General features: G+C 62.8%; 110 protein-coding genes, 1 tRNA gene and 3 pseudogenes (2 of these 114 cut by a window edge). 56 read left to right on the plus strand and 58 right to left on the minus strand.

Annotated elements, in window-relative coordinates; all coding sequences use genetic code 11:
• Positions 1-176, plus strand: partial view of a tyrosine-type recombinase/integrase gene (locus SAZ10_RS10620; RefSeq protein WP_318609163.1) — the 3' end only. The gene continues 814 nt to the left of window position 1, outside the view; only the last 176 of its 990 coding nucleotides appear in the window; its start codon lies beyond the left edge, outside the window; it ends in the stop codon at positions 174-176.
• A gap of 81 nt (positions 177-257) precedes the next feature.
• Here the strand turns inward: SAZ10_RS10620 and SAZ10_RS10625 are convergent.
• The 3 genes and pseudogenes from SAZ10_RS10625 to SAZ10_RS10635 form a co-directional block, all read right to left on the minus strand.
• Positions 258-455, minus strand: a pseudogene (locus SAZ10_RS10625) (transposase zinc-binding domain-containing protein); the annotation flags it as partial.
• 12 nt (positions 456-467) lie between these two features.
• Positions 468-1,355, minus strand: coding sequence for a site-specific integrase (locus SAZ10_RS10630; protein WP_318609191.1), 888 nt, complete (start codon positions 1,353-1,355; stop codon positions 468-470).
• A 164-nt stretch (positions 1,356-1,519) separates the two neighbouring features.
• Complete coding sequence (locus SAZ10_RS10635; protein WP_318609192.1) at positions 1,520-1,765, minus strand: helix-turn-helix transcriptional regulator; 246 nt, start codon at positions 1,763-1,765, stop codon at positions 1,520-1,522.
• A 121-nt stretch (positions 1,766-1,886) separates the two neighbouring features.
• On the opposite strand from SAZ10_RS10635, the gene SAZ10_RS10640 reads away from it, so the two are divergent.
• The 3 genes from SAZ10_RS10640 to SAZ10_RS10650 all read left to right on the plus strand — a co-directional run bounded on the left by SAZ10_RS10640 (position 1,887) and on the right by SAZ10_RS10650 (position 5,457).
• Positions 1,887-2,645 (plus strand): hypothetical protein, encoded by a 759-nt coding sequence (locus SAZ10_RS10640; RefSeq protein ID WP_318609193.1) that lies wholly within the window; start codon positions 1,887-1,889, stop codon positions 2,643-2,645.
• A 911-nt stretch (positions 2,646-3,556) separates the two neighbouring features.
• Positions 3,557-3,790, plus strand: coding sequence for a hypothetical protein (locus SAZ10_RS10645; protein WP_318609194.1), 234 nt, complete (start codon positions 3,557-3,559; stop codon positions 3,788-3,790).
• Positions 3,791-3,831: 41 nt separating this feature from the next.
• A complete protein-coding gene (locus SAZ10_RS10650; protein ID WP_318609628.1) occupies positions 3,832-5,457 on the plus strand; it encodes a recombinase family protein in 1,626 nt (541 codons plus the stop codon).
• Here the strand turns inward: SAZ10_RS10650 and SAZ10_RS10655 are convergent.
• A tRNA-Met gene (locus SAZ10_RS10655) sits at positions 5,414-5,490 on the minus strand. The genes SAZ10_RS10650 and SAZ10_RS10655 overlap by 44 nt on opposite strands.
• 328 nt (positions 5,491-5,818) lie before the next feature.
• Here SAZ10_RS10655 and SAZ10_RS10660 point away from each other — a divergent pair.
• A complete protein-coding gene (locus SAZ10_RS10660; protein WP_318609195.1) occupies positions 5,819-6,772 on the plus strand; it encodes a Gfo/Idh/MocA family oxidoreductase in 954 nt (317 codons plus the stop codon).
• Positions 6,773-6,856: 84 nt separating this feature from the next.
• Here the strand turns inward: SAZ10_RS10660 and mnmA are convergent, their stop codons facing one another.
• Positions 6,857-8,029 (minus strand): tRNA 2-thiouridine(34) synthase MnmA, encoded by a 1,173-nt coding sequence (gene mnmA, locus SAZ10_RS10665; protein WP_318609196.1) that lies wholly within the window; start codon positions 8,027-8,029, stop codon positions 6,857-6,859.
• Between the two features lie 232 nt (positions 8,030-8,261).
• On the opposite strand from mnmA, the gene SAZ10_RS10670 reads away from it, so the two are divergent.
• Positions 8,262-8,537, plus strand: a complete 276-nt coding sequence (locus SAZ10_RS10670) for a DUF1153 domain-containing protein (protein ID WP_026227425.1) — start codon at positions 8,262-8,264, stop codon at positions 8,535-8,537.
• A gap of 94 nt (positions 8,538-8,631) precedes the next feature.
• On the opposite strand, the gene SAZ10_RS10675 is transcribed toward SAZ10_RS10670, so the two are convergent.
• Both SAZ10_RS10675 and SAZ10_RS10680 read right to left on the minus strand, forming a co-directional pair.
• Positions 8,632-9,090 carry a gamma-glutamylcyclotransferase family protein gene (locus SAZ10_RS10675; RefSeq protein ID WP_318609197.1) on the minus strand — a complete coding sequence of 153 codons (459 nt, stop codon included), beginning with the start codon at positions 9,088-9,090 and terminating at the stop codon, positions 8,632-8,634.
• Positions 9,091-9,252: 162 nt separating this feature from the next.
• Entirely contained in the window at positions 9,253-10,179 is a 927-nt protein-coding gene (locus tag SAZ10_RS10680; RefSeq protein WP_318609198.1) for an NADP-dependent oxidoreductase, read from the minus strand.
• Between the two features lie 94 nt (positions 10,180-10,273).
• Between SAZ10_RS10680 and SAZ10_RS10685 the strand changes: the two genes are divergently transcribed.
• Both SAZ10_RS10685 and SAZ10_RS10690 read left to right on the plus strand, forming a co-directional pair.
• Positions 10,274-10,693, plus strand: coding sequence for a helix-turn-helix domain-containing protein (locus SAZ10_RS10685; RefSeq protein ID WP_318609199.1), 420 nt, complete (start codon positions 10,274-10,276; stop codon positions 10,691-10,693).
• A 63-nt stretch (positions 10,694-10,756) separates the two neighbouring features.
• Positions 10,757-11,563, plus strand: a complete 807-nt coding sequence (locus tag SAZ10_RS10690; RefSeq protein ID WP_318609200.1) for a class I SAM-dependent methyltransferase — start codon at positions 10,757-10,759, stop codon at positions 11,561-11,563.
• A gap of 63 nt (positions 11,564-11,626) precedes the next feature.
• On the opposite strand, the gene SAZ10_RS10695 is transcribed toward SAZ10_RS10690, so the two are convergent.
• Positions 11,627-12,001, minus strand: coding sequence for a flagellar export protein FliJ (locus SAZ10_RS10695; RefSeq protein WP_318609201.1), 375 nt, complete (start codon positions 11,999-12,001; stop codon positions 11,627-11,629).
• A gap of 447 nt (positions 12,002-12,448) precedes the next feature.
• On the opposite strand from SAZ10_RS10695, the gene ctrA reads away from it, so the two are divergent.
• Positions 12,449-13,144 carry a response regulator transcription factor CtrA gene (gene ctrA / locus SAZ10_RS10700; protein ID WP_318609202.1) on the plus strand — a complete coding sequence of 232 codons (696 nt, stop codon included), beginning with the start codon at positions 12,449-12,451 and terminating at the stop codon, positions 13,142-13,144.
• A gap of 121 nt (positions 13,145-13,265) precedes the next feature.
• On the opposite strand, the gene SAZ10_RS10705 is transcribed toward ctrA, so the two are convergent.
• Together SAZ10_RS10705 and chpT are read right to left on the minus strand one after the other, a co-directional pair.
• Entirely contained in the window at positions 13,266-13,631 is a 366-nt protein-coding gene (locus SAZ10_RS10705; protein WP_318609203.1) for a response regulator, read from the minus strand.
• A gap of 260 nt (positions 13,632-13,891) precedes the next feature.
• On the minus strand, positions 13,892-14,521 hold the full coding sequence (gene chpT / locus SAZ10_RS10710; protein WP_318609204.1) for a histidine phosphotransferase ChpT: 630 nt from the start codon (positions 14,519-14,521) through the stop codon (positions 13,892-13,894).
• 372 nt (positions 14,522-14,893) lie between these two features.
• Here chpT and SAZ10_RS10715 point away from each other — a divergent pair, with 372 nt between their 5' ends.
• Positions 14,894-15,430 (plus strand): DUF1134 domain-containing protein, encoded by a 537-nt coding sequence (locus SAZ10_RS10715; RefSeq protein ID WP_318609629.1) that lies wholly within the window; start codon positions 14,894-14,896, stop codon positions 15,428-15,430.
• A gap of 94 nt (positions 15,431-15,524) precedes the next feature.
• Entirely contained in the window at positions 15,525-16,721 is a 1,197-nt protein-coding gene (locus SAZ10_RS10720) for a hypothetical protein (protein WP_318609205.1), read from the plus strand.
• A gap of 267 nt (positions 16,722-16,988) precedes the next feature.
• On the opposite strand, the gene SAZ10_RS10725 is transcribed toward SAZ10_RS10720, so the two are convergent.
• The 4 genes from SAZ10_RS10725 to clpS form a co-directional block, all read right to left on the minus strand.
• Positions 16,989-17,786, minus strand: coding sequence for an RNA methyltransferase (locus SAZ10_RS10725; protein WP_318609206.1), 798 nt, complete (start codon positions 17,784-17,786; stop codon positions 16,989-16,991).
• Positions 17,787-17,984: 198 nt separating this feature from the next.
• Positions 17,985-18,317 carry a metalloregulator ArsR/SmtB family transcription factor gene (locus SAZ10_RS10730; RefSeq protein WP_318609207.1) on the minus strand — a complete coding sequence of 111 codons (333 nt, stop codon included), beginning with the start codon at positions 18,315-18,317 and terminating at the stop codon, positions 17,985-17,987.
• A gap of 166 nt (positions 18,318-18,483) precedes the next feature.
• The gene (locus SAZ10_RS10735; protein ID WP_318609208.1) at positions 18,484-19,323 is read right to left on the minus strand and encodes a HugZ family protein; all 840 of its coding nucleotides are present in this window, start codon (positions 19,321-19,323) and stop codon (positions 18,484-18,486) included.
• Positions 19,324-19,363: 40 nt separating this feature from the next.
• Positions 19,364-19,675, minus strand: a complete 312-nt coding sequence (clpS, locus tag SAZ10_RS10740; protein WP_318609209.1) for an ATP-dependent Clp protease adapter ClpS — start codon at positions 19,673-19,675, stop codon at positions 19,364-19,366.
• 387 nt (positions 19,676-20,062) lie between these two features.
• Here clpS and mgtE point away from each other — a divergent pair, with 387 nt between their 5' ends.
• Positions 20,063-21,448 (plus strand): magnesium transporter, encoded by a 1,386-nt coding sequence (gene mgtE / locus SAZ10_RS10745; RefSeq protein WP_318609210.1) that lies wholly within the window; start codon positions 20,063-20,065, stop codon positions 21,446-21,448.
• Positions 21,449-21,532: 84 nt separating this feature from the next.
• Here mgtE and SAZ10_RS10750 read toward each other — a convergent pair whose 3' ends face one another.
• Positions 21,533-21,769: a hypothetical protein gene (locus tag SAZ10_RS10750; RefSeq protein ID WP_318609211.1), complete on the minus strand. Its 237-nt coding sequence runs from the start codon at positions 21,767-21,769 to the stop codon at positions 21,533-21,535.
• A gap of 78 nt (positions 21,770-21,847) precedes the next feature.
• On the minus strand, positions 21,848-22,213 hold the full coding sequence (locus SAZ10_RS10755) for a hypothetical protein (RefSeq protein ID WP_318609212.1): 366 nt from the start codon (positions 22,211-22,213) through the stop codon (positions 21,848-21,850).
• 209 nt (positions 22,214-22,422) lie between these two features.
• On the opposite strand from SAZ10_RS10755, the gene dinB reads away from it, so the two are divergent.
• Complete coding sequence (gene dinB / locus SAZ10_RS10760; RefSeq protein ID WP_318609213.1) at positions 22,423-23,670, plus strand: DNA polymerase IV; 1,248 nt, start codon at positions 22,423-22,425, stop codon at positions 23,668-23,670.
• Positions 23,671-23,711: 41 nt separating this feature from the next.
• Here the strand turns inward: dinB and SAZ10_RS10765 are convergent, their stop codons facing one another.
• The 5 genes and pseudogenes from SAZ10_RS10765 to SAZ10_RS10785 all read right to left on the minus strand — a co-directional run bounded on the left by SAZ10_RS10765 (position 23,712) and on the right by SAZ10_RS10785 (position 29,369).
• Complete coding sequence (locus SAZ10_RS10765; RefSeq protein ID WP_318609214.1) at positions 23,712-24,476, minus strand: carbonic anhydrase; 765 nt, start codon at positions 24,474-24,476, stop codon at positions 23,712-23,714.
• 183 nt (positions 24,477-24,659) lie between these two features.
• Positions 24,660-26,029: pseudogene (locus SAZ10_RS10770) on the minus strand (MFS transporter).
• Positions 26,030-26,304: 275 nt separating this feature from the next.
• A complete protein-coding gene (gene choV, locus SAZ10_RS10775; protein ID WP_318609215.1) occupies positions 26,305-27,486 on the minus strand; it encodes a choline ABC transporter ATP-binding protein in 1,182 nt (393 codons plus the stop codon).
• Positions 27,483-28,337, minus strand: a complete 855-nt coding sequence (choW, locus tag SAZ10_RS10780) for a choline ABC transporter permease subunit (RefSeq protein WP_318609216.1) — start codon at positions 28,335-28,337, stop codon at positions 27,483-27,485. Before choW ends, choV begins: the two co-directional genes overlap by 4 nt.
• Before the next feature lie 84 nt (positions 28,338-28,421).
• Positions 28,422-29,369: a choline ABC transporter substrate-binding protein gene (locus SAZ10_RS10785; protein ID WP_318609217.1), complete on the minus strand. Its 948-nt coding sequence runs from the start codon at positions 29,367-29,369 to the stop codon at positions 28,422-28,424.
• Positions 29,370-29,606: 237 nt separating this feature from the next.
• On the opposite strand from SAZ10_RS10785, the gene SAZ10_RS10790 reads away from it, so the two are divergent.
• The 8 genes from SAZ10_RS10790 to SAZ10_RS10825 all read left to right on the plus strand — a co-directional run bounded on the left by SAZ10_RS10790 (position 29,607) and on the right by SAZ10_RS10825 (position 39,793).
• Positions 29,607-30,218 carry a thymidine kinase gene (locus SAZ10_RS10790; RefSeq protein WP_318609218.1) on the plus strand — a complete coding sequence of 204 codons (612 nt, stop codon included), beginning with the start codon at positions 29,607-29,609 and terminating at the stop codon, positions 30,216-30,218.
• 268 nt (positions 30,219-30,486) lie between these two features.
• Positions 30,487-31,575, plus strand: a complete 1,089-nt coding sequence (locus SAZ10_RS10795; protein ID WP_318609219.1) for a hypothetical protein — start codon at positions 30,487-30,489, stop codon at positions 31,573-31,575.
• A 220-nt stretch (positions 31,576-31,795) separates the two neighbouring features.
• Complete coding sequence (locus SAZ10_RS10800; RefSeq protein ID WP_318609220.1) at positions 31,796-32,941, plus strand: hypothetical protein; 1,146 nt, start codon at positions 31,796-31,798, stop codon at positions 32,939-32,941.
• Between the two features lie 28 nt (positions 32,942-32,969).
• Positions 32,970-34,877 carry an AAA family ATPase gene (locus tag SAZ10_RS10805; RefSeq protein WP_318609221.1) on the plus strand — a complete coding sequence of 636 codons (1,908 nt, stop codon included), beginning with the start codon at positions 32,970-32,972 and terminating at the stop codon, positions 34,875-34,877.
• A gap of 57 nt (positions 34,878-34,934) precedes the next feature.
• A complete protein-coding gene (locus SAZ10_RS10810; protein WP_318609630.1) occupies positions 34,935-35,342 on the plus strand; it encodes an endonuclease domain-containing protein in 408 nt (135 codons plus the stop codon).
• 78 nt (positions 35,343-35,420) lie between these two features.
• On the plus strand, positions 35,421-36,707 hold the full coding sequence (locus SAZ10_RS10815; RefSeq protein WP_318609222.1) for a DUF6638 family protein: 1,287 nt from the start codon (positions 35,421-35,423) through the stop codon (positions 36,705-36,707).
• A gap of 49 nt (positions 36,708-36,756) precedes the next feature.
• Entirely contained in the window at positions 36,757-37,881 is a 1,125-nt protein-coding gene (locus SAZ10_RS10820) for a DUF2333 family protein (RefSeq protein ID WP_318609223.1), read from the plus strand.
• A 232-nt stretch (positions 37,882-38,113) separates the two neighbouring features.
• A complete protein-coding gene (locus SAZ10_RS10825) occupies positions 38,114-39,793 on the plus strand; it encodes a formate--tetrahydrofolate ligase (RefSeq protein ID WP_318609224.1) in 1,680 nt (559 codons plus the stop codon).
• Between the two features lie 79 nt (positions 39,794-39,872).
• Here the strand turns inward: SAZ10_RS10825 and SAZ10_RS10830 are convergent, their stop codons facing one another.
• Both SAZ10_RS10830 and rnk read right to left on the minus strand, forming a co-directional pair.
• On the minus strand, positions 39,873-40,400 hold the full coding sequence (locus tag SAZ10_RS10830; protein ID WP_318609225.1) for a nucleoside-diphosphate kinase: 528 nt from the start codon (positions 40,398-40,400) through the stop codon (positions 39,873-39,875).
• A gap of 143 nt (positions 40,401-40,543) precedes the next feature.
• Positions 40,544-40,954, minus strand: a complete 411-nt coding sequence (gene rnk / locus SAZ10_RS10835; protein ID WP_318609226.1) for a nucleoside diphosphate kinase regulator — start codon at positions 40,952-40,954, stop codon at positions 40,544-40,546.
• A 492-nt stretch (positions 40,955-41,446) separates the two neighbouring features.
• On the opposite strand from rnk, the gene SAZ10_RS10840 reads away from it, so the two are divergent.
• Positions 41,447-42,136, plus strand: a complete 690-nt coding sequence (locus SAZ10_RS10840) for a DUF1236 domain-containing protein (protein ID WP_318609227.1) — start codon at positions 41,447-41,449, stop codon at positions 42,134-42,136.
• 165 nt (positions 42,137-42,301) lie between these two features.
• Here the strand turns inward: SAZ10_RS10840 and SAZ10_RS10845 are convergent, their stop codons facing one another.
• Positions 42,302-42,844 (minus strand): hypothetical protein, encoded by a 543-nt coding sequence (locus SAZ10_RS10845; protein ID WP_318609228.1) that lies wholly within the window; start codon positions 42,842-42,844, stop codon positions 42,302-42,304.
• A gap of 270 nt (positions 42,845-43,114) precedes the next feature.
• Between SAZ10_RS10845 and SAZ10_RS10850 the strand changes: the two genes are divergently transcribed.
• From SAZ10_RS10850 to SAZ10_RS10860, 3 genes are all read left to right on the plus strand, one after another.
• Complete coding sequence (locus tag SAZ10_RS10850) at positions 43,115-44,185, plus strand: nitronate monooxygenase (protein ID WP_318609229.1); 1,071 nt, start codon at positions 43,115-43,117, stop codon at positions 44,183-44,185.
• Positions 44,186-44,261: 76 nt separating this feature from the next.
• Entirely contained in the window at positions 44,262-45,335 is a 1,074-nt protein-coding gene (locus tag SAZ10_RS10855) for an ATP-dependent DNA ligase (RefSeq protein ID WP_412535206.1), read from the plus strand.
• Positions 45,336-45,457: 122 nt separating this feature from the next.
• Positions 45,458-46,513, plus strand: coding sequence for a succinylglutamate desuccinylase/aspartoacylase family protein (locus SAZ10_RS10860; RefSeq protein ID WP_318609230.1), 1,056 nt, complete (start codon positions 45,458-45,460; stop codon positions 46,511-46,513).
• A gap of 195 nt (positions 46,514-46,708) precedes the next feature.
• On the opposite strand, the gene SAZ10_RS10865 is transcribed toward SAZ10_RS10860, so the two are convergent.
• On the minus strand, positions 46,709-47,332 hold the full coding sequence (locus SAZ10_RS10865; protein WP_318609231.1) for a pyridoxamine 5'-phosphate oxidase family protein: 624 nt from the start codon (positions 47,330-47,332) through the stop codon (positions 46,709-46,711).
• Positions 47,333-47,343: 11 nt separating this feature from the next.
• Positions 47,344-47,808, minus strand: coding sequence for a nuclear transport factor 2 family protein (locus tag SAZ10_RS10870; RefSeq protein ID WP_318609232.1), 465 nt, complete (start codon positions 47,806-47,808; stop codon positions 47,344-47,346).
• A gap of 163 nt (positions 47,809-47,971) precedes the next feature.
• On the opposite strand from SAZ10_RS10870, the pseudogene SAZ10_RS10875 reads away from it, so the two are divergent.
• Positions 47,972-48,878: pseudogene (locus SAZ10_RS10875) on the plus strand (LysR substrate-binding domain-containing protein).
• Positions 48,879-48,881: 3 nt separating this feature from the next.
• Here SAZ10_RS10875 and SAZ10_RS10880 read toward each other — a convergent pair.
• On the minus strand, positions 48,882-49,664 hold the full coding sequence (locus SAZ10_RS10880) for an SDR family NAD(P)-dependent oxidoreductase (RefSeq protein ID WP_318609233.1): 783 nt from the start codon (positions 49,662-49,664) through the stop codon (positions 48,882-48,884).
• 167 nt (positions 49,665-49,831) lie between these two features.
• On the opposite strand from SAZ10_RS10880, the gene SAZ10_RS10885 reads away from it, so the two are divergent.
• From SAZ10_RS10885 to SAZ10_RS10895, 3 genes are all read left to right on the plus strand, one after another.
• Positions 49,832-50,293 (plus strand): DUF4126 family protein, encoded by a 462-nt coding sequence (locus tag SAZ10_RS10885; RefSeq protein ID WP_318609234.1) that lies wholly within the window; start codon positions 49,832-49,834, stop codon positions 50,291-50,293.
• On the plus strand, positions 50,293-51,663 hold the full coding sequence (locus SAZ10_RS10890; protein WP_318609235.1) for an FAD-containing oxidoreductase: 1,371 nt from the start codon (positions 50,293-50,295) through the stop codon (positions 51,661-51,663). The genes SAZ10_RS10885 and SAZ10_RS10890 overlap by 1 nt, the downstream gene beginning before the upstream one ends.
• A gap of 408 nt (positions 51,664-52,071) precedes the next feature.
• Entirely contained in the window at positions 52,072-52,707 is a 636-nt protein-coding gene (locus tag SAZ10_RS10895) for a cupin domain-containing protein (protein WP_318609237.1), read from the plus strand.
• Between the two features lie 121 nt (positions 52,708-52,828).
• Here SAZ10_RS10895 and SAZ10_RS10900 read toward each other — a convergent pair whose 3' ends face one another.
• The gene (locus tag SAZ10_RS10900) at positions 52,829-54,802 is read right to left on the minus strand and encodes a S9 family peptidase (protein ID WP_318609238.1); all 1,974 of its coding nucleotides are present in this window, start codon (positions 54,800-54,802) and stop codon (positions 52,829-52,831) included.
• Positions 54,803-55,106: 304 nt separating this feature from the next.
• On the opposite strand from SAZ10_RS10900, the gene SAZ10_RS10905 reads away from it, so the two are divergent.
• Together SAZ10_RS10905 and SAZ10_RS10910 are read left to right on the plus strand one after the other, a co-directional pair.
• Positions 55,107-57,296, plus strand: coding sequence for an anthranilate synthase (locus SAZ10_RS10905; protein ID WP_318609239.1), 2,190 nt, complete (start codon positions 55,107-55,109; stop codon positions 57,294-57,296).
• Between the two features lie 58 nt (positions 57,297-57,354).
• Entirely contained in the window at positions 57,355-58,284 is a 930-nt protein-coding gene (locus tag SAZ10_RS10910) for a cation diffusion facilitator family transporter (RefSeq protein ID WP_318609240.1), read from the plus strand.
• 106 nt (positions 58,285-58,390) lie between these two features.
• On the opposite strand, the gene SAZ10_RS10915 is transcribed toward SAZ10_RS10910, so the two are convergent.
• Complete coding sequence (locus tag SAZ10_RS10915; RefSeq protein ID WP_318609241.1) at positions 58,391-59,467, minus strand: hypothetical protein; 1,077 nt, start codon at positions 59,465-59,467, stop codon at positions 58,391-58,393.
• A gap of 100 nt (positions 59,468-59,567) precedes the next feature.
• On the opposite strand from SAZ10_RS10915, the gene SAZ10_RS10920 reads away from it, so the two are divergent.
• The 7 genes from SAZ10_RS10920 to SAZ10_RS10950 all read left to right on the plus strand — a co-directional run bounded on the left by SAZ10_RS10920 (position 59,568) and on the right by SAZ10_RS10950 (position 67,493).
• A complete protein-coding gene (locus tag SAZ10_RS10920) occupies positions 59,568-59,999 on the plus strand; it encodes a DsrE family protein (protein ID WP_318609242.1) in 432 nt (143 codons plus the stop codon).
• Positions 60,000-60,006: 7 nt separating this feature from the next.
• Positions 60,007-61,092: an AbrB family transcriptional regulator gene (locus SAZ10_RS10925; RefSeq protein ID WP_318609243.1), complete on the plus strand. Its 1,086-nt coding sequence runs from the start codon at positions 60,007-60,009 to the stop codon at positions 61,090-61,092.
• A gap of 124 nt (positions 61,093-61,216) precedes the next feature.
• Positions 61,217-61,630 (plus strand): YciI family protein, encoded by a 414-nt coding sequence (locus SAZ10_RS10930; protein ID WP_318609244.1) that lies wholly within the window; start codon positions 61,217-61,219, stop codon positions 61,628-61,630.
• 53 nt (positions 61,631-61,683) lie between these two features.
• Positions 61,684-62,121 (plus strand): YciI family protein, encoded by a 438-nt coding sequence (locus SAZ10_RS10935; RefSeq protein WP_318609245.1) that lies wholly within the window; start codon positions 61,684-61,686, stop codon positions 62,119-62,121.
• Between the two features lie 54 nt (positions 62,122-62,175).
• Positions 62,176-63,459 (plus strand): RNA polymerase sigma factor, encoded by a 1,284-nt coding sequence (locus SAZ10_RS10940; protein WP_318609246.1) that lies wholly within the window; start codon positions 62,176-62,178, stop codon positions 63,457-63,459.
• 424 nt (positions 63,460-63,883) lie between these two features.
• Complete coding sequence (gene leuA, locus SAZ10_RS10945) at positions 63,884-65,584, plus strand: 2-isopropylmalate synthase (RefSeq protein ID WP_412535197.1); 1,701 nt, start codon at positions 63,884-63,886, stop codon at positions 65,582-65,584.
• A gap of 181 nt (positions 65,585-65,765) precedes the next feature.
• Entirely contained in the window at positions 65,766-67,493 is a 1,728-nt protein-coding gene (locus SAZ10_RS10950) for a hypothetical protein (RefSeq protein WP_318609247.1), read from the plus strand.
• Between the two features lie 67 nt (positions 67,494-67,560).
• On the opposite strand, the gene SAZ10_RS10955 is transcribed toward SAZ10_RS10950, so the two are convergent.
• On the minus strand, positions 67,561-68,487 hold the full coding sequence (locus SAZ10_RS10955; RefSeq protein ID WP_318609633.1) for a metallophosphoesterase: 927 nt from the start codon (positions 68,485-68,487) through the stop codon (positions 67,561-67,563).
• 53 nt (positions 68,488-68,540) lie between these two features.
• Between SAZ10_RS10955 and SAZ10_RS10960 the strand changes: the two genes are divergently transcribed.
• Positions 68,541-69,041, plus strand: a complete 501-nt coding sequence (locus SAZ10_RS10960) for an NUDIX domain-containing protein (protein WP_318609248.1) — start codon at positions 68,541-68,543, stop codon at positions 69,039-69,041.
• Between the two features lie 56 nt (positions 69,042-69,097).
• Here the strand turns inward: SAZ10_RS10960 and SAZ10_RS10965 are convergent, their stop codons facing one another.
• Positions 69,098-70,087 carry a glutathione S-transferase family protein gene (locus tag SAZ10_RS10965; protein ID WP_318609249.1) on the minus strand — a complete coding sequence of 330 codons (990 nt, stop codon included), beginning with the start codon at positions 70,085-70,087 and terminating at the stop codon, positions 69,098-69,100.
• Positions 70,088-70,349: 262 nt separating this feature from the next.
• On the opposite strand from SAZ10_RS10965, the gene SAZ10_RS10970 reads away from it, so the two are divergent.
• Positions 70,350-70,934, plus strand: a complete 585-nt coding sequence (locus SAZ10_RS10970; RefSeq protein WP_318609250.1) for an N-acetyltransferase — start codon at positions 70,350-70,352, stop codon at positions 70,932-70,934.
• A 68-nt stretch (positions 70,935-71,002) separates the two neighbouring features.
• Here the strand turns inward: SAZ10_RS10970 and SAZ10_RS10975 are convergent, their stop codons facing one another.
• From SAZ10_RS10975 to SAZ10_RS10990, 4 genes are read right to left on the minus strand one after another with little or no spacing between them, the layout of a single operon-like run.
• Complete coding sequence (locus SAZ10_RS10975) at positions 71,003-73,069, minus strand: hypothetical protein (protein ID WP_318609251.1); 2,067 nt, start codon at positions 73,067-73,069, stop codon at positions 71,003-71,005.
• Between the two features lies 1 nt (position 73,070).
• The gene (locus SAZ10_RS10980; RefSeq protein ID WP_318609252.1) at positions 73,071-75,923 is read right to left on the minus strand and encodes a DUF4159 domain-containing protein; all 2,853 of its coding nucleotides are present in this window, start codon (positions 75,921-75,923) and stop codon (positions 73,071-73,073) included.
• Positions 75,924-76,838 (minus strand): DUF58 domain-containing protein, encoded by a 915-nt coding sequence (locus SAZ10_RS10985; protein WP_318609253.1) that lies wholly within the window; start codon positions 76,836-76,838, stop codon positions 75,924-75,926.
• On the minus strand, positions 76,838-77,848 hold the full coding sequence (locus SAZ10_RS10990) for a MoxR family ATPase (protein ID WP_318609254.1): 1,011 nt from the start codon (positions 77,846-77,848) through the stop codon (positions 76,838-76,840). Before SAZ10_RS10990 ends, SAZ10_RS10985 begins: the two co-directional genes overlap by 1 nt.
• Positions 77,849-77,984: 136 nt before the next feature.
• On the opposite strand from SAZ10_RS10990, the gene SAZ10_RS10995 reads away from it, so the two are divergent.
• Genes SAZ10_RS10995 through SAZ10_RS11005 form a run of 3 tightly spaced genes read left to right on the plus strand, consistent with a single transcriptional unit; the run spans position 77,985 to position 80,502 of the window.
• Positions 77,985-78,614, plus strand: a complete 630-nt coding sequence (locus tag SAZ10_RS10995; protein ID WP_318609634.1) for a DUF1285 domain-containing protein — start codon at positions 77,985-77,987, stop codon at positions 78,612-78,614.
• Positions 78,614-79,246 (plus strand): CoA pyrophosphatase, encoded by a 633-nt coding sequence (locus SAZ10_RS11000; protein WP_318609255.1) that lies wholly within the window; start codon positions 78,614-78,616, stop codon positions 79,244-79,246. Before SAZ10_RS10995 ends, SAZ10_RS11000 begins: the two co-directional genes overlap by 1 nt.
• Positions 79,243-80,502, plus strand: a complete 1,260-nt coding sequence (locus tag SAZ10_RS11005; protein WP_318609256.1) for a CCA tRNA nucleotidyltransferase — start codon at positions 79,243-79,245, stop codon at positions 80,500-80,502. The genes SAZ10_RS11000 and SAZ10_RS11005 overlap by 4 nt, the downstream gene beginning before the upstream one ends.
• Before the next feature lie 88 nt (positions 80,503-80,590).
• On the opposite strand, the gene SAZ10_RS11010 is transcribed toward SAZ10_RS11005, so the two are convergent.
• From SAZ10_RS11010 to hemF, 4 genes are all read right to left on the minus strand, one after another.
• Positions 80,591-80,776 (minus strand): DUF1059 domain-containing protein, encoded by a 186-nt coding sequence (locus SAZ10_RS11010; RefSeq protein WP_318609257.1) that lies wholly within the window; start codon positions 80,774-80,776, stop codon positions 80,591-80,593.
• Between the two features lie 201 nt (positions 80,777-80,977).
• Positions 80,978-81,241 (minus strand): DUF1344 domain-containing protein, encoded by a 264-nt coding sequence (locus tag SAZ10_RS11015; RefSeq protein ID WP_318609258.1) that lies wholly within the window; start codon positions 81,239-81,241, stop codon positions 80,978-80,980.
• Between the two features lie 204 nt (positions 81,242-81,445).
• Positions 81,446-82,336: an alpha/beta hydrolase gene (locus SAZ10_RS11020; RefSeq protein ID WP_318609259.1), complete on the minus strand. Its 891-nt coding sequence runs from the start codon at positions 82,334-82,336 to the stop codon at positions 81,446-81,448.
• A gap of 236 nt (positions 82,337-82,572) precedes the next feature.
• The gene (gene hemF / locus SAZ10_RS11025) at positions 82,573-83,487 is read right to left on the minus strand and encodes an oxygen-dependent coproporphyrinogen oxidase (protein WP_318609260.1); all 915 of its coding nucleotides are present in this window, start codon (positions 83,485-83,487) and stop codon (positions 82,573-82,575) included.
• A gap of 122 nt (positions 83,488-83,609) precedes the next feature.
• Here hemF and SAZ10_RS11030 point away from each other — a divergent pair, with 122 nt between their 5' ends.
• A complete protein-coding gene (locus SAZ10_RS11030) occupies positions 83,610-83,867 on the plus strand; it encodes a hypothetical protein (protein WP_318609261.1) in 258 nt (85 codons plus the stop codon).
• 42 nt (positions 83,868-83,909) lie between these two features.
• Here SAZ10_RS11030 and SAZ10_RS11035 read toward each other — a convergent pair whose 3' ends face one another.
• Together SAZ10_RS11035 and SAZ10_RS11040 are read right to left on the minus strand one after the other, a co-directional pair.
• Positions 83,910-84,608 (minus strand): L,D-transpeptidase, encoded by a 699-nt coding sequence (locus tag SAZ10_RS11035; RefSeq protein ID WP_318609262.1) that lies wholly within the window; start codon positions 84,606-84,608, stop codon positions 83,910-83,912.
• A gap of 332 nt (positions 84,609-84,940) precedes the next feature.
• Positions 84,941-85,399, minus strand: a complete 459-nt coding sequence (locus tag SAZ10_RS11040) for a tRNA (cytidine(34)-2'-O)-methyltransferase (protein WP_318609263.1) — start codon at positions 85,397-85,399, stop codon at positions 84,941-84,943.
• Positions 85,400-85,858: 459 nt separating this feature from the next.
• Here SAZ10_RS11040 and SAZ10_RS11045 point away from each other — a divergent pair, with 459 nt between their 5' ends.
• The 8 genes from SAZ10_RS11045 (at position 85,859) to SAZ10_RS11080 (ending at position 93,594) form a co-directional block, all read left to right on the plus strand.
• Entirely contained in the window at positions 85,859-86,002 is a 144-nt protein-coding gene (locus SAZ10_RS11045; RefSeq protein ID WP_318609264.1) for a hypothetical protein, read from the plus strand.
• Positions 85,995-86,375, plus strand: a complete 381-nt coding sequence (locus tag SAZ10_RS11050; RefSeq protein ID WP_318609265.1) for a hypothetical protein — start codon at positions 85,995-85,997, stop codon at positions 86,373-86,375. The genes SAZ10_RS11045 and SAZ10_RS11050 overlap by 8 nt, the downstream gene beginning before the upstream one ends.
• A gap of 35 nt (positions 86,376-86,410) precedes the next feature.
• Complete coding sequence (locus SAZ10_RS11055) at positions 86,411-88,270, plus strand: ABC transporter ATP-binding protein (RefSeq protein WP_318609266.1); 1,860 nt, start codon at positions 86,411-86,413, stop codon at positions 88,268-88,270.
• Between the two features lie 13 nt (positions 88,271-88,283).
• Positions 88,284-90,152: an ABC transporter ATP-binding protein gene (locus SAZ10_RS11060; protein ID WP_318609267.1), complete on the plus strand. Its 1,869-nt coding sequence runs from the start codon at positions 88,284-88,286 to the stop codon at positions 90,150-90,152.
• A gap of 4 nt (positions 90,153-90,156) precedes the next feature.
• Positions 90,157-90,471 carry a DUF6665 family protein gene (locus SAZ10_RS11065; RefSeq protein WP_318609268.1) on the plus strand — a complete coding sequence of 105 codons (315 nt, stop codon included), beginning with the start codon at positions 90,157-90,159 and terminating at the stop codon, positions 90,469-90,471.
• A 354-nt stretch (positions 90,472-90,825) separates the two neighbouring features.
• A complete protein-coding gene (gene petA / locus SAZ10_RS11070) occupies positions 90,826-91,389 on the plus strand; it encodes a ubiquinol-cytochrome c reductase iron-sulfur subunit (RefSeq protein WP_318609269.1) in 564 nt (187 codons plus the stop codon).
• A gap of 23 nt (positions 91,390-91,412) precedes the next feature.
• Positions 91,413-92,711, plus strand: coding sequence for a cytochrome b (locus tag SAZ10_RS11075; RefSeq protein ID WP_318609635.1), 1,299 nt, complete (start codon positions 91,413-91,415; stop codon positions 92,709-92,711).
• A 28-nt stretch (positions 92,712-92,739) separates the two neighbouring features.
• A complete protein-coding gene (locus tag SAZ10_RS11080; RefSeq protein ID WP_318609270.1) occupies positions 92,740-93,594 on the plus strand; it encodes a cytochrome c1 in 855 nt (284 codons plus the stop codon).
• A gap of 95 nt (positions 93,595-93,689) precedes the next feature.
• On the opposite strand, the gene SAZ10_RS11085 is transcribed toward SAZ10_RS11080, so the two are convergent.
• On the minus strand, positions 93,690-94,097 hold the full coding sequence (locus tag SAZ10_RS11085; RefSeq protein WP_318609636.1) for a DUF2000 family protein: 408 nt from the start codon (positions 94,095-94,097) through the stop codon (positions 93,690-93,692).
• A 167-nt stretch (positions 94,098-94,264) separates the two neighbouring features.
• Here SAZ10_RS11085 and SAZ10_RS11090 point away from each other — a divergent pair, with 167 nt between their 5' ends.
• On the plus strand, positions 94,265-94,810 hold the full coding sequence (locus SAZ10_RS11090; RefSeq protein ID WP_318609637.1) for an adenine phosphoribosyltransferase: 546 nt from the start codon (positions 94,265-94,267) through the stop codon (positions 94,808-94,810).
• A gap of 31 nt (positions 94,811-94,841) precedes the next feature.
• On the opposite strand, the gene SAZ10_RS11095 is transcribed toward SAZ10_RS11090, so the two are convergent.
• The 9 genes from SAZ10_RS11095 to SAZ10_RS11135 all read right to left on the minus strand — a co-directional run bounded on the left by SAZ10_RS11095 (position 94,842) and on the right by SAZ10_RS11135 (position 100,902).
• Positions 94,842-96,086: an RNA polymerase sigma factor gene (locus SAZ10_RS11095; protein ID WP_318609271.1), complete on the minus strand. Its 1,245-nt coding sequence runs from the start codon at positions 96,084-96,086 to the stop codon at positions 94,842-94,844.
• A 3-nt stretch (positions 96,087-96,089) separates the two neighbouring features.
• Positions 96,090-96,485, minus strand: coding sequence for a YciI family protein (locus SAZ10_RS11100; protein ID WP_318609272.1), 396 nt, complete (start codon positions 96,483-96,485; stop codon positions 96,090-96,092).
• A gap of 180 nt (positions 96,486-96,665) precedes the next feature.
• Complete coding sequence (locus SAZ10_RS11105; RefSeq protein ID WP_318609273.1) at positions 96,666-97,130, minus strand: MaoC family dehydratase; 465 nt, start codon at positions 97,128-97,130, stop codon at positions 96,666-96,668.
• Positions 97,127-97,588: a MaoC family dehydratase gene (locus SAZ10_RS11110; protein WP_318609274.1), complete on the minus strand. Its 462-nt coding sequence runs from the start codon at positions 97,586-97,588 to the stop codon at positions 97,127-97,129. The genes SAZ10_RS11105 and SAZ10_RS11110 overlap by 4 nt, the downstream gene beginning before the upstream one ends.
• Positions 97,589-97,612: 24 nt before the next feature.
• Complete coding sequence (ychF, locus tag SAZ10_RS11115) at positions 97,613-98,716, minus strand: redox-regulated ATPase YchF (protein WP_318609275.1); 1,104 nt, start codon at positions 98,714-98,716, stop codon at positions 97,613-97,615.
• A gap of 9 nt (positions 98,717-98,725) precedes the next feature.
• Entirely contained in the window at positions 98,726-99,166 is a 441-nt protein-coding gene (locus tag SAZ10_RS11120; RefSeq protein ID WP_318609276.1) for a PIN domain-containing protein, read from the minus strand.
• A complete protein-coding gene (locus tag SAZ10_RS11125; protein WP_318609277.1) occupies positions 99,156-99,407 on the minus strand; it encodes a hypothetical protein in 252 nt (83 codons plus the stop codon). The genes SAZ10_RS11120 and SAZ10_RS11125 overlap by 11 nt, the downstream gene beginning before the upstream one ends.
• Before the next feature lie 71 nt (positions 99,408-99,478).
• Positions 99,479-100,228, minus strand: a complete 750-nt coding sequence (pth, locus tag SAZ10_RS11130) for an aminoacyl-tRNA hydrolase (RefSeq protein ID WP_318609278.1) — start codon at positions 100,226-100,228, stop codon at positions 99,479-99,481.
• Between the two features lie 23 nt (positions 100,229-100,251).
• The gene (locus SAZ10_RS11135; protein WP_318609279.1) at positions 100,252-100,902 is read right to left on the minus strand and encodes a 50S ribosomal protein L25/general stress protein Ctc; all 651 of its coding nucleotides are present in this window, start codon (positions 100,900-100,902) and stop codon (positions 100,252-100,254) included.
• A gap of 226 nt (positions 100,903-101,128) precedes the next feature.
• Here SAZ10_RS11135 and SAZ10_RS11140 point away from each other — a divergent pair, with 226 nt between their 5' ends.
• The 3 genes from SAZ10_RS11140 to SAZ10_RS11150 all read left to right on the plus strand — a co-directional run bounded on the left by SAZ10_RS11140 (position 101,129) and on the right by SAZ10_RS11150 (position 104,082).
• Positions 101,129-101,506 carry a hypothetical protein gene (locus SAZ10_RS11140; protein ID WP_318609280.1) on the plus strand — a complete coding sequence of 126 codons (378 nt, stop codon included), beginning with the start codon at positions 101,129-101,131 and terminating at the stop codon, positions 101,504-101,506.
• A gap of 126 nt (positions 101,507-101,632) precedes the next feature.
• Entirely contained in the window at positions 101,633-102,148 is a 516-nt protein-coding gene (locus SAZ10_RS11145) for a YcnI family protein (protein WP_318609281.1), read from the plus strand.
• 365 nt (positions 102,149-102,513) lie between these two features.
• On the plus strand, positions 102,514-104,082 hold the full coding sequence (locus SAZ10_RS11150) for a copper resistance CopC/CopD family protein (RefSeq protein WP_318609282.1): 1,569 nt from the start codon (positions 102,514-102,516) through the stop codon (positions 104,080-104,082).
• Between the two features lie 211 nt (positions 104,083-104,293).
• On the opposite strand, the gene chrA is transcribed toward SAZ10_RS11150, so the two are convergent.
• The 7 genes from chrA to lgt form a co-directional block, all read right to left on the minus strand.
• Positions 104,294-105,529, minus strand: a complete 1,236-nt coding sequence (gene chrA / locus SAZ10_RS11155) for a chromate efflux transporter (protein WP_318609283.1) — start codon at positions 105,527-105,529, stop codon at positions 104,294-104,296.
• 271 nt (positions 105,530-105,800) lie between these two features.
• Positions 105,801-106,733 carry a ribose-phosphate pyrophosphokinase gene (locus SAZ10_RS11160; protein ID WP_318609284.1) on the minus strand — a complete coding sequence of 311 codons (933 nt, stop codon included), beginning with the start codon at positions 106,731-106,733 and terminating at the stop codon, positions 105,801-105,803.
• A gap of 101 nt (positions 106,734-106,834) precedes the next feature.
• Positions 106,835-107,515, minus strand: coding sequence for a hypothetical protein (locus tag SAZ10_RS11165; protein ID WP_318609285.1), 681 nt, complete (start codon positions 107,513-107,515; stop codon positions 106,835-106,837).
• 42 nt (positions 107,516-107,557) lie between these two features.
• Positions 107,558-108,709: a Xaa-Pro peptidase family protein gene (locus tag SAZ10_RS11170; protein WP_318609286.1), complete on the minus strand. Its 1,152-nt coding sequence runs from the start codon at positions 108,707-108,709 to the stop codon at positions 107,558-107,560.
• Positions 108,709-109,503, minus strand: coding sequence for a peptidoglycan editing factor PgeF (pgeF, locus tag SAZ10_RS11175; RefSeq protein WP_318609287.1), 795 nt, complete (start codon positions 109,501-109,503; stop codon positions 108,709-108,711). The genes SAZ10_RS11170 and pgeF overlap by 1 nt, the downstream gene beginning before the upstream one ends.
• Before the next feature lie 147 nt (positions 109,504-109,650).
• A complete protein-coding gene (locus SAZ10_RS11180) occupies positions 109,651-110,739 on the minus strand; it encodes a class I SAM-dependent methyltransferase (RefSeq protein ID WP_318609288.1) in 1,089 nt (362 codons plus the stop codon).
• 5 nt (positions 110,740-110,744) lie between these two features.
• Positions 110,745-111,135, minus strand: partial view of a prolipoprotein diacylglyceryl transferase gene (gene lgt / locus SAZ10_RS11185; protein ID WP_318609638.1) — the 3' end only. The gene runs 446 nt beyond the window's last position; the window shows 391 of its 837 coding nt (coding positions 447-837); its start codon lies beyond the right edge, outside the window; the stop codon is at positions 110,745-110,747.

Raw genomic sequence — 111,135 nt, forward strand, 5'->3', positions numbered from 1 at the left:
TCCGGAAGGTGTCGCTGTGGCTGGGCCACGCTACGCTGACGACCACCGAGGTCTACACGCGCGGCGATCCAACCGAGAAGCTCGATGCGATGGAGGCGATCTTGCCGCCCCACCTGCGGCGCGGCGTCTTCCAGCCCACCGACCGGCTGATCGAACTCCTCAGGCGTACCTCGTAATGGAGAGCGGGGTTGGCGGTGATTGGTGCACGAGCGCGATCAAATTGCCGCCAGCTCCCCATTATCGGCTTTGCCCATAATGCAGGAATTATAGGCGATGTGGTTATGCCCGCACTTGGTGCAAGCCGCCACATGCCCACCGAGCGCCTCGGTTCGGCAGGCTTCAATCGCCGACATGACCTTGAGCTGGGCCAGGCTGACATGCCCGGCATTGGCCCGCCGCCACGCGGGGCCGTAGGTGCGAAAGATGTCAGCGATCTCCAGCGTGGCCCGGACCACGTGACCCGGGCGCTACTCCAATCCGCGTCGGAGCGTTTGGTCCTGAAGCTTCTTCAACGTCTCGAACGGGCTGACCGTGCCGCGGATCGTCTTGGTGGCAACGTGGGCATAGATCGCGGTGGTATTGAGCCGGGCATGCCCGAGCAGGACCTGAATGACCCTGACATCGGTGTTCGCTTCCAAGAGATGCGTGGCAAAGCTGTGCCGCAGGGTGTGCAGCGTCGCGGGCTTGCCGATCCCGGCCATGTTTTTGGCGGAGGTGAAGGCGCGGTTGAGCTGCCGCGGCGAGATCGGATTGATCTTCGGTTTGCCGGGAAACAGCCAACCCTGCGGCCGCGCCTCGCGCCAGTAGGCGCGCAAGAGCTCCAGCAGCCCGGGCGACAGCATGACCTTGCGGTCTTTCTGCCCTTTGCCCTGTTCGACATGGATCAGCATGCGGTCGCTGTCGATGTCGCTGATCTTGAGATTGCACACCTCCGAAGCCCGCAGGCCGGCGCCATAGGAGATGCTGAGCGCCGCTCGATACTTCAGGCCCGGCCCCGGGGCTGCCATTAGAAGGTCGGAAACCTCCTCGACGCTCAGCACCACGGGCAGCTTCCGCGGCTGGCGGCGAAACTGCATATGCCGCTTCATGTCCTCACGCCCGCAGGTGGTGCCGAAAAAGAACCGCAGCGCCACGATGCGGGCATTGAATGTAGTCGGCGTGACGCCCGCATTGGTCATGTGCAGCTGGTAGGCGCGCAGGTCATCCGGCGTCGCCGTATCCGGCGGACGCTTGAGAAACCGGGCAAAATCCTTGATGGCTCGGATATGAGCCTGCTGGGCTTTGTCGCCCATCCCGCGGATGCGCATGTCTTCGATCATCCGCTCGCGAAGCGGGGTGGTCCTCTCCTCCGTCATGGGAACCTCCTGTCTGATGATTGAGAAGACCCCAATCGTCAGCCAGGACCGCAAACCCGCAAATGCACGACGTTCAGATCATTGCTGGACCCTCACCACGGGCGCCAGTGCCGCGCGAGCGGCTTCGTCCGTGGGTCAGAGTTTTCCGTTCCAATAATAAATGTTCACGCGCCCTCTTTACGCCGTGCAAGCCGCACGCCGGGGCCGGCGCCGTTCTCAGGAATGAACTCGATGCCGGCCGCTTCGAGTGAGAGCACGAGAGCCTGAATGATTGATGCGGACGCCGGTTTCGAACCACGCTCGATCTGTACGATGGTTCGCAAACTAACCTTTGATAAATCCGCCAACTCCTGCTGAGAAATGTCGAGAAGCCCGCGGGCCGCGCGGATTTGGGCTGGGGTCACTTCCATGGTTCTGTATTGCCTGTTGCACAAAAAGTGCAAATACGCTTATAATGTGAAGCGGCTGCTGAAGGTGTCGTAACCACCGCCAGCAGCCTGACCACAACCCAAGCTGTTAGGAGCTCGGATCATGGCTGATTCCGACAATACACGAGTCTGTCTTTCCGTCACGCGCAGGATGTTGCTGACGGGGATGATGGCGACGACAACGGCAATACCGTTCCGGGACAATGCGTTAGCTGCTGCCGAAGCGCTGGCCGCCAAGCCGGTGTTCGATCCCGCACTGGTGCTCTGGCGCGACTGGAAGGCCGCCTACCTCAACACCGCCGCGCTATGCCGGAAGCAACAGCGCCTTGAGACCCGACTGGCCGAAACCATCGGCTTTCCCAGCGCGGAGGTCTATCTGCCGGACGACGATGTGACCGTCAGCGTCTCCTGGCATGGGGACATCGAAGAGTTGTTCGGCGACGATCCAAAGCTGGCCGACCTCCGCGCCGAGGCGGAGGCCGATCTGGCGGCCCATCAGGCACGCTGGGACGAAGCCGATGCCAGGATCGGCTATTCCGCCGCCAAGCGGGAAGAGCGGGCAGCCGCCGATCATGAGCAGGAGCTGGTCGACACACTGATGGCGATGCCCGCCACCACGCTGGCCGGCGTCGCGGGCAAGCTCGATGCCGTCCTGCGCGAGGGCGAGAGCTTCGAGGAATGCGAGGAATTTCCCTGGCCGCAAATCCGCTCCGCACTCGTCGATCTGGTGCGCATAGCGCAGGCGCTGCAGCCGGGTATCTTCATGCCCGGCGCTGACCGCAAAGGGCCTTACCCGAAAAAGCGCCGGGAGGCCGTCTGCCCGTCGGTCATCATGCACCAGCGGGGCGACCGGGTGGCATGAAGCGCGCGTTGCCCGCAGAGCCGCTCCCGTCCACGGCGAGACATGGGGAGCCGGCCGTCGCAATCGCGCGATGCGGTACGCTTGCCATCGCGCCATGCGCCACTAGCGTTGACATCGCACTGTGGACGGACACCGACCCGGTGGCGATGGCCGCAGCGGCGCGCGATCTATTCGGTGCCGATGCCGCTACCGCAGCGGCATGGTGCGCGGTCGCGGCGCGTTGCGACGGACGTTGTGTCGATTATCGCTTCTGGCTGGCGGTGTTCGCCTGCCTTGAGGCCCCGACAGTGGGGCGGGTTGGAAGGCCGTGAGCCGCTGCCCGGCCATGCCGGTCAGCGCGCCGAGGTTCTTGGGGTTGGGAGGAAGCCTTACCTGCTTCCAGCACTTTGCCGGACCTCATGGCCGGTCAGTCAGGCTGGCGCTGCGCGCCACCGCAATGCGGCTGCGGCCTTGACAGACCGTCACGGTCCGGCAACCGGCCGGGAAGTAGGCAAGGCGGAGGGCGAGGAAAGGCGCGGTGCAAATGCGGACGACTTCTCAAGGCGCGCGCTGGCAAGTCCGTGTGGGGCGACCTGACGCGGCCTCTCGACAAGGCGCCGGACACACCACCCGTGCCGGAGGATGCCTTGTAACCAGGATGAAGATGGACCAGTGGCGCGGCGATTCGTTTCGATACGGCACTCGAAAGGTTTGGGTGGCGACTAGACTCCCTGGCTCAAATGCACGAAGCATGCCGCTTGCCATCCGAGCTATCCCGCAATGTCCTGTAGCGCTCCAACTGCGACCGAATACGTTGTAAATTCAAAGTTATTGTGTTTGTACGCCGTGCTACTACGCGCCGGGATTTTCGCTTTTCTTGTACCTCATCCGGATCAATCCTGCCGTCATTCGAGTAGGATTGGAGCTGGAATATGGAAGACGCTGAAAGGCAGGAACCGGAAGATCTCACCCCGGCCAACGACAATCAGCGACCAGGGAGTGAAGGCAGTGAAGACACCGACATTGCGCCCTGGCAGAGGGTGGACCGGGTGGTTCTCAGCATTGCCCGGCTGATCGGCCGGCGGATCGCTCGCGAGCATTTCGCGGCGCCGCACACGGCGAACGACAATGCAGGCTCGACAGGAGAGGCAGAGGGTCGGGAGTAGGACAGGAAGACCGAACAGGATTGAGAGAGAGGACCGGAACCATGCCACGCGTCGCGCTCTACGCCCGCTATTCGTCCGACAACCAGCGGGAAGCCTCCATCGAGGATCAGCTGCGGCTTTGCCGCGAGCACGCGGCGCGAGAGGGATGGACGGTCCTGGAGAGCTATTCCGATGCCGCCATTTCCGGCTCCAGCATCATCCGTCGACCGGGCATCCGGCGACTCCTAGCCGACGCGCAACGCGGGCAATTCGAGATCGTTCTTGCCGAGGCCCTCGATCGACTGTCGCGCGACCAGGAAGACGTTGCCGGTCTCTTCAAGCGGCTACGCTTTGCAGGCGTCAAGATCGCCACCCTTTCTGAGGGAGCAGTCGACGAACTCCACGTCGGTCTCAAAGGCACTATGAACGCGCTATTCCTGCGCGATCTTGCCGCCAAGATCAGACGCGGCCAAAGCGGCCGAATATTAAAAGGCTACGCGGCCGGTGGCCTGTCCTATGGCTATCGCGTGGTCAAGAAGCTCGACGAGAGCGGCGAACCGATCCGCGGGCTTCGTGAGATCGATGAGGATCAAGCCGAGGTTGTACGGAGGATTTTTCGGGAGTTCGCATCCGGGCAGTCAGCGCGTGCGATTGCTGCCGGCCTCAACCGTGATGGCGTCCCTTCGCCCTTCGGCGCAGCCTGGGCCGCCTCGACTATCAACGGCAATCTCAAGCGGCGAAGCGGTTTCCTCTACAATGAAGCCTATATCGGGTTGCTCATTTTCAACCGCCTCCAGATGGTCAAGGATCCCGAGACCGGCAAGCGCCTCTCGCGGCCGAACCCGCCGGAGCAGTGGCAGGTTGTGGCAGCCCCGCATCTGCGTATCATCGATGATGAGTTGTGGGACGTGGTGCAAGCCCGAAAGAAGCTCTACGGTGGCTCAAGACTCGATCAACGCCGACGACCGAAGCACATGTTCTCCGGCCTGGTGCGGTGCGGTTGTTGCGGTGCCTCCTATACGGTCAAGAACAGGGACCAGCTTGCATGCGCCGCCCACCGGGAGAAAGGGACCTGCGACAACAGCAGGACGATCCGTGTTGCCGAGCTTGAAAAGCGCGTTCTTGAGGGCATTGAGCGGCGGCTACTAGCCCCCGACGCAATCGCCGGTTTCCTCGCCGAATATGATGCCGAGCAAAAGCGACTAAGTACATCCAGCCGGCAAAGACGCAGGGAAATTGAAAGGAGGCTCGACGGACTCGATCGACAGATATCGAACATTGTGGACGCGATCGCAGATGGGATCGCCACGGCCAGCATGAAGGCGAGGTTGATGGACCTCGAAGGGGAAAAGGAGAGCCTGGCCGACGAACTTAAGGTTGTGGCACAGACCGACAGTGTGGTCGAACTCCATCCTGCTGCAATTGAAGCCTACCGCCGCAAGGTGTCGGAGCTGCAGAGTGCACTATGCTCTGACGAGGACGAACGCCGCGAGGCGGCCGCGCTTATCCGCTCTCTCGTCACCCGCGTTACGATCCTACCGAAAGAGCGCCGGGGCCAGGTTGAGCTAAGGGTGCACGGCGCACTTGCCGAGCTTCTCAATCTGCCAAATAGACAACGAGGAGAACCGCCAAACGCTGTATTGATGGTAGCGGAGGAGGGATTCGAACCCCCGACACAAGGATTATGATTCCTCTGCTCTAACCGACTGAGCTACTCCGCCGCCACGGTGGCAAACCTGGGAACCGGCAAGCCGGTTGCCGACGGTCCGCCGAGGTCGGGCGGATATAAGGTTCAGCCGCCTTGGCTGTCAAGCGAATGTCGGGGAGGAGAGAAGAGGCTCTGTCCCGGGGCGCGTCGTTCCCTGTCCCTCGCCGATTTCGGCATCCTTTTCGGGTAGCTCAGCCTCCACCTGCGTCGGGCCGAAAAGCCGCCGTTCAACTGCGTAGCCGGCTCGGAAGATTTCTTGACTGGAGCCTTGGCTGCCATGGGTTGAGTTCGCGCGGCCGCGCCGCTATGTGTCGCGGCACTTCGCCTCAATTGAGAAATGAATGAAACCACGCGTCGCAGTCCTCGGTTGCGGATATTGGGGAAGCAACCATATCCGGACCTTGAAGTCGCTCGGCGCGCTACACGCGGTCTCCGACGCCAATCACGCTCGCGCAGAGGGTTTTGCCAGCGAGCATGAGTGCCTTGCGGTCCTCCCCGAAGAGGTCGTCGGGCGCGACGACGTCGACGCGATCGTCATGGCGCTGCCGCCGCAACACCACGCAGAATTCGCCATCAAGGCCGTCAAGAACGGCAAGGACGTCCTGGTCGAGAAGCCGATCGCGCTCACAGTCGCGGATGCCGAGCGCTCGGTCGCGGCCGCCCGCGCCAACGCCCGCGTGTTCATGACCGGGCATGTGCTCAGATTCCATCCGGCATTCGTGAAGTTGAAATCGCTGATCGATCAGAACGAGCTCGGCGAGGTCAAATACATCCACTCGCACCGCCTCGGTCTCGGCAAGTTCCACACCGAGAATGACGCGCTGTGGGATCTTGCCCCGCACGATCTCTCGATGATTCTCGCAATCACCGGAACGGCGCCCATCGAGGTGCGCGGGGAGGGGGCGGCACTTCTCGATCATCTAAGCGATTTCGCGCATCTCCACATGCGCTTCCCGAACGGGTTGAGGAGCCACCTCTTCACGTCGCGGCTCAACCCTTATCGTGAGCGGCGGTTGACGGTCGTCGGCACCAAGGCGATGGCTGTGTTCGACGACGTTGAGCCCTGGGCGCGCAAGCTCGCCGTCTATCGCCATGCGGTGTGGCAGGACAGCGGTCAATGGGCCTTCACCGCCAATGAGCCGACCTATATCCCGGTCGAAGAGGGAATGCCGCTTACCCACGAGCTGGAGCATTTCCTCTATTGCATCGAGACGCGCGAGCTTCCCCTGACCAATGGCGAGGAGGCGATCGACGTCCTGAAGATACTCACCGCGGGGACGGTCACGCATGACTAGGAGAGTGGGGGAATAAGGGAGTAGGGGGGTAGGTGTAGGAGTCGTGCCCCACCTACTCCCTTACTCCCCTATTCCCATACTCCCCTATTCTGCCGCCACCAGCCGCTTCAGCATCGCCTCGGCCTCGGCGCCGCGCTCCGAGCGCGCGATGAAGCCGCCGCCGAAGACGCGGGCGTCGGTGCCGTCGTCGGAGTAGAGGACGCAGGCCTGGCCCGGCGCGATGCCGGATTCGCCCTCGGCGAGCTCGACCCAGGTCTGGCCGCCATCATGGAAGAGGGTCGCGGGCCGCGGCGGCCGCGTCGAACGCACCTTGGCGAAGAGCTCGACGCCTTCGGCCGGAATCTCGTCAAGGGGGCCATCTCCGAGCCAGTTCAGAGACCTCAGATGCACCTTGTGCGTCTCCAGGGCCTCGCGCGGGCCGACGATGACGCGGGCCTGGTCGGCGTCGATATGGACGACGTAGAGCGGCTCGCCCGAAGCGATGCCGATGCCGCGCCGCTGGCCGATGGTGAAGCGCAGGATGCCGTCATGGCGGCCGAGCACACGGCCGTCGATATGGACGATGTCGCCGGGCGAGGCTGCATTCGGCTTCAGCTTGGCGATGATGTCGGAATATTTGCCTTGTGGCACGAAGCAGATGTCCTGGCTGTCGGCCTTGCCGGCGACCGACAGCCCCATGCGCTCGGCAATGGCGCGGACCTCCGGCTTACCCATGCCGCCTAGCGGGAAGCGCAGATAGTCGATCTGCTCCTGGGTCGTGGCAAACAGGAAATAGCTCTGGTCGCGATCGGTATCGACCGGCCGGTATAGTGCCCGGTGCGCGCCGTTGGCGCGACTGCGGATATAGTGCCCCGTCGCCAGCGCGTCGGCGCCGAGCTCGCGGGCAGTCTCGAGCAGATCTGCGAACTTCACCGTCTGGTTGCAGGAGACGCAAGGGATCGGCGTCTCGCCCGAGACGTAGCTCTCGGCGAAGGGATCGATGACGGCCTTGCGGAACCGCTCCTCGTAGTTGAGCACATAATGCGGAATGCCGAGTGTCTCGGCGACGCGCCTGGCGTCGGCGATGTCCTGGCCGGCGCAGCACGAGCCTGTGCGATGCGTGGCGGCGCCATGGTCGTAAAGCTGCAGCGTGACGCCGACGACGTCATAGCCCTCCTCCTTCATGAGGCCGGCCACGACCGAGGAATCGACGCCGCCGGACATGGCAACGACGACGCGGGTATCCGCTGGCCGTCCGGGCAGGTCGAGGCTGTTCATGTGATTCTTGTCCGTCTCAAATTGTCTGCCGGCGCGTTCGAGTTCGCATTGCAGCGCAGCGAATATAGGTCAAGCCAAAGCCTTACGCCACCAAGCAAGTCGCTCAGCGTCGGGGCCAAATAGAAAGCGTCGTGGCTGAACCGGAAAAATGCGCTTTTTTTGCTTAGGCTTTTTTTAAAGCTGTCACGGTAGCGTGATCGGGATTGGTAGATTGTGTTGCGTAGAGAGTAATATGACCGATCTCGTTAGGCCGCGTGTCAAATATGTCATCGGGCCGGACGGCAGCCCACTTACGATTGCCGATCTGCCGCCCTCGAACACGCGCCGTTGGGTAATACGCCGCAAAGCGGAAGTCGTTGCCGCGGTGCGGGGCGGCCTGCTCAGCCTCGAAGAGGCTTGCCAGCGCTATAAGCTCACGACGGAAGAATTCCTGTCCTGGCAGGCGTCGATCGACGAATACGGGCTTGCGGGCCTCAGGACAACCCGAATTCAGCAATACAGGCACTGAAAGCCGGCTTGCAGAGGTCGAATGGACGAGGGCGCAAAAGCGCCCTCGCTTCGTTCGGGCAGCGGATACTCAGGCTTATTAGAACAATCCATCCCTAGAACTGCAACTCCGCCAGAAACGCCTGATAGTGTTCCGGCAGGCCGTGCTGCCGCGCGCCATTGCGGATATGGGCAAGATAGGCAGCGTTGGGGGCAGGAGGGTTCGGGGTGGCAGTCGCTATATAGGCCTGCACTTCAGTCGGCACGCCCTCGATCCTTACGACGAGAGCCAAACGGTTGTAGCGGTTGCGCTCGGCCGGCCAATCGAGCCGGTAGCCTTCATGCCGATCCAGGGAATCAAGATCAGCCGCATTGAGTCGATGAACGACGCCCCAAACCTCGCGCCCCGCGGCGGGCTCGACCGACGATACCCCGCAGCCTCTTTTTTCAGAAAGACGGGGGAAGGAAAGCCGGTAGTCTTGCAGAACGGCATTGCCGATCTTCTGGTGCCCCGGACAGCGGACATCCAGCTGCACATTATCTAAGTTCGATCCGTAGCTGAAAATGAGCGTCATAGGTTCACCTGGGCCGATTGTGGTTGCGGCATATCGGCGAGCCTTCGTTTACAGGTCGGCCGAAGCCCCAGACTGAGTGCCTTGCAGTGCAAACGCAAGCGTGCTGCCCCTCTACCCTAACCTGCGGGTGGGAGAGATGGGCGCAAGCGTGACCACCTCGCATTACACCGTCAGCACCACCTTGCCCTTAGGCCTGGTCGCCAGGAAGGAATGGGCGGCGCCGGCCTGATCGAGCGGGAAGGTCCTCTCGACATTGGGCCTGAGCTTGCCGGCGTCGGCGAACCGGGCAAGCTCCACAAGGCCTTCACGGTCCGGCCGCACGGAGATCCGCTCGATGCGGACGTCGCGCGCCTTGCCTTCGGCCTGTGCGGCATCGGTGACGCCGAGCAGTGAGACGAGCACGCCACCGGGCTTCAGTGCCTTCACTGTCTGAGCCGCGTGATCGCCGCCGACGGTCTCCAGCGCGACGTCGGCCTCCTTCGCCCGCTCGACAAAGTCGCTCTTGGCGTAGTCGATCACCACGTCGGCGCCGAGCGAGCGGACGAAATCGACCTTGCCGGCACTGGCCGTGGCGATCACGGTCGCGCCCCGAGCCTTGGCGATCTGCACGGCGAGGTGGCCCACTCCGCCACCCGCCCCGTGGATCAGGACCCGCTGTCCCTGACCGATGGCTGCCGTACGCACCAGGCTGAGCCAAGCTGTGAGGCCGGCAAGCGGGATAGCAGCCGCATGAACGTGATCGAGCGACTTCGGCTTCGGCGCAAGCTCGTTTGCGGGCGCGACGACCTGTTCTGCATAAGCTCCGGCCTCCTTGGGAAAGAGCGGCATTCCATAGACTTCTTCGCCTACGGACACGCCCTCGACGCCCGGTCCGACCTCCTCGACGATGCCTGAAATGTCCCAGCCGATGGTGAAGGGCGGCTCGCCGAGCAGCGGATAAGCCCCGGTTCGGACCGCGACATCCACGGGATTGATGCCGGCGGCTTTCACGCGAACCAGAACCTGTCCTGCGCCGGGCTTCGGCGATGGGCGCTCCACGACCTCGAGAACTTCCGGCCCGCCAAGTTTCGTCTGAACAACGGCACGCATGCTCGATCTCCTTTGGCAACTGTGATGCGCCGCTATCATCTGGATAGTGCTACCCGATTGTCCAGTAGGTACCTTCTTGATATGTAGGTACCCCATGGATAGTGAGAACCGCGAAAGGCCGTTCGGCTACGATGCGTTCCGCCGCGAATGCATGTCGCACACCGTGCTGGAGATGCTGGCCAGCAAATGGGTGTACCTGGTCGTCAGTGCCTTGAGATCAGGCAAGCGGCGACATGGCGAGCTTGCTCGAAAGGTCGAAGGCATCACGCCGAAGATGCTGACGCAGACGCTGCGCGTGCTGGAGCGCGACGGTCTCGTACGCCGGGAGATATTTCCCGTCATCCCGCCGAAGGTCGAGTACGAGCTTACTGATCTTGGCCGCAACCTCGCGGAGCTGCTCAACCAGATCAGGATGTGGTCGGAGCGCCACGCGCCCGACATCAAGCAGGCGCGGGCGCGATCACTTGCGGCAGGTGAGGGCTCGGAGGAGAAGGACCTTGTGACCAGGGCCTAGTTGCCTCGATTGCAAATGCTGAAGCCGCGGAATAACCTGTCGCTTAGCTTCGGGAGGGTTTCCATGGCGTCGACCTTCAATGTCCGCCGCGCCGACGGCTACGAACAGCTCATGGGGCGGTGGAGCAAAAGGCTCGCCCCTCTTTTCATCGATTTTGCAGGTCTCGCGGATGGCGATCGGGTGCTCGACGTCGGATGCGGCACCGGGAGCCTGACCTTTGCACTCCCGCAAGCCGCAAATGTCGGGGAAGTTGCTGCGATCGACTTCTCGCCGGTCTTCGTGGGGGAGGCGAGACGGCGCAACACGGATTCGCGAATCAGGATCGAGGAAGGAGACGCATGCGCGCTGCCGTTCGAGGACGGCCGTTTCGATCGCGCGCTGTCGCTGCTCGTGCTTCACTTCGTGCCCGACACAGCAAAGGCAGTCTCGGAAATGCGCCGGGTCGTGCAGCCGGGTGGCGTCGTGGCGGCAGCAGTATGGGACCATCTGGGCGGGATGCCGGGCATGCGCATGGTGTGGGACACCGTTGCGGCCTTGGATGAGGATGCGCGTCGGCAGAGAGGCGTCTATTTTTTCCAGCCCATGATGCGCCCGGATGAAATGAAGCAATGCTTCATCGAGCAAGGTCTGCTGGATGTGCAGCAGACATCGCTTCTGATCCGAATGGATTACACGTCGTTCGACGACTTCTGGGCGCCCATTGCCGGTGGCGAGGGGCCGGTGGGGAAGTATGTGGCCGGACTTGACCCGGCGCGGCGAGCAGTGACCGACGCCGCCGTGAGGGCGGCCTACGAAGGCGGCCAGCCAGATGGCCCGAGATCCTTCGCAGCCGTGGCATGGGCATGTCGCGGGGTCGTTCCCTCTGCCTGATCGTCGGCGGCAGTGGCCGGCCCCTGGCTCACAGGGCCCTTCGCTTCGATGCCTCAGAAAGCCTCAGCCGATCATCGCGCCGCGATTGCCTTCGGCCTCGCGCGGCTTGAGATCGCGTGATTCCAGCATCTCCGCCTTGGAAAGCTCCGCTTCAGCTTCGGCGAGTATGGTTTGCGCCGAGCTCTTCTGTTGCATGAGGTCTGATTGTGAGTTCCTGAGATTGTCGCGGCGCTGGCGCGCCGCCTTGGCGAAAGTCGGATAGGCGAAATGATTGATGTCGGTGATGCCCGACTTCTTCTCCTCCGCGGCGATCTGGACCTCCAGCTCGCTCGCCATCCGCTCGAACTCGGCGATCATCATGTCGAGCTGCATTATCTGGCGGCGTTTCTCGTTCACCTGAAACCGCTTCAGACGGACGAGATTCTCACGTGACTTCATGACTCGCTACTCCCGAGTACGCTCTTGCCTTGCACCGATGGTCGCCGCCCTCGATCGGCTCAATCACCTACGAACCGGCGAGCTTGTCTCTTTTGGAAACAATTTCCTAAAGATTTCCGCCGCCGGTAACCTTTCGTTTACGCGCATTGTTAATCATACGCATGAGGACTTAAGGCGGGGTAAAAATCCGGACGCAAGTCCGGAGACCACAATGCGAGTCCTTAGAGTCGCTTGTCGTGACTTCTTAAAGTGCGGAGTCCAAAGCGGCGCTCTGAGATTTATTTGAGTTTTCAATAGGGTGGATCGAAGAGTTTGGGCAGCGAAATGGTGCTTGCAAAACGGGATTATGTTTTGTTAACCATTCAATGGCAGCCTCCGATTCAGGCAAGCACTGCTCCGGCGTCGTGAGGCCCGCAGGACGGCCCGGCGGCAGCAAAGGGGAATGAAATGCGCGTTCTGCTGATTGAAGACGACAGTGCAACGGCACAAAGCATCGAATTGATGCTGAAGTCGGAGAGCTTCAACGTCTATACGACCGATCTCGGCGAAGAGGGCGTCGACCTCGGTAAGCTCTATGACTACGACATCATCCTGCTCGACCTGAACCTGCCCGACATGTCGGGCTATGAGGTCCTGAGGACGCTGCGGCTCTCCAAGGTCAAGACGCCGATCCTGATCCTGTCGGGCATGGCCGGCATCGAGGACAAGGTTCGTGGGTTGGGCTTCGGCGCCGACGACTACATGACCAAGCCGTTCCACAAGGACGAGCTCGTCGCCCGCATCCACGCGATCGTTCGCCGCTCCAAGGGCCATGCGCAGTCGGTCATCACCACCGGCGACCTAGTGGTGAACCTTGACGCCAAGACGGTCGAAGTCGGCGGCCAGCGCGTCCATCTCACCGGCAAGGAGTACCAGATGCTGGAGCTCCTTTCGCTGCGCAAGGGTACCACACTCACCAAGGAGATGTTCCTCAACCATCTCTATGGAGGCATGGACGAGCCCGAGCTCAAGATCATCGACGTCTTCATCTGCAAGCTCAGGAAGAAGCTCGACGCCTCGTCCGGCGGGCAGAACTATATCGAGACGGTATGGGGCCGTGGCTATGTGCTGCGTGAGCCCGAGGAAATCCGCGCTAGCGCCTGAAAAAGAGGGCAATAAGGCAATAGGGCAGTAAGGCAATAGGGCGTAAGTGGCCTTCGCCAACGGCGCGGCCGTCAAGGGTGCTCTCCTCCCTATTGCCCTACTGCCTTATTGCCCTATTCCCCTAAGCCGCCTGCAACTGCCTGAATCGTTCAAGCAACTGCGCCCGGTTGAACGGCTTCAAGAGATAGCCCTGCGCGCCGGCACGCTTGGCGCGCATGATGGCGCCGATATCGACCTCGATAAGGCACAGCATGATCTGCGGCTTCACCGCCGACGGGACGGCGCGGACGCGCTGGATGAACTCGACCGCGGTCATGTCCGGCAGGACACTGTCGACGACGATGAACTCGGGCATCTCCGCCATGCACAATTCAATCGCCTCGACCCCGCTGCCGGCCTCGACGACAAGCATCTCAGGGCCGCCGAGGATGCGCTTGGCAACCTTGCGGATGACGCTCGAATCATCGACGAACATGCAGCGTTTCACGTGGCGAACCCTCGTCTAGAGCAGCATGAATTGGGAGGAGTCCATTCATCCCGCTCTAACCCTTTGTTTTGCCGAATGACCTATCCGAAAAGTCTGCAACTCATCGGGATCATGCTTCAGGAGCCTTCTCGTGGAATTGCCCCCTGAACAGCCCAAAGGCTAAAGGATCGGCGTAAAAAACCAGAAAACTTGTTGGGTAAAGTTTTTCATAATGCAGTTCAGCAAGAAGATCTGCCAGTATTTTAGAATATTCTCAAAGATCAAGCGGCCGTAAGGACGATATCTTCTGCGCTCGCGCGGATTGAAATTTCCATGCCGGCTTCCCTCGCCAGCAGCAGCGTGTAGTAGGGCTGCACGGCGTGTGCGTCGATCGGCTCTTCGGGCTTGCGGCCAGAGTGCAACTCGAGGAACTTGGGCGGGACACGGAGCATCGGGCCGGCAGCGGTCAGCGTGAATTTCGGCTCGGTCTCAGGGTTCTCGATATCGACCGTGATCTTGCCGCCGCGTGGGATCGCAGCATTGGCGATCAGGATCAGGTTGAGGAGCAGCTTCACCTTGTTCTTCGGCATCAGTGCACGTCGGCCGTTCCAGATGAATTCCGGCTTCTCATTGGCCAGGAATGCGGTCGCGACCGCCTCAGCATCACCGGTGTCGATCAGCATGCCGGCCGAACCGGCCGCTCCGAAAGCGATGCGGGCAAACTGGAGCCGGGCCGAGGCGTTTTTCGCGCTGGCGCGGATCAGCTTCATAGCGTCTTCGTCGGCCCCCCCTTCGTCCAGCAGTTCCAAGCCGTTGTTGATGGCGCCGACGGGGGAAATGATATCGTGGCATACGCGGCTGCAAAGAAGCGCCGCAAGGTCGGGTGCCGAAAGCGTAAAAAGGTCGGCCATCGAAGACTATCTCCAGGCGTTCTCGTTTGCCGAAACCGACGGTGCGGCCAACCGGCGAATCATGCTGCAAAATGCAGAGGAACCGATACACAGCACGCGAACGCGCGGCAAGGAACGCAACGCCGCAACCCTTTGAAAAACACGGCTTATAGCCTCGTTTTCGCGGTTGCAGCAAATGCCGCCTTCCGAGATAGTTCGGATTTTATCATTTCGGACTTTAATGGTTGAAAAAGGATTACGGTTTAAGGTCTCCAAATGGTGACCAGAGGCTGACTGAGCTCAGGTCTCCGCTGTCGGGCAACGGGCTCGCTTACGGAGAAACGAAGGATGCTTTCAGAACTGATCAGGCGGAGTGTGATCCGCATCATAGCAATGCTGGCCGTATTGATCGCCGCGGTGCTTTTCGCTGCGTCGCCCGTGCGCGCCAACGAATACACGGCACAGGAGATCATCGATTCCGGCCATCGCTTCTTCGGCGCGACGTCGGGCGGCCTTGCGACCGTGATCGAAAAGATCTTCGCGTCCTATGGCCTGCCGAACGGCTATGTGCTCGGCGAGGAGGGCTCCGGCGCCTTCATCGGCGGGCTCATTTACGGAGAGGGCACGCTCTACACGAAGAACGCCGGCGACCATAAGGTATTCTGGCAAGGGCCGTCGCTCGGCTGGGATTTCGGCGGCAACGGTGATCGCGCCATGATGCTGGTCTACAATCTCGACGACGTGTCGAATCTCTACCAGCGTTTCGCTGGTGTTGCCGGCTCGGCTTACGTGGTTGCCGGCCTCGGCTTCAACGTGCTGAAGAGCGGCAACATGCTGCTCGTGCCGGTCCGCACTGGCGTCGGCGCGAGGCTCGGAGTCAATGTAGGCTATCTGAAGCTGACCCAGACGCCGACCTGGAATCCGTTTTAGGAGGCGGGCGATCCCGGGAGGTCTGGATTCCTGCCATCAAGGCATGCCAGATACGGATGTTGCTTTGTCGGTTGCGGTCCGATCGGATTGACGCGTGGTCCAGTCCATCCTCTTCTTCTCTCTCGGCTTTCTCGTCGCCGGCTTCCTCGCCCTGATGATCGCGCCGGCGATCTGGCGGCGCGCCGTTGCGCTCACCCGAAGGCGAATCGAGGCCTCGGTGCCGCTTTCGCTTGCCGACATACAGGCCGACAAGGACCGTATCCGCGCCGAGTTTGCCATGTCGACGAGGCGGCTTGAAATGAGCATCAAAAGCCTCAAGGAAAAGGCAGCCGCCCTGAAAATCGAGATAGGCCGCAACCGGGAGGAGCTCAACCGGCTCGCGGTCGAGCGTGACGAGAAGCATCAGGCATTCTCGGCGCTCGAAGCTCAGGCCGGCGAGCTTCGCGCCGAGTTGCGTCAGCGGGAGGAGCAGTTGCGCCTGTTGGGCGATCGGCTCGTCGAAGCGGAGCAGGCGCTGCAGGAACGTGCGCTGGACCTGGACGAGGCGAGCCTGATGGCATCGAACAGGCAGATCGAGCTGGTTGCGCGGCAGGCGGAGAGGCCCGTGGGCGACGTGGAGCAGCGCAAGGGGATCGACCAGCGGATGCAGGACATTGCTGCCGAGAACAAGACAGTGCGCGATTCGCTAAAGGCCGAGCGCAAGAAGATTGCCGAACTCGAGAAACAGCTCGAGGGAGTGGTGGCCGCGCTCGCCGACCGCGAAGAAAAGCTCGACCGGCGCGAGCGCGAGTTTGCCCATCTGCGCGAGCAGGTCATGAACAAATCCGAGGCTGAGGACGAACTCAGCGAGAAGCTGATCGATGCACAGAAGGAAAAGGTCGAGCTCGAGGCGGAACTGGCCGAGATGGGGGCTCGGATGTCGGTGCTGCTCTCCGGCGCGAAAGACGGCGATGCCGAGAAGGCAATGGCGAAGCTTAGCGAAGAGCGGGAGCGGCTGCAGGCGCGTCTCACGACCCTCACACGCGAGAACCGCAGGTTGAAGGCCGAGCTCTCGGCCCACGCAAAGGCAAAAGCCGAGGACTGGGATGAGCGACAAAGCAACGCGCTCTTGCGCAAGCAGATCAACGACCTCGCCGCCGAAGTGGTATCGCTGACCGCGGCGCTGGAGGGCCCGGATTCTCCGATCAACAAGGTCCTGGCTTCGGCTCCCGCAGATGCTGCCGCGACTGAAAAGATCGTCAGCCTTGCCGACCGGGTGCGGGCGCTGCAGGAGGCCGCGCAGAAAGGGTGACTGATCCGGCCAGCCCCTGTTCGGCAACGCTTGCGCCCTTCGAGTACCCCTCATCCGTCTCGGCGCTACGCGCCGAGCCACCTTCTCCCACAGGGGGAGAAGGGCGGCCTGGCGTTTTAGCTCGCTGCAAATTGCCGCGGTTGGAGATTGGCGGAGACGCAAATGCACCGCACCCCCTTCTCCCCTCGTGGGAGAAGGTGGCTCGGCGCTTCAGCGCCGAGACGGATGAGGGGTACTCCAGTAGCCGGAGACGTTGTTCCGCCTCGCCTACCTGTTCCTGATCTCATGCAGCGCGATTGCGGCGGTGGTCGCAACGTTGAGGCTGTCGAATCCCTCCGAGATAGGGATACGGACCGTTTGCAGGCGCTCCATCAGATCGCTGGGGAGGCCATCGCCCTCGGTGCCAAGAAAGAGCGCCATGCGCTCTCGCCGTGCGAGATCGCGGATGTCGGTTTGCCCCTTGGGCGACAATGCGAGCTGGGTGAAGCCGCCGGCAGCCAGCATCTCCATCAGCCGCTCATCTGAGCCGGCTTCGGCGAAGGGCACCTTCAGAGCAGCGCCGACCGAAACCCTGATCGCCTTGCGGTAGAGCGGATCGCAGCAGGTCTCATCGTAGAGCACGGCGTCAGCACCGAATGCTGCCGCATTGCGGAAGATCGCGCCCATATTGTCGTGGTTGGCGATGCCGACGAGCGCAACGACCAGTGCGAGGGCAGGCAGGCTGGACAGCAGGTCCTCGGCGCTTTCCTCGTTGCGCCTGCGCCCTATCGCCAGTACGCCGCGATGGATCGGAAAGCCGGCAACGGCGTCCATCACCCGTCGCGAGGCCACGTAGACGGGCAGCTCCTCACGCGCTTTTGCGAGCGTCCTCTCAATGCCGGCCAAGCGTGATTCGAGGATCAATACCGATTCGGCCTCGAATCGGCGGGCTGAAAACAAGACATCGAGGACGACCTTGCCCTCGGCGACGAAACGGCCGTGGCGTCCGACAAGGTCACGCTCGCGAATGTCGCGGTAGGCCGCAATGCGGGGATCGTCAGGATCGTTGACGACGATAGGCATCATAGCTGAACGGTCGCTCCGCTTCGTTCACTCCCTGTGCCGATACGGCGTTTGGAGCGATGTGTGAAGCGGGCGCGAAACCCAGCAAGGTCGGGATGCTTAACTGGAGCCGGCGTGCTCAAGTTGGAGCGCCACGCCGCCCTCTATCTTTGCTTCCGAATCGGAATCTATCCGAAAGCCACGCACTGTTCGGCCGATTCGCTAACCATTCGCCGCGCGACGCATGACCCTCTTCGGAGCCTCTTCGGCGAAGAGCTCCTCGAGCGTCTCGATAACACGGCGGGCGGCCTGCGACTTGCAGGAGTAGTAGATCATCTGTCGGTCGCGCCGCGTCTCGACAAGATTTAGGCTGCGCAGCTTGGCCAGATGTTGCGAGAGCGCAGACTGGCTGAGCGAGACCTTTTCGGCAATCGCGCCCACCGACATCTCGTTATCGAGGAGCTGCTCGATAATCGCAAGCCGTTTGCCGTTGGCCAGCAGCGATAAAAGGGCCGCTGCCGCGTCGGCGTTTCCATTGAGTTTTGAAGCGTGCATTTCTTCCCCCACGAGGGACGTGTTTCTCGGGGAACGCCATGGGGGCAATGGCGTTCCGGATTTGATCTCCGTCGGCGCGTCCGCCAGAATCGGAGGTAATATACACAAGTTAATATTTTAGCAGCTAAACGACAAGACACCCGCCGTCAGGTTGGGCCAAATTTACTCAACCCTGGGTGCCAAGTAGCGTCCTGCCTTGCTGAACCAGTGCAACCAGCATCTTGCGCAAATCGGCCGCGCTCGCAAGCGGTTCGTCGAAAAAGACGCGCCTGCTGTCATCACCCAGGGCAAGGTCGAGGCCTTCGGCATCGATGCCGGTGATCGTCCAGCCTTCGCCTCGGGCCTTGGCGAAAGCGTGCGCATAGATGTCGACGGCGTCCGGGTGGTCGGCGTTCATGTGATCGATTGCCGGTTGTTCGGCCTCCGCCAGCGCTCCATTCGTGGGAAGGTCGGAGACGAGGTCGGAGCCGGTCAGCTGATAGGCCTTGCCGAAGCCGGCATTGAGGCTGGCGCGTTCGATCGCAAGGCGAAAAAACGAGAAGTCGGCGAAGCTCGCATAGAGCTTCGCCTTTGGATGACGATTGAGATAACGGCGCTCAGCTCGTCCTTGCTCGAGTGCGCCGCGTTCTAGCTTCATGGCCCGGCAGTGCAGGCTGATGCGCGGGTAGGCGAGGGGGTCGCCCTTGCCGGGTTCTCCCACGAGCAGCGAACAGCGCGGGTCGGCGAGGATGGCTGCCGTGTGCTCGGAAAGCGCCGAAACGAGGATGAGCGGCGCGCCGTCGAGATCGGTCGCCACCGCCACGCGGCTGGCGAGCGGTGCGCCGGTGCCGGGCTCGAGCGCCGCGAGCGCACCATAGCGGCCAGTCCTGACCAGCGTCTTCGCCTGCCTGATTGCGTCGGCATCGGTCTCGCGAATTACGGACTTCTTTTCTTCCACGTCGGATCTCTGGAATAGCGAATAGGGAATGGCGAATAGCGAATAGGGTAGGTTTATCTGCGGGTCCATCTATTCGCTACTCGCTATTCCCTATTCGCTATGCGCAACGCTATTCCTCCGGCTCGGTCGTGAAAAGCAGCGGATAGCCCGCCTTGCGGCCGGCCTCGGTGGCGCGGGTCGCCTTGGTCTCGGCGATGTCCTTGGTAAAGACGGCCACCACACAGACGCCGCGCCGATGGGCGGTGATCATGACGCGGTAAGCCTGGTCCGCACTCATGCGAAATTCGGCCTTGAGCACTGTGACGACGAATTCGCGCGGGGTGAAATCGTCATTGACGAGGATGACTTTGTGCAGCTTCGGGCGCTGCGTCTTCGGCACTGCCTTGGCCATAGGCCGGGTGATGGTGTTTGCGTCGGGCATGGGAGCGGCTCCCGATGACGGAACGGACAAAAACGCTGCCCTATATAGGCTCGCACAACAGGCCGGCGAGGTCCATGCCGCCGAGCTGGGCTAGCACCCAACTGTAGCGGTGATCGGTCGGCGCCTTCGTGACCTTCTTCCGCATGATTTACGCGGCAAAATGCGCGCTTGACACAATCATGCCACAATACCACTTGCCGGTTGTTGGCCGGCGCAAGAGCCGTTGATGATCAGCGCCTTGGTAACCAGCGAGGTCCGAAGTTCTTTCTTATGCCTAGTGACAGTCCTTTCCGACGGACGATTCCGCCTCTGACAGCCAGCCCGCGCTAGGCCGCCTATCGGCTCACGCGACCGGTCCAAAGGCGGCCGATCGGTGCGAGGTGAGCCATGAACGACAATTCACAAATCGAGCTCGTCAAGGACGCAAGCTCAATCGACCCTCATGCGCTCGCCATGCGTCTGGCCGAGGAGCGTGCGCCAGACATCGTCGAGGCGTTGAACGAGCGGACGCCCGAGGACGCCGCCCTTGTCCTCCAGGCACTGTCTCCGGAGCGCGCCATTGAAGTGCTCGACCAGCCCAGCCTGGACTGCGGCCCGGAAATCATCGCTGTGCTGCCTCGAAGCCAGGCCGCGGCCTATCTTTCGGGCATGTCGGCCGACCGTGTTGCCGACGTATTCCATGAGCTGGAGGAGCCTACGCGTTCAGAGCTTCTCAGCCTGCTCGACGTCGACACGAAGGCGTCGCTGGAAAGATTGCTGGCCTATCCGGAGGAAACCGCTGGCGCCATCATGACCACCGAATTCGTCTCGGTCCCGTCGAACTGGACGATCGCCGAGGTGCTCCATCACATCCGCACGGTCGAGCGCACGCGTGAGACGGTCTATTCCGTATTCGTAGTCGACCCGGTCAAAAACAAGCTTGTCCATGCGGTAACGCTCAGGCGTCTGATCTCCGGTGATCCGCACGCCTCCGTACTTACCGTCGCCCCGTCGCGAAAGCCGATCATGATCTCGCCGTTGGCGCCGCGCGACGAGGCGGTGCGGCTCATCTCCAAATACGACCTTCTTGCAGTGCCGGTGGTCGACGCACACCGCCATGTGATCGGTATCGTCACGGTCGACGATGTGATCGACGCAATTTTCCAGCAGCAGACCGCGGAAGTGCAGCGCTTCGGCGGCATGGAGGCTCTCGACGAGCCCTATATGGACATTTCGTTTCCCGGAATGATCCGGAAGCGCGCCGGCTGGCTCTGTGTCCTGTTCCTTTCCGAGATGCTGACCGCCACGGCCATGCAGGGCTTCGAGGACGAGCTGTCGAGAGCGCTCGTGCTCACCATGTTCATCCCGCTCATCATGAGCTCGGGTGGCAATTCGGGCTCCCAGGCCACTTCGCTGCTGATCCGTGCGCTTGCCCTCCACGAAATCAGGCTGCGCGACTGGTGGAGGGTGGCGTTGAGAGAGCTGCCCACCGGTCTGATGCTCGGCGCCATACTTGGCGTGATCGGCATGATCCGCATCACGCTGTGGCAGAAGATCGGATTCTACGACTATGGCGAGCACTGGCCGCTGGTGGCGTTGACCGTAGGTGCCGCACTGGTCGGCGTCGTCAGCTTTGGCTCGATGGCCGGCTCGATGCTGCCCTTCATCCTGCGAGGGATGGGGTTCGACCCGGCGAGCGCCTCGGCCCCGTTCGTCGCGACGCTCGTCGACGTCACGGGACTCGTGATCTACTTCTCGGTGGCGCTGGTGATCCTGCGCGGCACCCTCTTGTGAGGGTACCGCGGCTGAAACCGATAGAGCGGCTACGCCTGTGCGCTTTTCGCTCGCGCGGTTCTTCGGTCCGGCCAGTTGCGCCAATCACTGATTGGCGGGATCGGTCTCGGCATCAAAGGCCCATCTGCAGATGACCGCCGAAGCCAGCAGACAGGGGATGGACGCGAGGCCGGCGAGCACGAGCGAGCCGGTGAGGCCGACGTCGAGCGAATGGATGATGAGCCCGATGATGGTCCCGGCAATCGTCAGCATCTTCACAACAAGAAAGAGTGCTGCGGCTATCGTGGCGAAAATGGTCTTGGCGGTGAAAATTCGTTCCATTTGGACATGCCCATGAAGCAGCCGGAGCGGCAGCGGGCTGCCTCTCGACGGCTGAAAGGTTGATGAAATAGGGAGGTCTTAGACGAGCCGAGCCGGCGGGCCGCGGGCCCGCGCTTGGGCCAGCGAGCTGGGCGGCAGGCCGATATCCGAATCGGAGCAGCCCGCGTGAGTGAAGCGAAGCGCCCGGTATTCCTCGGCAGCCTGAATGATTGCAGGCTGTCCGGGCAGGCCCGTCTTGTTCGGTGACCCGCGGAAGGCCTTGGCTTCCGCCAGCGCGAACGTTGGGCGGTGAGCTGCGATTGCTGCTTCGGGCGCACGCTCAATGGAGGAAAGCTGCGGCGCGGTATAAGAGGCGAAGTCGACTCGGCCTGATGGAAGCCAGGCGAGCGCAAGCAGCAGCGCCAGCAGGCGCAGCCCGAGCGCAAACCTGGGTGCCTTGGTCATGATCGACTGCATGTCACTGCTGACTTAGGCGCTATGGGCCGGGCACGCCAGGAAAATTCCTGACCCCTCGACCTTGTCGCTTCGGTCTGCGACCTGCCTGCGGTCATCCCGGAGGCTTGACAATAGACGACGCATGTTCTCTTTATGTTCTTGTTTGCGAAATCTCTAAAACAAAGCTGCGGCTGAAGCACGGAGGGTGAACGGCCGCGATGGAAACGACAGCCACCATCCTCCATGCGGACCTCGATGCCTTCTATGCCTCGGTCGAGCAGTTGCTCGACCCGTCGCTTCGCGGCAAGCCGGTCGCTGTCGGCGGTGGGGTGGTGCTTGCTGCCTCCTACGAGGCCAAGGCGTTCGGGGTACGCGGCGGCATGCCGGGCCGGCGGGCGCGCGAGCTTTGCCCGAAACTGATCTTCGTCGCCGGCCATTTCAAGGAATATCAGCGGCTGGGCGATGCCGCGATCAAGGTGCTCGGCGATTTCACGCCGCTCGTCGACCGAATCTCGATCGACGAGGCGTTCGCCGATGTCATGGGCTGCACGCATCTGTTCGGCACGCCTCCCGAGATCGCCCAGGCGTTTCGGCGCCGCGTTCGCTCGGAGCTCGGCTTGCCCATTTCGGTCGGCGTGGCGCGCACGAAGCACTTGGCGAAGATCGCCTCGCAAGTGGCGAAACCCGATGGCCTGGTGGTGGTCGATCCCGGCCATGAGCTCCCGTTCCTGCACGGTCTGCCGGTCGAGCTGATGTGGGGCGTCGGACCTGTCACCAGGGCGCGGCTTGCCGAGATCGGCGTCACCACGATCGGGCAATTGGCCGAGACGCCCGGATGGTCGCTCGAGCGGCTGCTCGGGCCTGCGGCGGGCGAGAAGCTCTCGGCGCTTGCCTGGAACCGCGACCCCAGGGAGATCAGGACACATCACCGGGCGAAGTCAGCCGGGGCGCAGTCCGCGCTCGGCATGAAGCCGATGAAGGAGAGCGTCATCCGGCCGGCGCTCTTGCATCTCGCGGACAGGATCTGCTCTCGGCTCAGGGCCAAGGCACGGCCCGGCCGGACCGTGACGGTGCGGGTTCGCTTCGCGGACCTGCGCTCGGTCACCCGTTCCGTCACGCTGGACACGCCGATCGCGGCGACGGGGATGCTCGCCGAGGTCGCCGGGGAACTGGTACGGGCGGCACTCGCGGACCACCCTCAGGAGAAAACCATCTCGCTTCTCGCAATCTCGGTGTCGCATCTCGAGGAGCATTGGCAGATGCAGCTCGACCTGCCGCTGGCGCTCGCAGACGAGAAGCGGCGGCCGGGCACCAGGCGAGGCATCGCCCGTTGCGTCGCCGATCGCGCCGTCGACAAGATCCGCGACCGCTTCGGCTGGGAGGCGGTCGGCTATGCCTCGGTCGCGCTCGGCACGTCGCGCTCGGTGCCGGATGCGTTTCGCGAGCTGGCGGAGAAGGAGCTGTGAGGTAGACGCGGCGTCCAGCCTTCGCCTCCAGGCAAACTCTTCTAGGATAGCAACGCGACCTTCCCGCTTGCGACGTCATAGCGGGCGGACACCACCTTCAGTTTTCCGTCCTTGATCGCTCCTGCGATGATGGGGGATGCCTGGCTGAGCAGCGTCGCCTGGTTCTTGGCATTGGCGTCGATGGCGGCGTCAAGGTCGGAGCCCGCTGTGTCCACGGCCGGCCGGATGGGCGCATAAAGGGCGCTGATCTGTCCTGGCACGGCCTTGCCTTCGATGGTTGCCTTGACCGCACCGCAATTGCCGTGCCCCAGCACCATCAGAACCTTGGTGCCCAGCACGGCGACACCATATTCGAGGCTCGCCGTGATCTCGGGCGAGGTGATGTTTCCGGCCACGCGGACGACGAACAGATGGCCGATGCTCTGGTCGAACACCAGTTCCACCGGCACCCGGGAATCGGCACAGGAAAGGACGGCGGCGAAAGGCTCCTGTTTCTCGGCCGTATTGGCCTTGAGGATCGACAGGTCTTCATTGAGGGACTGGAGCTGTCCGCCGACATAGCGCGCATTGCCGTCCATCATCGCCTGGAGCGCCTCTTGTGGTGTCATGGTGGTCTGGGCAAAGGCGGGCCGAGTGGACGAAAGCGTGGCGCCTGCCAGTACGGCGGCGGTGCCGCCGATCGCGCCGCAGAAAAACCTGCGTCGCGTCAGATCGGCGGTTTTCCCATAGCCCGCCGAAATCCTTGAGCAATCGCTGCAACCGCAGGCCGCGGCACCCTCCTGGAAGGCAAATTCTTCAGTCTTCATGTCTTCCTCCCTTTGCGCTCATCGTGTTGGACAGTAGCCAGTTGGATGCTGTTCAGGCGAAATCCGACCGTTGTCGATCCAATCTGCTGCCACGTGCGGAGGGCTGGCAAGGCCCTTTACGTTACGTTACGCGATACTCGCACCCGCTCGGGCGACAGGAATCCTGGAGCGTCGAGGACGGTGTCAGCCTGACTGTCGCGCGGATCGGCATGAACTGACGATCATCGGTGTCGCGGCCGCAAACAGCGCGAACGCGGAGATGACCAGTGATGCGCGGGTACCCCATATGAAACTGTCGTCAGTGCCAATCAGCGAACCGAACAGCGCAACGCCCAAAACGCTGCCGGTTTGCCGGGTTGCGTTCAATACGCCGGCGGCCACGCCGGAACGCGACTTGTCCACGCTGGCAAGCAGGGCCGAAGTGAGGGGCGGCACGAGTAATCCCAGTCCTGCGCCCATGGCGATCATTTGCGCGCAGAGCGCCCAATAGCTGGTGCCCGGCCCCACCCCGAGCATGGCAAGGCATCCGGCTGCCGACAGGCACGCGCCTGTCGCAATGGTTTGCGGCACACCGATGCGCTCGCTGATGCGTGCCGCCAGCAGGTTCACCGGGAGCACGACGCCAACCATGGGCACGAAGGCGAGGCCGGTAGCGAATGGCGAAAGGCCGTTGATCTTCTGAAAGTACAAGCTGAAGACGAAGATCAAGCCGTAGAACGCCACGTTGACAAGCAAGCCTGCGAGCGAGGTCAGCGCGAACATCCGGTGGTTGAAAAGTTCCAGTGGGAGCATTGGTTGACATACGCGCCGCTCCCGCCAGACGAAAAGCAGGCCGCACACCAGAGCTGTAAGGAAACCGGCAATCACGAAGGGGTGACTCCACCCGAGCGCACCCCCTTCGATCATGGCCCCGGCGAGAAAGCCAAGCGCCGCCACGGCAGCGACCTGCCCGGGCAAGTCCATCTCGCGTTGCTGCAAGCGCGTCGTCTCTGTTGCGTAGCGCCAGGTCAGGTAAAGGCCGATCAACCCAATCGGCAAATTTACCAGGAAGATCGAGCGCCAGCCGATGAGCGCAATCAGACCTCCACCGACCAATGGCCAGCGGTCAGTGCCACGCTCGCGCCGGCGGCCCATACTCCGACCGCCCTGCCGCGCCCGCGCTCATCGGAATAGGCGTGGTTGAGCAGCGCAAGCGAGTTCGGCACCAGCATTGCAGCGGCAATGCCCTGAACGTAACGCGCCGCGATGAGAACGATGGCGCTCGGAGCAAGCGCGCAGGCGAGCGATGCCGCCGTGAAAATGGCGAAGCCCGCCATAAATACGCGCTTCGCGCCAATCCGATCTCCGAGAGCACCTGCTGTCAGGATAAAGGCGGCAAAGGCAATGGTGTAGGCGCTGACCACCCACTGCAGCTCCGACACCCCTCCCTCGAGCGCCTTGCCGATCGCGTCGAGCGCTGTGTTCACGATTGTCACGTCGAGCTGAACGACGCCATAACCAAGGCTCATAGCCGCCAAGGTGAGCGATGCTGTAATCGATGATGGGACCGGCACGCCCTGTGCATGAGGCGCAGCCTGCGCCTTCGCGGGCGTTTGTGGCCCGATTGGTGGCTTGAGAGGAGCGTCTTGCACGGCTCATCTCCTTTTGAAGGGCTCATCTCCTTTTGAAGGCCGCATATAGGGCGGCGCTGCCGAGGATGTTTCGTTCCCGATCGAACCGTCCCGAAATGAGAAAGTCAGACGCTGCTGCAGAGAAGGTCGGTTCGGTACTTGGCGCGGCTGGCGGCAAGGCAGGCGTTCGTCGTCATTGCGACGCAGCTGCAGCTAAATCACCTCCGCAACACCGCGCTCAGCACATCCCTCACGCCGATCGCGCCGACGAAGCGCGACTGGTCGTCGAAGAGTGCGACCGGCGCCGTCTGCGAGCGGTGCATGGCGAGCATGACGGTCTTCAGCGAGGTGCCCGGCCGCGCCCAGTAGACGTGCGGATTGTCTTCCGGCAGCTTCTCGACCTCGTCGCAGGAGGCCCAGACGGCCGGCTTGCCGTTGCGCTCGGCAGCCGTCACCAGCCCGTTTCCGTCGATTTGGAAGCGGGTGGTCTTGCGGCGGTCGAGCCAGAGCCAGCCGTCGCCGGCGCTTTCCAGGTCGCGGCGGTCGCGCATGACGTTCCAGGCGGTGAGCACCGAAAGCGGGTTCACATTGGCGATGAAGTCGCGGACATAATCGTTGGCCGGCTTCAGCACGATGTCCTCGGGCGCGCCGCTCTGGACGATGCGGCCACCCTCCATGATGGTGATCGTGTTGCCGATCTTCAGTGCTTCCTCGAGGTCATGGCTGACGAAGATGATCGTCTTCTTCAGCGTCGCCTGAAGCTGCAGGAGCTCGTCCTGCAGCTTGGTGCGGATCAGTGGGTCGAGCGCAGAGAAGGGCTCGTCCATCAGGAGGATCGGCGCCTCGGTTGCGAAGGCGCGCGCCAAGCCCACGCGCTGCTGCATGCCGCCGGAAAGCTCGTGGGCATATTTCTTTGCCCACTGGTCGAGGTGGACGAGCTTCAGCTGCTTGTCGACGCGTGCCCTGCGCTCCGCCTCGGGCATGCCGGCGAGCTCCAGGCCGAAACCGACATTTTCCTCGACCGTCCGCCACGGCAGCAAGCCGAACTGCTGGAAGACCATGGCGACAGTCTTCTGGCGCACGCGGCGCAGCGTCGCCTCGTCGCAGGTGACGACGTCGACCATCTTGCCGTTTTCGCGCACCAAGACCTGGCCGCGGGAAACGATGTTGAGCCTGTTGACTGCGCGCAGCAGCGTCGACTTGCCGGAGCCGGAGAGGCCCATCAGCACCGAAATCTCGCCCTCGTTGACGGTGAGGTTGGCACCGGCGCAGCCGAGCACGTTACCGGTTTTCTCGAGGATTTCTGTGCGCGTGGCGCCGGCGTCCACCATCTTCAGCGCCTCGCCGGCGTCGGGGCCGAAGATGATGTCGACATTCCTGAAATCGACGGCCGCGTTCATTTCACACCTCCCGTGCGGACCCGGCTTATGCGGTCAAGCACGATCGCGAGCACAACGATCGCGAGGCCGGCCTCCAGACCGAGCGGGATGTTGACCGAGTTCAGCGCTCTCACCACCGGTTTCCCAAGGCCGTTGGCGCCGATCAGGGCGGCAATGACGACCATCGACAGGCAGAGCATGATGCATTGGGTGAGCCCCGCCATGATGGTGGGGAGCGCGGACGGAAGCTCGACCTTCCAGAGCAGCTGGCGCTTGGTGGCGCCGAAGGCGGAGCCGGCCTCCAGCATGGATTTCGGCACGGTGGTGATGCCGAGATAGGTGAGCCGGATCGGGGCGGGTGCGGCAAAGATGATGGTGACGATGAGGCCCGGCGCGAGGCCGAGCCCGAACAGGATGAGCACCGGAATCAGGTAGACGAAAGTGGGCATCGTCTGCATCAGGTCGAGGATGGGCTGCAGTACGCGCCAGACCCGCTCGTTGTGGGCAGCCCAGATGCCGATCGGCACGCCGATCGCCATCGAAGCGGCGGCGGAGGCGACGACCAGCACAAGCGTCTCGACGGTCTCCTTCCAGAGGTTCTGGTTGATGATGAAGAGCAGGCCGACAAGGACCCCCAGCGCAAGCTTCCAGGATCGCTGCAGCCACCAGGCGAGCGCGGCGATCAGCACGGCCAATACGACCGCCGGGACCATCAACAGGAGGCCGATGAGCCCGTTGAGGAACCAGGTCAGGCCGTGCGCGATCGAATTGAAGAACCACTCGAAATTGGTCGTCAGGAAATCGAAGAAGGCCTTGCCCCATCGGCCGATGGGGATCTTGAAGCTGGCGATAAATGCCGAGACCGGATCCATGGCGCCCCTCCTGCGCTTACGAAAACGGCGGCCGTCCGCTCAGGGTGGCCGCCGCCTTGTTTTTGTCTTATCGAGTGACCGGAATCACAGCCCCAACGCCGACTTTACCGCAGCCGAAGCGTCGCCTCCGTCGAAGGTGGTGACGCCGGCAAGCCATGGCGTCAGCGCGTCAGGGTTCTTCTTCAGCCATGCAGTCGCCGCGGCTTTCGGCTCGGCGCTGTTGTCGAGGATGTCGCCCATGATCTCATTCTCCATCTTGAGCGAGAAGACGAGGTTCTTCAAGAACTTCCCGACGTTGGGGCATTCGGTGGCGTAGCCGGCGCGCACGTTGGTGTAGACGGTGGCGCCACCATAGTTCGGACCGAACACGTCATCGCCGCCCTCGAGATACTTCATGTCGATCTTGGTGTTCATCGGATGGGGCTCCCAGCCGAGGAAGACGACATCCTGCTTGCCCGGCACGGCTTTCTGCACCGCGGCCAGCATGCCGGCTTCTGAGCTCTCGACCAGCTCGAAGCTGCCGAGGTCGAACTTGTTTTTTGAGATCATGTCGAGGATCAGACGATTGCCGTCATTACCGGCCTCGATACCGTAGATCTTGCCGTCCAGCTTGTCTTTGAATTTGGCGATGTCCTGAAAACTCTTCAGTCCCTCGTCATAGGTGTAACTGGGCACGGCGAGCGTGTATTTCGCGCCTTCGAGATTGGCGCCCAGGACCTCTACCGATTTGTCGTCGACATAGGGCTTGCGGTCTCCTTCCATGGTCGGCATCCAATTGCCGAGGAAGACGTCGATATCCTTGTTCTTGAGCGACGTATACGTGACGGGCACCGAGAGGACCTGAACGTCCGGCGTGTAACCGAGCGCTTCGAGGATGACGGACGCAGTGCCGGTGGTCGCGGCGATGTCGGTCCAGCCGACATCGGCGAAATGCACCGCCTTGCAAGTTTCGGGCTCGGCGGCCAAAGCGGCGCCCGAGGAAAGGATTGCCGCCAAGCCCAAGGCAGAGGCGGTGAATTTCACGCGAAGCATCTGATTTCTCCCATTGTCCCGATATGCGTTGCCGCGCCCGCGGGCCGTCCCCGCATCTCACGCCAGCCAAACATCATTTTGGGGCCGATTCAAGCGGCAGATCCCGGCCGCAACGCGACGCAGGCTTTCCCTGAAGCGACATCGGCAGTGGGGCCGGGTACTCCGGCAGGCTTTTTTTCGGGGACGGTCTGGGACGTAGACTCCCGATCGGCCCGGCATTTCGCCTATAGGGTGGCGATGGCCAAGCTCTACTTCCACTACGCAACCATGAACGCCGGCAAGACGACCATGCTGCTTCAGGCGTCCTACAACTATCGCGAGCGCGGCATGACGACCATGCTGTTCGTGGCCGGCCATTACCGGAAGGGCGACCGCGGCTATATCGAATCGCGTATCGGGCTGGAGTCGGAGGCCGAGATGTTCCGAGACGGCGACGACCTCTTCGCTCGCATCGCGGAGCATCACAAGCATCTGACGGTGCATTGCGTTTTCGTCGACGAGGCCCAGTTCCTTGGGGAGGAGCAGGTGTGGCAGCTTGCCCGCGTCACCGACCGGCTCAACATCCCGGTCATGTGCTACGGGCTGAGGACCGATTTCCAGGGCAAGCTGTTTTCCGGCTCGCAGGCGCTGCTCGCGATCGCCGACGAACTGCGCGAGGTGCGCACGATCTGCCGCTGCGGCCGCAAGGCGACGATGGTCGTCAGGCTCGGTCAGGACGGCAAGGTCGCCAGGCAAGGCGAGCAAGTGGCGATCGGCAAGGCCGCCTATGTCTCGCTCTGCCGCCGTCACTGGGAGGAGGAGATGGGCCGCTTGCCTCCGGAGGACCTGGTGGGATTCGCGAATGGCTGAGCGGATAGGGCGACAGGGCAGCAAGGGGGTTGGAGGAGGCCCTTGGGGAACATCCAATTTTCCCCCATTGCCGTACTGCCCTACAGCCTTTCATCTGGGGCGCGCCGAGTAGACGCCTGCGGCCGCACCCAGCGCAATTCGCGGCGATCCGGTAGCGAAAAACGCCGGAACCAAGGGCATGGCAACCCGTTATTTTCTTGCGCCTTTCATTCCCTGTATGCCCCACATATATTCTTTCGACTTCATCTTGCCGCCTGCGGAGGAGCTCATGGCGACACTTCAGAACTTCGATTCCGAAATCGAGAAGACCAAGAAAGTCGTCGAGGAGATGCGCTCCAGGATCGACCAGTCCGGGACGGCCCTGGAGACGCTCGCCAAGGCCGACCAGCGGATCGGCGATACCGATTTCGACATCGAGAACGCCCGTATCGAGGACGTGATCAGGCAGCAGAAGGTGATGGAAGCAAACATCGCCGACCTGATCATCGGGCTCGAGGACGCGACCAACGTGTTCGGCACCGAGTTCGAGAGCATGAAGAGCTACACGGGTTGGGAGAGCTTCGTCGGCATCTTCTCGGAGGAGAGCAAGCAGAGGATGCGCACTGACCGCGTGCGCAACATGTCGCTTGCCGGCAATTTGCAGGAGCTGCTCACCAAGTCGGACACGATCGTGGGCATACTGAAGGCGCAGAAGCAGATCCTCGGCGACCGCTACAAGACGTCCGAGGCAAGCCTCTCCCAGGTGATCGAGCGGCGCAAGGCGACGATGGCGGACCTCACGGGCGTGCAGAAGCGCATCGAGGAGCTGAACCCTCTGCTCTTGGATATCGAGAACAGAATAGCGGCTTCCACCAGCCAGACCGAGCGCACCGAGCTCGAAGGCCAGCGCTCGAAGCTTGCCACCGAATACAACGAGAAACAGGCGAAGGAGCAGGAGCTGCTTGCCGCCAGCCAGACGCTGGAGCGCTACACCTCGATGTTCCAGACTTTCGTGGACTCCCTCAACAACCAGATCGCGGCGCAGAACACCCTGATCAACAAGCTCACCATCGATACCGAGCAGCGGATCGTTCTCTACAAGGCGCTGGAGGACTCATTGAAGACGGCCGCACAGCAGGATGTCGCGCACAAGATCAACACGCTTGGCTCGAAGGTCGATACCACCGCCGAGGAGACCATGGCCGGCATCGGCGCGGCCGCGCAGAAGCACATCGGCGACCTGCTCGAGCTGCATGAGAAGAACATGGTGGCCTCCGCGGATATCCAACGCCGCAAGAAGTTCGCCGACGATGCGTTTGCCCGCCGCTTCGCGGAAGTCATGCGCAAGCACAATGCGGCGGATTACGTGCAGCAGTAAGCTACTGACGGCAAGCGTTGAGTTTTTTCGCGCCCCCCTCTGTCCTGCCGGACATCTCCCCCACAAGGGGGGAGATTGGCTGCCATCTAGGGCTTCGCCAATCTCCAAACGTTGGCGATTGGCGAAATCAATGCGGCCGTCCGATCTCCCCCCTTGTGGGGGAGATGTCCGGCAGGACAGAGGGGGGCAACGTAGGGCGCCTACTTCGGAGTGCCTGCGAATGAGTGCCGACACCAACCCCGCCGAACAATATTTCTCCACGATCGCGGCAGCACTTGCCGGGCTTGAGATTTTCATGCGCGACGATCGCTCGCCGCTCTACAATCAGGGCATCGCTGCCGGGATCGTCGCCGGCTATATCGGCAGGCTCGAGAACTCCTTCTCCTGCTGGCGTAACCGTCTGGGATTTGCCGAAACCTTCAAGATCTCGCGTGCCGAGAGCGGGTTTCCCGTCTTCCAGAACCTGCTGGAGCTGGAGAATGATCGGCGCCAGGCGAACCAGCGGCTTGCCTCGATCCCCGAGCCGAACGAGTTGCGCAACGAGATGGCGGACTTCATCCTGCGCCATAAAGAGTTTCCCGCTGCGCTGCAGAAGCAAATGGCAGAGCGGCTCTATCTCGAGGCCGTCAAGGATGGGGCCATCTTCAGCCCGTTCGTGCTTGCAGAGACCGCCAAGGTTTCGGTGAACCCGAAGACCTTCCGGCCCTATTATCTGGTTCATTGGGCAAGCTTCGACGGGACGGCCAACCTGCCGCTGATCTACATGGCGACGGTGGAGGATTCGTCGGAAGCCATGGTGAACCAGCTTGTCCGGCAGGACGGCAAGCTGAACGAGCAGATCCGCATACCGCTGCCCGTGGACGGTCTGCTCAACCCCGAACTCGCCCATCGCTTCGATGATTTCACCGAGATGAACTCGGCCTATTCGCTTTCGCCGACCACGATCGCTACCAATCTCGACAAGGATTTCGAGACGCTGCACCCCAAGCAGCTGCGCCGCGTGGTGCTGGGACCGTTCTATTCTGCCGGTATCACGGAGAACAACTCGGTGGTGACGGAGGTGCTTTCCAAGGTGAGGCGGCCCGCAAACGCCTGGCTGCTCACCTGGACGATCCAGGAGGTGTTCTCCAAATCCGAGAAGCCCGGCCACCGAGGCCTGTGGTCGAGCGAAAAGGCGACGCAGGAGTTCTACATCAACACAGACGACCTCGAAGCCGCCCGGCAGGGCGTGTCGAGCTACGAGAAGCACGCTCTCATCCCGCACGAGGCCTATCAGGCGCTCTATGCGTCGGGCGAAACTGAGAAGGTGTTCGACGGCTACAAGGTGCACATCCTGTCCAAGGGGCAGGTGATCAACGACGTTTGACAAGGACGTTTGACAAGGGGGTTGTGGTATGGACACCGGGCTCACCACGATCGACGAAGCCGATATCGAAAAGCACCGCGCCATCGCGCAGAGCATGATCACGCGGCTCGTCGTGCTGGAGGGGCCTGCAAGCCAGTCCGGCACTGCACTTGCCGGAACAGGACGGCGGTTCGTGCCCACGGTCTCGACCGGCTCGGTGCGCAGGACCCATGAGGTAGAGCTTGCCAAGACCGTAGCCGCGATCCGTCCGGACGACCCGCTGATGGGGATCGCCCAGCACACGCTTCTCTATCGAGCGCGGCGCGGGCTGCAAGTGGCGCTGGCGATCGCCGCCATCTTCGCCGAGGGCACCGATCTCGAAAGCCTGCAGGCCAAGAACGCACGCGCGCCGCTCGAGGGCGACGAAGCCGCCAAGTTCAAGCAGCTTCTGTCGGCGGCCGCTTACATTTCTGCTTTCAGCTTCGCATCCTATCTGCTGCAGCTCGTCGACAGCGAAGGCGAGCCGCCCAACGACATCGACGAACCGGACTTCCTGTTCGATACCGCGCAGGACGCGGTGAAGTCGCTCGTGGCCGGGCTCGACCGGGCCCTGCTTGGAGCCAAGGATGACATCGACCTCACGACACGGGCACGCGCTTTCGCGCGGCTGGCGATCGACGGGCTGCTCCAGCGCAAAAGCCGCTTCGACGGGATCGGCAGTTTCGAAAGCGCGCATATCAGGATCGACAGGGACGACTTCACGATAGACGGCTTCGACGTCGCGCCGGGCGGGAAGACGAAGCCGCTGGTGATGAGTTTCAAGAAACCGCAAGAGGTGGTCGGCAACCATATCGCCAAATACCAGTCGGTGAAGCTTGCCAAGATGCTGATGGCTTATGATTTCCAGCGCGAGCTGAACCCGTTCGTGGAGCTCGGCGGCTTCCTCTTCACCTTCATCGGCGACGGCGCACCCGGCACCGGCAAGACGACGCTGATCCAGATGATCGCGGGTTTGGTCAACGACTACTGCCAGGTGGCCGGCTACCCGTTTCACTACGAGAATTTCGGGGTTGACCAGATCTCGTCCTACCAGGGCAAGTCCGGCCAGAACTGCCGGCAATTCATCAACAACGTCCTCAATCCGCGCGCGATCGGCTTCGGCACCATCGACGATATCGATCAGGTTGCGGCGAGGCGCTCGGACGACCGTGCCTCGGCCGGCCAGCAGGAGATCACCGGCGTCCTGATGGACGCGTTCGGGGGCGCCGGAACGGTCGTGCGCGGCAACTCCAGCTTTGGCATGTTCTCCAACTATCCGGAAAATGTCGATGATGCGCTGAGACAAAGAGCCGGCGCGCGCTGGCTGGTCGACGGGCCACAGACGCTCGAAGATTATGTCGACATCTTCGTGCTGCTCGCAGGCGCCAACCACAAGATACCGCTCGGGGACCACAAGCTCTATGCCGCGCAGGAGATCAAGCGCGCCGTGGCGGAAGCCTATGAGGAGCACGCGAAGCCCAAGGAGGAGGGCATGCAGAGGGTTTATGAGCGCTTCCTGAATGAGCAGGGCGAGCCGAAGACCATGGCCGATGTTGGCGCCTATCTGCACATGATCAAGGAGGCCGAGCCGCGCTTCACCGGCCGCGCCATCAAGAACGTCACCGACGCCATCAAGATGCGCGCGATGGACATCGAACTCCCGGACGAATGGTTCGAGAAGCCCGAGAATTTCATGGCAAAGAGCTACGACGAGAAGAAGGCCATGATCGAGGAGCTGCGCGGGCCGTTCTCGATGGCCATGGTGATGCAGGAGATCAACCGTTACGCCGACAGCGAGTTCCGCTACTCCGACCGGGCGGATGGTGCGGCGATGCAGAAGATGGTGCGTGATGCGAGGCTGAGGGAGCGGGCGGCGCGGGAAATCGAGGGGATGAAGGCGAGGGGGGAGTGGGGTTAGCTCTCTTCTCCCCGTTTACGGGGAGAAGGTGCCGGCAGGCGGATGAGGGGCAGCGCGATGCGTGGAGGTAATGCGAAAAGGACGGGGCGAGCTCGTGAGTTGCGAAGGCTCGAAAACGAGGCGGAGGAACGACTGTGGTCCGATCTGCGCGGCCGGCGTCTCAACGGATATAAATTCGTTCGGCAGTTGCCGATAGGGCCGTATTTTGCCGATTTCGCATGCCGTGAGGCCAATCTGGTTGTTGAAGTGGATGGATCGCAACATGTCGGAAGCAAACGTGATCTCATCAGAGACGGGACGATGAGCGGAAATGGATGGTCGGTGCTTCGGTTCTGGCACACGGACATTCTTCAGGAACGGGACAGCGTTCTGGAGACTATCGTGGCGGCCCTCGATGGCCGTCTGACGAAAAAGATGATCGCAACGGACGTCAAATTCATGCCTTCAAGAGTGGTCGAGGAATAATGGCAAGCGTTGGCGCCGCCCCTCATCCGCCCTTCGGGCACCTTCTCCCCGTGAACGGGGAAAAGGAAAGGTAGAGCTATGAACCTCCTGCGCGACAACGCGCTGATCTACGGTCGGCTGCTGACCATCACCGAGCCGCATCTGATCGAGCGCTACAACAAGGCGCTCGTCGCCTTCGGGCTGCAGCCGACCAGGCTCGCCTCCTTCGGTATCGACCGCACCGGTTTCTCGCCCGAGATCGCGGAGGAGCTCGGCGATTACCAGTATCTCGATCCCAACGAGGTGAACCGGCGCTTCATCATCCTGACCCCGGACCAGGTCGATCTGCCGGTCGTGCATACCGCGTTCTCCAACACCGGCAAGCTGCTCTACGAGTTCTTCACGAGCAACAGCCGGGCAATAGATGCGCTCACCATCAAGGACGTGATCTATGGCGAGATCGAGGATTCAGTCGCCAAGGTCGAGGACATCGAGGACCTGCTCACCATCAACCAGGTCGAGTTCCGGGTGCTCTCGGCCGAGGACGTGCTCGGCAAGGCCGCCGAGCTTGCGACGCTGACCGATCGCCTGAAGCGCGAGCCCGACGCCTGGCGCGACGACGAGATGCTTCAGCGCATGGTGGTGCTTGCGAAAGTCTGCGGCGACATACGCGAGAACGCGCTGGTGCCGGACCAGGTGATCTTCCGTCACAACGCTTTCTGGACCAGCCATTTCGGCGGCACCTATGTTTTCGTCGATCGCGACGTGACGACCGTGGTCGCCGACCCGTCCGCGCCCGGCTTCCGGCGCTCACGGCCGTGGCAGGTAAGCTATATCGCAGCCAGCGATACGGAGCGCGTGTTCCGCTTCCTCGCCGAGACAGGCCGCATCGAACTGCCGCGGGCTTCATGGCTCGAAAGGTCGGGCTATCTCGAGCATCGCGCCGAGATGACGATCCGCGCACTGATCCGCGACAACGACCCCGGCGCCGACCTCACCGGGGCGGACAAGGTGTGGCTGCAGACCTGGATCGCGCGCCATGCCGACCTGATCACTGAGGATGGCGTCTTCCCCTTCCTCAATGCCACCAAGCGGGAAGTCGCGCAGACCGGCCGCGTCGAACTGGACGAGATTTCGCCGCAACACCGCTTCCTGATCGTGCGCGCCAGGCCGGACCATCCGGACGCGTGGCTGACGAACCGGCTTATTTCGGATTTCGTGCCATCCGACTTCGTGTCGCGCTACGTGTTCAACAAGCAGACCTTCTACAAGGAATATGAAGGCTGCAGCGAAGCGTGGCGGCGGCAGGTTGTGGCCGTTTTGAAATCCACTTATCTGAAGGACAAGGCTGCGTTTCGCGCCCGCCTCTATGGGCTCACGGATTGAACCAAGGCCGGCAAGCAGATGAAGGCAAAGCTCAAGGGATGGGAAGTCGATGCTTGATCCGATCGTGAATTTCTTCACCTGGGCCTTCCAGATGATCGGTCGCGGCATCGGCTTCCTCGTCGGGATCCTCCTGTGGCCGTTCATGTGGGCCGGCCGCTGGTACACGAAACGCGGCTGGATCCTGAAGAGCATCCTCGGCGCCGCGGTCGTCGTACTGATCGGGCTCTACGGCTATTTCTTCTGGACCACGCAGGTGTGGACCAACTTCAACCCCGACTATCCCGACGCCTATAAATTCGAGTCACGCGGGGTATCGGCCGGCGAGCAGCTGAATGCCGGCGCGGCCTCGAGCACGGCCAAGACCTGCGGACGCTCCGGCATCGCCGACGTGGCGGCCGACCTGACGGACTTCAACGTCAACCAGAACCCCTGGGTGTCGTCGATGATCCTCTACAAGCTCGGCTTCTTCGGCCTCGACTGGGACAAGACGCCATTCTTCGATAACAAGGCCTCGTTTCAGCGCGGCATCAACCAGGCGGTACGCCGCACGTTGACCGAGCTCGCCGACAATCTCGGCCGCGTTCGCGGCACCTCGCAGATCGACAACAACTTGCAGAGCGCCCGCGGCAACATCCAGTTCGACGAGGAAACCTGGTATTTCGGCTTCAACCCGTTCGGTCCCAAGACGCCAACCCCGAGCTACTACCGGTCGGCCATCAAGGACCTGCGCACCTTCAACAATCAGCTGCAGGCATGCAACACCGTCTTCGACGCGCGTGCCGACAATTTGATCCAGTATCTCGACCGGGTGGCGAGTGACCTGGGCTCGACCACGGCCATCCTGAAGGATCGCGCCGAGAACCACAGCAGCGGCTGGTTCGACATGCGCGCGGACGATCGCTTCTGGTTCGCCTATGGCCAGCTCTACGGCTATTACGGGCTGATGTCGGCTGCCCGCGCCGACTTCGAGCAGGTCATCACGGAGCGGCACCTCGAGAACTTGTGGCAGACGATGGAAGATCAGTTCAAGTCGGCGCTGCGCATCCAGCCGGTCATCGTCTCGAATGGAAGCGAAGGCGGCTGGATCATGCCGAGCCACCTCACCACGATCGGCTTCTACATCCTGAGGGTCCGGACGAACATGGTCGACATCAGCAACGTGTTGTCGAGATAGTGAATGGTGAATAGTGAATAGGGAACGGGCGATCGCCTCTCCAGGTTCTGCCTCTATTCACCATTTCACCATTCACCACTCACTCGCTTCAGCGTCGCAATTCGTGCATTGCGCGCCTGTTTTAAGACGGCGCCAATTTGACCGCTCGGGCTCTATGCGCGCCGGGAGGAGCGGCTGGCCGCTGCTTCAATTGCGACATTCCAGTTCTCGTCTTCCAGTTTGGGGAGCCCTCATGGCCGAAGTGAAATCCGACATCGAGATCGCGCGCGCGGCGAAGAAGAAGCCGATCATGGAAATTGGCGCCAAGCTCGGCATCCCGCCTGAGCACATGCTGCCATATGGCCACGACAAGGCGAAGATCACAGCCGACTTCATCGCCTCCAAGAGGAACGGCAAGGATGGCAGGCTGATCCTGGTGACGGCGATCAACCCGACCCCGGCGGGGGAGGGCAAGACAACGACCACGGTCGGCCTGGGCGACGGGCTCAACCGCATCGGCAAGAAGGCGGTCGTCTGCATCCGTGAGGCGTCCCTCGGTCCCAATTTCGGGATGAAGGGCGGTGCGGCCGGCGGCGGCATGGCTCAAGTCGTTCCGATGGAGGACATGAACCTCCATTTCACTGGCGACTTCCACGCCATCACCACGGCCCACAATTTGCTGTCGGCGCTCATCGACAACCACATCTACTGGGGCAACGAGCTTGGCATCGACACGCGACGGGTCACCTGGCGTCGTGTGATGGACATGAACGACCGGGCGTTGCGCCAGATTGTCTGCTCTCTGGGCGGCGTCGCCAATGGCTTTCCGCGCGAGGCCGGCTTCGATATCACCGTCGCCTCCGAAGTGATGGCTATCCTGTGCCTGGCGACGGATCTCAAAGACCTGCAGAAGCGGCTCGGCGACATCATCGTCGCCTACCGGCGCGACAAGAGCGCGGTCTACGCGCGCGACCTCAAGGCCGACGGTGCGATGGCGGTGCTCTTGAAGGATGCCATGCAGCCGAACCTCGTGCAGACGCTGGAAAACAACCCGGCCTTCGTGCATGGCGGGCCATTCGCCAACATTGCGCATGGCTGCAATTCGGTGATGGCGACGACGACCGCCCTCAAGCTTGGCGACTATGTGGTGACCGAAGCCGGCTTCGGCGCGGATCTTGGGGCAGAGAAGTTCTTCGACATCAAGTGCCGCAAGGCCGGTCTGAAGCCGGCGGCTGCCGTCATCGTCGCGACCGTCCGCGCCTTGAAGATGAATGGCGGGGTGAAGAAGGAGGATCTCGGCCAGGAGAATGTCGGGGCGGTCAAGAAAGGTTGCGCCAATCTGGGCCGGCATATCGAGAACGTCCGCCAGTTCGGCGTGCCGGCAGTGGTCGCCATCAACCATTTCCATTCGGATACCGACGCCGAGATCCGGGCGATGAAGGATTTTGTTGCCTCAATGGGCGAGGAAGCGATCGTATGCCGACATTGGGCACAGGGTTCGGCCGGCATCGAGGAGCTCGCGCACAAGGTCGTTGCCCTCGCAGAGAGTGGCGCGTCTCAGTTCGCACCTCTCTATGCTGAGGAGATGCCGCTCTTCGACAAGATCAATACGATCGTGAAGCGCATCTACCGCGGCTCGGAGGCAATCGCCGACAAGGCAGTGCGCGACCAGCTGCATCAATGGGAGACAGCGGGTTACGGCCACTTGCCGGTCTGCATGGCCAAGACCCAGTATTCGTTCACCACCGACCCGAACGTGCGCGGCGCGCCGACCGACCATGTCGTGCCGGTGCGTGAGGTAAGGCTTGCTGCGGGCGCCGGTTTCGTCGTGGCGATCTGCGGCGAGATCATGACGATGCCGGGGCTGCCCAAGTCGCCGTCATCCGAAAAGATATTCCTCAACGAGCAGGGTTATATCGAAGGCCTGTTCTGACGGGCTGCGCGGACGACCGGAAGGAAGTCCGCGCTGCAGAGGTCTGCCTCGACCCAAAAATCAGAACGCTCGAAATGACTCAAGCGGCCGAAGGCCCGGGGTCGTCAGGAACGGGCTTCTCGAAGGGATCGTCCGCGACAATGGCGCTCGGCAGGGCGTCGGCGTCATAGACCAGTCGCGGGCGCCGGCCACGGCTGCGCTCATGCGCCAGCGTCCGGCTGGCTGCCTCGGGTTGGAACAACACCTGCTCGACACTTAGCATCTCGGTTTCGCCATCGACCGTCGTCACCGTGATCGACTGGCCTTCGGCCAGGCCAAGGAGCGCCAGGCCGCGCAGCGTAGTGAGTGGAAGCACAAAACCGACCAGGCCATTGAGCCGGCTTTGGCTTACGATCCTGGTCTCGGGTGCGGCATTGCCGACACGGTAGCTGACACGGCTGTTGAGCGTGACGATCCCTGCCGGGACGTCCTCGCGGAATATGACGGTGGCGTGGTCGAGCTTGCGGCGGATCAGCTGCGTCAGCGCAGCCTCCTGCCCGCGATCGAGCATGACCTCGAGTATCGTGAAGTCCTTCGTCGTGAGAAGGCAGCGTTCGTTTTCCAGCATGTCGGTCTCCAGCGACAGGCCTCATCGCGGCCGTCGGTTGCAGTCTCGTGGCGTTGCAGCCCCTGCGACGGTGATGCCGAAGGCATTCCGTCACAGGGGCAGCGATCCTGCGATGAGACTTCCTGCATGGAGAACGAGCCGGCTCACGGCAGCACGGCCTCGGGGGAATGCACGGCAAGGACGGTCAGCTCGTGGCTGCGGCCGTCCCGGGCCGTCCAGGCCATCGACTGGCCGGGGGAGAGGCCGATCAACGCCACGCCGACAGGCGTGGCGACCGAGATGCGGGCCTGGTCGATATCCGCGTTGCCCGGGTAAACGAGCGTGACAGTGCGGGGCTCGTCGCCGTCCGGCTGATAGGTAACGACGGAGCCCATCCGCACGACGTTCCCGGCGACAGCATCATCCGTAACGACGCGGGCACGTTCGAGCTCGCCGAACATGGTGTCGGAGAGCTCCGGGTTACGCTCGGCCAAGGCCGCAGCCAAAGCCAGCAGGCGGGCGCTCTCGGTTTTCGCAATGGTGATTTGCGGCTTACGCCGTATTTTCGTGGTCATAGGTATATTCCTGTCAATGCATGACGCCCTCCCTTGGAGGGATCGCCTTGCTCGAAATGTGGGGAAATTGGCGCGCTATTTGGGGACTTGGCCCCGCTCGACTTTTGCCTGTGTGCACCCGCGGCCCGGGCGCGCGCAGCACCGAGCCGGGGTCAGGATCCCGCGATGGGACAAACCCGGAACAGAATGTATTCGATGGAACGACGCTGTGCCATTGCTCGAAGGTGGGTTACCCGGAGACGGAAGTCAAGCTGTGGTGCGTCGTACGTTTTCGGCGTGCTGCTGGCGCATCGGGACGAAAAGCTGCACAGCGGTTTCCGGAACGATCCGATGCGTAACAAAAAGGTAGATCGGCCTGGCGATCCAGCTTGAATCTAGGCCGCACTGGTGAGTGGCACCCAGATCTCGCACAGGCCAAATATCAGCCGGAACATATTTTTCAAAGAGCAGTTTCATAGACGAGGGACACTTCAGAAGATCGAGGAGTCTATTATGAAACATATCTTGCTCAGAACAACGATGGCGCTTGCTCTCAGTGTGGCGGGGGGAGCTGCTTTGGCGCAAACGCAGCAGCCGAACGCGGGAACCGATCAGTCTACCGGTGCCACCATGCCCAAGGCCGAAGGCCAGACGGGCGAATCCATGATGCCCAAGAAGAAGCGTGCCGGTGACACCACTGCGCCAAAGACCGAGGGCCAGGCCGGCGACACCACATCGCCTAAGACCGAGGGTCAGGCGGGGAACAACATGGCGCCCAAGACCGAGGGTCAGGCCAGCGAAACCACAACGCCGAAGACGGAGGGCCAGGCGGGCAACAACATGGCGCCCAAGACACAGGGGCAGGCTAGTGAGAGTACGACGCCCAAGACAGAAGGCCAGGCTCAGGCTCCCGCTACCAACAATGAAACAACCGGCGCCATCGGCAAGGTCAACGTGACGGCCCAACAGAAAACGGAAATCAGACACATAATCACGCAGACGAAGGTGGAACCCGCCCACGTCGATTTCGATGTTACGGTCGGTGCCACTGTTCCGCACACGGTGAAAATCCATCGTCTTCCGCAGCGCATCGTGAAGCTTGTGCCTGCGTATGAGAGCTACGAGTACTTCGTCCTCGCGGATGGCAGGATCGTAATCGTCGACCCGGACTCGCTGAAGGTCGTCGCGGTCCTGGAGGCGTAACTGCCAGCTGACGATCAGGACAGGCCGCCGCGAAGGCGGCCTGCCATCGGCTTGTTGCAAGCCTTTGGCGAGGGCCGGATGAATGCGGGCGAGATCATTCACACTGCCCTTGCTGGGCAGCACGAACCCGTCCGAAAGCCTGCAATTCGCTGACCTTCGGTTTCCCTAAAACTTCTGCCCGAGCTTGCTCAGTGCCCCTTTGCAGGTCCCCGACAGGGATGACGCGTGCGATACGAGGCACTGCACGGCGCGCCCTTGACCGGGCGCGACACCGCTGCACCTCTGCCTGTAATCGGTGCCGCATGCCCTGCGCATAAGAGCGATTTCCTGGCCAGGCTTAAGGACGACGATCACCGGGCCTTTTGCGGCCGGCGACGTGGGTTTGGGTGCTGCGGCGGCCGCCGGGGCCGGTGCAGCAGGTGCGGTGGCGTCCTTGGGAGCTGCCGTCGATGTGCTGCCGGTGGCGGCTTGGACGGCCTGCTGGCAGGACTGCGAAAGCTTTGCAAGATTTTTCTCGAGACATTGGAGGGCCGCCGACCCGCCGGTCGGAACGCTTGCGCAATAGCTGCGGTAGTCGCTCTGGCATGACGAGCGTATCGCTTGCTGCTGCGCCTGCGTCGGAGCGGCCTGGAGGGCCGAAATGCCGAGGCAAAGTGCAACGGGCGCGACCGCCAGCATCGGCCAAAAGGCATGCAGGGTCTTCATCATCTCCTCCTTTGAAGCCGCAATTTCTGCTATTCGGAAGAACTGCGCTCGCAAATGCCCTGAATATGGGAGGCACGGCGCGCTCCATGACCAATTCGGCGTCGCAGCGGCAGCGCTATTTTAGAATAAGCTCATTTAAGTCGAGGCGCCAGAGCTCAGCAGTTCGCTCACTCCCAGCGAACGCTACCCCCTGGTGTGCAACGCAAGATCCATTGAGATTGCGCAAAGCCAGCTTCACATGGAAAGCAGCAATCCTTTCGCCGGAGAAGAACCATGCATATTGATCGCCGCTTTCGGGAACTTGTCGGCACTGAGCTGCCGATCGTGCTTGCGCCGATGGCCGGGCCCGGGACGCCGGAGCTTGCCATAGCGGTCGCGGAGGCGGGCGGGCTCGGTTCCCTGCCTTGCGCCATGCTTGGCGACGACCAGATCCGGGCAGGCCTTGGCATCATCAGGCAACGAACCTCGCGGCCGATCAACCTCAATTTCTTCTGTCACAAGCCCGCCCGGCCCGATGCGACCCGCGAGGCCGAATGGCGGCGTTTGCTCGAGCCCTATTACATCGAGCTCGGGCTCGACACCAAGGCCGAAGCGCCCAGCTCGAACCGCAAGAGTTTCGACAGCGAGCTCTGTTCGCTCGTCGAAGAGCTCAGGCCGGAGATCGTGAGCTTCCATTTCGGCCTGCCCGAGGAGGCACTGCTTGGGAGGGTGAAGGCAGCCGGCGCCAAGGTGATATCCTCGGCGACAACGGTCGCGGAAGCAAAATGGCTGGAAAGCAGGGGCTGCGATGCCATCATCGCTCAAGGTGCCGAAGCAGGCGGCCATCGCGGCATGTTCCTCACGAGCGAGATCGACACACAGTCGGGGACCATGGCGCTCGTCCCGCAGGTCGTCGATGCGGTGTCGGTGCCGGTTATCGCCGCGGGCGGCATCGCCGACAGCCGCGGCATCGTCGCGGCGCTGGCGCTCGGCGCCTCGGCGGTGCAGATCGGAACTGCCTATCTATTTTGCCCTGAGGCCAAGGTGCCGCCAGTCCATCAGGCGGCACTGAGAAACGAAGCAGCCGATAACACGGCTCTGACCAACATCTTCACCGGCCGGCCCGCGCGCGGCATCGTCAACCGACTGATGCGGGAGCTCGGCCCGATGTCCCGCAAGGCACCGGAGTTTCCGCTGGCGGGCGGGCCCCTCTCGCCTTTGCGCGCAGCAAGCGAGCCGAACGGCTCAGGGGATTTCATGTCGCTATGGTCGGGCCAGGGCGCACCGCTGGCGGTCGAGCTGCCAGCGGGCGAACTGACCCGGAAGCTGTGGGCCGAAGCGATGGGACAGCTCGGACCGGAATAGGCGCTGATCGTCGGGCGGTGTCGCCGCCCACGGAACCGCTGCAGCCGAACAGGGTTGTTGCGCAATGGACGACAAAATGGCCGGCAATACCGGCGGGAGCTCGAAAGGAACGCCGACCGGCTTCTCGCTTATCGAGCCGATGGAGGCTCGGCTGGTCGACGCTCTCCCCGAAGGGCCGGGCTGGCAGTTCGAGCCGAAATGGGACGGCTTTCGCTGCGTCGCCTACCGCTCGGGGGACATGGTCGATATGCGCGCCAAATCCGGGAAACCGCTTGGGCGGTACTTCCCGGAGATGCTGGACGCGATCCGATCGCTGCCAGGCAGCGATTTCATCGTCGACGGTGAGCTGGTAATCCCGCAGGGCGATACGCTGTCGTTCGATGCGCTGCAGATGCGGCTCCATCCGGCCGAGAGCCGCATTCGCAAGCTGGCGCATGAGACGCCGTCCGTCTTCATTCTGTTCGATCTGTTGCGTGTGGGGCGATCCCGAGATTTGATGCATAAACCGCTCGCTCGCCGGCGTGCCGAGCTGGAGCGGCTCTTCACGAAAATTGACAAGGCCGCGCCGTTCCGGCTGTCGCCTTTTACTCGCGAACGCGACGAAGCCGAAGCCTGGCTCCAGCGGGCGGGTGGGGCGCTGGACGGTGTCATGGCCAAGCGTATTGATCGCCCCTACGAGAGCGGTGAGCGGGCCATGCTCAAGGTGAAACGCATGCGCACCGCGGATTGTGTGGTGGGCGGCTTTCGCTACGGCTCCGACAGCCCGCTCGTCGGGTCGCTGCTGCTCGGGCTCTTCGACAGCCAGGGTCTGCTCGACCATGTCGGCTTCACCTCGACGATTTTGGCTGAGGACCGTGAGCCTCTGACCCGCAAGCTGGAGGCGCTGAAAGGGCCGCCGGGCTTCACCGGCCGGGCGCCCGGCGGCCCGAGTCGCTGGTCGACAGAACGCTCCGGGGAATGGGAGCCGCTGCGCCACGAGCTGGTCGTGGAGGTGCGCTATGATCAGGTCACCGGCGACCGGTTCCGGCATGGAACGAAGCTTCTGCGATGGCGGCCTGACAAGGCGCCGGGTCAGTGCACCTTCGATCAGCTCGAACGCGAAGCACGGCCCGGCAAGCTGATTGGTGAGGCGATCGAAATGCGGGCGTGACGGGGCCGCAACTTCGCCACCACGTCAGGACTGCATTTCGACACTGGCACAAGCGAAAGCGTCATCGGAAATCTGTCTGGCCTTCGAAGGCCCCGCTACAACACTGCAAAAGCGAGGACCTCATGCAGAAATCCATCGAGAGGATTGCCGGCGACACCGATGGCATCTCCTACGAGTTTCCGGTTTACAGGATCGAAGGCAGGGTGCCCGGCACGCCGTCGGTCTATATGCAGGCGGCGATACACGGCGGAGAACTGCCGGGCGTGGTAGCCATCCATGCGCTGATGCCGAAGCTCAGGGCGGCTGAAGCGGAAGGGCGCATCCGCGGCGATCTCACCATCGTCCCCGCGGCGAATCCGATCGGCCGCTCGCAATATCTCTACGGTGATCACTTCGGCCGATTCCATCTCGGCACGCGAGTCAACTTCAATCGCGAGTTTCCGCTGCTCGACCGCCCTGATGCTGCGCTGATCCCTTCCGACGAGCGGCTCGCAACAGCCGACCGGCGGCTCAAGGCCCGTTTGCTCAGGCTCGCCTTGGAGCATGAGATCGTGCTCGACCTTCACTGCGACGACGAGGGCGTGCCCTATTTCTACGTGCCCGCGGCACTTTGGCCGGCGATGGCCGACTGCGCGGCGGCGTTTGGCGCTGAAGCCGTGCTCACCTGGCAGAATGCGGCCGATGGCGCGTTCGAGGAAGCCGCGATTCATCCATATCTGGCTTTGGATGCCGAGGCACTTGCGCGCCGCGCCGTCACCACGGTCGAGCTGCGCGGCATCGCGGATGTCGAGCGAGGCTATGCCGAGCGCGATGCAGAAGGGCTCTATCGGCTGCTTGTCGCGCGCGGCGTCATCGAGGACAGGACCGTAGCGCCGGCCGGCCCGTTCGGTGGTGTGGTCGCGCCGCTCGACAATGTCGAGATGGTGAAGACGCCCAAGGCCGGAGCTGCGCTCTATGACGTGAAACCCGGCGACCGCGTCAAGGAAGGCGATCGCCTCGCGACCATCGTGCACGCGCCGGGCGAGCCGGACGGAGCCGTCGAGGTATTTGCTCCGCAATCCGGCTATATCATCACCCGCCGCGCAACCCGGACGCTCAGGGCAGGCGAGGATCTGCTGAAGCTCGTTGGCGACAGGCCGAGCACCATGGTGAAGAAGTCGGGGTCGCTGGAGGAGTAGGGGGAGGGAGTTTGGCAATCGGCCAGCTGCAATTCTCGACGTTGGAGATTGGGCGAGACGTTTGAGCAGCGTGCCCCCTTCTCCCACAAGGGGGCGAAGGGGGAGCGCTGCATTTTGCGTCTCTGCCAATCAGAGGCGCATTTTGCAAAGAAGGCGCCAGATCGCAGGGCGCATTTTACAGAGAATGCAACGATTTCACTCGGCCGCCAACGCCTTCAACCTCGCCACCTCCGCCTCCAGCTCCGCGATGCGTCTTTCCCGCAGGGCCAGCGCGGTCGCGACGTCGGCTGCCTCGAAGCGCTGCGGGATGTGCTGGTTGCAATTCGCGTCCCAGGCCGTGACCGTGAACAGGATCACCTGCTCGCCGCGCGCCCGGTAGCCTTGCGGCATCAGCCGCGCCAGCAGTTCGGTGTCGCCTTCCACGACCCTTGCCTCTCCCCAGATTTTCACGCGGCGGCGGTTCATGTAGTCGATCAGGAAGAGGTGCGCCTTCGGATTGTCGTCGAGGTTGCCGGAAGTGATGTATTGCCGGTTGCCGGAAAAGTCGGCGAAGGCGATGGTTTTCTCGTCAAGCACGTGCAGGAAGCCGGGTGGCCCCCCGCGATGCTGGACATAGGGCTGGCCGCCAGCATTGGCGGTTGCCAGGAAAACGCTCACCTGTTCGCCGATGAAGGTGGCGAGGTCAGCCGTGATCGCGGTACGCCAGCCGCCCCGCCGCTCCATCGAGGCATAGCCGTCGCGCGAGCCTTTGCGCGTCTGGATTGCCTTCACAGTCTGCGTGAAGGCCACGTCGCTGGAATAAGCAGGGGAGGCGTCCACCGCGATCTCCTTTAGAGGCCGAGCTCGCTGAGCCCCGGGTGGTCATCCGGGCGGAGGCCGAGCGGCCAATGGAATTTCCGATCGGCTTCCTTGATGGGCAGGTCGTTGATCGAGGCGATGCGCAGCCGCATCAGGCCTTCATCGTCGAACTCCCAGTTTTCGTTGCCGTAGCTGCGGAACCAGCTGCCTGCGTCGTCGTGCCATTCATAGGCGAAACGCACGGCGATGCGGTTCTCGCGGAAGGTCCAGACCTCCTTAATCAAACGATAGTCGAGCTCGCGATTCCATTTGCGGATCAGGAAGGCTTCGATGGCTTCGCGTCCTTGCAGGAATTCGGCCCGGTTCCGCCATCGGCTATCCACCGTATAGGCGAGCGCAACCTTGGCAGGATCGCGTGTGTTCCAGGCATCTTCGGCCAACCGCGCCTTCTGGGTGGCAGTCTCGTCAGTGAAAGGGGGAAAGGGCGGGCGAGTCATGGTGTGCTCCTTGTCGGCTGTTGAAGGGGCGATTTTCGCAGCGGCTGCCAACGATAGGCAATCGGGAGCCCCTGTCGGCCGAACAAACACAAGTTAGGAGTTTCCAAATTCGTGGGGCATAGGGCAAAGTCGGGAAGCATCCTCTCAAAAACAGGAAGGATCCATGGATCGGTTACTGGCCATGCGCGTGTTGTCGGCCGTGGTCGATACGGGCAGCTTCTCAGCGGGGTCACGCAAGGTCGGGCTCCCGCTCGCTACGGTCAGCCGCCGAATCGCTGAGCTCGAGGCGTATCTCGGAGTGCGGCTCGTCAACCGGACAAGCCGCAGGCTCGACCTGACCGAAGCCGGCCACGACTATCTGGCGGCGGCGCGGCGCATCCTCGATGACGTTGCGGAGGCGGAGCGCATCGCGAGCGGCGAATATGCGGCGCCGAGAGGTGAGCTTGTCGTCACGGCACTTGCTCGTCTTCGGAAGGCTGCATGTCTTGCCGGTCGTCGTGGAATTCCTGAGGGCCTATCCCGAGGTCGATATCCGGCTGATGCTGAACGATCGCAACCTCAGCCTTGCCGAAGACCAGGTCGATCTTGCCATACGCATCGGCGAACTGCCCGACAGCGGCCTGGTTGCGACCCGTATCGGAGCGATCAGCCGCATCGTCTGCGGCAGCCCGGCATATCTTGCGGCACGAGGCAGGCCGACCGCCCCTGCCGATCTCGCCGGGCATGACTGCGTGACGTTCGACAGCCTCATGCAGGCGGACCGCTGGTTCTTCCGCCAAGGCAATTCGGAAATCGTAGCATCGATTCGCTCACGGTTGTCGGTCAATACAGCGGAAGCGGCGATCGACGCGGCCGTAGCCGGAATTGGGCTGACGCGTGTGCTTGCCTATCAGGCGGCGGCTGCGCTCGCGAAAGGCGAATTGGAGATCGTGCTTGCGGAGTTCCAGCCGCCGCCTGCGCCGGTGAGCATGGTCCATACAGGCGGCAGGCTCCTGCCGCGCAAGGTGCGCGCTTTTCTCGACGTCGCCGTGCCTAAGCTGCGTGCGACAATCGCTAAGTTACCTTCGTAGCGGTTATGGCATCAGCTGGCCGCCGTTCACCTCGATCACCTGGCCGGTGATGTATCCGGAAAGCAGGTCAGACGAGAGGAAGAGATAGGCGCCGACGCAGTCCTCGGCCGTGCCGGCTCGCCCCTGCGGGATCATCGCGACCGCTGCTCTGATCTGCTCGGGCGTTGAATAGCGCTCGTGAAAGGGCGTAAGGATCACGCCCGGCGACACTGCGTTCACCCTGATGCCGAAGCCGATCAACTCCTTGGCGAGGCCTCGCGTCACGTTGGAAACGAAGGCTTTGGCCGAGCCGTAAACGCCGGCGCCGTTTCCGGCGCCGGTGCGGGCCGCGATCGAGGACGTGTTGATGATGAAGCCGCCCTGCTTCTTCAGCCACGGGATCGCGACGCGGCAGGCGGTGATCACCGAGCGTCCATTGAGGTCCATCACGCGGTCATACTGCTCGTCGGTCATTTCCGAATAGGGAACACGGCCGAGCATGCCGCCGGCATTGTTCACCAGCCCGTCAAGGCGGCCGAAGTGTTGCGCTGTCTCCTCGACGACGCGGGTCACGTCGGCCGAGACCGAGAAGTCGCCCTGTGTCAGGAATACATCGCCGCCGGAACCGCGGATCTCCTCAGCGAGCTGCTCGGCGGCCTCACGGCTTGCGTTATAGTGAAGACCGACTTTGCTGTCCTGCGCCGCATAGGCGCGCACGAGCGCCGCGCCTATGCCGGTGGATGCGCCGGTGACAAGCACTGCCTTGTCGGCAAGATCGGGAATCGAGAGGGGTGCGTTTGAAGGCATTGGGCAGCTCCGCGAAATTGTCAGAGTCAAGCCTTTCCTACGAGCCAAGCCATCGGAGCTTCAAGAGGTTTGGCGAGCAATATCGGTGAGAATGCGGCCTGTCTGCGCGCAAGGGGTGTGGTACCATCCCATTCAGACGCCAAACAAACTGCCACGCCGGAGTTTCGATGACGTATTTGTTTGCATTGCTGATCGGCATCATAGCCGGGTTGCGAGCGATGACTGCGCCGGCTGCGGTAAGCTGGGCCGCCCATCTCGGCTGGCTGCCCGTAAACGCCACCTGGGCGTGGTTCATGGGGCATTGGCTGGCGCCCTGGATTTTTACTCTCCTCGCCATCGTCGAGCTGATTAACGACCAGCGGCCTGGCACACCGAGCCGCACCGTACCTGTCCAGTTCGGTGCGCGCATCGTGACCGGTGCGCTCTCCGGCGCGACCATCGGCGCGTCGGCCGGCCTCACCATCGGCGGCTTGATCGCCGGCGTGATCGGGGCGGTTATCGGCACATATGGCGGCTATGAAGCGAGGAAGAGCCTTGTGGCTTCGACCGGGGGTCGCGACCTGCCGGTCGCTCTTGCAGAGGATGCGGTCGCCGTGCTGGGCGCGCTGTTGGTCGTGAGTTGGTTGTGATGACACGCAAATTCGATGCGATCGTCGTGGGGGCAGGGCAGGCGGGACCGTCGCTCACGGGGCGGCTGACGGCGGCAGGCATGACCGTCGCCATGATCGAGCGCAAGCTGTTCGGCGGTACCTGCGTGAATACCGGCTGCACGCCGACCAAGACCTTGATCGCCAACGCCTACGCCGCGCATCTCGCAAGACATGGCGCCGACTACGGTGTGGCTACCGGGCCGATCGCTATAGACATGAAGAAGGTGAAGGCGCGTGCGGACGAGGTTTCCGGCAGTTCGCGCCGCAGCCTCGAAAACTGGCTCGACAACATGGAGCGCTGCACCGTCTTCCGCGGCCACGCCCGGTTCGAGGGCCCGAAGACGATGAGCGTCAACGGCGAGCTGATCGAGGCAGAGCGCATCTTCCTCAATGTCGGCGGGCGAGCCAGCGTGCCCGAGCTGCCGGGGCTCGACCAGATCGACTACCTCACCAATTCCTCGGTGCTCGAACTCGACACGCTGCCCCGCCATCTCGTCATCCTCGGCGGCAGCTATATCGGTCTGGAGTTCGCACAGATGTACCGCCGTTTCGGCGCGGAGGTGACGGTGATCGAGCGCGATGCACGCCTGATCGGCCGCGAGGACGAGGATGTCTCTGCTGCGATCAAGGAGATCCTCGAAGGCGAAGGGATTGTCATCCATCTCGGCGCCAACGACGTTCGCTTCTCCAAGAGAGGAAGCGAATTCGCCGTGCAGCCGCGCGCCGGCGCAGCCGAGATCGTGGGCTCGCACCTCCTGCTCGCGATCGGAAGGCGGCCGAATACCGACGATCTCGGCCTCGACAAGGCCGGCGTGAAGATCGACCGTCGAGGCTATATCGAGGTCGACGACCAGCTCAGCACGAATGTCCCCGGCATTTGGGCGCTCGGCGACTGCAACGGCAAGGGCGCTTTCACCCATACGTCCTATAATGATTTCGAGATTGTAGCGGCGAACCTGCTCGACAATGACCCGCGCCGCGTCAGCAACCGTATTCCGACCTATGCGCTTTTCATCGACCCGCCGCTTGGCCGTGCCGGGATGACGGAGGCCGCTGTGAAGAAGTCCGGCAGGAAGGCGTTGATCGGCACGATGCCGATGACAAGCGTGTCGCGCGCCATCGAGAAGGGCGACACGCGCGGCTTCATGAAGGTGATGGTCGACGCCGAGACCAAGGAGATCCTCGGCGCGGCCATCCTCGGCACCGGCGGCGACGAGGTCATCCACTCGATCCTCGACGTGATGGCGGCCAAGGCACCCTACACCGCGATATCCAGGACCATGCACATCCACCCGACGGTGTCTGAGCTGGTGCCCACGATGCTCGGGGAGATGAAGGAGCTGGCGTGAGGCGCATATTTTTGATCCGATCGCGCCTTCTGGAGGACCCCTCATCCGTCTCGGCGCTGCGCGCCGAGCCACCTTCTCCCACAAGGGGCGAAGGGGGAGCTTGGCATTTAGGTCGCCGCAAAATCTCGAACCTCGCCGATCAGCCGAGACGCAAATGCAGCGCTCCCCCTTCGCCCCTTGTGGGAGAAGGTGGCTCGGCGCAAAGCGCCGAGACGGATGAGGGGTATTCCAGAAGGCGCTGCGGGACAAGGAACGACTCAAGCTGATGCGGCCGCTACCGCTCGCGCCGTATCGATGAAGGCTCTTGGCTTAGGCGCCATCAAGGCGCGGTGGAGGCAAATGCGGAAAAGGCGCGCCTTGCATTTCCCCTGTGGCATGTCACGATGCCGCGAGGATTGAGGCAGTTTCATGTCGCGCTGCGGCGACGTCTATGAGAACAAAATCACCGGCGAGTATGCTGTAGTTCTGCGCGGCACCGAGGATCGGGGTGATGGGCCAGCCATCGCGCACTTGACCGCCCGCCCCGGAGCGGCCGTCGTCGGCGAGCATTTCCACCCTTATCTGATCGAGAAATTCACAGCGCTGCGCGGCCGGCTCGATGCGCGCATCGCAGGAAAGCATCTTTGCCTGGAGCCCGGTCAGTCGGCGACGGTAGAGGCGGGCGTCGTGCACGACTGGTGGAACAGCAGCAGGGCGGAAGAGGCTCATGTGCTGGTCGAGATCACGCGGGCGCCGGGAGCGGATCACTTCGATCCGGGCCGCTTCGAGCTTCTGATCGGCATGCTGTTCGGCCTCGCCAATGACGGCAAGGTGGACAAGAATGGGCGGCCCTCACCGCTGCAAGCCGCAGTGATCGTCAGAGAATTCGCCGACATGGTCGTCTTCACCCATCCTCCGCAGGCGGTACAGAAGGTGCTGCTCGGCATCCTCGCGCCGCTCGGCAAATTATTGGGCTACAAAGCCATTGATCCGGTCTACTGCAGGCCCCATGCGCATGTAACGCCGGACCCGGAAGTGCTTGCGGCTGCGGGGCTTTCGAGTTGATGGCGACGCCGGTTCGGTCGCGGGCCAAGGTCGCGCAGGGGACAGTTTACTTCTTTCCGCCGAAAGGCCGAGGCGCTTGGCCCGAGCTAGCGGAAAAAAGTAGACTGTCCCCGGCACATCCCTAAAACGTCAGCCCCGTTCGAAAGACCTCAAATGCGTAGAAATAAAGTTCGGCGTCCAGAGCGCGTTTGATGTTGGCGGCCTGACGAAACCCGTGCTGTTCGCCGGAGAACAGGAAGTAGCCGACCGGCTTGCCGCTGCTGCGAAGCGCTGACACCATGGTTTCGGTCTGGCCCGGAGGAATCACCTCATCTTCGTCGCCCTGGAAGAAGATAACTGGTTTGGCCAGGCGCTCTGCGTGAAACAGCGGCGAGCGCTCACGGTAGAGCGCCTCTTCCTCGGGATAGGGCCCGATCAGCCAGTCGAGATAGCGCGATTCGAACTTGTGCGTGTCGCGCGCGAGCGCGGCCGCGTCGCTCACGCCGTAATAGCTCGCTCCACCCTGGAAAAAATCGTGGAAGGTGAGGGCGGCCAGCGTCGTGTATCCTCCGGCGCTACCGCCGGTAATGACGATGCGCTTCGGGTCGACAAGGCCTTGCTCCGCAAGGAATTTGGCCCCGTTGATGCAGTCGTCGACATCGACGATGCCCCAATTGCGGTGCAGCCGGTCGCGATAGGCGCGGCCGAAACCGGTGCTGCCGCCATAGTTTACGTCGAGCACGGCGATGCCGCGGCTCGTCCAATAATGCGTGCCGAGACTGAGTGAGCTAGAGGCGGCCGAGGTCGGGCCGCCATGGCACTTGACGAGCAGCGGCGGCTTTTTGTCGGGAGGTCCGGCATAGTCGAGATTGCGAGGCGGATAAAACAGGGCGAAGGCCGTGTTCCCGCCGGAGGTCGGAAACTCGATCGATTGCACCGCCGTGAGATAGCCGGCGATTGCCACGTCCGAACTGTCCAGAACTTCGGTCGCTTTCTTCAGGATGCGATGCCGCCCGGATTTCAGATCGAGCTCCACCACGCTCGTGGGAAGGGATGGGGCACCTGCAACGAACACGACTTGGTCGCCGGAGGCCTGAACCGAAGCGAACTGCGTGAACGGTATTTCGATCGGCTGCAGCGCGCCGCTCACGAAATCGACGACAGCCAGCTTCCCCAAGCCCGCTTGCAAGTAGGTGCAGACGATGCGGTCGGGGCCGGCGAAAGCGTAAGTGGACATGCCGAACACCCATTGCGGCTGCCCGAACTCCGCGGTCATTGGCGCGATTGGGTGGATGGCATGCGTCGCTAGCTCGAAGCGGTAGAGATTCCACCAGCCGGACTGGTCGGACACGAAAACGATGTGGGTTCCATCGGGCGACCATTCCGGCTGAAAGATCGACTCAGCTTCACCGCCGGCGATCGCTCGCGTCTCGCCCACAACCGCGCCGTCGCCGTGGAGCTCCGCCAGGTAAAGAGTGGTGCCGTTCCAGGGCATGTTCGGGTGATCCCAGGCGAGCCAGACGAGCTTGCTGCCATCCGGCGAAAGGCGCGGGGACGAGAAGAAGTCGTGCCCGCTTGCGATTACGTGCCCCGGATCGGAGCCGGAACCTGCCAGGTCGACGGCGACGATCGTGTTGACCGGCGCACCGCTGCCGCTGTGATCCTCGCGCACGCCGATCCAGCGATTGCGCGATCGGTCAATAATGCCGTCGGCATATCGCCAGGCGCCGGACGCTCCGGGCGGCACTGGGGTGAGCGGCTCCGGCTTGGCTGCGCCGTCGGTGAGACGATATAGCTGGCCATCGGAGAAGTTCGAGAAATAGAGCGTTCCGTCGGTCACGCTCCATGCGCCCCCGCCATATTCGTGCACGCGTGTGCGCACATTGTAAGGTGGCGCTACGATGTCGGCCTGCTCTCGGGGCTGTTCTGGGCCTGTGGCCCCGGCGCGCACGATCACAGACCGGCCTTGTTCCTGTGGCCTGCCTTCCAGCCAATAGGCTAGTCCTTTGTCGAGACGGACTTCCGACAGGGAAATCGCTTGTGAGACGATGAGATCGGACGTGATCGGCGATTTCCAGGAGCCGTATGGCGCCATCTTCGCTGGCTGCGTCGCCATGGATCATCACCTCTTTGCGAATACACCGACGGGTCGTTATACCCCGGTCGGAGCGGCGCGTCAGGATGCTAGGCGGACCAGGCTGCAGGCCTTGCGAATCCAGTTGCCTCGGCTGCCGTTCGCCGCTATGGAGTCCACCATGCATTCGCTTTCGATCAAGACCGTTTGGTGGTGGGCCAGCTGACAGCGGCCTCTCGAAGCGCGTGCGCGTGAAAATAAAGGTGGCCGCAGGAGAAGTCCGGGCGGCCCTTTTGTTTTATTGGCGGACCTCCGGACCTTCCCGCGGCGGGTGATGGAGACGGGAATGACGGTCGAAGTGCTTGAAAACGGAGCGGAAAGGTTCGTCACGGCTGGCGGCGTGGCCGTCACGCGAGAACGCCGCGACAGGCCCTATCACGGGGCGATCGAGGCCTATGTCGACGGGCTGAACAGCCGGCGCGGCGCGGTTTTCTCCTCGAACTACGAATATCCGGGCCGCTATACCCGCTGGGATACCGCGACCATCGATCCGCCCATCGTGATTTCGGCGCGTGGACGGGCCATGCGGGTCGAGGCGCTGAACGCCCGCGGCGAGGCGCTGCTGCCTGTGATCGCACGCGGCGTTTCGGCCGAGAAGGACATCACGGTCACCCAGACCACGAGGCGCCGCCTCGCGCTGAAGGTGGCTGAGCCGGGCCGCGTTTTCGCAGAGGAGGAGCGCTCGCGCGTCCCTTCGGTCTTCACGGCACTGAGGGCGATCGTCCAGCTGTTCAGGTCGGACCAGGATCCCAATCTCGGCCTTTACGGCGCTTTCGGTTACGACCTCGCCTTCCAGTTCGATCCGGTCGACTACAGGCTCGAGCGCAGCGAAAGCCAGCGCGACCTGGTGCTCTATCTTCCCGACGAGATCCTCGTCGTCGACCACTATTCGGCAAAGGCTTGGACGGACCGCTACGACTATTCCGGCACGGGCTTCTCGACGGAAGGAGTGCCGCGGGAGGGCATCGAGGAGCCGTTCCGGCTTGCCGACCGCATCCCGCCGCGGGGCGACCATGAGCCCGGCGAATATGCGCGGCTGGTTGAAAAGGCCAAGGAGAGCTTCCGCCGCGGCGACCTGTTCGAGGTGGTGCCCGGGCAGATGTTCTACGAGCGCTGCGAGACCGCGCCGTCGGAAATCTCCCGGCGGCTTAAGAACATCAATCCGTCGCCCTATTCCTTCTTCATCAATCTCGGCGAAGAGGAATATCTGATCGGCGCCTCGCCCGAAATGTTCGTGCGCGTCAACGGCCGGCGTGTCGAGACCTGCCCGATCTCGGGGACGATCAAGCGCGGCGACGACGCGATCTCGGATTCGGAACAAATCCTCAAGCTCCTGAATTCGAAGAAGGACGAGTCCGAGCTCACCATGTGCTCGGATGTCGACCGCAACGACAAGAGCCGGGTCTGCGAGCCGGGCTCAGTGCGCGTCATCGGCCGACGGCAGATCGAGATGTATTCGCGCTTGATCCACACGGTCGACCATATCGAGGGAAGGCTGCGCGAAGGCATGGACGCATTCGACGCGTTCCTGTCCCACGCCTGGGCGGTCACGGTGACCGGCGCGCCGAAACTCTGGGCCATGCGCTTCATCGAGAACCATGAGAAATCGCCGCGTGCCTGGTATGGCGGGGCGATCGGCATGGTCCATTTCAACGGCGATCTCAATACCGGGCTGACCCTCAGGACCATCCGCATAAAGGACGGGATCGCAGAAGTCCGCGCCGGCGCTACTCTGCTCTACGATTCCGACCCTCAGGAGGAAGAAGCAGAAACCGAACTGAAGGCCTCAGCCATGTTATCCGCCATCCGCGACGCCCGCGCGGGCAATTCGGGCAGCACCGAGCGTTCGACCTCGCGTGTCGGAGAAGGGGTGAAAATTCTCCTTGTCGACCACGAGGACTCCTTCGTGCACACGCTCGCCAATTATTTCAGGCAGACCGGCGCTGACGTGGCGACGGTGCGCACTCCGGTGCCGGACGAAGTGTTCGATGAGCTCAAGCCTGACCTCGTAGTGCTGTCGCCCGGACCCGGCCTGCCGAAGGATTTCGATTGCGCAGCGACGATCAAGCGGGCGCGCAAGCGCGACCTGCCGATCTTCGGGGTCTGCCTCGGCTTGCAGGCGCTGGCCGAGGCCTATGGCGGGGAACTGCGGCAATTGCATATCCCGATGCATGGCAAGCCGTCGCGCATCCGCGTCTCGAAGCCCGGCATCATCTTCTCCGGCCTGCCGAAGGAAATCACCGTCGGCCGCTATCATTCGATCTTCGCCGATCCCGTCAGGCTGCCTGACGAGTTCGCGGTGACGGCCGAGACGGAAGATGGCGTGATCATGGCTTTCGAACACCGCAACGAGCCGATTGCGGCCGTGCAATTCCATCCCGAATCGATCATGACGCTCGGCCAGAACGCTGGCATGCGCATGATCGAGAACGTGGTCGCGCATATGCCTCGCAAAGCGAAGGAAAAGGCGGCTTAGACGTGGTCTCGGCGAGACCAATGCTCCGCATCGGGTACGAAAGGGCGCGATCGTTCCAATGATCGCAGCAGATGCAAAATCTTCAGCGAAGCGAAAGGTCGCTTCGCTCGCCTTCTGGTCCATCATCATCGCATTCGTGGTGATGGGGCTGAAATTCGTCGCCTGGAGAATGACTGGCTCCGTCGCGCTTTATTCGGACGCGCTGGAGTCGATCGTCAATGTGATCGCGGCAAGCGCCGCCTTCTGGGCAATCCGCGTCAGTCACAAGCCGGCCGATCCTGAGCACCCGTTCGGCCATCACAAGGCGGAATATTTCTCGGCGGTGCTGGAGGGCGTTTTGATCGGCGTCGCTGCGGTGCTGATCATGATGGAGGTGGCGCGCCACTGGGCTTCACCGCCGGCGCTCGATCAACCGTGGAACGGGCTCGTCGTCAACGCGGTCGCGGCCGCGATCAATGCCGTGTGGGCGCTTCTGCTGATCCGCGTCGGGACCAACGAGAAGTCGCCGGCGCTGGTTGCCGACGGACGCCATATCATGGCGGATGTCGTGACCTCGGTGGGCGTGATCGCTGGCCTGATCGGCGCAGTGACCACCGGTTGGCATGTGCTCGACCCGCTGCTAGCGCTGCTCGTTGCGCTCAACATATTGTGGGAAGGCTGGAAGGTCGTCAGCTCATCGGTGGACGGGCTGATGGACAGGGCCGTCGAGCCGGATGAAACGATCCGCATTCGCGACATCATCTCGTCGAACGCGCAAGGCGCGATCGAGGTGCACGACCTGAAGACCAGGATGGCCGGTCGGGCAACGTTCATCGAATTCCACTTGGTGGTGCAATCCGACATGAGCGTCGCGGAAAGCCACGTGATCTGCGACCGTATCGAGGGGGCGCTGAAAAAAGAGATCCCGTCGGTGCGCGTGATCATCCATGTCGAGCCCGACGACGAGGCCAAGCTCCCCAAGGGCACGGCGTCCGTGCCGTTTGCTTAGCGGCTTCTGTTTTTAGGTTGGCGCTGCCCCTCACCCTTACCCTTAGGGCAAGGGTGAGGGGCAGCGCCTGCGTCAAGCGGATGGCAAAACGCTCCGGCCGGGCAGATCACAACCCGCACGCCGAGAGGGGCATCTGGTCCAGCCGGAACACCTTGTCGTCCGACTTGGTCTTGCCGGAGGTCGCGCACATATCGCCGATCGGCATGCTGCTGTTCGGATTGGCAAGCATCATGGTGCCGTTGACACCGCGGCGAAGATAAATCTCCTTCTCCGAGAGATCGCAGGAAGCGGCGCGTTCCTTTGCCGTCGCGACACAGCGCCACTGGTCGCCCTCGCCGTCGCATGAATAGTTCTGCACGGCCTTGTCCGAGCGGCTATGCGTCGTCACGGAAACCATGATCCCAGCGCCGCTTGGCCAGTTCTCGGCACTGCCGCCGTCAATGGAAGCTATCTCAGCAGGTCCACGGGACACACGGATCGTTTGGGTCAGCTGGTCCGGATGCGACGACAGATGCGCTTCTGCATAGTCGCGCCCGAAGCAGAAGGGCTGATCGGGCTTGAGCCGCTGGCGCAGAGGCTCCCCGAGCGCCGGATCGATCGGGTCGATGCTGGCGAATTCCTTCCTGCACTGGTCGGCCGGCAACCGGTCGAGCACGAAGCCGCTGTCGTCGGTTCCGAGCGCCTGCTTCTCGAATTCCGCGGGACCGAGCTCCTCTTCGGCACCGCCATCGAGATAGATGTCTCGGTCGACACCGTCCATGACAAGCCTTCCCTTGGCGTCGAGCTTCAGCGTGGCCATGGAGCGATCGCATTCCATGCCGCAATAGATGGCACCGTTTTCACTATCCTTGCGGCACCATCCGCCGGCCCAGTCCGGCTTGCCGGCACCGCGCAGCGTCGTCGTCATGAAGCCGTTATAGCCGGCATCCGCGACGCCGTTTTGCGACTCCTCGTTCGGCCGGCTGACCGGATCGCGACCATAGAAGAAGAATATCCGCGTCACCTTCTGGTTCGGATGCGCCGCCATGTGCCTGGCGTCATAGACGCGGCCGAAGCAGGCATCGCCGCCATCGGGACTGAGCTCGGTGAGCCGTGCAAGATCATCCTGAGCGAATGTCGCCCCGGCAAATGCGAGCATAGCTGCCGCGAACCCGAACCGAAACGAGTTCCTGAGTGAAATCATACCCGCCTCCCGCGATCACCCAATGAAACGGCATAATTCCGTGATAAAGGCCACAGTCAAGGCGACGCTACGCGCCAAGTGCAATCGAGGAGAACTTTAGATGAAGCGGCGGGAGGTCTTTCGCGGATTGTTCGCCGGGGTGGGAGCCTGGTTCGGTCTCACCGAGGCGCGCGCGCAGTCCGCCAGCAAATCCAGGGTCGCCTATCACCTGAGCGATGTCGACAAGGTCGCGTTCGTCCTGGGCAACATCAAAAATCACTATGAGGGCACAGGCGGAGCTGTCGAAATTGCGCTGGTGGTGCATGGCCCGGCGCTCGCCGCCTTCAAGATCGAGGGAGCTTCGGCCGCCATTTCGAGCCGCTTCGCCGGCCTCGTGAAGGAAGGACTGGTCGCCCATGCCTGCGCCAACACCATGAAAGGCATGGACATCGGGCTTGCCGACCTCCTCGCCGGTTTTCACACCGCCGACGCCGGCGGTGTCGTGAAGCTTGCCCAGCTGCAAGGTGAAGGCTACGCCTACCTCAGGCCATAGCTACTTCATGCACCAGACCGTACCCTCCCGACCGGAACCGCTCTCGCGCCTGCCCCGCGCTGTCCAGTGGATGCTGCTCGCCGTGCTTTCGGCGGTTCTCGCCGGACTGCTCGAGTTTTTGCAGCTGCCCGCCGCACTGCTGGTCGGGCCGATGCTTGCCGGCATCGCCGCAGGCGTCAATGGCGCAACGGTGCGCCCGCCGCGCATCGCCTTCATCGCGGCGCAGGCGGTCGTCGGCTGCCTGATTGCGAAAGCGGTCGAACCGGAGATTTTCAGGTCTTTCGTGTCCGACTGGCCCCTGTTCCTTGTAGTTGTGCTCGCAACGCTCGCCGCAAGCAGCCTGCTCGGCTACATGGGGAGCCGCTGGAAGGTGCTGCCCGGCACCACCGCGGTCTGGGGCTCCACCCCTGGAGCGGCGAACGCCATGGTGCTGATGGCGGAAGCGTTCGGGGCAGATGTTCGCCTGGTCGCCTTCATGCAATATCTGCGCGTCATCTTCGTCTCGCTGGCCGCCGCCCTCATTGCCAAATTTTGGGTGGATACATCCGGCGTCGCAGCCCCGCCGATCGTCTGGTTCCCGACGATCGACTGGCCGGCCTTCGGCGCCACCATCGCGATCGCAGCGGTCGGTGGCGCGGTCGGCCGCGCGATCAAGCTGCCGGGTGGAACCTTCCTCGGGCCGATGATCCTCGGCGCGGCACTCCATCTCGGCGGCTACATCAATCTGCAGCTGCCGCAGTGGCTGCTCGGGCTGAGCTATATGGTCATCGGGTGGTGGATAGGGCTCAACTTCACCCGCCCCATCCTACTGCATGCCGCGCGTGCCCTGCCGCAGATCATCGGCTCGATCCTGGTGCTCATCGCTTTTTGCGCCGCGCTCGGTTACGTCCTTAGCCTTGCGCTCGGCATCGACCCTCTGACGGCCTATCTGGCGACGAGCCCAGGGGGGATGGATTCGGTCGCCATCATCGCGGCCGCCTCCAACCGCGTGGACCTGTCCTTCATTATGGCGCTGCAGATGGCACGTTTCCTGATCGTGCTGATCATCGGGCCGCCGCTCGTTCGCCTGCTTGCGCGCAGCCTCGGCGGATAGACAGGCATTGCGGCAAAGGGCGGCCGAAAAATTTTTTGCCGGACATGTCGATATGACCACAAGCCGCTTGTCGTGAGGATAGGAGCGGCGTTTTCGCCCGGCTCCGGAACAAAGGAGATATGACATGCGGTTCATCATCCTGGTCAAGGCAACCAAGCACTCCGAACAGGGCATCATGCCCCCGCAGGACGTCTTCGACGCCATGGCCGATTATCACGAGCAACTGACCCGGGCCGGCGTTCTGCTCGACGCCAACGGGCTGCAGCCGAGCTCGAAGGGCTGGCGCATCAAATGGACGGGCGGCAAGAAGACCGTTGTCGACGGTCCTTTCACCGAGGCGAAGGAACTCGTTGCAGGCTACACCGTAATCGACGTGAAGTCGCCGGAAGAGGCGCGCGAATGGGCTCGCCGCTTCCCGAATCCCCATAACGATGACGGCGAAATAGAAGTGCGCCAGCTGTACGAGCTGCAGGATCTCGGCGGCTCGGAAGAATGGACCAACAGGTTCCAGGAAATGGAGATCACAACACGGAAGTAACCCATCCGCCACAACGGCCGCATGCCGCCAACAAAGCGCCAGGAGATCTGAAGATGCAAATTCTTGGAATGCTCAAATCCGACCCCGAAACAGACGCCAATCCGCCGCCGTTCGACCCCGTGCTGATGGCTCGGATGGGAGACTTCGTGGAGGAGGCAGCCAAGGCCGGCGTGCTGGTCGCGACAAACGGGCTGCATCCGAGCGCGGCGGGCAAGCGCATCAAGCTTGATCGTGGCAAAGTGACGATCACCGACGGGCCGTTCACGGAATCGAAGGAGCTGGTCTCCTCCTTTGCACTGTTCGAGGTGACTTCGATGGACGAGGCTGTCCACTGGACGACGCGCTTCCTGGAAATCCTGGGCAAGGGCGAGTGCGAACTCAGGCCTGTTTTCGAGACGTCGGACTTTCCGGACGATCTGCTCGCACCGGAAGAGGTCACGCAGGAGAAGGCGACTCGCCAGCAGATGGCTCTGAATGCCGCAAAACGATAGTCCCGGCCCATCGGGCTTGCGCCTGCGCAACAGAGATGTAGTGATCGTCAGCCGGTGACGGCTGACGACACACATCGCGCCATCGAGGCGGTCTGGAGGATAGAGCAGGCGAAGCTCATCGCCGGGCTGACGCGCATCGTGCGCGATGTCGGCATTGCGGAGGAGCTTGCGCAGGACGCGCTCATTGCCGCGCTCAAGCACTGGCCGGCAAACGGCATTCCTGACCGACCGGGCGCCTGGCTGATGGCGGTTGCGAAAAATCTCGCCATTAACCAGCTGCAACGGAAGAAGCGGCTCGATCGCAAGCTGGAGGAGATCGGGCATGAGAGCCAGGAAGCCGTCATCCAGGATCTGGATGCTGCTCTCGACGACGTAGTCGGCGATGATTTGCTCAGCCTCATCTTCATCGCATGCCATCCGATCCTTGAGCGGGAGGCGCGCGCGGCCCTCACTCTGCGTCTGCTCGGCGGCCTGACGACGGCCGAGATCGCTCGGGCTTTCCTTGCCGCGGAGCCCACAATCCAGCAGCGCATCGTGCGTGCCAAGCGGAAGCTGGCACAGGCACGGGTACCCTTCGAGGTGCCGCACAAGGAGGAACTGGGCCAGCGGCTCTCTTCGGTCCTGGAGATCATCTATCTGATCTTCAACGAAGGCTATGCAGCGACCGCCGGCGAGGACTGGATGCGACCGCGGCTCTGTGACGAGGCGCTGCGGCTCGCCCGCATTCTCGTCGGGCTCGCGGGCGAGGAGCCGGAGGTGCACGGCCTCGTTGCTCTGATGGAAATACAGTCGTCACGATTCGCCGCTCGAATCGGGCCATCCGGGGAGCCGGTGCTTCTCTTCGATCAGAACCGTGCCCGTTGGGATCAGGCCCGCATCCGCCGCGGCCTTGCCGCGCTTGGCCGCGCAGAGAATAAAGCCGAAGCGCTCGGGCGGCTGCCCGGGCCATACACGCTGCAGGCCGCGATCACCGCGTGCCATGCGGTAGCGCGGACGCCGGAGGAAACCGATTGGCGGCGCATAGTGGCCCTTTATGATGAGCTTGCGGAGACTACGCCTTCGCCCGTGGTGGAGATGAACCGCGCTGTGGCCGTCGCCTTCGCCGCTGGCCCCGAGGCGGGGCTCGAGCTTATCGACCAGCTGGTCGTGGAGCCGGCGCTCGCGAATTATCACCTTTTACCTGGAATACGCGGCGACCTGCTGGTGAAGCTCGGTCGGTATCGGGAGGCGCAGATCGAATTCGAGCGCGCCGCGGGATTGACGCGCAACGCGAGGGAACGCGCCCTGCTGCTGGACCGCGCCCGCGAATGTGCGAGGAACGCAGAAATCCCTTCATAGCTGCCGGTCCCCATCAGCAACGCGCTTGGCGTGGGCGCCTATCACTATCTCACCATCCCGTTGAGATGAACTGCCCGATGCTCCGGCCCTGTAATATGTCATGACGATTTAGTGACAAGGTGGCGCGGTCCGCCGCGCGAGGGTTGCCTCGTCTCGGCCTGTCCTGTATGTAGGCCGCCATGCAAATGCGCACGCACGCCGTGAAATCGACCTTTGCCGTCTCTACCGGCGGGACGTTGCGCGCGCTTTCGGCCACCCTTCTTCTCGGCCTTATCGGCGATCGTCGGGCTCGCTGAAGGAGCACCCGGCGATCGAATTTGACGCCTATGCTCCTTGCCAGTCACAATTTATAGCCTGAACTCCTGATAGCGGCGTTGCCGAGCGCAGGGCCTGAAGGGCTCCGCCGGTCGCCGGAGGAAACACGATGAACGAGAGAAGCGAAATCCGCGCGGCAGGCCAAATGCCTGACGCGAGCCGAAAATATCAACCCTACCCGACGGTGAATCTTCCCGACCGGACCTGGCCGAGCAAGACGATCGACAAGGCGCCGGTCTGGTGCTCGGTCGACCTGCGCGACGGCAACCAGGCGCTGATCGACCCGATGGGGCACGACCGCAAGGCGCGCATGTTCCAGCTCCTGCTCGACATGGGCTTCAAGGAGATCGAGATAGGCTTTCCGTCCGCCTCGCAGACCGATTTCGATTTCGCGCGCTGGTGTGTGGAGGAGGGCAACGTGCCCGCGGACGTGTCGCTGCAAGTCCTTGTGCAATGCCGTCCGGAACTGATCACCCGTACTTTCGAGGCGCTGAAGGGCGCGAAGAACCCGATCGTTCATTTCTACAACTCGACCAGCGAGCTGCAGCGGCGCGTCGTATTCCAGAAGGATGTTGCGGGCATCAAGCAGATCGCCACCGACGCGGCCAAAATGATCACCGACATGGCCGCCAAGGCCGGCGGAGGCTACCGCTTCGAATATTCGCCGGAAAGCTTCCCCGGCACCGAGCTGGAAGTGGCGCTCGAGATCTGCAATGCGGTCATCGAGATCGTGCAGCCGACCGCTGAAAACAAGCTCATCGTCAACCTGCCGTCGACGGTCGAGATGTCCACGCCCAACGTTTACGCGGACCGCATCGAGTGGATGTGCCGCAATCTCGACAACCGGGACAAGCTCATCATTTCGCTGCATCCGCACAACGACCGCGGCACCGGCATTGCGACCACCGAGCTCGGCCTGATGGCCGGGGCGGACCGCGTCGAAGGCACGCTGTTCGGCAATGGCGAGCGCACCGGCAATGTCGATATCGTCACGCTGGCGCTCAACATGTACACGCAGGGCGTCGACCCGATGCTCGACTGCTCCGACATCACCCGGATCAAGGACGTCTACGAATATTCGAACCAGCTGCGCATTCCTGAGCGGCATCCCTATGTGGGCGAACTGGTCTATACAGCCTTCTCCGGCTCACACCAGGACGCCATCAACAAGGGTATGAAGGCGATCAAGGTCGCCAATTCGCCTATATGGGAGGTGCCTTACCTGCCCATAGACCCGCAAGATGTCGGCCGGTCCTACGAGGCGATCATCCGTATCAATTCGCAATCCGGAAAGGGTGGCATCGCCTATGTGATGCAGGCCGACTACGGACTCCACCTGCCACGCAACCTGCAGATCGAGTTCAGCCAGGACATCCAGCAGATCACCGACGCGGAAGGCAAGGAGCTTCCCTCCAAGCGGATCCACGACCGGTTCGAGGAAGTCTATATCGAGCAGCGGGGCGCGCGGCTGAAATTCCTTGACCACCAGACCTTTCCCGATACCAGGCAAAAAGGTGGTCGCGTGGTCGAGGCGACCATCCTCGACCAGGGCAAGGAGGTGACAATCTCCGGGACTGGCACCGGGCCGATCGACGGGTTTATCGACGCATTGTCGCGGCATATCGGGATACCTATGTCGGTTCTCGACTACTCCGAGCATTCGCTGCAGCGCGGCTCCAACGCCGCTGCGGTCAGCTATGTGGAGATCGAACATCCGAAAGGCCGGCTTTTCGGCGTCGGCATCAACACCAATATCGTGGCGGCATCTCTGGAAGCCGTCGTGTCGGCAGCCAACCGCATCTTGCCGTAATTCGAAGTCAGCGTGGCGCCAGGGACACGGCGCCACGCAAATTATTCAATAGCGCACTAATATTCGGAGAGCGACCGCTTGCCCAGCGCGTCGCACACTATATTATTTCCCGCGAAACCTTCACCGGAGCGAAGGGTTCGCTGTGACATACTACCCGCCTGCTGCCCCCGCAGTGCGAGACGTGCTTGACCGTGTCCTGTCCAGTGAGACGTTCAAGCGGTCCGTGCGTGCGCGCTCGTTGCTTGCTTACCTGGTCGAGCGCGAGCAGGCCGGCGAAGCCGAGCGGCTGAAGGGCTACACGATCGCCGTCGACGTATTCGGCAGGGACCAGGAGTTCGATTCTTCGACAGATGCGGTGGTGCGCGTGCAGGCGGGACGGCTGCGCGAGCTGCTTTCTCAATATTACGAGGGCGAAGGCCGCGAAGATCCGATGCGGATTGTGCTGACGCGCGGATGCTATGTGCCGACCTACGAGAAGTCGGCCGGCAATGGCACAATGGCGGTTTCGCCGAGCGCGCCCGAAACGGCTGAGCCGGACCCTGCACAGTCCAATGAGGCAAGCCGACCGGCTTTTCCGGAAGAGCCGCCCCGGGCGGACCGTTCCAGAGGTGCGGTGGGGGTTGGCCAGGTCCGGTTGCTGTGGGCTGCGCTCATCGTGATTGCCGTGCTGCTGCTGGTTGTCCTAGAGCGCACAATGCTCGATGGTGAGAACTCCGGTGCCGTTTTCGCCTCGAATGCGTCTGTACAAGGCGCCCTGGCCGCGGAACCGACGCCTTCGGAAGCGCTGCCGACGATCCGGATCGTAACGGACGGCGATGATCCGGCTGTCGTGCGCGTCGCCAGGCTTCTTCGGACCGCGCTGGCGAGCTTTGAGACGCTGGATCTCATCGGAGGCGAATACTCGCAAAAGGACGGGCCGTTGCCGTCGGACCCAGACGGTTTTGTGCTGTCGGTTGCTTCGAGCTCACCCGGCGGGGACATCCTGCTCGAGCTGCAAAGCCTGGGCAGCGGCAAAGTGCTCATCAACCGCAGACTGTCCATCATGCAGACCATCTCGGATTCGCTCGAGAAGGAGGTGACCGGAGTGGTGAACGCCGTCGCGCCGGCGAACGGGGCCATCTACGGCTATCTCAAGCAAAACGGGTTGCAATCCGACCTGGTCAACTGCCTCATCCTCAACAGCGCCTATTATGTCGAGTGGACGGAACACCGTCATCTTGCTGCCTATCGCTGCTTTGAAAGGCTCATAGAGGCGCGGGCCCAATCTCCCCTTGTATATGCCGCGGTCGCTTCATTGCGCACCTCGGCAAAGGTGAACGGATATGTCTATCCGCCTGATGTCGACGATCAGGAGTCGCTGACGCTGGCGCGGCATGCGGTGCAGCTCGGCCCGACGACGCCGTATGCATATGGGACGATGGGCTATCTCTATTCGCAGAGGGGTGAGAGCGCCGAAGCGGTCCGATGGCTCGGCAAGGCATACGAGCTGAACACCTTCGACATCAACATGGCGGCTGCCTATGGCTATGCGCTGGTTCAGTTCGGCAAATACAGCGATGGCGCGAAGATCCTGCAGCGTGCAGCGGACGTTTTGTGCGTGCATCCGCCGTGGTGGGACTTCACCCTGTTCCTTGCCGAGCTCATGGTAGGCGATCTCGACAAGGCCGCCCGAGCGGCTCGAGTGCTCGAGACAGGGAAGAGGCCGGAGTATCTTGCCGCACGTCTCATCGCCGCGCATTCTCGCGGCGATGAGCGGCGCGCGGACAAGCTGGCGGCCGAAATCGCGGATTCGTTCCCCGGCTTTGCAAGCGATCCGGGTCACGATCTGCGCAAGCGGCACTATCCGACGGACCTCATCGACAGGTTCATCGAGGCGTTACGGCGCGCAGGAGTGGGCAGCGCCGGCTGATCAAGGTGGCGGGCGACCGTCCATCCATCCAGGCGGTCCTGCCCGATCGTGCCGTATCGGTGCTCAATCAGCCTGCCGCGCTTTCGAGCGCGGCTGTTGCATAGAGGTCTACCGTCTCGAGTTCGGCGATTGGCGCCGCGGGCCCGGTCAGGCCGCGCCGGCTCAGCTTGACACGCCAGCGTTCCGGTTCGCCGTCGATTTCGATCAGATTGTATTGGGCGGCGGGTTTCCTGCCGCCAGGGCTTTGGCCCGCCGCGGCGACGCCCACCACCGGTACTGGGTCCCGCTTGCCATCGATCCAATGCAGCGACGGCAGATGCGAATGGCCGTGCAGAACCAGTTCCGCGCCGTGGCGGCGGATGACGCGTTGAAAATTGTCGATGCCAAACAGCCGCTTGGCTTGTGAGACTGCATCACGCACCGGCGGATGGTGGATCATGACGATGCGGAAAAGCGCTTGGCGGCTGGTCGCCTCGAGAATTTCGGCCAGCCGATGTGCCTGGCCCGAGCGGAAGAATCCATTCGCCATGAAGGGCGCCGTGGCGCGGGCCGAAGTCACGCCGATCAGCGCGACGTTGCGGCGCACGCGCACATAGGGAAATGAATGGCGGTCTACGGGGATCTCGACGTCGTTGCCCATCCAGGGACCCCAGGCGCGGCAAACGCGGTCGAGCGCACCTGGCACATAGGCATCATGGTTGCCTGGGACCACCGAAATGTCGTGCGGTTCGCCGAGCGTCTCGAGCCAGAGCCGCGCCAGCTCGATCTCGCGGTCGAGCGCGAGATTGACGAGATCGCCGGTCACGGCGACATGATCAGGCTGGCCGGCTTTCATGTCGGTGACGATCGCCTCGATGACGCTATCGTGCAGGAAGCGGCTGCGGTTGCGTTGCCAGTTGACGTAACCCAGCACCCGCTTTGAGACGAGCTGGTGATACTCTATATCCGGCAGCGGCCCGAGGTGGATGTCCGAGAGATGCGCAAGCCTGAACATTGCTATGTTGTAGGACAGGCGATGGAGCCTTTCCATCGCGGGTTGCCGGGCAAATGAGCGCATCCGATCCCGAAAAACCATTCAAGCAGACGGGCTGGCCAGGCCTGCGCGCCAAGCTCTTCCATACCGCATTCCTGATCCGCCGGCCAATGACGCTTGGCGTGAGAGCGGCGATTCATGACCAGGCGAAGCAGGCGATCTTCCTGATCCGACACACTTATGTGCCTGGCTGGCATTTTCCGGGCGGCGGCGTCGAGCGCGACGAGACGGCCGAAACGGCGCTCGAACGCGAGGTCAGGGAAGAGTGCGACATCGCACTCATAGCGCCGCCCGTGCTGAGGTCTGTGCATTTCAATCGACAATCCAGCCCGCGCGATCATGTCCTGTTCTACCTGGTCAGCCATTTCCGTGTAGTGGCCGAGAAGAAGCGGGACAGAGAGATCGCCGAAGCACGGTTCTTCCCGATCGACCGGCTCCCAGAGGATACCACGCCTGCAACGCGCCGGCGGCTCGCGGAGTTGTTCGACGGGGCGAAAGCTTCCGCATATTGGTAGCGCTGGCTTTTGTCGACGCATCCGGTTCTTCCGAAAACCGCTGCGGGTCCGATGCGCTACGCCGTCTCCGCAAACCTGTCGCGGTCGTGCGGGGCCGAGTAGTCCAGCTCCGGCCCGAGCGGCACGATGCGCGTAGGGTTCACGGTGGCATGGCTGCGGTAATAATGCATCTTGATGTGGTGCAGGTTGACGGTTTCTGCGACTCCCGGCACCTGATAAAGGTCGCGTAGATAGTTCGACAGGTTCGGATAGTCGGCGATCCGCCGCAGATTGCATTTGAAGTGCCCGACATAGACCGGGTCGAAGCGCACCAGCGTGGTGAAGAGCCGCCAGTCGGCTTCGGTGATGCGGCCGCCGACCAGATAGCGCTGTCGTGCAAGCCGTTCTTCCAGCATCTCGAGCGTGGCGAACAGCTCGCGGAAAGCCTCCTCATAGGCGACCTGCGTCGTTGCAAAGCCGGCACGATAGACGCCGTTGTTCACCGATGGGTAAACCAGAGCGTTGATGCGGTCGATCTCGCCGCGAAGCCGTTCCGGATAGAAATCGAGCGATGCATCACCCCACTCGTCAAAGGCCGAGTTCAGCATCCGGATTATCTCGGACGATTCGTTGGAGACGATTGTTTCCAGCTTCCGGTCCCACAGCACTGGTACCGTGACACGGCCGGAATAGGCAGGTTCCGCCCTGGTATAGATCTGATGCAGGAACTGTAGGCCGTAGAGCGTGTCGCCAGTAGCACCGTCCTCTGTGCGAAAGGTCCAGCCGTCCTTGCCCATGAAATGATGGACGACCGAGACCGATATGACATTCGTGAGCCGCTTCAGCGCACGGAAAATCAGCGTGCGATGCGCCCAGGGACAGGCGTAAGAGACATAAAGGTGATAGCGGCCGGCTTCAGCCTTGAATCCGCCCTTTCCGGTCGGACCAGGCGCCCCGTCCGGGGTAACCCAGTTGCGGAACGGAGACTCCTGCCGAACGAAGCGGCCGCCCGTATCGGAGGTCGCGTACCATTTGTCCTGCCAATTGCCTTCGACCAGAAGACCCATGGGCTACTCCTTTATGTTTGCCTGCATTTAGGCAAGAAGTTCGCAAACGGGAAACGGTCAGGCGTGAACGGATCGTCAACCGACCGCTCGATTTGACGAAATCCGCGATTGCGATCATCGGTTTTTGCTGCTAGCGGAGCGTGCATGTCTCTGACCCGGATCAACCGACGACGAATGGGCTCCCGCGCTTGAACCAGCGCTGACCGGCCGTGCCGCGCCATTTCGGCAACCCATTTCCTCGCATCCGGATCCATAGAGACCCATGAATATCGCCGACGTCGCATATCTGCCGGAACAGCCGGCGCACGACCCCGAAATCGAGCACATCAATGAAGAGGCCTTCGGGCCAGGTCGCTTTGCACGCGCCGCCTACAAGATACGCGAGGGCGGACCGCATGAGCGCACGCTCTCCTTCGTTGCCGTCTATCAAGGCGCGGTGATCGCATCGGTGCGCATGACGCGCATCGCTGCGGGGGAGGGCAGGGCGCTGCTGCTCGGGCCGCTTGCCGTGAGGCCGGACTACAAGAACCTCGGCATCGGGAGGAGGCTGGTGCGCTTTGCCATCGAGGCGGCTGAGCAGGCCGACGCAGGTGCAGTCGTTCTGGTCGGCGATGAGCCCTATTACGGGCCGCTGGGATTCGGCCGCGTGCCGCGCGGTCAGCTGTCGATGCCGCGGCCGGTCGACCTCGACCGCATCCTGGCCGTCGAGCTGAAGCCGGGAGCCTTGGCGAAGCTGAAAGGGATGGCCGACCACGAGGATCGGGTGAGCAAGCAGACAATCCCTTCTCCCCGTTTACGGGGAGAAGGTGGCCCGAAGGGCCGGATGAGGGGCAGCGCCGAAGTTTGACAGGTTAGTGCCGCCCCTCATCTGCCTGCCGGCATCTTCTCCCCGTAAACGGGGAGAAGAACCCCCTGTCATCTTCCCTCGCGATACCACATCGAGCCCAGCGCCAGGAGCAGCAGGCCAAGTCCGAAGAAGCCGCCGAACAGCGGCACCCGCGAGACCGACTTCAGCACGCTGTCATTGGTTGTCTTCAGCCCGATCCAGTCGCGGCCGGAAGCGTCGGCGGCGCTACGAACCGGCACGATCGACGGGACGCTCATCCCCATCGAGCTTTCGAGGCGCCGCGCGCTGCCGCCTGTCGCTTCGGCTATCGGCTTCACGATATCTTCCGTCGACACCATGTCGGCAAATTCCGGTGCGTTGATCGGACCGACCGCGGCAAGGGCGGTGAGATCGCCATTGGCGACCTGGTAGAGGCCGATCTCGCGGGATTCCAGCGTGCCTGTGAAAACGCCCGGCTCGGACGGCGACAGCTTGACAGTCACGGTTTTGCCGGATGGCGTGATTACTTGGGCCTGGCCGGGGTCGTCGCTCATCGTCTGGCGGCGGACTTCGAGCGTCATGCCGTGGCCATCGGCGGTCAGCCGCTCTTCCTCGAGCTCCGGCTCCTTCATCAGCCAATGGGCAATACGACGATAGAGCTGCACATGCGGGCCGCCGCCCTCGTAGCCGCGCGCCCACAGCCAGCCCTGGTCGGACAGAAGCATGCCGACACGGCCCTCGCCCTTGCGGTTGAGCAGGAGCAGCGGTCGATCGTCAGCGCCTTTCATCACGACCTCTCCCTCGGGATTCTGGACCCCGATGGTTCGGAACCAACGGCTCCAGTGCGGCGGCTCGTTGGCCGCGCCCTCGAGGCCGCGCGTAACGGGATGGCGTTTCCCCAGGTCCGTGAGGCGCGGATAGTACGCCTTTTCGATGATGTCGCCGGTCGGCATCGCTGGAAGGGCCGAGATCAGCGGCGTCTTGGCGATCGACTGCTCGCCGGCATATTCGGGGCCGGCAGCGATCAGAAGAGCGCCACCCTTCTCCACATATTCGGAGATGTAGTCGTAATAGAGGATCGGTAGCACGTCGCGGTGCTGATAGCGGTCGAAAATGATCAGGTCGAACTGGTGGATCTTCTCGACGAACAGCTCGCGCGTCGGGAAGGCAATCAGCGACAGCTCGTTGATCGGCGTCCCGTCCTGTTTCTCCGGCGGGCGCAGGATCGTGAAGTGGACAAGATCGACCGACGCGTCGGATTTGAGCAGATTGCGCCAGGTGCGCTCGCCGGCATGCGGCTCACCGGAGACCAGCAGGACACGCAAATTTTCCCGGATGCCGTCGACCAGAGCGATGGCGCGGTTGTTGACATCGGTCAGCTCGCCGTCGAGATGATCGATCGAGAGCTCAAAGATGTTGCGCCCGGCATTGGGTATGTTGAGATGAAGGGGCATCTCGCGGCCGATCTCGGCCTGCTCGGTCGAAACGGGCTGGCCGTTCACACTGACGCGCACATTGACCGTGCCGGTCTCGCCCTGGGCGCCGATCACGCGATAAGTCATGTCGAGCGGCTTGCCGACAATGCCGAAGCGCGGAGCGCGCTCGAAGCGGATGCGGCGGTCCTTCTCGCCTTCATGGCCGGTAATCAGCGCGTGCAGTGGCGCATTGAAGCCGGCTGCCGATTTGGGCACGTCGTGGATTTGGCCGTCGGTCACCATGATCGCGCCACCGATGCGTGAGGGCGGCACGTCTCGCAAGGCACCTTGCAAGGCGCCGAACAGACGCGTCTCGGTCCGGTCGTCCGCAGCGCCCGCCTGTCCGGCATCGACGACCCGAACGTCGAATTGCTTGAAGCGCGCCAGGCGATCCTTCAGGGCCTGCACCGCCTCGTTCGTCTGCTGTGTCCGGTCACCTATGTCTTGGCTCTGGCTACGGTCGACGACCAGCGCCACGACGCTCTTCAGCGGGTCGCGCACCTCGTCGAGCAATACGGGGTTGAACAGCGCGAGCGCCAACGCGACGAACGCCGCGAGCCGGAAGACCGCACCGCGCTGGCGAAACAGAAGGCCCGCGATCGCCAGCAACGCGACCGGAACCAGAACTGCCGCGATCAGTGGCCACGACAGAAGCGGTTCGAAAGACAGCGACCAATTCATGCTACTGCCCCAGTCGTTCGAGCAGGATCGGCACGTGCACCTGGTCGGATTTGTAGTTGCCGGTCAGCATGTACATCATGATGTTGACGCCGGCCCGGTAGGCATAGATGCGCTGCATCGGGTCCGACGGCACGGTCGGCAACAGCGCATTGCCATTCTCGTCGACTGCCCAGGCGCCTGCAAAGTCATTCGCCGTGATCATGATCGGGCTCACGCCGTCTCCCGTGCGCACCGGGCGGTTTTCCGTATTGCTTGCCTCAGCCGAAGCCTCGACCCACAGCGGGCTGCCGTTGAAGCGGCCCGGGAACTCGGGAAGGATATAGAAGGCCTTGGTGAGCACGTGGTCAGAGGGCACCGGCTCCAGCGGCGGGACGTTGAGATGCGCGAGAATGTCGCGCAGCCGCTCGGTGGCTGGCGTCACCTGGCTTCCGTCGATCGCCGAGGCATACTGGTCCCGCGTGTCGAACAGCACCGTCCCGCCCTGCTTCATGTAAGCATCGACACGGGCGATCGCGTCTTCTGTCGGCATCGCCGCACTCGGGTCGATCGGCCAATAGATGAGCGGATAGAAGGATAGCTCGTCCGTGGCGATGTCGACGCCGGAGGGGTCCCCCGGCTCCAAAGCCGTCTTGTCGATCAGGAATTTCGTCAGACCCTCGAGCCCGGCGCGGCTGATCGAATCGACGGCGCCGTTGCCGGTCAGAACATAGGCGAGCCGGGTCTTGGAAATCGCATCGATTGCTTGCACATCGGTCGGCTTCGCGTCATTGCCGGCCGCTGCCGGGGCAGGGTTCTGCGCATGGGCATCAGGTATGAAGGCGCTCAAAGCCAAACCTGCCGTGAGGAACCCAACCACGCCGACGGCGGCCGCAGCGCGTTGAGCTCGCTTCGCGCGGCGTGTGAGCTGGCCGCCCATCCACAAGACAGCGAGCGCGTCGAGCGCCATAAGCAGCAGAGCCAAGCCCACCAACGGTCCCTTGAAGGGAACTGAATCATCGAAGGCGTAGGGTATGTTGGTGACAGGCGTCGTGATCTCAGGCCTGGCTATCGGCACAAACGAAGCGTCGGCCGGCAGAAGATTGTGGGCGAGCAGACCCTCCTCCGTGCCGTAGAGGCCGGGCGGGTTCTCGATCGTGATGGCGGTGGCGCCCGGCATCAGCGGCCTTGCTTCGGGGGGCGGCGGCACCAAGATTCCCCTGGCGTCGATCATGCGATGCGGGGCGAGCGCTGTCTGCTGGCCCTCGGCGTTAGGGGCAGCCGTGCCCTGGTTGCGCGAGAGCTGGACCAGGCGGCGCAGCATCTCGACGAAGCTGCCGGAGATCGGCAAATTCGACCACGTCGCCTCAGGGGTGATGTGAAATAGAACCACCGTGCCCTTGCCACGGCGCGCGCCGGTAACAAGCGGCGTCCCGTCTGCGAGATTGGCCCAGGTGCGCTCGGCGATATCGGGGGTCGGCTCGGCAAGCACCTGGCGGGACACCGTGACCTCCGATGGCGGCGTCAGGTCGCCGAACGGACCGGTCGCGGGGAAGTCGCTCACCGGCTGCGGCTCGGTCCATGAGAGCGCGCCGCCGAGCGCGCGTTCGCCGGTCCGCAAGCGTACCGGCAGCAGCTCCTCGTCATAGGCGGCAGCCGCGAGCCGCGAGCCGGCGAAACGCACCAGCGTGCCTCCGTTATGAACCCAGTCGACCAGCTTGGCGCGGGCGCTGTCGGGGATGGTGCCTATGTCAGCCAGTACGATCATCGCAGGCTTCTGCTCGATCAGCTGCGGAATCGAAATCGCGAGGTCGGCATTACCCGGCTCGGTGAGATCGGCAAAAGGCTGGAGCGCCCGACGGATATAGTAGAGCGGCGACAGCAGCGGCTGTGCCTGGTCGGAATCGGCTTGCGACAGCAACCCGACCCGACGGCGCTTCGAATTCTCGTCGAGCACGCGCACGGCGCCGGCATGGTTCTCACCGTCGATCGCAATCGAGGCAAAATCATTCCTGAGCTCGAACGGCACCGCCATGCGCCCGCTGCCCGTGTTCTGACCGGGTCCGAAGCTGATCGCCGCGTCGGCGATGCGACGGCCTTTGTCGTCGAAGGCCCCCGCAGTCACCTGACGCGGGGCGGGGTCTCCAGGCGCCCGGATTGCGGTGAGCACAAAAGCGTCGGCGTCGTTCTCGGATGCGGTGAGGCCAGCCATGCCGAGGCGGTCAGACGTGGCCCAGACGAGGTTGGCCGGGTTCTTCGACAGCAGCTCCTTGAATGCAGCCTCGTCACCCTTGGCGGCCAAACCATCCGACAGCACGGCGATGGTAGCGCCCGGCACGGCGCCGAGGGCCCCTGCCACGCGCGCAAAGACAGCCGGCCGGTCTACCGGCACCGGGCGCGGCCTGGCAGCGCGCAGATGGTCGAGCGCGGCCTGAGCGTCGAACGGGCCGACGTCGACGTTCGGCTTCTCCGCTGTGAAGGCGATCAGCACGGGCTCGTTCTTGGCGCGGGCATCCGCGATCAGGCGCTCGGCGGTGGCGACACGCTTGTCCCAATCCTTTGCACTCGCCCAGCCATTGTCGATGACCAGCGCGACTGCCGAGCCAGTTGCCGTGACGCCCTCGCGCGGATTGTAGATCGGCTCGGCAAGGGCGAAAATGATCAGTGCAGCCATGACCAGGCGCAGCAGGGTCAGCCACCAGGGGCTCCGGTGCGGCGTCTCCTCAGTCCTCAGCACGCGTGCCAGGATCTTCAACGGCGGGAAAATCTCTGCCTGAGGCCTTGGCGGAGTAAGGCGTAGCAGCCACCAGATCGCCGGCAGCGCGATCAGCCCAAACAGAACCGCTGGGAAACCGAAACTCAGCGGAAGCCAGCTCATCTACGCAGCTCCATGCCTGAAGGCACCTTCGCCGCTCAGCGCAAAATGCACCCTAACCAGCGCTTCTGAGGCGAGCCTGTCGGTATGGTTGACCGTGTAGCTCCAGCCCAGGCGCTTACACCATGATTCAAGCTCGGACCTGCGGGCGAGATAGGCATTGCGGTAGTCGGCGGAGAACGTCTCTGCGCGGCCCGCGGTCAATTTGTCGCCGGTCTCCGGGTCGGTGAACTCGGTGCGGCCGGCATAGGGGAACGTCTCTTCCACTGGGTCGGCGATCTCGATCAGATGTGCGCGGACTCCGTGGCGCGCCAGCACATCGAGCCATGACATGGTCTCCTCGAACGGATCGAGGAAATCGCTGGCAAGCACGATATCCGAGAAACGGCGGATCATCGACAGGTCGGGCTTGGTCGGCAGATCCCCGGCGTGATCGAGCCGCGCGGCAAGACGCTCGGAGCCGCTCCTTGCCGCGAACGGATCGGTGAGGCCCGGCCAGGCGATGCGCTCTCCGCCGCGCGATAGAAGCTCGGCGAGCGCGAGGATCAGCACCAAGGCACGAGATTCCTTCGAGACGGAAGCGCCACGCGACTTGAAAAGCATCGAAGGCGAGGGGTCGGCCCACAGCCAGACCGTATGCGCGGCCTCCCATTCGCGGTCGCGGACGTAGGTGTGGTCGTCGCGCGCCGAACGCCGCCAGTCGATACGGGAGATCGCCTCTCCCTCGACATAGGGCCGGAATTGCCAGAAATTCTCGCCGATGCCGTGCTTCCTGCGGCCATGCCAGCCGGCAATCACCGTATTGACGACGCGGCGGGCCTCGATCAGCAGATCGGGTACAAGTGCGGCGCGCATTCGCGCCCTTGCAAGTGCCTCCCTGGTGGCAACCGGTACAGTCGCCTCTCCGATGCGTGCCATCAACCCGCTTTCTTGACCAGCCTCGCAACGACGTCGCGCACGGTCATTCCCTCGGCGCGCGCCGCAAAGGTCAGCGCCATCCGATGCTGCAGCACCGGTTCGGCCAGCGCCTTGATGTCGTCTATGGACGGCGCAAGCCGGCCATCATAAAGCGCCCGGGCGCGTGCGCAAAGCGTCAGCGCCTGGCTGGCGCGTGGGCCGGGGCCCCAGGCTACATGCTTGTCGGTTTCTACGCCGCCCTGGCCGGGGCGCGCCGAGCGTACCAGCGCGAGGATGGCCTCGACCACCGTCTCGGGCACCGGCATGCGGCGAATCAGTATCTGTATCTCTTTCAGCCGCTCGGCCGTGAGCACGTTTTCGGCGCGTGCATCATCTATGCCTGTCGTCTCAAGGAGGATGCGCCGCTCGGCATCGAGCTCCGGATAGGGCACGTCGATCTGCATCAGGAAGCGATCGAGCTGGGCTTCCGGTAGCGGATAGGTGCCTTCCTGCTCCAGCGGGTTCTGGGTCGCAAGCACATGGAAGGGAGAAGGCAGGTCGTGACGCTCGCCGGCGACGGTGACGTGATACTCCTGCATGGATTGCAAGAGCGCCGACTGCGTGCGCGGGCTGGCGCGGTTGATCTCGTCGGCCATCAGAAGCTGCGCGAAGATCGGGCCGGGAATGAAGCGGAAGGATCTGCGACCGCTGTCGTCCTGCTCCAGTACCTCTGAACCGAGGATGTCGGACGGCATCAGGTCGGGCGTGAACTGAATACGCCGCCCGTCGAGACCGAGCACAACCCCGAGCGTTTCGACCAGCTTGGTCTTGGCAAGCCCGGGCACACCCACCAGTAACGAATGTCCGCCGGCCAGGATCGCAACAAGCGTACGCTCGATCACGCTCTCCTGGCCGAAGATGACGCGACCGACGCCTGTGCGGACTTTCGAGATGTCGGCCAGGGCTCGTTCGGCCTCGGCCACCATTTCACGTTCGCTCAACAGGGGTTCCTTGATGACTGCCACGCTCATGCCGCATCGTCCCTTCTGTTGGGAACGCCGGCCTTGGCGTTCCGTACCGCAATTCGCAGCTTGGCGGTGCTGCACCTGCGAAATTAAATAAGGCTTCTAGACTGACAAGCGTAACAACAGTGACTATTTCGTGACCATGACCGTGACCGGCAAGCTTCAAAACGCCAGCCTAACCCAGGCAACCGATGTCGCCGGGCTGTCTGCGCTAATTGGGCGCGCGACACGCGCCGGCAAGGGGTTGCCTCCGTTAGACCGCTGGAATCCGGAATTTTGTGGTGACATCGACATGGAGATCAGGGCCGACGGTACCTGGTTTTATCTCGGCACGCCAATCGGACGCATGCCGCTGGTCGAGCTCTTCTCGACAATACTCAGGAAGGATGCCGACGGCCGGACCTATCTCGTGACGCCTGTGGAAAAGGTTGGCATCCGCGTCGCCGATGCGCCTTTCATTGCCGTAGAAATGAACGTAAGTGGCGAGGGGCACAATCAGGTCCTCACGTTCCGCACCAATGTCGGCGACCTGGTGGAGGCGGGGCCAGGTCATCCGCTGCGCTTCGTCGACGAGGCCGAGACCGGCGGACTGAAACCCTATCTTCTGGTGCGGGGGCGGCTGGAGGCGCTGCTAGCGCGGCCAGTCATGTACGAGCTCGTCGAGCACGGTGAAGAGGTCGAGATCGACGGCAGGATCATGTTTGCGGTGCGCTCCAGGGGTGAGGTCTATCCGATCATGCCGGCCAGAGAACTGAGGCGGCTCAGCGCCTGATGGACAAGCTCGCTGCGAAGCTCTTTTCGGCCGAAGATTTCCGCATCCGCGCAGCGCGCGAGACCGGGCCACACCACGGTTCCGACTATGGCGACCACCGCCTCAACCCCGACCTTCGCGAAATGATCCTCCGCGACGGCTTGCGTGACGCGGCGGTGCTGATCCCGGTCGTCGACCGTGGCGAGCAGGCGACCGTGCTGCTCACGAAACGAACGGAGAAGCTGCGCAGCCATTCCGGGCAGGTCGCGTTTCCCGGCGGGCGCATCGAGCCGGTCGATGCCTCGGCCGAGGATGCCGCATTGCGCGAGACGTTCGAGGAGGTCGGGCTCCCGACAAGCGCCGTCGAGGTGATCGGCCGCATGCCGGACTACGTCGCCGGCTCGGGGTACCGCATCGTGCCGGTGCTTGGGATCGTGACGCCGCCTTTCGATCTTGTCCTCAACGAGCATGAGGTCGATGCGGCCTTCGAGGTGCCGCTCGGCTTCCTGATGAATGCCGCCAACCACAACCGTGAGAGCCGCATCTGGCAGGACAAGCAGCGCTTCTACTACACCATGCCTTATGGAGAGCGCTTCATCTGGGGCGTGACGGCGGGCATCATCCGCACGCTCTATGAAAGGCTTTACGCGTGAGCGCGTCCATTGCCGGCGCCAATTGGCTGAAGGGCCGTACCCTCCAGGCCCTGCTCAAGGCGCTATCCGAAGGCGACGAGGAGGCGCGCATCGCCGGCGGCGCAGTGCGCAACACGCTGCTTGGCAAATCCGTCAATGATGTCGACATCGCGACGACGACACTACCTGATGAGACGGCCCGCCGTGTCGAAGCGGCAGGCTTCCGCGCCGTGCCGACGGGCGCCGAGCATGGCACGATCACCGTGGTCGCCAACGGCAAACCGTACGAAGTCACGACATTGCGCGACGATATCGAGACCGACGGGCGGCGTGCAAAGGTGCGGTTCGGCCGCGACTGGAAGCGCGATGCCGAACGGCGCGATTTCACGATCAATGCGCTCTACGCGACGGCGGACGGGGAGGTCGTCGACCTCGTCGGCGGGCTTGCCGACATCGAGAGCCGCACGATCCGCTTCATCGGCGATGCGGAGTTGCGCATTCGTGAGGACTTCCTGCGTATACTGCGTTTTTTCCGTTTCTTCGCCTGGTATGGCGGGGGGCGGCCCGATGCCGAAGGGCTGAAGGCCTGCGCAAGGCTGAAGGATGGGCTCGACCGGCTGTCGGCGGAACGCATTTGGGCGGAGCTCAAGAAGCTGATGTCGGCAGCCGACCCGTCCCGCGCGCTTTTATGGATGCGCCAGGCGAGCGTTCTGACGCGGGTCTTGCCGGAAAGCGAGAGGTGGGGAATCGATTTCATTCATCCGCTGGTGCGTGCCGAGGGCGATCTTGGCTGGCCCCCGGACCCGATGCTCAGGCTGGAAGCGCTGTTGCCCCCCGATCCGGACCGTTTGAGAGCACTTGCCGAGCGGCTGCGGTTTTCGACAGAGGAGGCAAGAAGGCTCGAAGGCTGGGCGAGACAGCCCTCAATCGCCGCCACCACGACCGAAAGCGTGCTGGCGCGCATGCTCTACAAAGGTGATCCGGCGGCCGTCATCGACCACCTTCGCCTGGCTCTGGCCATTGCCCGCGCCAAGGCGGTCTCGGACGACAAGGCAATGCTCCAGGCTGGGGGTATTTCGCGCTTGCTTGCCTACACGGAAAACTGGAAAAGGCCGGAATTCCCAGTGAAAGGCGGTGACCTGAAGCAACTCGGCCTTCCGGCTGGACCGAGGCTCGGCGCCGTGTTGAAGTCACTCGAGGCCGAGTGGATCGCTTCCGGCTTCATGCTCGACCGGGAAGCGCTGATGTCGCGCGCCGCGGTGCTAATGACGGACTAGCGCAGCACGTCAACTCCGGCCGCGTCGCGGTCTCCGCTTCTTCAAAGCAACGGATCGGTTCGGAGCCGCTGCCCTTCGGGTCGATGCGCTAGGCTGCGTCGCGCACTTTCTCGATTCGTGAGCGGATTGCCTCGATCATGCTCTCCCGGATTATCGTCTCTCCATGAGCCTCGCGCATGTGCTCCACGGCGCGGCGCATCACTTCGGCCTCTTCCTCGGCGCGGGTATGCCAATCGCAGCCAGGCACCAGCGTGCCGCATTGAAATTCCTTCATGGCCGTCTCCTTCAATTGCTTTTTTGAATGCTATTCTTTTTCCCGGTAAGCACCATAACGGGAAATACGGCGACAGGTTGCCCGCCGGCCGGGAAATGGCCGCAAAACTGTCGTGTTCCCTCGCAAAGCCCACAAAGCCGGAAAGGCGGGCCAAGTGCCGCCCTTCCGCCGTCGCACCAAGTCAAGCTGCGCCGAGCAGCGTCAATGGACGATCTTGACCGACTCGGCCAGCCGGCCGCCGTGCCTCGCCTCCCAGGAAATGGACACCTTGTCCCCAGCCTTCAGGCCAGGATCCTTGAAATCTTTCCGCAGCGCGTATTTGTTACCGTTGTCCAACGTCAGCATCATGGCGTGCGAATCGAACTCCTTCACTGTGCCGGATGTGTTGTGCATCGCGGCGGCAAAGGCGAGGGAAGACGTAGCGAGCACCGCAGCGGCCGCCGTGGATACAAGAAGCTTACGCATGACGAGCACTCCTTGATGGCGTGCCCCGCCGCTTGGCGGATACCCGCCGTGGGGGATGAGGGCCGTCCGGTCACGTCGCGTCGCGGCTCTTGGGCAAACCGCCGGCGTTTCCCAGCCTAACACTCCTCTGAAATTAGACCAAAAGGACGTTTGCGCAGGGTCGCCCATCACATTCCGGGTCACGATTTCGGGATTGAGACGGCTCTATTGTTGCTGGCGGCCCCTGGCCGCAACCGCGCTGCCGGCAGAGAGCCATTCGCTGACCACCTGGACGTCCTCCTTGCCGAGCAGGTGGCCTGCCGCAATCGTCAAGGAATCCACGTTCGCGCCGCGGTCGCGGAGCAGTTCCTCGAGCGCCGGCGCGAATGGCGCATAAATCTTGTCCTTTTGGCCGGCAACGCAGAGGAACCGTGAGCGGCGCAAGTCGACTTCCGGTGCTGCATGCAGAACCGGCATGGCGCGCAGCAACACCGCGCGATGAATGAGGTTCGGATCGAGCAGCGCCATCGCCGCAATCAAATTGGCGCCATTGGAGTAGCCGATGAAAACGGCACGGTTGAGATCGAGCTTCTCGGCTGCCATCCTGTCCTTGAGAAAGTCAGCAAAGGCCTGCGCTTCCTTGCGAATGTCGTTCTGGTCGAATTCGGTCGCCGTTATACGCGCATACCAGCGCTTTATTCCCTTCTGGGTGACCCGGCCGGACACGCCAAACAGCGTTGCGTGAGGCGCCACGCTCGACGCCAGCTTGAACAGGCTCGTCTCGTCGCCCCCGGAGCCGTGAAGAAGGATCATCGTCTCGCCCGAAGGATTCTGCGGCCTGAGCAAGCGGTAGGCGAAGCGATGCACCCGGGTGATCGGTTCAGGGACGCTCAATTTCTTCAGCGCACCTTCCGGGAGGCCAAGAGCTTGTCCTTCGCCGAGGGCGGCCTTCGTCCCTCGCGGCTCAACGCAGTCTTTCGCAGTCTTTTCCACATTGCCCTGGTGACCGATGCTCGCGCAGGGCGAAACATCCCGGGCGTGCACGGGATCGATGTTGCTCGCAATAGCGATCGGCAATGCCGAGATGAGCAGCGCTATCAGGCGGTATTTGGCCATGGTCAGATCCAACCGTCGACAGAGTAAGCCAGGCTTCCAATCGCGAGAACATCGCTCGCGGAAATATGGCCGCCCGACAAACAGTCTGGATTCGCCGGCCCTGTTACGCTGTGCTGGCCCGCAGCGTTCGCGTCGCTAATAGCGGATGCAGCGGGCTTGTCACCAGCAAATTTGCCGCCGAAGGCAGAATGCCGCACCGTCATGAGAAGAGTATATCAGTGCCGCTCGCGAACGGCCTAGGGCCATTTCACTTCGGGAGGCATGCTGGAAAGGATCGAGGCGACGTTCCCGCCGGTTTTCAACCCAAAGATAGTGCCGCGGTCATAAAGCAGGTTGAATTCGACATAACGGCCACGGCGGATGAGCTGTTCCTCGCGGTCGGCTTCAGTCCAGTTCAGGGAAAAGTTCCTGCGCACGAGGTGGTCGTAGACGACCAGGAAAGAGCGGCCGACATCCTGCACGAATCGGAAATCGGCATCCCAGCCCCCGTGCTCCTCCCCCGAATGCAGCCAGTCGAAGAAGATTCCGCCGATGCCGCGGGGTTCGTTGCGGTGCGGCAGGAAGAAGTACTCGTCGCACCAAGCCTTGAACTTGCGGTAGTCGGCGACAGCCGCGTGCTTGTCGCAGGCAAATTGCATCGCCTTGTGGAAGAGGATCGTGTCAGGGTCCTCCTGCGTGCGGCGGCGGTCGAGCACCGGGGTCAGGTCGGCGCCGCCGCCGAACCATTGCCGGTTGGTCACCACCATGCGCGTGTTCATATGGACGGCGGGAACGTTCGAGTTCCAGGGATGCGCGATCAGGGAAATGCCGCTGGCCCAGAAGCGCGGGTCTTCCTCGGCGCCGGGAATCTGCTTGCGAAAGTCGGGGGAGAATTCGCCATGGACTGTCGAGGTGTGCACGCCGACTTTCTCGAAGACCCGGCCATGCAGCATCGACATCAAGCCGCCCCCGCCATTGCCCTCATCACGCTGCCAGGCGGTCTTTTCGAAGCGCCCGGGCGTCCAGGACGATTGCGGCCCGGTCACGCTATCCTCGAGCGCCTCGAAGGAAGCGCAAATCTTGTCGCGCAATTCCTCGAACCAGACCCGCGCGAGTCTCTTCTTGTCTTCGATGTCGGCCGGCAGCCCGGCCGGAATGTCGGGGCGCTCCATAGGCACTCCATTGCAATTGCCAGGCGCATTCGCGCCAAAGGACTCGTCTTTTGCCCCGGCGATCCCTAATCTTCTGAGGGATGGGGTCAAGTCTGCCCTTGGACGCAGTTTGGGAGTTCCTCGTGCGCACCCCGACGCGGCCGCCGCTCGACGGCCTGAAGAAGAGACTGGATCGTTCCCGCGCCGAGAAGACGCGGCTGCCCCGCGACGGCTTCGTTCGCGAGAGCTTCGTGCTGCCGCGCGGCGACGCACGGCTGAAGGCGCGCGAATGGTTCGACCGCTGGCCGAAGCAGGCCTATTGGACCGCGATCGAAAGCTGGTCGGAGCGTCCGGGCGATGTGATCGAGTTCACAATGCGAAGGCTCCCGGCGGCGGATTGATCCGCTTCTATCTTGCCGCGGCAATTCGACGGCTTTGCGGCGTCAGGTCACCAGCAGCGGCGTCTTGCTCGGCACATGGTCGTACAGGTGAATGACGTCCTGGTTGAACATGCGCACGCAGCCTGACGATGCGGCCTTGCCGATGGACTGCCAGTCCGGCGAGCCATGGATGCGGTAAAGCGTGTCCTCACCGTTCTGGAAAATGTAGAGAGCACGCGAGCCGAGTGGATTGTCGAGGCCGGGCGGCATGCCCTGCCGCCATTTCTCCAACCTGGGATCGCGCTTGATCATGGCGTCCGGCGGCGTCCATGTGGGCCATTTGCGCTTCCACTGGACCACCGCCCGGCCTTTCCAGGAATAACCCTGGCGACCGAGCCCGACGCCGTAGCGCATTGCCATGCCGTCCTTGAGCACCCAGTAGAGGTGTTTCTCGGTGGTGTCCACGACGATCGAGCCCGGCGCCTCGCCAGTCGGATCGACGACAAGCTGACGCAGGAAGCGTCGGTCGACTTTCTGGAAAGGGATGGCCGGCAGAGCATAGCCCTGGTCTTCCATGCCGGCATAGACGGCGGCGTGGTCGACTTCCGTCGGCTGTGGCTCCAAGGGTGGCGCAGGCCTCGGCGGTGGCGCGGCGTTGGCCTGAGTGGATGGAGCAGGCATGGTCGTGCAGGCCGAGACGGCAGATGCGCCGGCGAGGGCCGTTCCGATCAGGAACGACCGGCGCGAAAGCTGAATTGTCATTTTGTCGGGAAGTCTTTTGTCAGTTCTGCGAACGGGGTTGAGGGGCGAGGACCAGAGCGCTTAAAGCGGCGGCGAGCTTGGTTTCAACATCAATCGCGACTAGTCGGTGTCGCGTAGACACGGGCAGCGCTGTTCGAAGAAGGCTGTTGCATATCCGTCACTGAAATGATGCGCGGCCGACCCGCCGCGACGGTCATGACGCGCCCGTGAGCCTTCTGGCGCCGGTGCCCTTCTGGCGCCGGTGCCCTTCTGGACCGGATCAGGGCTTGGACGGGCCGCTCGAAGGTGGCGGGATGTTTCGGCTCTATCTTCTGGTCGGCTGCCGGCGGCGCTCAGCCAACCTGCCTGACCGCTTCACCGGCTGCCATTGCAGCAGCGAGGGCGACATTGAGGCTGCGGCCGCCGCCCGGCATCGGGATCGTGAGGCGCGCATCGGCCGCGTCGTGGACATGCTCGGGGACGCCCGCCGATTCGCGGCCGAACAGCAGAATGTCATTCGAGGCGAATTCGAAGCGGGTGTAGGGCCGCTCGGCTCTGGTCGAAAAGAGAAGAAGCCGTCGTCCTTCCCTCCGCCGCCAGTTTTCGAAGCCAGTGAAGTCGAGGTGGCGGGTGAGGGCCGCCATTTCGAGATAGTCCATTCCGGCGCGTCTCAGCGCGCGGTCGGAAAGGTCGAAGCCGGCCGGTTCGATGACGTCCACCGCGAGCCCGAGGCAAGCGGCAAGCCGCAGGATCGTACCGGTGTTTCCGGCGATATCCGGCTGGTAAAGGGCTATCCGCAGACCGATGCTCAATTCGAAGAGTTCCTAAAGCGGGATAATTGGAGCGGAGTCATTCCTGCCGCCCCAGTTGTGTGTTTTGAAGCATGATCTTTTCCGAAAAGTCTGCAACTTTTCGGGATCATGCTAGCTGATTGTTTTTGAAGCATGATCTTCTGCGAAAACTCTACAATCTTTCGGAATGCTCTAAACTGAACCGTGACATGCCGGCAACACGTTGTCAGGATGCAGAGAAAACTGCTCACCTTGCGGTAGCCAGTTGCCCCAAAGCAGTTTATAGAGCGCGGGTCTTCAACTCGAACCGACGGAGGCGGACATGGAATTCATGATGACCGTAGATATCCACCGCCCCATCCGCGGGCTTACTGCCTGACGGCGGCATCGGTTCGACGCTCCTTACATTACCTGAAGTAACAGTCAGCATCGTCTCGATTCCCGCCGGATCTTTTTCCCGGTTTTCGAAGGAATCCAGCGATGTTGCGCACTTTGCCAAAGGGGCTCCGGGCCCCGCCTGACCGCGCTCCCGCGCTCACCGTCAAGGCGGCAGGCTGGCTCGCCTTCGCAGCGCCGCGCTCGACCATTTTTCATGCCCGCAAGGGAGGACAGACCATTGTCTGATTACAATCAGCATGTGACGACGCTGGGCATCCAGAAGCTGGCTGCCTGGGCGTTTGCCGTGGGTGAACGGCCGCGTATCGACGAGGCCCGTCCGCGCCCGCGGCCGCATCGCGGACAGTTGCCAGACGTCGATTTCGACCGGGCGATCGTAGATCCGAATTATCGGCCGCTCTGGTTGCGGCTAGCCGATTTCATTCTCGGGCACGGTACCGGCGCGCCGGAAGGTTCCGAGGCCGAGACGAGGGCGGTTCCCGCCACCATCCTCGGCGAACGGCTCGCCACGGCCTATATTGGAGAGAAGCAGGCCGGCGAAGCCTCTGTTCGTGCCACCGTCGGCAATTCCAGTCAAAATAGCTGTTCGCGCGCGGCGTAAGACTGCGCGCGACATCACCAATCGAGTGCTCCAGGATGTTGTTCCGCTGGTTTGAAAAAAGGCTGAATCCGTTTCCGCCCGAGGAGCCGGTAGAGCCGCCGAAGACGCTGATAGGCTTCTGTCTGCACTATACGCGCGGCGCCTGGCGCTTCATCATTGTCGACGCGATCCTCATCGCGTCGATCGCGATCGCCGAAGTCTGGATGTTTGCTTTTCTGGGCAACATCGTCGACTGGCTCTCCGCACAGAACCGCGAGACGTTTCTGCAGACCGAAGGTTGGAAGCTTGCCGGCATGGCGTTGATCGTCCTGGTGGCGCTGCCGGGTACGGTGTGGGTCCACTCGTTCCTCCAGCAGCAGACGCTGATGGGGAACTATCCCATGCGCATCCGCTGGCAGGTCCACCGCTATCTGCTCAAGCAGTCGATGACGTTCTACCAGGACGAATTCGCCGGCCGCATCGCCACCAAGCTGATGCAGACCGCGCTCGCGGTGCGCGAATGCGTCGTCAAGGTGATCGACGTGCTCAACTACGTCGTCGTCTACTTTCTCGGCATGCTGGCGATCGTCGGGTCGGCCGACTTGCGGCTCGCCGTGCCGCTTGCGGTGTGGCTTGTGTGCTATGTCCTGCTGCTGCGTTTCTTCATTCCGCGTCTCGGCAAGGTCTCCGAGGAGCAGGCCGACGCGCGCTCGATGATGACGGGCCGCGTCGTCGACAGCTACACCAACATCCAGACGGTGAAGCTCTTCAGCCATGCGCGGCGCGAGGCGTCGTATGCCCGTGAGGGAATGACCAGCTTCCTCGAAACGGTCTATCGGACGATGCGGCTCGTCACCGCGTTGTTCGGCACGCTCTATGTGCTCAACTCGTTGCTGTTGTTTTCGGTCGGCGCGCTGTCGATCTGGCTTTGGCTTGGGGGCGAGGTGACGATCGGCGCAGTCGCGGTCGTCATCGGCCTGGTGCTGAGGTTGTGGGGCATGTCGCAATGGATCATGTGGGAGGTGTCGGGCCTCTTCGAGAACATCGGCACCGTGCAGGACGGCATCGGTTCCATCTCTCTGCCGCGCCTTGTCGAGGACAGACCCGAAGCCAAGGACATCGCGGTGAGCCAGGGTCGCATCGAGTTCGACCGTATCGGCTTCCACTACGGCAAGGGCAAGGGCGTCATCGAGAACCTGTCGCTGGCCGTAAAGCCGGGCGAGAAAGTCGGTCTCGTCGGCCGCTCCGGCGCCGGCAAATCGACGCTCGTGAACCTGCTCCTGCGCTTCTACGATCTCGAAGGCGGCCGCATCCTGGTCGACGGGCAGGATATTTCGCTGGTCACCCAGGATTCTCTGCGCGCCAATATCGGCATGGTGACGCAGGATACGTCGCTGCTGCACCGCTCGGTGCGCGAAAATATCCTCTACGGCCGTCCGGATGCGAGCGAGGCGATGGTAATCGAGGCGGCGCGTCGCGCCGAGGCACTCGATTTCATCGCGGGGCTTAGCGACGCGAAGGGCCGCAAGGGGCTCGAGGCGCATGTCGGTGAGCGGGGTGTGAAGCTCTCGGGGGGCCAGCGCCAGCGCATCGCGATCGCTCGCGTGATGCTCAAGGACGCGCCAATCCTGATCCTGGACGAGGCGACCTCGGCCCTCGATTCAGAAGTGGAGGCAGCCATCCAGGAGAATCTCTACCGGCTCATGGAGGGCAAGACGGTGATCGCGATCGCCCATCGCCTGTCCACGATCGCGGCCATGGACCGCCTCGTCGTCATGGATCAAGGCCGGATCATCGAAGAAGGCACGCATGACGAACTTGTGGCGAAGAAGGGCCTCTACGCCCATCTGTGGGAACGACAGTCTGGCGGGTTCCTGCTCGACGTGCCGGCCGAAAAGGAGTTAGCAGCGGAATGATGGAGGCGGCTTGATGAGCCTCGACAGTTTTCGCGACCGTATGTGGCGCTCGTTCGAGGGCGCTGTCGATCCGTTCCACGACACGGACCGCGAGCTGCTGCCGCAGGACGCCTGGAGGTTTATCCTTTATTTCGCCAATCAGGCGAGGGGACCCTTCATCCTGCTGCTGATCACAGGCGGGCTGGCAGGAGGCGTCGACGCCGCAATGTACTGGGCGGTTGGCTGGCTGATCGATCTTCTCGATGCCTCGAGCCCAGCGCGGCTGCTCACCGATCATTGGCCGCAGCTCGTCGCGTTGCTCTTCCTGATACTCGTCGTGCGTGCCGTCGTCATGATCGCCTCGGCCGTGGTGGAGCAGCAGGTGGTCGTGCCGGGCTTCTATTCGATGGTGCGTTGGCAGTCGTTCCGGCGCGTCATCGAGCAACCCTACGACTTCTACCAGAACGACTTCGCCGGCCGCATCGCCACCAAGATCATGCAGGGCGGCGAAGCTGTCGGCGACTTCATCGTCAACATGCTGCAGACCATGTGGTCGTTCCTGACTTTCGTCGTGCTGGCGATCACGATCCTGATGTCGCTCGATCCGATGATGGGTGTGGTCGTGGCGCTGTGGTTCGCAGGCTATGCGGCAATCGTCCGCTTCCTGTTGCCTGAGATGCGGCAGGCCGGCCGCGAGACCGCAGACCAGCGCTCGGTCTTTAACGGCCGGCTCGTCGACGCCTTCACCAACATCATGGCCGTCAAGCTGTTCGACAGCGGTCGGCGCGAGCATGCCTATATCCGCGATGGGCTGGAGGGCTTTCTGGCCGCGGTGATCCGGCTCACGCGCGCGGTGACGACCGTGCGATCTTCGGTCGCCATACTCAATGGCGTCATGATGAGCGCAATCGGCGCCATCGCGGTATTGCGCTGGACCGGCGGCGGCATATCGACGGGCTCTATCGCCGCCGCGCTGGGTCTGGTTTTCAGACTGAACCAGATGTCGGGTTGGATGATGTTCAACATCAATGGCCTCATCCGCAACTATGCGACGGTCCAGGATGCCATACGCACCATTTCGGTGAAGCCGTCGATCCGCGACGCCGAGGGCGCAATCACGCTGCCGCGAGCGCATGGCGATATCCGCTTCGAGAATGTTTCCTTTCACTACGGCAAGGAGGGCGGCATCATCGATGACCTGTCGCTCCACATCAGGCCGGGTGAGCGCGTCGCGCTGGTCGGGCCGTCCGGCGCAGGCAAAACGACGATCATCAACCTGATGCTGCGCCTGTTCGACGTCGAAAGCGGGCGCATTCTGATCGACGGCCACGACATTCGCGAGGTGACACAAGCATCGTTACGTGCGCAATTCGGTGTGGTCAGCCAGGAGGCGATGCTGATGCACCGCTCTATCCGCGACAACATCGCCTATGGCAAGGCGGGTGCGACCGACGCCGAGGTCGTCGATGCTGCCAAGCGTGCAGCCGCGTACGACTTCATCGCCGAAGTCGAGGATCCGCGCGGCCGGAGGGGCTACGACGCCCATGTCGGCGAGCGCGGCGTCAAGCTCTCGGGCGGCCAGCGCCAGCGCATTGCGATCGCCCGCATGATGCTGAAGGACGCGCCGATCCTGATTCTCGACGAGGCAACGTCGGCGCTCGATTCGGAGGTCGAGGCGGCGATCCAGGACAATCTCTACCGGCTGATGGAAGGCAAGACGGTGATCGCGATCGCCCACCGCCTCTCGACCATTGCTGCGCTCGATCGGCTGATCGTGCTCGACGAGGGCAAGATCGTCGAAGAGGGCACGCATGACACGCTGCTCGCCAGGGGCGGGCTCTATGCGCAGCTCTGGAAGCGGCAGTCCGGCGGCTTCCTCCCCGATCGGCTGGCGGCGGAGTAGGCAGATGGCACTTCGCCCGCCCACACTTTTGGCGACGCCATCCTCGCGGCATGGCGGTGTCAATCCGCTCGAGGTCGAGATCGCGGCCGAGATGGCGTCGACGCTCGGCCGAGCGGGCGAGAAAGTCGAGCGGAGCCTGGCGCGGCTACGCGCCCAAGAGCCTGGCGCTCCGGATCGGGTAGCGCTGCTCAAGGAAGCCACTGAGGCAGTCTACGCTTATTTCATTCAGCGCGAGCTCTGCGGCATGCGCCGGCACCACGACGTGATTCGCGAATATGCGATTCCCAACGAGGTCCTGGTCAGGCTGGGCGCGAAATAGCGTCTGAAGCCACTTCCACCTTCATTCCAGCCAGTTGGTGGACGGACTGCTCCTCCTCGCGGTTGTCGATCCATCCAGCGGACCTGGCTCGAGCTCGTTCAAACGAGCTGCTTTCAGCTTTGCCGGGAGTGGTCGAATTCACGGTTCCTGTGGGCAAACAAAGCGCCGCTCCCGGTACCCCGCGACAATCTGCCCTGACCCCTGTCTGGCGTCTGGACAAGCGTCGGGCAGATGCATAGAAACCTCTCCAAATCACCGGGCGCCTCGGGGGTTGCGCTTGCGCAAAGTGCGATTGGGCGGCCGGACCGCCGACCTCCGCGGCCGGCAGCCACGAGAGGAAAGGACAAGCAGCCCGTGAGCGCACAGGATACGATCGAGCCCACTCGCCGCGACTTCCTCTATATTGCAACGGGCATGGCCGGCGCAGTCGGCGCAGCCGCAGTCGCATGGCCCTTCATCGACCAAATGAGGCCCGACGCTTCGACGCTGGCGCTGTCGACGGTCGAGGTCGACGTATCTTCACTGCAGCCCGGCCAGTCCCTCACCGTGAAGTGGCGCGGCAAGCCCGTGTTTATTCGCAACCGCACGCCCGAAGAGATCGATGCGGCGAAGAACGTGTCGCTCGACGAGCTGAAGGATCCTCTCGCGCGCAACGCCAACCTGTCCAGCGACGCGCAGGCGACCGATGTCGACCGCTCGGCCGGCGCGGGCAAGGAGAACTGGCTGATCATGGTCGGCGTCTGCACCCATCTCGGCTGCATTCCGCTCGGCCAGCAGGGCGAATATGGCGGCTGGTTCTGCCCGTGCCACGGTTCGCAATACGATACGGCAGGCCGTATCCGCAAAGGGCCCGCGCCGGAAAACATGGCGGTTCCCGTCTTCGCTTTCACTTCGGACACCAAGATCAGGATCGGGTAAGAAGGCCATCATTCATGAGCTCGATGCAACACTCGGTCTACACTCCGAAAACAGCGCTCGGCCGTTGGGTTGACGCACGCATGCCGCTGCCGCGGCTGGTCTACGATTCGTTCGTTGCCTATCCCGTGCCGCGCAACCTCAACTATGCCTACACCTTCGGCGGCATCCTGTCGCTCATGCTGGTGGCGCAAATTCTCACCGGCGTCGTGCTTGCCATGCACTACACGGCGGATACGGGTCTTGCCTTCAATTCCGTCGAGAAGATCATGCGCGACGTGAATTCGGGCTGGCTGCTGCGCTACCTGCATTCGAACGGCGCGTCGTTCTTCTTCCTGGCGGTCTATATCCATATCTTCCGCGGCCTTTACTACGGTTCGTACAAGGCCCCGCGGGAACTGCTCTGGATCCTGGGCTGCATCATCTATCTCCTGATGATGGCGACCGGCTTTATGGGCTATGTGTTGCCCTGGGGCCAGATGAGCTTCTGGGGCGCCACCGTCATCACCGGCTTCTTCACCGCGATCCCGCTGGTCGGCGAATGGATCCAGCAGCTGCTGCTCGGTGGCTTTGCAGTCGACCAACCGACGCTCAATCGCTTCTTCTCGCTTCATTATCTGCTGCCTTTCATGATCGCGGGTGTGGTCGTGCTGCACGTCTGGGCGCTGCACGTCACCGGTCAGACCAACCCGACCGGCGTCGAAGTGAAGTCGAAGACCGATACGGTTCCGTTCTCGCCGCATGCGACGGTCAAGGACGGGCTGGCAATGGTCGTGTTTCTCGCCGTCTATGCCTATTTCGTCTTCTACATCCCGAACTATCTCGGCCATCCGGACAACTATACCGTTGCGGATCCGCTGAAGACGCCTGCGCACATCGTGCCGGAGTGGTATTTCCTGCCGTTCTACGCGATCTTGCGCGCCATCACCTTCAACATTGGGCCGATCAACTCGAAGCTCGGCGGCGTGCTCGCGATGTTCGGTGCAATCGCCCTCCTGTTCCTTGTGCCGTGGCTCGACACATCGAAGGTGCGCTCGGCCGTCTACCGGCCATGGTTCAAGCTGTTCTTCTGGCTGTTCGCAGCCAATGCGATCCTGCTCGGCTGGCTTGGCTCGCGGCCAGCTGAAGGCGGCTACGTCATCATGGCGCAGCTCGGGACGCTCTACTACTACGTCTTCTTCCTCGTCATCATGCCGCTGCTCGGCCTCATCGAAACGCCGCGCAAGACGCCAAACTCGATCACCGAGGCGGTGCTGGCGAAGAACAAGGGAAGCGCCGCGGCGTTGCCGGCAGAGGTTGCCGCATCGGCGGAGCACAAAGGCTGATTTCCGAGGATCTTTAAGAGGAATTGAGATGAGAAAGATTCTCGGTGCAGTGACGGCGGTCGCGCTTGCCTTTGCGGGAGGTGCAGCCTTTGCGCAGGAACATGAGGGCGGTCAGCCAGCTGAATTTCCGATGCATAAGCCGAGGCAGGAGAGCTGGTCGTTTGCCGGGCCGTTCGGCACCTATGACAAGGCCCAGCTGCAGCGCGGCCTCAAGGTCTACAAAGAGGTGTGCTCAGCCTGCCACTCGATGAACCTTGTCGCCTTCCGCTCGCTGGAAGAGCTCGGTTACTCGGAGGCGCAGGTCAAATCCTTCGCCGCCGAATACACGGTTCAGGATGGGCCGAACGACAGCGGCGAAATGTTTGAACGCCCTGGCATCCCCTCCGATCATTTCCCGTCGCCATTCCCGAACACGCAGGCTGCGGCGGCAGCCAATGGCGGCGCAGCGCCGCCGGACTTCTCGTTGCTTGCCAAGGCGCGCGGGGTCGAGCGCGGGTTCCCGACGTTCATCTTCGATATCTTCACGCAATATGCCGAGGCAGGACCTGACTACATCCACTCGCTGCTTACCGGCTACACCGAGCAGCCACCGGCAGGCGTGACCATTCCGGAAGGCACCTACTACAATCCGTATTTCATTTCCGGCGTGTCGCTGAAGATGCCACCACCGCTGAATTCGGATGGACAGGTGACCTATGACGACGGTGCACCGCAGACGGTGGACCAATATTCGAGGGACATCGCAGCCTTCATGATGTGGGCCGCCGAGCCGCATCTGGAGGAGCGCAAGAAGACTGGCTTCCGCGTCATCATCTTCCTCGCGCTTTTCGGCGCGCTGGTCTACCTGACCAAGCGTAAGATCTGGGCTGACGTGGCGCACTGAGCGTCCTTACCAGCAGGACCGGAACATCGAGGGGCGTTCTTGGCGCCCCTTTTTGTTGATTGGCGTGGGACTGCACATGCGTGCTCATCCACCAATCATGGATGCATCCGCGCGCCCTTCGTTATCTTGTCGACCAGCTTCCTGTCCTCGCGCAACGCCAGTCCGACGACCGTTGCCGTTTCCGGTCCATATTCGGCAAAGACGGCGCGATTGGCAGTATCGTGACCGGTCGAGAACATCTCCTCGACATAGAGCGCGCAGCGAACGCCGCGCTCGAGGATGCGCCGGTGAATGCTGGCGATGGTGGCCTGGTCGGCCGCAAGCACGATCACTGGCTGGACAGAAAGGCTGTGATAAATGTTGCCGGCCGCGTCCTGATATGGTTCGCCGATGATGCCCTGGGACGACCCGACAATACCGCTCATCAGGAATGCGGTGACGTTGAGCTTCTGCCAGGTCTGCAAGTCTTCGCGGACGACGATTGCGATCTTGGTATCGAACATCATCTGCCAACTGTCTTTTCTCGGATGATACCGTTTTGATGAATCGGGCCGAAGCGCGTGCGCCGAATTGGCGCCGGTCCAGTTTGCTCCGCTCAAGATCGTCGATCCTGGATTTCCATGAGGCCGCCGGGAGACTATCAATGAGAGTCGACACACAGGTTGAACGAATGAAACCCACCCTCGAAGAATTCCTGCTAACGGCGATCCGCACGATCCCCGACTACCCGAAGCCTGGTATCCTCTTCCGCGACATCACCACACTGCTCGGCAATGCGCGCGCCTTCCGTCGTGCCGTGGACGAGCTGGTGCATCCCTATGCCGGGTCGAAGATCGACAAGATAGCCGGTATCGAGGCACGCGGCTTCATCCTGGGCGGCGCGATCGCCCACCAGCTTTCGGCCGGCTTCATCCCGATCCGCAAGAAGGGCAAGCTGCCGCACGAAACCGTGCGCGTCGCCTACAGCCTGGAATACGGGCTCGACGAGATGGAGATGCACAAGGATGCCGTTTCGGCCGATGAGAAGGTGATCCTTGTCGACGATCTGATCGCGACGGGCGGGACGGCGGAAGGCGCAGTGAAGCTGCTCCGCCAGATGGGGGCCGACATCGTCGCGGCCTGCTTCGTCGTCGACCTTCCCGATCTCGGCGGGCGTACGAAACTCGAGGCGCTCGACGTGCCGGTGAGGACACTCATCTCTTTCGAGGGACATTGAGAAGCCGCAGCATCCAGCGTCCGCGGCGTTGTTAAGCTGATGCAAGGTCCTCGGCCTTGCGAATGAGAAACGCCCGCATTGCCGGGTCATCGCAAAGGCCAATCGCGCGCTGATACGCGTCCGCTGCCTCGTCGGCGCGGCCGAGCCTGCTGAACAAATGTGCGGCTAGTGCCCAGTAGGACTGGTATGCCATGATGCTCGCCTCCGGCAGATCGCGCAATAGCGCCAGACCCGCTTCGGCACCGACCGCCTCGCCAACGGCGGCGGCGCGGCCGACCAGAGCCCCGACGGTTGGCGCGAGGCGCACAAGTCCCTCATAGAGCAGCGCGACAGCATCCCAGTCCGTCTTGCCAGTGACAGCGCGGTGCGCATGTACGGACTGGATCGCTGCTTCGAGCTGAAAGCGCCCCATCCGCCCCTCACGAGCGGCAAGGGCAAGCTCCTTTTCCGCTTCTTCGGCGAGCGCGCTCGACCATAGCGCCCAATCCTGCTCGGCAAGCGGCACATAGGCACCACCGGGACTGCGCCGCGCCGCACGACGTGCTTCGCAATGCAACATCAAGGCGAGCAGGCCGTGCGCTTCGGGCTCATCCGGCAACAGTTTCACTATAAGCCGCCCAAGATAGATCGCCTCTTCGGTCAACCCATTGGGCGTGGGGTTGGCGCCGGCAACAGCGTCCCAGCCGCAGCCATAGGCGGCGTAGATCGCTTCCAGGACGGCATCCAGGCGAGGAGCGAGCTCGTCGGCGCTTGGCACTTCGAACGGGATATGCTGCATGCGGATGCGGTCCTTCGCTCGCGTCAGCCGGCGTGCCATGGCCGCCGGGCTGACGCAGAACACCGACGCGATCCGCCCGGCGTCGAGCCGCAGCACCGTTTGCAGCATCAGCGGGGTGCGGATAGCCGCATCGATCTCCGGATGGGCCGAGATGAAGAGCAACTTCAGCCGCTCGTCGACGAGCCCGGACGGCTCCGCAGCGCGTGCCTCGGCCTCCTCCGCGGCCAGAAGGAGCGCCGGTGCGGACAGCGCCCGCACTTCCCGGCGCCGCGCGGCATCTATCAGCTTGCGCCGCGCCGCTGTGAGCAGCCAGGCTTCCGGCCTGTCAGGGATACCGTTTTCCGGCCACGTGCTCAGTGCCGACCCAAAAGCATCCCCGAGGGCGTCCTCCGCCGCCGCTATGTCGCGTGAGCGGGCAGACAGAAAGGCGAGCAGCCTGCCGTAGCTTTCCCGCGCGGCCCTTTCGACAGTGGCATGGACGCCCGCAGGCGAAGGCATGGCCTACCCGTTTCCGGCCGTTGCCATCTTCAGCATTGCGTCGCGGTCTGCCGGCGGCAGGCAAGGCCGGACCTCGACACCGCAGCCAGGAGGGGCCGGATAGCGAGCGGCCCATTTCAGCGCGGTGTCCATGTCCGGCACGTCGATCAGGAAGAAGCCGGCGAGCTGCTCCTTGGTATCGGCGAAGGGACCGTCCTGAACATGCTGGCCACTATTGTCGGGTCTGAGCGAGGTTGCCGTCGCCGGTTTCTGGAGACCGGCACCTCCGACCACAATGCCGGCGTCCTGCAGGGCTTTCATGTAAGGCACAAACGCCGCCCAGAAGGCCCTGCGCTTTTCCGGATCGTCTCGCGCGGTGAATTCGTCGAGGCTGTGGTAATAGAGGAGCGCGTATTGCATGGTTTTCGTCCTTTCAGCTTGGAGCGCATGATCGTCGCTCGCCCCAATGACGCGCGTGCACGCCGAAGTCGGACGCGGCCGCAGATTTCTTTTTCAATTTGCGTTTGGCATCTGGCGGCGGCAAGGGCCGACTGCGCTTTTCCTGGACGTAGTGTCGGCGAATGCCGGGGTGGGCGATCGCTATTCCACCTTGACCAGCACTGCGCTTTCGAACTCGATCACCTTGTCGCCGGTCGAATCGAACCCCTCGCAAAGCAGCGACAAGACGCGCCAGCCCGGCCGTGAAACGAGCGCGCGATGCTCGAGCGATTTGCGCGTGTAGCGCACCGTTTCGCCGGCATAGACTGGCTTTGGCCAACTGAGGTTCTTGAAGCCGGGGGAGGGGCCGAATTCGGGCCGTGGACCCGGGCCGTCCCACGGGGCGGCGTCGGGGCGCGTCTGCAGGTTGCACCTCATCCAGGCCGAGGCTGTGTGCCAGCCGGACGCGCAGAGCCCGCCGAATATGCTCCGCTTCGCTGCCTCTTCATCGACATGGAAAGGCTGCGGGTCGTATTTCCTGGCGAAGGCCTTGATGGCTTCCGATGTGAAGCTATAGGAGCCGATCTCGACTGTTTCGCCGACGCGAAAGAATTCGTCGAGCTTCATCGAGCTGCCTCGCGGGTCAGGAACATGGCGGTGTTCTCGAGCTCGAACACCTGCTCACCGCGCTGGTTATAGAGCTCGCTGCGGATCTTGACGAAGCCGAGGCCGGCCCGCGAGCTGGACGTCCGCTTGTCGACCACGGTGCATTGCCCCGTCAGAACGTCACCGGCGAGGACCGGCTTCTTCCATTTGGCATATTCTATTCCCGGCGAGCCCTGCGATGTGGAATCCAGCAGGAAGCCGTCGCAAAGCATGCGCATGAACATGCAGCAGGTATGCCATCCTGAGGCTGAAAGCCCGCCGAGAATGCTGGCATTGCCGGCTTCCTCGTCGAGATGCATGGGCTGGAAATCGAACTCGCTGGCGAACTCGATGACCTCTTCGGCCGTTACAAGCTTCGAGCCGAGAGAGATCGAGGTTCCTGCCGTTAGATCCTCATAGGCCCATTTCTGCGAACCCATCAGCCCTCCCTTGTTCCACACCACTTACGTGTTGAACTTGAACAGCATCACGTCGCCGTCCTGGACGACGTAGTCCTTGCCTTCGTCGCGCGCCTTGCCGGCCTCCTTGGCGGCCACCTCGCCGCCGAGCGTGACGAAGTCGTCATAGGCGATGGTCTGTGCGCGGATGAAGCCACGCTCGAAATCGGTGTGAATGACGCCCGCCGCCTGAGGCGCCTTGGTGCCCTTCTCGATCGTCCAGGCGCGGGTCTCCTTCGGGCCGGCGGTGAAATAGGTGATGAGGTGCAAAAGCTCGTAGCCGGCACGGATCAGCCTGTCGAGACCGGGCTCGTGCAGGCCCATGGTCTCCAGGAACTCGTGCTCCTCCTCGTCGGGAAGCTGCGCCACCTCAGCCTCGATTGCCGCGGAGATGGTCACGGTGCGCGCACCCTGTTCGGCCGCCATCTTCTCGACGGCGAGCGTATGGTCGTTGCCGGTTGCGGCATCCCGTTCGGCGACGTTTGCCACATAGAGGACCGGCTTGGAGGTGAGCAGGTTCAGCCCCTGCAGGATCCTCAGCTCCTCCGCTGAAATTCCTGAAAGCATCACCCGAACGGGCTTGCCGGCCTGCAACAATTCCAGGGCCTTTTCCATGACGGGTAGCAGGGTGAGCGCTTCCTTGTCCTTGCCTTGGGCGCGCTTCCTCACCTGCACGACGCGCCTCTCCAGGCTTTCGAGATCGGCGAGCATCAATTCGGTTTCGACCGTTTCGGCATCGGCGACCGGGTCGATACGCCCCTCGACATGGGTAATGTCGTCATCCTCGAAACAGCGCAGCACGTGGACGATTGCGTCGACCTCACGGATATTGGCGAGGAACTGGTTGCCGAGCCCTTCACCCTTGGAGGCGCCGCGCACCAGCCCGGCGATGTCGACGAAGGAGATGCGGGTCGGGATGATCTCCTTGGACTTGGCGGTCGCCGCGATCTTCTCCAGTCGCGGGTCCGGCACCGCCACCTCGCCGGTATTCGGCTCGATCGTGCAGAATGGATAATTCGCCGCCTGTGCGGCGGCAGTGCGCGTCAGCGCATTGAATAATGTCGATTTGCCGACGTTGGGGAGCCCAACGATCCCGCATTTGAAGCCCATGATGCAATCCTAGTGGAGCGGACGTTGAGGAGGGCTATGCCGGAAGGGATTGATGATCGTCAACCCACGGATTTTCCGCTGATCCTGCAAATCCTCGGAGAGGAAGTTAGTGCATTGCAGCTCAATGGCGGAGGCAAGCAGGAGGCAATCCCACCAGGAAAAGCTTGTTTCAAAATGCAGGAGACGCGCCGCGGCAACCGTTTCTTCGCTCAACGGCGTTGTTCCGAACAGCGAGTAAGAGTCGACGATTGGGAAGATTTCCTCAGCTTCCATCCGGCCGCGCTTGATCAAGACGTTCGTGATTTCGTTCATCACCTGCAGATTGGCGACACCTACGCCGGATCCCAGAAGATAGCGGAGCCAGGTTGCGGCTTGATGTGATTTTTCAAGAGCTCCTTTCTCTGCTGCGTAGAGGAAGACGTTGCTGTCAATAAACGTCCTACCTTTCATTGCGCTCCTCGGCCGTCGGCATCCGGCCGTTGCGCATTACGCTCCATTTGGGACCGCTGAGCACACGCTCAAGTGCCTCCATTTGAGCGTCTCGGGTGGACGGCTTAGCAGAGACTGATTTTCCCATGCTTTGCTCAAGCATGTCCGCAATGTACCTGGACACGCTTTTGCCCGCCTTCGCAGCCTCAACGCGCACCTCTTGGAGCACCTCGTCTCTCATTGAAATGGTTACGTTCTTCATCACGATCTCACGAAAACACGAGATTCGTGAATTCATATAGGCCGCGAAGCCGGCTGCAGCAAGCGACGGGCCTATTCCTTGCCAAATAGCTTCTTCAGCATCGCCGCCATAGGGCCGCTCTCCGGCACCTTGACCGAAGGTCCATGAGGCCGCGCCTGGCGGATGTGGCTTTGGCCTTTGCCTTTTGGCTGCGTGCCGTCAGATGAGGGCTCGCCGGCAGCTTGATTTGCTTTCGCGCGCGGCGACTTGGCGGCACCTGGCACTGCCAGGCTCAGCTTGTTCATGAAGCCGTTGTCGTCGCTCGTAAGCAGTAGGTCCACATTGTCGGCCAGCGCTTCGAGCAATGGGTCGAGCCACTCGTGATCGGCTTTGCTGAAATCACCGAGCACATGCGGCATGACCATCTCCTTGACGCCGGGATGGCCGACGCCGATGCGTACGCGCCGGTATTCCTGCCCGAGATGACCGTCGAGCGAGCGGATGCCGTTGTGCCCGCCGGCCCCACCACCGATCTTCACCCGCACCTTGCCGGGCGCGAGGTCGATCTCGTCATAGAAGACAGTAAGATCGCCAGGTGAAAGCTTGTAGAATCGCAGCGCCTCGCCGACTGCCTGGCCGGAGAGGTTCATGAAGGTCTGCGGCTTGACGAGCAGCACCTTCTCGCCACCGAGCTTGCCCTCGGCGATCTCGGCCTGAAACTTCTTCGACCAGGGCGAAAAGGAATGGCGGCGGTGTATTGCGTCCGCCGCCATGAAGCCGACATTGTGCCGGTTCTTTGCGTACCGCGCGCCAGGGTTGCCGAGACCTGCAAAGACGAGCATCGGGCCTCTCCCGGCGCGTCTGCCTATTTCTTCTCTTCTTCGGCTTCCGCTGCAGCTGGCTCGGCCTGTTCGGCACCTGGCTGTTCGACCGCCTCAGGCTTCATGGCCGACGAGCCGGCGACGGTGGCGATCGTGAAGTCGCGATCCGCGATCACCGGGCGCACGCCTTCCGGCAGCTTCACCGACGAGATGTGGATGGAATCCCCGATTTCGGCTCCGGTGAGGTCGATTGTGATGAACTCAGGGATAGCATTGGCCCGGCAATGGAACTCGACCGAATGGCGCACGATGTTCAGAACGCCGCCGCGCTTGAGGCCGGGCGACTTTTCCTCGTTGATGAAGTGCACCGGCACGTCGACATTCACCTCGGTGTCCTTGCCGATCCTCAGAAAGTCGACATGGACGGGGAAGTCGCGGACGGGATCAAGCTGATAGTCCTTGGGGAGGACCTGGATCTTCTGGCCGTCGACGTCGATCGTGGCGACGGTGGTCAGGAAACCACCCGCGTGGATCTTGAGGAAGATTTCCTTGTAGGACAGGGCGATCGCCAGGGGCGGCTGCTTGTCGCCATAAATGACTGCAGGGACTTTGCCGTTGCGCCGAACTTCCCGGGCGGACCCCTTACCGACCCGTTCGCGCGCTTCGGCCTTGAGCTCGTATGCCTGATGGCTCATGGCTTTTCCTTTCGCGTTTGCTGGAGCGTTTGCAGCGGGCGTAGCGGCCTGCCCAAACGTCGAAAGCCGCCGTTTCGGCGGCTTTCCTCCGCGTTGCCTCCAAGGGTGTCTACGCGGGTGGCGGCTCTATAGCGGAACGACGCACAAGGTGCAAGTTTAGGGCGTACTTCTTGCCGCATCGACGGCTGCCGCTATCTGGGCTACCGATCGTTTGAAGGTGGGATCGATGGGACGAGTGACGATCGACTGGCGGTTTTGGGTGCGCTTCTTCAGCGCCCTCGCGCTGGTTCTTGTCGCTTTCGCGCACCGACCGCTCGATCTCGGCGGGAATGTGCCCGAGGCCTCGGCCTATGCCTTTCCGGATGGATCCATTCCGGTCATCTGCGTCACGCTGCCGGCCGAGAAAGGCGATCCGCACGCCCCACATGCGCTGCCTTGCGACGCTTGCCTGATCGCGGGGGCCATTGCCGTTCCGGCTCCGATCGAGATTGCCGCCGTCATTACAGGGCTGGCCGACCGCATTGCGCCTGCAATTGCCGCGCCTATTCTTGTGCGGCCTGCCTTCCCTCCCGCCGCGCCACCGCAAGCGCCGCCCCTCGCCTGAACATCGACCAAGCGCGTCGGCTCCGCCGCTCCGTGAGCGTGCTTGCCGGCATTCGGAAATGTTTGCGCGACTTTGGAGCCTAAAGGGCAGGACCCCCTCCAGGCCGCGAGATCTTTGGAGATATTCATGTTCAGGACTTTCACGATTGCGTTCGGCGCTCTGGCCTTCAGCGCCTCGACCGCCCTGGCCCATATCACCCTGGAAAAGGACGAAGCCAAGGTTGGCTCGACCTACAAAGCAGTGCTGCGCGTGCCACATGGTTGCGACGGCAAGGCAACGACCGCCGTGCGGGTGCAAATTCCCGAGGGTGTGATTGCGACAAAGCCGATGCCGAAACCCGGGTGGAAGCTCGAGACCGTCAAGGGCAAATATGCGAAGAGCTATGATCTCTACGGCACGCCGGTCAGCGACGGCGTCAAGGAGATTGCCTGGAGCGGAGGCGAACTGCCGGACGATTTCTATGACGAGTTCGTCTTCCGGGCGATGCTGACCGAGGGCCTGCCGGCAGGTGAGACACTCTACTTCCCCGTCGTTCAGGAATGCGGCGATGTCGTCGATCGCTGGATCGAAATTCCGGCCAAGGGACAGGATCCGGAGACGCTCGAGCACCCAGCGCCGGGCGTCAAGCTGATGAAGGAGTAGGTTCCGGGGAACCGCCAAAGCTCACGGTCATCTCATAGGCTGAAACGGCAAAGTTGATGCCCTACGTTGCCCCCCTCTGTCCTGCCGGACCCGGCCGGGTCCCCGGTGCTTCGCACCGTCCCGGCGTTCGCTGGCCTTTCGTCGTGCCACCGGCACGACGAATTCGCTTCGCGAACCGGCTGCTCACCCCCCACAAGGGGGGAGATCGGCTGTCATCAATGGCTTCGCCAACTTGCAACGTTGCTGAACGAGCGCCGTCAAAAATGAAGGCCGATCTCCCCCTTTTTGGGGGAGATGTCCGGCAGGACAGAGGGGGGCGCGACAGAGCGCGGTTCTGGAATGTTGCCGCGAATTTTGGACTTTGGTTGGCCGTCATCTCCATCTGCATCTCTTTTCTCTCGATCAACCACGCCCACGCCCACGCCGCGCTCATCTCCACGGTTCCAGCCGAGGGCGCAGTAGTTGCCGCGACGCCGAAGGAAATGTCGCTGACCTTCAACGAGCCCGTCTCGCCGCTGGTGCTCAAGCTCGTCCGTCCTGATGGCGCTGCCGCTCCGCTCGATCGTTACGTCCTGAAGGACACCACGGTTGCGTTCGCCGCGCCGGCGCTGTCCGAAGGCACACATGTGCTTGTCTGGCGCGTCGTGTCGGCGGATGGCCATCCCGTGGGGGGCTCTGTGGTCTTTTCCGTCGGCGCGCCAAGTGCGTCAGGGCCGCCCGACATCAATGCGCCGGAGAGCCTGCCGGTGCTTGTCGTGATCTGGTTCAGCAAGCTCGGCCTCTACGCAGGACTCTTCTTCGGTATAGGCGGCGTATTCTTTCTCTCATGGGTTGGACCGGCCGCCGGCGGCGTTCGCATCTTTGTTCGAACGGCACTTCTGTTGGGGCTTGTCGCAGCGTTCGTCTCACCCGGCCTGCAAGGTCTCGATGCGCTCCAATTGCCGCTTTCGGCGATCGTCAGCCGCGCCACCTGGAGCGCGGGCATGGCGACCAGCCTCGCCGATATGGCGGAGATAGCGGCCGCCGCGATTGTCGCTGCACTCGTCGCGCTGCAAATCCGAGCCAAGGCGTTTGCCCAGCCATTGTCTTCGCTGGCGCTTGCCGGCGTGGGGCTTGCGCTCGCCGCCAGCGGTCACGCGAGCGACGCCGAGCCGCACTGGCTGACGCGACCGGCCGTCTTTCTCCACGCGGCGACGATCGCCTTCTGGGTCGGCGCGCTTGTGCCCCTGGCAGGATTGCTGCCAAGCGGAGATCCACAGAGCGGCGCCGCACTTCGTAGATTCTCCTACCTCATCCCCTGGCCGCTCGCAGCGCTCGTCGTCTCCGGCGTCGTTCTTGCTGTGATCCAGGTCGAGACGCCCGCGGCGCTTCTCACGACGAGCTACGGTTATGTGCTCTCGATCAAGCTTGGCATCGTCGCGGCGCTCTTTGCGCTTGCTGCCGGTAACCGATGGCGATTGACCAAGCCGGCCGCGGATGGCGATGCGGTCGCGAACCGCAGGCTGACCCGGGCTGTGCGCCTCGAACTCGTGCTCGTCGCACTCATCCTCGGCGTTGTCGCGCTGTGGCGCTTCACGCCGCCACCGCGCGCCATCGCGATCGAGGCGGCGCAGCCTGCCGCAATCCATCTCCATGGGGAAAAGGCGATGGCGGACGTAACGGTCACGCCCGGCCGTGCCGGCGCCGTTGTCATCTCGGCATTCATTATGAGCCCGTCTTTCGATCCCCTGCAGGCCAAGGAGGTGACCGTCAGCCTGTCAAATCCGGCGGCCGGCATCGAGTCGATTCGACGCAAGGCGGAGCTTCTGGATGGCAATTGGCGGGTAAGCGACCTGACCATCCCGATTGCAGGCCGCTGGAAGATCGCGGTGGACGTCCTCATTTCCGATTTCGAGACGACCAAGCTAGAAGGCGAGGCGGCGATAAAGCGCTAGAGCGGCTGACGCCCGGATGAATCCGGGCTGCCGCTCTATCGGTTTGTTTTTGCCGCATTTGTGCAACGGCAAGTGATTCCACTTGGCTGCAAAATGCATCTAGAGCGGCGTGCATTCAGATTGAACCGGCACGCCGCTCTATCTCTTTGTTTCAGCATCGGATTCTTCCGAAAACCGCTGCGCACTTTTCGGTCCGATGCACTAGCGAGTTTCAGGGTAGCAGCAGCGCTCCGCATGCACCAGTGAAGAGGACGACGACCCAGGGCGGCGTTCTCCACACCGTCAGAAGCAGGAAGGCGACCAGCGCCAGCGCAAAATCCGGCGGTGAATGCACAGCGCCTGTGAAGACAGGATCGTAGAGCGCGGCTCCCAGTACGCCGACCACTGCGGCATTGATCCCGATCATCGCCGAGCGCACCGGTCCGACATGGCTCACCGAACTCCAGAACGGCAGCGTGCCCGCCACAAGAAGCAGGCCCGGAAGGAAGATCGCGACCAATGCGATCATTGCGCCGACAACGCCATTCGGGGCAGGGGTGCTTACTGCTCCCAGATAGGCAGCAATGGTGAAGAGGGGCCCGGGAACCGCCTGTGCCGCGCCATAACCGGCAAGGAAAGCGTCAGGGCTCACCCAACCGCTTGCCACCACGGATTCCTTCAGTAGCGGCAGCACGACGTGGCCGCCGCCGAACACGAGTGCCCCCGCGCGGTAGAACGCGTCGAACAGCGCAAGCCCCTGGCCGCCGATGCCAAGATTGCGTGCAATGGGGAGTGTGGCGAGCAGGAGAAGCGCGGCAACGATCAACGCGCCTGCGGCTTTGAGCGGGATGGTCGAAGGAAGGCCGTCTCCGGTATCGGCATTCTGCGGATTCGCGATCCAGTGGCCGGCGAGCGCAATGCCAATGATCGCTCCAAACGCGATCGCCGCGATCTGCCCCAGGGCACCCCCGACCAGAACCACCGCCAGGACGGCAAACCCGGCGATGGTTGCGCGCGGCCTGTCCGGCGCGAGCGTCCGAGCCATACCCCAGACAGCCTGCGCGACGACCGCGACGGCAACGATCTTGAGACCGTGCAGTGCGCCGGCCGCAACAGGGCCGGTGAGCGTATCGACGCCCTGGGCAAAGGCGAGCAGGAGAAGCGCCGAAGGCAGGGTGAAGCCGACCCATGCAGCAAGCGCGCCGATGATGCCGCCGCGCATCAGGCCGACGGCGAAGCCAACCTGGCTCGATGCCGGACCTGGCAGGAACTGGCAAAGAGCGACAAGGTCGGCATAGACGCGCTCGTCCAGCCAGCGTCGGCGCGCGACGAATTCTGCGCGGAAATAGCCGAGGTGGGCAATCGGGCCGCCGAACGAGGTCAGGCCGAGTTTCAGGAAGACGCCCAATATCACCAGCGCCGACGTGTATCCCGCGTTCCCCCTACCGCGGGTCGGTTTTGCGTCCATGTGCCAAGCCTATCGCGGACCCGGGTCCTGCATTCTGGCGCTTCAATATGACAGGTAAACGCAATGCTGGAAGGCTTCGTTGAGGGCGGGCACCCCGACGCCTATGGCGTCGTGCGCGAGATCTTCCACCGGTCAGGCCGGTGATCGAAAGGATCGAGCCGAGGGGCGGGTGCGTTCGAGTTGGATCGTGACGCCGCTGTATTCCGTATCGGACTTATGCGGAAGCCGCTGGGCAATTTTCGCTGCCGGTCCTTCAGTTCGGTTCGATGCGCTAGTCGAACAGGCTCGAAACCGATTCCTCTGTCGCGGTGCGAGAGATCGCTTCACCGATCAGATCGGCGATCGAAAGGACACGGATGTTCTCGGCCGCTTCGACGCCGGAGGTCGGCTGGATCGAATCGGTGATCACCAGTTCCTTCAGCTTCGAGCCGGCGATGCGGGCGACCGCGCCGCCCGAAAGCACGCCATGTGTGCCGTAGGCCGTCACGCTGGCTGCGCCATGTGCAAGCAGCGCGTCCGCTGCGTTGCAGAGCGTGCCGCCGGAATCCACGATGTCGTCATAGAGCAGGCAATCCTTGCCGTGCACCTCGCCGATGATGTTCATCACTTCCGATTCGCCCGGCCGCTCGCGGCGCTTGTCGACGATTGCGAGCTGGGCATCGAAGCGTTTGGCAAGCGCTCGCGCGCGGACCACGCCGCCAACGTCGGGCGACACGACCATGATGTTGGACAGGTTGTATTTCTGTTTGATGTCGCGCGCCATCACCGGAACGGCGAACAGATTGTCGGTCGGGATGTCGAAGAAACCCTGGATCTGACCGGCGTGCAGGTCGAGGGTGAGCACGCGATCGGCGCCCGCCTGGGTGATCAGATTCGCCACGAGCTTGGCCGAGATAGGTGTGCGTCCCGAGGCGCGGCGGTCCTGCCGCGCGTAGCCGAAATAGGGGATGACCGCCGTGATGCGCCGCGCCGAGGAGCGGCGGAACGCGTCGATCATGATCAGCATTTCCATCAGGTGATCGTTCGTCGGATAGGAGGTCGACTGCAGGACGAATACGTCCTCACCGCGGACGTTCTCCTGGATTTCGACAAATATCTCCTGGTCCGCGAAGCGGCGGACGCTGGCCCTTCCAATGGGAATGTTCAGATAGCGGGCGACCGCCTCGGCCAGCACCCGATTCGAATTGCCTGCAAAAAGTTTCATTGAGACCGTGGTGAGACCGCCAAACTGAGCCGGCTTTTACCGGTCCGGGCAGCTATTGCAAGCGCGCATGAACGGTTTGTGGCGTGAATCCAAAGAATCGGTTAGCCGGGTGCGGGCGCATTTTGCGCGGTGCGGCTCGATAGCCACCGGGCAAATTCATCGATCGTGTGGTCGGCTATTTCCTGCATGGTCCTCGCCGGCACGGCGGCCCAGCCACCCTTGCCCTTGGCTTTGGCCTGCCCCTGGATGCGGTGGAGCCGGCTGCCGGAAGGGTCGAGCACATCCCAGACGTAGATCACCGTGGTCGAGGAACCGTCGTCGACCTCCGAGAAATAGCCTTTGAGAATATGCGTGGGGAAAGCGCCCTTGTCGGCGATCCCTATGCCGCGCTGGCGGGCGCGTTCCCACAGGCGTTGATCGAGCGATGCTGTGACCTGGCTTGTCGCTCCGGTAATGGGTGCAAGCTCGATGCGCGATGCCGTGATGGCGGAAGCCTGTCCGCCGTTGCCTTGGGGCAGGGCGGTCGAAGCCTGGGTTCCTTCAGGCGCCTGGCTTAGCCCACTGCCGGAAGGCACAACATTGGGGGTGCCTTGCGGACTTGCCGCCAGACCTGGAGACGGTGCGGCCAAGGTGGTGGATGTCGTCGGGGCGAGGCTTGGCGACATCTGTGCCGTCGGTCCACTCGCCCCGACCTCGGCCGGCGGCGTCACGCCCGAGCTCGTGCAGGAGGCGGTCGCGAGCGAGGCGACCAGGCATGCGGCAAGTCTTGCCGACCGCTTCATCCGCTGGCTAGCTCCCGACGGCTCCTCTGTTTTTACGCGGCTTCACTGAACGATCAAGGTGAGATCATGACGGGAAAGCGGCTTTGGTTGAGCTTCCGTCGTCAGGTAGGTTCGGCCGAGCGTCATTGCTGTCTCGGTTTCCGAATCCATGATGATCATGTGCGCGAACAGCGTCATATTGGGCGCGATCGGCTCCGGGTTGCCCTGGTAGAACATCGGCATGTCCATCCACGAAGGCGCAAAGCGGGCCCCGAGCGAATAGCCGCAGGCATTCAGCCGGTGGCGGGTCAGCCCATGCGCCTCCATGGTCTTGGCGTGTGCGTCGAAGACATCGCCGAAACTATTTCCGGGTATCATCGCTTTTTCGACCGCAAGAAGCGCGTCCCGCGAAGCCTCGAACAGCTCCTGGTGCCGCTTCGACGCCCTCCCGGTAAGCACGGTGCGCATCATCGCTGCGTGGTAGTGGTGGAAGACGCCCGCCCATTCGAGCGTAAGCTGATCGTTTTTGGTCAGCTTGCGACGGCCGGCCTTGTAACGGCAGAGCAGAGCGTCGGCACCGGAACCGATGATGAACTCATTGGCAGGGTAGTCGCCGCCTCCCGAAAAGACGGCGCCCTGCATGGCGGCAAGGATGTCCGCCTCGTCGCCGCCGGCCTTGATCAGCGGCAGCGCGGCATCGAATGCGGCGTCTGCCAGCTCCGCAGCTTTTTCGGTCTTCGCGACCTCTGCCGGACTTTTGAAGAGGCGTAGCCGAGAGACGATGCCCGATGCATCCACGATCTGGCCGAAAGTGGCGAGCTGCTCGTCGAGGCGACGGCCATTGTAGGCGGTCAGCCCATGGGTGTCGTATTCGACGCCGATGCGACAGCCGAGCAGGTCAAGATCATTCAACAGGTTGCGCAGGTCGACTGCCGGGTTGGCGTTGTCGCGATCGGTCCACACGACGATGTTATCGATGATCGAGGTCTGCCTGGCCTGTCTGAGGTCGGCCGAGCGTGTGAGCAATACCATCGAGCCGTCCGACTTGACGACAAGGCACTGAAAAAAGCAGAAGCCGAACGTATCGTAGCCTGTCAGCCAGTACATGCTCTCCTGGGCAAACAGCAGGATCGCGTCGAGCTTCTTTTCGGTCATCTCGATCAGCAGGCGGTCGCGGCGCGCATCGAATTCGGTTCGCTCGAAATGCAGCGCCATCAGATTTCCTCCAGAACAATCGCCGATATCTGCCGGCCGTAATCGGCCTCCTTGCGGTGCGTGGTGCGCCGGTATGAATAGAACAGCTCTTCCTCGGCATAGGTGCAGCGGTCGAGCTTCTCCGCCCTGACGCCGGCGCGCGCGAGCCGGTCGACCGTATAGCTATTGAGGTCGAACATGGCGTGGCCGGGCCTCGAGGCGGAGGCGAAGTAACGTTGGTTGCCGGCATCATCGGCGACGAAACGCTCGATGAATTCGGGGCCGACCTCATAGTTCGCCGGCCCGATCGAAGGCCCGAGAACGGCGATGATTCTTTCCCGGCCGGCGCCAAGCCGCTCCATTGCCGCAACAGTGTTTTCCAGAACGCCGGTGAAGGCGCCTTTCCACCCGGCATGTGCGGCGCCGATCACGCGCGCATCGGGATCGGCAAAGAGCACCGGCCCGCAATCGGCAGTCGAGACGCCGAGCGCAACGCCCGGCCGATCGGTCACGAGCGCGTCGGCCTTCGGCCGTTCGCCTTCGAAGGGGCCGCGAACCACGATCACATCCGGAGAATGGACCTGGTATGCAGTAAGCAACCGCTCCGGAGCAACGCCCATCCACAGCGCGACCCGCCGGCGATTCTCGCGCACCCGCTCAGGAGCGTCATGCGAGCCGACACCGATGTTCAAGCCCTGGTAGATGCCTTCGGAAATGCCGCCGAGCCGCGTGAAATAGCCATGGCGGATCCCGGACGGCAGAATTGCGTCAAGCGCCGGTGAGCGGACGGGGTCCGGCTTTCTGATGTCCAACATGCGCCGCCTTGTCGTTTTGCGGGGTCGGTCCCTGACGGTGCTCCGTGCCGGCCGACCTTCTCTGTCGCGCGCGAGACTGCGGCAGGGTGCCGGTCAAGTCAATCCGAAGCGGAGAGGTGACTTGGCGAAGTAGAGCCGTGCAGTGAGCTATTGCATTGGCAGGAAAGCCGGAAGTGGGGCTCCAGTTGGCGCAATCGCGAGCACCTTGAACAGCGTTCCCATGCCGTCCGATCCCGCGAGCCGGTCGACCTCGCTTTGCAGCCTGCGCCGCGTTGCCGAATCGGCCGCGGCCCCAAGCTGGCCGGCCCGTTCCAGAAGTCCCATACGCAGCAGGAACTCGCCTTGCGGCAGGAGATGCGCGTCAAGCCCATGCGCCTTGGCCACCTCTGAAAGCGCCGAGAAATCGACATGGGCGGTGAGGTCGGCTTTGCCGGGGTCTGCGAGCGGGTCGGTATAGGCATGATGCGAAAGCCCCTGCAAGGTATCGCCGACGGCAGGCTTCGAATAGCCGTAGTCTATCAGGAGCGCCGCGGCGCCACCTTCCGCTACCCGCTCCGCCAGCATTTCCATCAGCGCCGTGCGCGCCGGCGAGAGCTCCGCGATTGCGCCGTCAGGAGCGGTTGCGGCGTCAGGTGGAAGCAGGGCCGGATCCGGTGCGCCGGGTCGTGCCGTGAACATCAATTCGCGGGCCTCGGTCAACCCGACCGCGCGCTCCATCCAGCGGCCGTCGGCCTTGACGTACTGCCTGATCGGGATTGCATCGAACAGCTCGTTTGCAACGATCAACAAGGGCTGGCGGGGCAGCGTGTCGATCGTTTCGTGCCATTCGGGACGGTCGGCCAGATCGCCGAGCGTCGCCTTCTGGACGGCAACCAGCCGCGGGCTCGTCTCGATCATGGCGACGGAGGCGCTGCCCCACAGGTCCGGCCCAAGCCGGCCGAGCACCCGCAGCATGTCTTTCATCAAAGTGCCGCGACCAGGCCCGATTTCAGCGAGTGTGACGGGAGAGGGCCGGCCAAGCGCGCGCCATGCAGTGAGCAGCCAGACGGCGACTAGCTCGCCGAACATCTGGCTTATCTCGGGCGCGGTGGTGAAATCGCCAGAAGCGCCGAAGGGCTCACGTGTCGTATAATAGCCGTCCTTCGGATCGAACAGGCAAAATGCCATGTAGTCCGCGATCGACAACGGGCCGTTCGCCTCGATCAGCCGTACGATCCTGTCGCGCAATCCGGACAAGGCGGTCAGGCGCGGGCGGGCGCCGCCTCCGATTTTGCGGTGAGCACGGCCCAAAGACCGATGAGAACCATCGGCGTGGAAAGCAGCATACCCATGGTCAGCCAGCCGCCGAACAAATAGCCGATCTGCTGGTCGGGCTCGCGGAAGAATTCGACGAAGATGCGCGCCATGCCGTAGCCCATCACGAAAAAGCCGGACACGAAGCCGGGAGAGCCGAGCTTCAGCAAACGGTGGGTGAGAAGTCGCAGCACCAGGAAAAGGACCAATCCTTCGAGCAATGCCTCATAGATCTGCGAGGGGTGGCGCGGAAACGGCCCGCCATTCGGAAACTCGACGGCCCAGGGAACGCTGGTCGGCTTTCCCCAGAGCTCCGAATTGATGAAGTTGGCGATCCGC

The sequence above is a fragment of the Mesorhizobium sp. BAC0120 genome, assembly GCF_033542235.1.
Taxonomy (GTDB): Bacteria; Pseudomonadota; Alphaproteobacteria; order Rhizobiales; family Rhizobiaceae; genus JAWRCU01.

What these genes read in the sequence shown, in the direction of transcription:
- SAZ10_RS10630 (WP_318609191.1), bottom strand. Translation starts at nt 1,355, where the DNA reads ATGACGGAGGAGAGGACCACCCCGCTTCGCGAGCGGATGATCGAAGAC.
- SAZ10_RS10635 (WP_318609192.1), bottom strand. Translation starts at nt 1,765, where the DNA reads ATGGAAGTGACCCCAGCCCAAATCCGCGCGGCCCGCGGGCTTCTCGAC.
- SAZ10_RS10640 (WP_318609193.1), top strand. Translation starts at nt 1,887, where the DNA reads ATGGCTGATTCCGACAATACACGAGTCTGTCTTTCCGTCACGCGCAGG.
- SAZ10_RS10645 (WP_318609194.1), top strand. Translation starts at nt 3,557, where the DNA reads ATGGAAGACGCTGAAAGGCAGGAACCGGAAGATCTCACCCCGGCCAAC.
- SAZ10_RS10650 (WP_318609628.1), top strand. Translation starts at nt 3,832, where the DNA reads ATGCCACGCGTCGCGCTCTACGCCCGCTATTCGTCCGACAACCAGCGG.
- SAZ10_RS10660 (WP_318609195.1), top strand. Translation starts at nt 5,819, where the DNA reads ATGAAACCACGCGTCGCAGTCCTCGGTTGCGGATATTGGGGAAGCAAC.
- mnmA (WP_318609196.1), bottom strand. Translation starts at nt 8,029, where the DNA reads ATGAACAGCCTCGACCTGCCCGGACGGCCAGCGGATACCCGCGTCGTC.
- SAZ10_RS10670 (WP_026227425.1), top strand. Translation starts at nt 8,262, where the DNA reads ATGACCGATCTCGTTAGGCCGCGTGTCAAATATGTCATCGGGCCGGAC.
- SAZ10_RS10675 (WP_318609197.1), bottom strand. Translation starts at nt 9,090, where the DNA reads ATGACGCTCATTTTCAGCTACGGATCGAACTTAGATAATGTGCAGCTG.
- SAZ10_RS10680 (WP_318609198.1), bottom strand. Translation starts at nt 10,179, where the DNA reads ATGCGTGCCGTTGTTCAGACGAAACTTGGCGGGCCGGAAGTTCTCGAG.
- SAZ10_RS10685 (WP_318609199.1), top strand. Translation starts at nt 10,274, where the DNA reads ATGGATAGTGAGAACCGCGAAAGGCCGTTCGGCTACGATGCGTTCCGC.
- SAZ10_RS10690 (WP_318609200.1), top strand. Translation starts at nt 10,757, where the DNA reads ATGGCGTCGACCTTCAATGTCCGCCGCGCCGACGGCTACGAACAGCTC.
- SAZ10_RS10695 (WP_318609201.1), bottom strand. Translation starts at nt 12,001, where the DNA reads ATGAAGTCACGTGAGAATCTCGTCCGTCTGAAGCGGTTTCAGGTGAAC.
- ctrA (WP_318609202.1), top strand. Translation starts at nt 12,449, where the DNA reads ATGCGCGTTCTGCTGATTGAAGACGACAGTGCAACGGCACAAAGCATC.
- chpT (WP_318609204.1), bottom strand. Translation starts at nt 14,521, where the DNA reads ATGGCCGACCTTTTTACGCTTTCGGCACCCGACCTTGCGGCGCTTCTT.
- SAZ10_RS10715 (WP_318609629.1), top strand. Translation starts at nt 14,894, where the DNA reads ATGCTGGCCGTATTGATCGCCGCGGTGCTTTTCGCTGCGTCGCCCGTG.
- SAZ10_RS10725 (WP_318609206.1), bottom strand. Translation starts at nt 17,786, where the DNA reads ATGATGCCTATCGTCGTCAACGATCCTGACGATCCCCGCATTGCGGCC.
- SAZ10_RS10730 (WP_318609207.1), bottom strand. Translation starts at nt 18,317, where the DNA reads ATGCACGCTTCAAAACTCAATGGAAACGCCGACGCGGCAGCGGCCCTT.
- SAZ10_RS10735 (WP_318609208.1), bottom strand. Translation starts at nt 19,323, where the DNA reads ATGGACCCGCAGATAAACCTACCCTATTCGCTATTCGCCATTCCCTAT.
- clpS (WP_318609209.1), bottom strand. Translation starts at nt 19,675, where the DNA reads ATGCCCGACGCAAACACCATCACCCGGCCTATGGCCAAGGCAGTGCCG.
- mgtE (WP_318609210.1), top strand. Translation starts at nt 20,063, where the DNA reads ATGAACGACAATTCACAAATCGAGCTCGTCAAGGACGCAAGCTCAATC.
- SAZ10_RS10750 (WP_318609211.1), bottom strand. Translation starts at nt 21,769, where the DNA reads ATGGAACGAATTTTCACCGCCAAGACCATTTTCGCCACGATAGCCGCA.
- SAZ10_RS10755 (WP_318609212.1), bottom strand. Translation starts at nt 22,213, where the DNA reads ATGACCAAGGCACCCAGGTTTGCGCTCGGGCTGCGCCTGCTGGCGCTG.
- dinB (WP_318609213.1), top strand. Translation starts at nt 22,423, where the DNA reads ATGGAAACGACAGCCACCATCCTCCATGCGGACCTCGATGCCTTCTAT.
- SAZ10_RS10765 (WP_318609214.1), bottom strand. Translation starts at nt 24,476, where the DNA reads ATGAAGACTGAAGAATTTGCCTTCCAGGAGGGTGCCGCGGCCTGCGGT.
- choV (WP_318609215.1), bottom strand. Translation starts at nt 27,486, where the DNA reads ATGAACGCGGCCGTCGATTTCAGGAATGTCGACATCATCTTCGGCCCC.
- choW (WP_318609216.1), bottom strand. Translation starts at nt 28,337, where the DNA reads ATGGATCCGGTCTCGGCATTTATCGCCAGCTTCAAGATCCCCATCGGC.
- SAZ10_RS10785 (WP_318609217.1), bottom strand. Translation starts at nt 29,369, where the DNA reads ATGCTTCGCGTGAAATTCACCGCCTCTGCCTTGGGCTTGGCGGCAATC.
- SAZ10_RS10790 (WP_318609218.1), top strand. Translation starts at nt 29,607, where the DNA reads ATGGCCAAGCTCTACTTCCACTACGCAACCATGAACGCCGGCAAGACG.
- SAZ10_RS10795 (WP_318609219.1), top strand. Translation starts at nt 30,487, where the DNA reads ATGGCGACACTTCAGAACTTCGATTCCGAAATCGAGAAGACCAAGAAA.
- SAZ10_RS10800 (WP_318609220.1), top strand. Translation starts at nt 31,796, where the DNA reads ATGAGTGCCGACACCAACCCCGCCGAACAATATTTCTCCACGATCGCG.
- SAZ10_RS10805 (WP_318609221.1), top strand. Translation starts at nt 32,970, where the DNA reads ATGGACACCGGGCTCACCACGATCGACGAAGCCGATATCGAAAAGCAC.
- SAZ10_RS10810 (WP_318609630.1), top strand. Translation starts at nt 34,935, where the DNA reads ATGCGTGGAGGTAATGCGAAAAGGACGGGGCGAGCTCGTGAGTTGCGA.
- SAZ10_RS10815 (WP_318609222.1), top strand. Translation starts at nt 35,421, where the DNA reads ATGAACCTCCTGCGCGACAACGCGCTGATCTACGGTCGGCTGCTGACC.
- SAZ10_RS10820 (WP_318609223.1), top strand. Translation starts at nt 36,757, where the DNA reads ATGCTTGATCCGATCGTGAATTTCTTCACCTGGGCCTTCCAGATGATC.
- SAZ10_RS10825 (WP_318609224.1), top strand. Translation starts at nt 38,114, where the DNA reads ATGGCCGAAGTGAAATCCGACATCGAGATCGCGCGCGCGGCGAAGAAG.
- SAZ10_RS10830 (WP_318609225.1), bottom strand. Translation starts at nt 40,400, where the DNA reads ATGCTGGAAAACGAACGCTGCCTTCTCACGACGAAGGACTTCACGATA.
- rnk (WP_318609226.1), bottom strand. Translation starts at nt 40,954, where the DNA reads ATGACCACGAAAATACGGCGTAAGCCGCAAATCACCATTGCGAAAACC.
- SAZ10_RS10840 (WP_318609227.1), top strand. Translation starts at nt 41,447, where the DNA reads ATGAAACATATCTTGCTCAGAACAACGATGGCGCTTGCTCTCAGTGTG.
- SAZ10_RS10845 (WP_318609228.1), bottom strand. Translation starts at nt 42,844, where the DNA reads ATGATGAAGACCCTGCATGCCTTTTGGCCGATGCTGGCGGTCGCGCCC.
- SAZ10_RS10850 (WP_318609229.1), top strand. Translation starts at nt 43,115, where the DNA reads ATGCATATTGATCGCCGCTTTCGGGAACTTGTCGGCACTGAGCTGCCG.
- SAZ10_RS10855 (WP_412535206.1), top strand. Translation starts at nt 44,262, where the DNA reads ATGGCCGGCAATACCGGCGGGAGCTCGAAAGGAACGCCGACCGGCTTC.
- SAZ10_RS10860 (WP_318609230.1), top strand. Translation starts at nt 45,458, where the DNA reads ATGCAGAAATCCATCGAGAGGATTGCCGGCGACACCGATGGCATCTCC.
- SAZ10_RS10870 (WP_318609232.1), bottom strand. Translation starts at nt 47,808, where the DNA reads ATGACTCGCCCGCCCTTTCCCCCTTTCACTGACGAGACTGCCACCCAG.
- SAZ10_RS10880 (WP_318609233.1), bottom strand. Translation starts at nt 49,664, where the DNA reads ATGCCTTCAAACGCACCCCTCTCGATTCCCGATCTTGCCGACAAGGCA.
- SAZ10_RS10885 (WP_318609234.1), top strand. Translation starts at nt 49,832, where the DNA reads ATGACGTATTTGTTTGCATTGCTGATCGGCATCATAGCCGGGTTGCGA.
- SAZ10_RS10890 (WP_318609235.1), top strand. Translation starts at nt 50,293, where the DNA reads ATGACACGCAAATTCGATGCGATCGTCGTGGGGGCAGGGCAGGCGGGA.
- SAZ10_RS10895 (WP_318609237.1), top strand. Translation starts at nt 52,072, where the DNA reads ATGTCGCGCTGCGGCGACGTCTATGAGAACAAAATCACCGGCGAGTAT.
- SAZ10_RS10900 (WP_318609238.1), bottom strand. Translation starts at nt 54,802, where the DNA reads ATGGCGACGCAGCCAGCGAAGATGGCGCCATACGGCTCCTGGAAATCG.
- SAZ10_RS10905 (WP_318609239.1), top strand. Translation starts at nt 55,107, where the DNA reads ATGACGGTCGAAGTGCTTGAAAACGGAGCGGAAAGGTTCGTCACGGCT.
- SAZ10_RS10910 (WP_318609240.1), top strand. Translation starts at nt 57,355, where the DNA reads ATGATCGCAGCAGATGCAAAATCTTCAGCGAAGCGAAAGGTCGCTTCG.
- SAZ10_RS10915 (WP_318609241.1), bottom strand. Translation starts at nt 59,467, where the DNA reads ATGATTTCACTCAGGAACTCGTTTCGGTTCGGGTTCGCGGCAGCTATG.
- SAZ10_RS10920 (WP_318609242.1), top strand. Translation starts at nt 59,568, where the DNA reads ATGAAGCGGCGGGAGGTCTTTCGCGGATTGTTCGCCGGGGTGGGAGCC.
- SAZ10_RS10925 (WP_318609243.1), top strand. Translation starts at nt 60,007, where the DNA reads ATGCACCAGACCGTACCCTCCCGACCGGAACCGCTCTCGCGCCTGCCC.
- SAZ10_RS10930 (WP_318609244.1), top strand. Translation starts at nt 61,217, where the DNA reads ATGCGGTTCATCATCCTGGTCAAGGCAACCAAGCACTCCGAACAGGGC.
- SAZ10_RS10935 (WP_318609245.1), top strand. Translation starts at nt 61,684, where the DNA reads ATGCAAATTCTTGGAATGCTCAAATCCGACCCCGAAACAGACGCCAAT.
- leuA (WP_412535197.1), top strand. Translation starts at nt 63,884, where the DNA reads ATGAACGAGAGAAGCGAAATCCGCGCGGCAGGCCAAATGCCTGACGCG.
- SAZ10_RS10955 (WP_318609633.1), bottom strand. Translation starts at nt 68,487, where the DNA reads ATGTTCAGGCTTGCGCATCTCTCGGACATCCACCTCGGGCCGCTGCCG.
- SAZ10_RS10960 (WP_318609248.1), top strand. Translation starts at nt 68,541, where the DNA reads ATGAGCGCATCCGATCCCGAAAAACCATTCAAGCAGACGGGCTGGCCA.
- SAZ10_RS10965 (WP_318609249.1), bottom strand. Translation starts at nt 70,087, where the DNA reads ATGGGTCTTCTGGTCGAAGGCAATTGGCAGGACAAATGGTACGCGACC.
- SAZ10_RS10970 (WP_318609250.1), top strand. Translation starts at nt 70,350, where the DNA reads ATGAATATCGCCGACGTCGCATATCTGCCGGAACAGCCGGCGCACGAC.
- SAZ10_RS10975 (WP_318609251.1), bottom strand. Translation starts at nt 73,069, where the DNA reads ATGAATTGGTCGCTGTCTTTCGAACCGCTTCTGTCGTGGCCACTGATC.
- SAZ10_RS10980 (WP_318609252.1), bottom strand. Translation starts at nt 75,923, where the DNA reads ATGAGCTGGCTTCCGCTGAGTTTCGGTTTCCCAGCGGTTCTGTTTGGG.
- SAZ10_RS10985 (WP_318609253.1), bottom strand. Translation starts at nt 76,838, where the DNA reads ATGGCACGCATCGGAGAGGCGACTGTACCGGTTGCCACCAGGGAGGCA.
- SAZ10_RS10990 (WP_318609254.1), bottom strand. Translation starts at nt 77,848, where the DNA reads ATGAGCGTGGCAGTCATCAAGGAACCCCTGTTGAGCGAACGTGAAATG.
- SAZ10_RS10995 (WP_318609634.1), top strand. Translation starts at nt 77,985, where the DNA reads ATGACCGTGACCGGCAAGCTTCAAAACGCCAGCCTAACCCAGGCAACC.
- SAZ10_RS11000 (WP_318609255.1), top strand. Translation starts at nt 78,614, where the DNA reads ATGGACAAGCTCGCTGCGAAGCTCTTTTCGGCCGAAGATTTCCGCATC.
- SAZ10_RS11010 (WP_318609257.1), bottom strand. Translation starts at nt 80,776, where the DNA reads ATGAAGGAATTTCAATGCGGCACGCTGGTGCCTGGCTGCGATTGGCAT.
- SAZ10_RS11015 (WP_318609258.1), bottom strand. Translation starts at nt 81,241, where the DNA reads ATGCGTAAGCTTCTTGTATCCACGGCGGCCGCTGCGGTGCTCGCTACG.
- SAZ10_RS11020 (WP_318609259.1), bottom strand. Translation starts at nt 82,336, where the DNA reads ATGGCCAAATACCGCCTGATAGCGCTGCTCATCTCGGCATTGCCGATC.
- hemF (WP_318609260.1), bottom strand. Translation starts at nt 83,487, where the DNA reads ATGGAGCGCCCCGACATTCCGGCCGGGCTGCCGGCCGACATCGAAGAC.
- SAZ10_RS11035 (WP_318609262.1), bottom strand. Translation starts at nt 84,608, where the DNA reads ATGACAATTCAGCTTTCGCGCCGGTCGTTCCTGATCGGAACGGCCCTC.
- SAZ10_RS11045 (WP_318609264.1), top strand. Translation starts at nt 85,859, where the DNA reads ATGTTGCGCACTTTGCCAAAGGGGCTCCGGGCCCCGCCTGACCGCGCT.
- SAZ10_RS11055 (WP_318609266.1), top strand. Translation starts at nt 86,411, where the DNA reads ATGTTGTTCCGCTGGTTTGAAAAAAGGCTGAATCCGTTTCCGCCCGAG.
- SAZ10_RS11060 (WP_318609267.1), top strand. Translation starts at nt 88,284, where the DNA reads ATGAGCCTCGACAGTTTTCGCGACCGTATGTGGCGCTCGTTCGAGGGC.
- SAZ10_RS11065 (WP_318609268.1), top strand. Translation starts at nt 90,157, where the DNA reads ATGGCACTTCGCCCGCCCACACTTTTGGCGACGCCATCCTCGCGGCAT.
- SAZ10_RS11075 (WP_318609635.1), top strand. Translation starts at nt 91,413, where the DNA reads ATGCAACACTCGGTCTACACTCCGAAAACAGCGCTCGGCCGTTGGGTT.
- SAZ10_RS11080 (WP_318609270.1), top strand. Translation starts at nt 92,740, where the DNA reads ATGAGAAAGATTCTCGGTGCAGTGACGGCGGTCGCGCTTGCCTTTGCG.
- SAZ10_RS11085 (WP_318609636.1), bottom strand. Translation starts at nt 94,097, where the DNA reads ATGTTCGATACCAAGATCGCAATCGTCGTCCGCGAAGACTTGCAGACC.
- SAZ10_RS11090 (WP_318609637.1), top strand. Translation starts at nt 94,265, where the DNA reads ATGAAACCCACCCTCGAAGAATTCCTGCTAACGGCGATCCGCACGATC.
- SAZ10_RS11095 (WP_318609271.1), bottom strand. Translation starts at nt 96,086, where the DNA reads ATGCCTTCGCCTGCGGGCGTCCATGCCACTGTCGAAAGGGCCGCGCGG.
- SAZ10_RS11100 (WP_318609272.1), bottom strand. Translation starts at nt 96,485, where the DNA reads ATGCAATACGCGCTCCTCTATTACCACAGCCTCGACGAATTCACCGCG.
- SAZ10_RS11105 (WP_318609273.1), bottom strand. Translation starts at nt 97,130, where the DNA reads ATGAAGCTCGACGAATTCTTTCGCGTCGGCGAAACAGTCGAGATCGGC.
- SAZ10_RS11110 (WP_318609274.1), bottom strand. Translation starts at nt 97,588, where the DNA reads ATGGGTTCGCAGAAATGGGCCTATGAGGATCTAACGGCAGGAACCTCG.
- ychF (WP_318609275.1), bottom strand. Translation starts at nt 98,716, where the DNA reads ATGGGCTTCAAATGCGGGATCGTTGGGCTCCCCAACGTCGGCAAATCG.
- SAZ10_RS11120 (WP_318609276.1), bottom strand. Translation starts at nt 99,166, where the DNA reads ATGAAAGGTAGGACGTTTATTGACAGCAACGTCTTCCTCTACGCAGCA.
- SAZ10_RS11125 (WP_318609277.1), bottom strand. Translation starts at nt 99,407, where the DNA reads ATGAAGAACGTAACCATTTCAATGAGAGACGAGGTGCTCCAAGAGGTG.
- pth (WP_318609278.1), bottom strand. Translation starts at nt 100,228, where the DNA reads ATGCTCGTCTTTGCAGGTCTCGGCAACCCTGGCGCGCGGTACGCAAAG.
- SAZ10_RS11135 (WP_318609279.1), bottom strand. Translation starts at nt 100,902, where the DNA reads ATGAGCCATCAGGCATACGAGCTCAAGGCCGAAGCGCGCGAACGGGTC.
- SAZ10_RS11140 (WP_318609280.1), top strand. Translation starts at nt 101,129, where the DNA reads ATGGGACGAGTGACGATCGACTGGCGGTTTTGGGTGCGCTTCTTCAGC.
- SAZ10_RS11145 (WP_318609281.1), top strand. Translation starts at nt 101,633, where the DNA reads ATGTTCAGGACTTTCACGATTGCGTTCGGCGCTCTGGCCTTCAGCGCC.
- chrA (WP_318609283.1), bottom strand. Translation starts at nt 105,529, where the DNA reads ATGGACGCAAAACCGACCCGCGGTAGGGGGAACGCGGGATACACGTCG.
- SAZ10_RS11160 (WP_318609284.1), bottom strand. Translation starts at nt 106,733, where the DNA reads ATGAAACTTTTTGCAGGCAATTCGAATCGGGTGCTGGCCGAGGCGGTC.
- SAZ10_RS11165 (WP_318609285.1), bottom strand. Translation starts at nt 107,515, where the DNA reads ATGAAGCGGTCGGCAAGACTTGCCGCATGCCTGGTCGCCTCGCTCGCG.
- SAZ10_RS11170 (WP_318609286.1), bottom strand. Translation starts at nt 108,709, where the DNA reads ATGGCGCTGCATTTCGAGCGAACCGAATTCGATGCGCGCCGCGACCGC.
- pgeF (WP_318609287.1), bottom strand. Translation starts at nt 109,503, where the DNA reads ATGTTGGACATCAGAAAGCCGGACCCCGTCCGCTCACCGGCGCTTGAC.